Here is a 107,861-nt window from a genome sequence, read left to right as displayed (position 1 = left end):
ATGGGGCGCTCCATCGCTTTGTTGCCGCGACGATGGTGCCATGGCCTCGCCGCTCGGCCCATAGCATCTAAACCGCTCGCGCGGTAGAACGCCGCGGCTGGCGACACGGCGAAGCAATAGGCGACAGTTCATCGTGACGAGCGGTTGCAATTAGCCCGTCGGCGATGGTCGGGTCATCGAGGACCTGCTGATCTGGAAGTTCGTGGCGGAGTACCCCCATGCACAAGAGCCAGTTCGAACCCGGCATTCTCGACCGTGATTGTGTGCACCATCGCGCTCGTTGGACCCAGTTCAGGAATCTCAACGCAAGCAGAGTTAAATGCCGTGACGCTCTTGACGAGCAACTCAAAACAGTTTCGCCTCAGCAACTCCCGAGGCTTTCCCGATCGATAGAGATCAGTTTGCCTCATGAAATTCGAATGTCGAGTAACTCACGTCTAGATTGTGTGGTGTGGTATTTTTACTACGGCCAAGTCTTTGAAAGTACAGGTGCCGCCAAACATTAAATCCCCATAGACGACCCTATTGATCGTCTGAAGGTTGTTTGACACGACTTAGCTCGATCACGCGGCATTCTACGTCCCCCCAGCGCGGTTTCCTCCTTTGGAGGCTTTCGGACGCCGGCCGCCGAATACGCGGCGCTGTCCATCAAGCGGCCGGCATCCGAAACCCTTCACAAAGACGGCCCTTCCCGCTACGTCGCAGCTTGCCCCTCAGCTGTCCTTTCTCCGTGAAGCCTGAAGGTCTGCTTTTCGGGGACGGAGCCGACCAATCCATTGGCCGGTTAAGGTGATGCCGGTCGCTGGGTGGGATCCGGCCACGGAGAAGGGCCTGCTGTCTCAGTCTCCGCCGTTTCCAGCAGGATCACGCGTGGTACCGGTTTGAGGCCCGCCGAAATGCTCTTGGCCAGCTCCGCTGCGCTGGTCTTGACGGCAGGTTGGAGGAAATCATCCAGTCGCTGAAGGTTGGCATCTTGCCGCCCGAGCTCTTTCGCAACCGTGTAGTAAGCGTAGGCCTTGGTGTAGTCTCGCGCTGTCCCGGCACCGTCGTGATAGGCCCGAGCAAGCCAATAATGGCAATAGGCATTTCTGAAAGACGCGCAAAGCTGGAGCAATTCAAACGAGCGCTTGGTGTCGAACCACGGCGCCTCCCGCGCGTATCTGTAGACATAAGCGAGCTCCCCGAGAGCGTAGACCGAGTGCCCTTGCTTATAGGACCGCTCGAACCACTTGATCGATTCCGGCAAATCCTCGCCTTCCCGATAGCCATATCGGTCTCTGAACCACCGCGCGAGCGTGAGCTGTGCACCTTCAAACCCCGCATCCGCCGCGCGTCGCAAATAGTCGATCGCCTTCGCGGTGTCGCGGGTAAGCCCGCCCCGCCCGGTATTGATGCAGTATGCGAATTGCGTCATGGCGATGAGCTCGCCACTGTCCGCCGCTCTGCGCAGGAGGTCGACTGCCTTGACGGTATCGTACGTGCCGCCAAATTCGCCGCTGACGTATCCGGCAGCAGCAAGCCGCATCGCGTACGGCTCGCCAGCCGCCACCGCGTCATCGATCAACTTCCGTCCCGCCGTCTCATCCTTCGGCAAGCCGCCCGCGCCCGAGAAGAGTATGCGCCCGAGCACGCTGCCGGCCTGACGATGTCCCCCGGCAGCGGCCTCGCGCAGCAACGCTTCCGCGTCGCGCGTCTGGTCGGTCGAATTTGGTACCAGCAGGGCGAGCGCCGTGACGAACTGAACGTTCGGGTCGCTTGCGGTCGCCGATCTCAGGATATCGATCGCCTTCGTCCAATCATAGCGATAATAGGCGCCGAGCGCTGCCGTGAGCTTCGGCTGGTCGTCTGCAGCAGAGTTTCGAAAGGTCGACCGGTCGACGTTGACCGTGATCTGATTGGCGATGCTGGGTCTACTGACCTCATCGTCCCAGAAAAACGCGGCGCGCCGCGTTGCTGCGCAGCCCGGGGTCGACGCGTTGCTGCAATCGGCAGGCTTGGCCCAGTTGCCCAGCGGAATTGCCGCTTCGGGACCCATTAGACCCACGAGAAGCCAGCTCGCGAAAAGAACTGCTGTCACTTGCGGCCAGACAAGCCACGCGCGACGGTACCAGGGATCGTACTGCCAGAAGGCGACATGCAGGGCCGCTGCCCGGCCAATCGCTGTCATCTGATTTTTCCGTGCTAGTTCCATCCCGGGGCCATTGCTTCGTTTACGGCTATGCCACGTCCTGATTGACCAGCTCAACGGCGAGGAACTTGAGCGCATCGGCGATGGGAATGAAGAAATTGATGCTCACGCTCACCCCCGAGATGGTTAGTCCGGCAACGCTTGCAGCGACGACATTGCCGAACCGGTCCACCAACGGTCCCCCACTGTTGCCGGGATGAATGGCAACGTCGCTTTGCATGAGCGAAAGATCGTTTTCGGTGCGATAGGCGCTGACGATGCCTTTGGTTATGGTCGTCGAATATTTCTCATCGCGCGGCGTCCCGACCGCATAAACCTCGGAGGCGACCTCAGGAAGGTCAAGCTGCAGCGGCAGCGCGGTCATTCCCGATTCATTTACTTTGACCAGGGCGATGTCCCTCGTCTTGTTCGTTCGCACCACTTCGCCGGGCAGCTGACGGCCGGTTGTAAGCTTGACCGTCACGAATTTGTTCTCGGTTACCACGTGGTGGTTGGTCAGCAGATATCCATCCTTGGAGATGAAAAAGCCGCTACCGTGAGCCCCGTCAATCTTGACCGTGACAACGGCGGCCTGCAGAGCGGATGTGCCCTCCGACAGTGGGGTGACCGAGCGGGAGAGCGCGGGAATCTTGACGAGGTTATCGCTGATCTTCTCCGGCACGGTCTCGCGATATCCGGAAATCTGGATGGCTGCCTCAATGTCCGCCATGGCGAGCTGACGCACGTCCTCCGAGGGGTCGTGCGCAATGCGCGTGGCCTGGGCCTCACGCGCGCGCTCAAGCAGCGTTCGCATCTCGCGCGCTTGCCCCCAGGACTTGTTGCGCATGCCCGCCTTCAGCCACGGACCAAGGCTGGACTCGAGATCATCCGGCAATACGAAGTTTTGTCGTTTGGCCATCACCCGTAGAATCGCGACGAGCTCGTTTGCGGCATAGGGCGGAAACTCGATCGTCTTGGTAAAGCGGCTGGAGAGGCCCGGATTGCTATTGATGAAGCGCTGCATCTCATTCGGATAACCCGCGACGATGACGACGATGCGGTCGCGATTGTCCTCCATGAATTTGAGCAACGTATCGATTGCCTCCTGGCCGAAATCGTTGCCCGGTCGCGCGAGCGAATACGCTTCATCGATGAACAGGATGCCATCGAGCGCTTCCCTGCATTTGTCGAGCGTCTTGGCAGCGGTTTGACCAATGTAGCCCGCGACGAGACCCGCGCGGTCAGTCTCGACCAGATGACCTTTTCGCAGCACGTTGAGTGAGCGATAGATCTCGCCGAGCGCGCGCGCGACCTCGGTCTTCCCCACTCCGGGCGGGCCGGTAAATACCATGTGCCGGCTAATGGGCGCGACGACCAGCCCCTGCTCGCGGCGCAAGCGCTCGACTTCAAGCGCCGACATGAGCCTGTTCACCTCCTCCTTGACCGACTCCAGCCCGACCATCTGTTCGAGGCGGTCCAGCGCCTGATCAAGGGTACGTTCGGGGTGGATCGTGGCCGCAACCTTCAGCCTGCGCCCGGTGCGTGGCGCCAGATGGTCAGGCGCAGAAGAAGGCACCAACGCGTGTTCAACGACGATCGGAGCCGGAGTTGGCATGGCCGGCATGGGCGGAGGTGCCGGCGGCGGGACGTGCATTCGGACCAAAGGCACGCCTACGCTTTCGAAGTCGACCATTTCGACCTTGCTTATGTCGGCGGTCGGATCGGCGGCCACGCGCAAGGACTGGGCTTCACACGCCCTATCGATAAGGTTGCGCATCTCGCGAGCGTTGCCCCAGCCCTCGCTTCTCCACTGGGTCTCGATCCAGGGGACAAGGCTTTGCTCGAGTACGTCGGGCAACTCCACGTGTAGTCGCCTGGCCATCAATCGCAGGATCGCAGCAAGCTCTTTCGGCTCATAGGCCGGGAATTCGATGGTCCTGTTGAAGCGGCTCGCCAGGCCCGGATTGGTGGCGATGAAACGACGCATTTCATTGGGGTATCCGGCGGCGATCACCATGATGCGATCGCGGTTGTCCTCCATGAACTTGATCAACGTTGCGATCGCCTCGTGGCCGAAATCCTTGCCTTCGCCGGCGAGCGAGTAGGCTTCGTCGACGAAGAGGATGCCGTCGAGTGCCTCCTTGCACTTGTCCAGCGTCTTCATGGCCGTCTGCCCGATATAACCTGCGACCAGATCGGCGCGCTGCACCTCCACCACATGTCCTTTGCGCAGCACTTTGAGCGAGCGATAAATCTCCCCCAGGGCGCGCGCGATCTCGGTCTTGCCGACGCCGGGCGGCCCGGTGAACACCATGTGCCGGCTCACCTTCGCCACAGGTAACCCCTGTTCACGGCGCTTGCGCTCGACCTCGATGCCGGCCAGCAGCTTGTTGACCTCCTCCTTGACGGAGCTGAGGCCTATCATCTGATCGAGTTCGTCGAGCACCTCGTCGGCGCTGCGGACGGTTAGGGCCGGAGAATCCACGTTCAGCCGACGCCCGGGCGTATAGCCCTCCCCGACGGGGACCAATCCGAATCCGGTGGGGTCGGTGCCGAGCCGCATCGCCACGTAGGTCAGCGCGAACCCGGCCACCATGATCAGAAGCACGGCACCGATCGTGAGTGAGTTCGCCCATGTCAATGCGCTGAACGGACCGGATCTCGGATTGAGAATCCACTGGGTGCCGACCGCGGCCACCATCATGGCGATACACATGCCGACCATCGGATGGTTGCGGAAGAAGTTTTTCATTGTCGGCAATTCCCGATCACGGTGTCGAGTTCACCCATCTTGGGCATTTATGGGCACGGGTTGCGAACCTGCCACCTCACGTTAACGGAATAAGTGCCGTTGACGTCGTGAACACCCCCGGGCCTCAGGTAGAACCCCACCTGGTCCGCCTCGCCAACCAAGGTAAGAACACCACGGCCCGCGGGATAAGGCGCGGGATAGGGAATGGCGATGCGCTGAGGTGTAGTGGTGAGCTTGATCGGCGGCGACAGATATTGTCCCGAACGGACACGCACCATGCCACCATGCCCACTCGGTCGTTGCGTCAACGTCACCCATGCCAGCGGCACCTTGCAGTTCTTCGCGTCATCCACCGCGGCTTTCGTTGTTCCCGGATCGAGGGTGGGAAGGGCTGCATTGATGTCGGCTGGTACAAGCACTTCCAGAGTGGATTCCTCACCAATGGCAGCCGGCTTGTCGCGAGTGAGGCTGGGCAATACCACGACGGCGGCTATTCCGGCGGTCACGAGCGCGCCAGCAATTCCAATCAGTGCGCCCCGAGAGGAACCAGGCTTCCTGCCACGAGGCGGCTCCTGACGTGGAGCCCGGTCTTGCCCGCTGGGCGCGCCCTCGGAACCCTCATGTTGTGCATCTGGCTCACTCATATTTCGGGCGTTCGTTCATTGCCGGGGCCAAGAGATTATGGTCGACGGCTGACGTGACGACAACCCTGATTCGGGGAGGCGCATACTGAACCACGTCACGTGCGCTTTCGTGCCAGTTTTCGTTCCTGACAGAGAGAAGCTCGTGGTTAAGCTTTTGTCACAAAGCTACGGCGCGAAACGTGCGTTAGGTCACGCATCCGTTTCGGGGGCTGCTTCCCCTCTTGTCATCAGGCGATGATATTCGAGCCGCCGCGACTCAGAGCGGCGATGACGCTCGCGGGTCTAGCGCAAGGACGATAGGGATGGTCGAAACCCGCAGCCCTAGAAAGTCGCGCGCAGTCCGGCATAGAACGCCCGCGGCCTTGCCGGGCTCAGCGAGCGCGGGTCGGTGAAGTTGGCGCCGCCGTTGGTGAAGTTGGGCACCGCGGTGGTATCGAAGAAAGTGCCATAGGTCGCGTAGCGATTGTCGAAGATGTTGTCGATCTTGCCGTAGACCTGGATGTTCCTGGTGACCTGATAGGACGTGTGCAGGTTGAACACGGCGTAGGACGGCAGCTTCGAGGCCTGGTTGGATTCATCGCCGACCAGATACTGGCTCGACACGAAAAGCGCATCGCCGCCGACCTTCCAGGCGTCGGTGACTGCATAATCGATACCGACCTTGACGCGGTGACGCGGCACGGCCGGGATCTGGTTGCCGGGAACGACCTGGATGGTTTCGGTGGCCGGATCGGCAAACGGGCTGTTGGACGAAAGCGTGAGCGCATCGAGGAAGCGCGCGTCGACGAAGGCGTAGCTCGCATGGAACTGGAGCGCTGCCGATTTGAGGTTGACCTCAGCCTCGAGCCCTTGCCGGCGCGTCGCGCCAACGTTCTGGAAGAAGCCAAAGCCCTGCCGTCCCGCCACCGGCAGGCCCATGATGTCGTCATAATTCGTGGCTCGGAAACCGCCGATCTTCCAGCCGAGCGTGCCGATGTTCAATTCCTTCGTGCCGCGGAGGCCCGCTTCGATCGTCTTCGACACGACCTGCTTGAGGGGCGGGTCGGAGACCAGGAAGGACGCGATAAGGCATGGGTTGTTCGGGTCGGCGCAGCCGAGCTCGAGCGGCGTCGGCACGCGGTTGGCCTCCGAATAGCCAGCATAGGCGGTGAGCTCCGACGTGATCTTGTAGGTGCCGCCGATGATCGGATTGAAGCGATCGTAGGTGTGATCGCCGTTGAGATCGATACCGAGCTGGTCCTCCAGCGTGACACGAGCGTGGTTGAAGCGACCGCCACTGGTGATCGCGAAGGCATCCGTCACGTTGAAGGTGTCGAGCGCGTAGAGGCCGGTGTACTGATTGACTGATCGCAGCGACACCGGGCCCATCTCACCGGTGTCGGGCGTGCCCGATTTCCCTAAGAAAATTCCGCTGCCGGCGACGACATAGTCCGTGCCGATGGTCCCGAGCTCGGCCGTGGCGTTGAAGCGCGTGACGCTGGCATCGAAGCCTGCGCCGACCACGAAGCGGTTCTCGTGATCGAACAGCCTGTCGGTGTTGGTCGCCTGCCCGGACACGCCGAATGTAGTCGATCGCGTCGTCGTCCGGTCGATCTCGCCGAGCAGAGTTCCGGGCGCGAAGGGGTTGGTGAGTTGGGCGCCGTTCAAGCCGTTGGCCGGCGTCGTGTCATCGCCAAAGCAGAGCAAGCCGGCAGCGGCGCATTCCTGCACGCTGGTGGGATTGCCGTCGACCACCCGCTGCTCGAACACCCGCGCATGCGCGGTGCCCTCGAAGGTCCAGGTCGGCGTCGCCTCGACCTTGCCGGTCAGGTTGACGTAGCCGACGCGGTTGTTGGTAGTCTGCGGGGTCGTGTAGGTCGCGCCCCAATATTGCTGGAGCAGCTCGGCGGGAACGGTGGCGGATGCGCCAAAATTGTTGTTGGCGACGCCCATATTGACGTGAAATTCGCTGTCCCCGCCCTTGTAGCCGACATCGCCGTAGAAACGGCGCACGTCCGATTGCGAAAAGTTGCGGAAGCCGTTGTCGTGCAGACCTTCGAGCGCGGCGTAGACGGCATAGTTGGTGTCGACCTGCTTGCCCCATTGCGCCGAGCTCTGGATGCGGCCGAACGAGCCACCCATGGTGTCGATCTCGGCGCCCTGGTAGGTAAAGCCGTCCTTCATTTGCAGGTTGACCGCGCCGCCGAGTGCATTGAGGCCGAAGGCGGGATTGTTGGTCACCACGGTGACCGAGCGGATCGCGGCGGTCGGGATCAGGTCCCAGTTGACGCTGTCGGCAAAGGCTTCGTTGATGCGAACGCCGTTCTGGTAGACGGCAAGCCCCTGCGGCGTGCCGACGATGGGCGAGGCGACGAAGCCGCGAAACTCGACATTGGGCTGGAATGGATTGCCGCTCACCTCGGAGATGTTCACGCCAGCCACGTTGTCGCGCAGCGCGTCGGTGACGTTCAGCGAGCCGGTACGCTTGATCTGGTTGGCATCGATGGCGTTGATGCTGGAGGGAACCTTGTCGACGTCGAGGCCCTTCGCGTTGCCCGGGGCGGTCGGATAGACGTAGATGCGGCTGCGGGGACGGCTCGCCACGCGCGTTGCGGGGCGCGAGGGGGCGCGGCGGGCACTCGGCTCCGGAGCGACCACCTCGACCGGCGGCAGGTTCTGGACATTGGTGTCCTCATCCTGCGCCGCTATGCCGGCGTCAGTCCACAGCACCAGCCCCGTCGACATCGACGCGATCAACAGCCTTCGCACGCCCATCCCCTGCCTTCCCATTCCCAAGCGTCGGCTGTTTTGAACGTCGCCGATTGCGGGAGTGAAGTGTAGTCGACGGCGAGTAACGCGCCAGCTACAAAAGGTCGGGCGCCATCGGCACCATATTTCCCGACAGAATCGGGAATTATTCCCGATCCTCAACCTGCCGCCGTCGGGATCAGCGCCTCCACCGTCACGCCACCCTCGCTGGATGCGACGTTGAGCGTTCCACCGAGCGCGAGAATCCGCTCGCGCATGCCGACGAGACCGAAGCCGAGCTTCTGGCCCTCCTCCATGCCGTGGCCGTTATCAGAGACCCGCACGCGCGCGCAGCCACGCCCCTCGCGCGCACCGCCCGGCTGCTCGGCCGGCTCGATCGTGACGTTCACCGCGGTTGCGCGAGCGTGACGGAACACGTTGGTCAGCGCCTCCTGCACGATCCGGTAGATGGTGAGATCGGCGGTCTCGCCGGTGACCCCAAGTGCCGGCGAGATCGTGGTTTCGATCCTCACGTCGGGATGCGACTCCCGCCATAGCCGCGACAGCGCTTCAAGCGCCTGCCGCAGGCCGAGCTCGGCAAGGCCGACCGGCCGCAGGCGCTCGAGGACGCGGCGGTTGAACTGCTGGAGCGCGTTGACCTGCTCCAGGATCGCGCTGCCATGCTTGCGGACGGCATCGGCGCTCAGCTCACGCGCCTCAGAGAGCTTTGCCAGCGCGCTCGCATGCGCGCGCAGCGAAAATAGATAGGGCCCAAACTCGTCGTGCAGCTCGCGCGCGATCTCCTTGCGCTCCCTGTCCTGGAGCGACACCGCGCGCTCGGCAAGGCGGCGCTTCTCCTCGACCGCCTCCCCCAGCGTTGCCGCGAGGTGGTTGAGCCGGGTGCAGATCGCAGCCAGCTCCGGCGCTCCCCCGGGCGCGACACGCGCATCATAGCGGCCGGCTTCCAGCGCGATCATGGCCTGCGAGAGGGATTCGAGCGGCCTTAGTGCGCGGCCGACCACCGTCATGATCGCCAGGAACAACGCCAGCGCGATCGCCGAGCCGATCTCGAGCTGCGTCAAGATGCCGTCCCAGATCTCGGCGATCTCGTCATTGGGATGCGAGGTGATCACCAGCGAGCCCGGATTGCCGTGGATCGAGACGGGAACGCTGACCGCGGTCTGCTCGGGATGAACCAGGCTGACGAACCAGGCCGGCGGCGCGCGCGCGTCATCATCGTCCTCACCCGTACGCGGCGGCGTCAGCGCGTTGCCGTTGGCATCGCGCAGGGCGATGCTGATGTGGCGCTGCCGGTTGAGGTCGTGCGCGATCTGGTTCAGCTTGGCGTCGGGATCCGGCGCCTCCTTCAACTCGGCGACGATCATCTCGATGAACTCGCGCGCCAGCCGGATCACGCTCTGGTCCTCTGCCTGGACGCGCGGCCCCGCCTCCGCAACCTGCCGCGCGATGTTGACGCCAAGCCCCAAAGCCAACACGAGCGCCAGCAGGAGATTGATGCGCCCGCGCAAGGATAACTTTTGCCACATTGCTTCCGCCCCCTGCCCGCGAAGTTCGTTCATCGGGAGCGTTGACATGACCAAAGCGCCCGATATCTAATCCGGACCGTACAGCAATCTCGGCCGGGTTGCATGGTCCGACGCGGAACGTTCATTGCGAGCGACCTTTGGGCTCATGCGACGCAAAACGAGAGGCGCGAGTGGCTGTAGCGGGGAACGCCTATGCGCATTCTGATCGTTGACGATCATCCTATCGTCGCCTCCGGCTGCCGTGCGGTGCTGGCCGACGAAGGCGAGATCGATATTCTGGAAGCCGCCGACGCCGAAAGCGGCGAGTGCGTGTTCATCGTCGAGCGCCCCGACATCTGCGTGATCGACATCAACCTGCCGACCGTCTCCGGCTTCGAGCTCGCGCGGCGCATCCTCGATCGCGCGCCCGATGCCGGCATCATCATGTTCAGCATGAACGACGATCCCGCCTTCGCCGCGCGCGCCATCGAGTGCGGCGCGAAAGGCTACGTCTCCAAGACCGGCGACCCCAACGATCTCGTCGAGGCGATCCGCGCCGTCGGCAAGGGCGAAACCTATTTGCCGAGCGCGATCGCCCGCAGCATTGCCTTCGCCGGACCTCAGCTCGCGCAAAATCCGCTTTCGAAATTGAACGCGCGCGAGATGGAAATCCTGCGGCTGCTCAGCGCCGGCAAGAGCCTTTCGGAGATCGCCTGGCTGGTGCAATCCTCCTACAAAACGGTCGCCAACACTTCCTCGATCATGCGCCAGAAGCTCGGGGTGAAGACCTCGGTCGAGCTGGTGCGGCTGGCGATCGACAGCGGCGTCGCCTGACGAAGCGCGCCTTCGCAAAATTTCGGTCACATATGCGTTGCAATCTTGATGTGGTGAGACGCCACGGAGTTTTTCGGCATGACGATCCAGACTGTTTCGACCAACAAATCCTACGGCGGCGTGCAGGGCGTGTATCGCCATGCGAGCAGCGCGACCAAGACCGACATGACCTTCTCGGTCTATGTGCCGCCGCATCAGGACGGCGCAAAGCTGCCGGTGGTCTGGTATCTGTCCGGCCTCACCTGCACGCATGCCAACGTCACCGAGAAAGGCGAGTTCCGCCGCGCTTGCGCCGAGCTTGGATTGATCTTCGTTGCGCCCGACACCAGCCCGCGCGGCGCTGATGTGCCTGGCGATCCCAACAACGCCTATGACTTCGGTCTCGGCGCCGGCTTCTATGTCGATGCGACCGAGGAGCCATTCGCGCGCAACTATCATATGTGGAGCTACGTCACCGACGAATTGCCGCGGTTCGTCGCGGAGAAGTTTCCAGTGGATGCCAAGCGCCAGTCGGTGATGGGTCACTCGATGGGCGGCCACGGTGCGCTGACGGTCGCGCTGCGCAATCCGCATCGCTATCGCGCCGCCAGCGCCTTTGCGCCGATCGTCGCACCCTCGCAAGTACCCTGGGGCACCAAGGCGCTGACCGGCTATCTCGGTCCCAACAAGGATACCTGGCGCGCACACGACACCGTCGCGCTGATCGAGGACGGCGCGAAATATTCGGGCTTTCTGGTCGACTATGGCGATGCCGATAATTTCCTGACCGAGCAGCTTCGGCCGGAGCTGCTGCAAGCCGCGTGCACCAAAGCGAACATCCCGCTGACGCTGCGGCGGCAACCGGGCTACGACCACAGCTACTACTTCATCTCGACCTTCATGAGCGACCATCTGCACTGGCACGCGGCAAGATTGACGGCGTGAGCTCAACTTCTCCTCAGCCTCTCCCCGTTCCAGGCAGAGCTCTCGCATTTGATGTGAAAGCTTGAGGCGCTGGGGCTTCCACATCGTCATGGCCGGGCTTGTCCCGGCCGTCCACGCCTTACCTGCAGCACAAAGAACGTGGATGCCGCGGACAAGCCCGGGCATGACGACCTCGTCGATGCTCATATGCGATTCCCCTGCCGCAAGCGGGGAGAGGCGAAGAAACCGCTACTCCGGCTTGCCGTAGTTCGGCGCGAGCAGGCGGTTGCGGATCAGGTAGCTCATGGCGCGGGACCAGGATTCGTCGGTGTTGCCGCGCATGTCGGCGCTGGCCGCCGTCACGAGATTTCCGGTGTGCACGTCGCGCACGTAAATGTTGAGGTTGAGGATCAGGTTCGAGACCTTCTGCACCACGCCAGTGATTTCGAGATCGGCCCCCAACTGCCCCGCCAGCTTGACGTCGCAACCGCCGCAGGACTGGAGGTTGCTATGCCGCGCCGCGTCACTCACCGGCGCGATGTCCACGACCTGGAACTTGCCGGACTGTGCCAGTTCCTTGCGCAACTGATCGCCGATGCGCAGCATGCGCTCGTTCTCTGGCTTCGATCCGTAGAACTCCCCGGGCAGGCTTGTGTCGATCAATTCAAAATCAAACACCGCAAGCTTCGGCGAATCGGCGAACGCGGACGTACCAGTCGACACAAATAAGGCGGCCGCCAATAGCGCTCGCATGATCGTGACCTGCTCCTTCTCATCGCGACGACGAAATGCGGGGTTGCAAGCTAAGCCAAATCGGTCATGTTTCAAGGTGGGAAATGCCTCCACCGATATCTAAGCCGGGGAGGACGACAAGGAGGAAACATGATCCGATGGTTGGTCGGCCTGATCGGCGCCAGTCTTTTTGGCGTTGGTCTTGCGGCAACGCAGGCGCTCGCGGCCGAGCCTACCGAAATCGGGATCGGCTATCTCGGCGTCGCCGGCACCAAATCGACCCTGTCGCTGGTCGAGCAGCCCGCGGAGAATGACGGTGTCGCCGGCGCGCGGCTTGCGATCGAGGACAACAATACCACCGGAAAATTTCTCAACCAGCGCTTCAAGCTCGAGGAGCATCGCCTGAAGGAAGGCGAGGATCCGGTCCAGGCCGCGGCCGCGCTCGCCGAGCACAACGGTTTCATCATCGCCGACCTGCCGGCGGACGCGCTACTGAAAGTCGCCGACGGCGTGCGCGATCGCGGCACGCTGCTGTTCAACGCCGGCGCGATCGACGAGCGGCTGCGCGAGGCCGATTGCCGCGCCAATGTCATCCATGTGGCGCCGACACGCGCGATGCTGGCGGATGCGCTCGGGCAATATCTGGTGTGGAAGCGGTGGTCGCGCTGGCTGCTCGTGGTCGGCTCGCATGATGAGGACAAGCTCTATGCCGATGCGCTGCGCCGCGCCGCGACGCGCTTCGGCGCCAAGATCGTGCAGGAGCGTACCTTCGAGGACACCGGCGGTGCGCGCCGCACCGATAGCGGCGTGACGCTGATCCAGCGCCAGATGCCCGTATTCACGCAGCAGGCTCCGGCCTACGATGTGCTGGTCGCGGCCGACGAGAGCGAGGTGTTCGGCGCCTACCTGCCTTATCGTACTTGGGACCCCCGTCCGGTCGCAGGCTCCGCCGGCCTCGTGCCGAGAAGCTGGGACGCGGCGCAGGACCAATGGGGCGCCACACAGATGCAGAACCGTTTCATGAAGCTGAACATGCGCCGCATGACGGCGCTGGACATGCAGGCCTGGACCGCGGCGCGCATGATCGGCGAAGCGACCTCGCGCACCAATTCCGGTGACGTCAAGAAAGTCACCGATTTCATCAAGGGGCCGGATTTTTCCGTTGCCGCCTTCAAGGGAACGCGGCTGACCCTGCGCGACTGGAATTTGCAGCTCCGCCAGCCCATCCTCCTGGTCGACGGCCGCATGGTGGTGTCGGTATCGCCGCAGGAAGGCTTTTTGCACCAGGTCTCCGAGCTCGATACGCTCGGCTATGATCGCCCGGAGAGCAAATGCAAGTTGAAGTGAGGACGACGACGATGCGCATGTGGGGTGTTGGCCTGCTCTCTGGACTGGTGCTCGCGGCCGCGCCCGCCCATGCGTTCATCGCCTATATCTCCAACGAGAAGAGCAACACCGTCAGCGTGATCGACACCGAGAGCTGGACGGTGACCAAGACCATCAAGGTCGGCCAGCGCCCGCGCGGCATCGAGTTCACGCGCGACGGGAAATTCGTGATGGTCGCGGTCGGCGACGACGACACCATCCAGGTGATCGACGCCAAGACGCAAGGGATCGTCGACACCCTGCCCTCCGGCCCCGACCCCGAACTGTTCACCCAGGATGCGAGCGGCAAGGTGCTCTACGTCGCGAACGAGAACGACAATACCGTGACCGTGATCGATCTGGAGAAACGCGCGCGGATCGGCGACATCCAGGTCGGCGTCGAGCCCGAGGGCATGACGATCAGCCCCGACGGCAAGACGCTGATCAACACGTCCGAAACGACCAACATGGCGCATTTCATCGACACGGATTCGCGCCAGATCGTCGGCAACGTGCTGGTCGACGCGCGCCCGCGCTTTGCCGAGTTCAAGCACGACAGCTCGGAGCTCTGGGTCTCCTCGGAGATCGGCGGCACCGTCTCGATCATCGATCCGAAAAAGCGCGAGGTGATCGGCAAGGTTACGTTCGAGATCCCTGGTTTGCGGCGCGAGGCGATCCAGCCGGTCGGAATCGGCATCACCAAGGACGACAAGACCGCATTCATTGCACTGGGACCGGCGAACCGCATCGCCGTTGTCGACACCGCCACGCGCAAGGTGACGAAGTACCTACTGGTCGGGCAGCGGGTCTGGCACATGGCGTTCACGCCGGATGAAAAATATCTCCTCACCACCAACGGCGTGTCCAACGACGTGTCGGTGATCGACGTCGCCGCGCAAAAGGTGATCAAGACCATTCAGGTTGGCGAATTGCCCTGGGGCATTACGATCGCGCCATGACGACACCTGCACCTATCGTCGCCTCGACCGAAAGCGCGCCGCGACCCGCCCCGGCCGCGGTGCCGGCACTCTCGATCGACGGTATCAGCCATGCCTATGGGGCGCGCCGTGCGCTGATCGACGTCTCCTTCACGGTTGCGCCCGCGAGCTTCACGGCGCTGCTTGGCCTCAACGGCGCGGGCAAGAGCACGCTGTTCTCGCTTGTTACGCGGCTGTTCGGAATCCAAACCGGCCGCGCCGGCATTTTCGGCCATGACATCAGCCGAAACCCCGGCGAGGCGCTGCGGCTGCTAGGCGTCGTGTTCCAGCCGCGCACGCTCGACCTCGATCTGTCCCTGACGCAGAACCTGCTCTATCACGCCGCGCTCCATGGCATCAGCCGGCGCGAGGCCGGCGCGCGTAGCGCCGAGCTGCTCGGCCGCATCGGGCTTGCCGATCGCGCCGGCAACAAGGTGCGCGATCTCTCGGGCGGGCAGATGCGACGGCTCGAGATCGCGCGTGCGCTGCTGCACCGGCCGCGCCTATTGCTGCTGGACGAGCCGACCGTCGGCCTCGACGTCAAGGCCCGCGCCGACATCATCAGCCACGTCCGTCAACTCGTAACGGATCAGGGCATCGGCGTGCTCTGGGCGACGCATCTGTTCGACGAGATCACGGCCAGCGACGACCTCGTGGTGCTGCACCAGGGCAAGGTGCTGGCGAAGGGACCGGTCAGCCGCGTGATCGCCGAGGCCGGCGCGCAGGATGTCAATTCCGCCTTCATGCGGTTGACCGGCGCGCAGACGATGCCCGGAGCTGGCGCATGAGCAGCATCACCGCACAGGACACACCGCGCGGCTTCCCGCTCTCGGCCTACATGACCTGCCTCACCGGCATCGTCTGGCGCGAAGGCCTGCGCTTCCTGCATCAGCGCGAGCGTTTCGTGTCGGCCCTGGTGCGGCCTCTGGTCTGGCTGTTCATCTTCGCCGCCGGCTTTCGCCAGGTGCTCGGCATCTCCATCATCCCACCCTACGAGACCTACATCCTCTATGAGGTCTATATCGCACCCGGGCTGATGGCGATGATCCAGCTCTTCAACGGCATGCAGTCCTCGCTCTCGATGGTCTATGACCGCGAGATGGGGAATATGCGTACGCTCCTGGTGAGCCCGCTGCCGCGCTGGTTCCTGTTGTTCTGCAAGCTGCTCGCCGGCACCGCGGTCTCGCTCTTGCAGGTCTACGCGTTCCTGGTCATTGCCTGGGCCTGGGACATCACGCCGCCGCCACTCGGCTATCTCACGGTGTTGCCGGCGCTGGTGCTGTCCGGTCTGATGCTGGGATCGCTGGGGATGCTGATCTCCTCCGGCATCAAGCAGCTCGAAAATTTCGCCGGCGTGATGAACTTCGTGATCTTCCCGATGTTCTTTGCCTCATCGGCCCTCTATCCGCTGTGGCGCGTGCAGGAAGGCAGCCCGTATCTCTATTACGTCTGCCAGGCCAACCCGTTCACCCATGCGGTCGAACTGATCCGCTTTGCACTTTATGGGCAAATCAACTGGATCTCGCTGGCGGTGGTCGCGACCTGCACAATCGTCTTCATGATCGGCGCGATCTATGCCTATGATCCGTCGCGAGGGCTGGCGCGGCGCGGGCCCGCGGGAGGCGAAGGATGAGATTTCGGATCGTGACCATAGCCGCCCTGACGCTCGCGGCATCGACCGCGGCCTCGCGGGCGGCTGATCCGCGCTATCCCGACTGGCCCTGCACGCAGGCAAAAGTCCCGGAAGTCTCGCTCGCCGCGGTCTGGGCCGGGCCGCCGCTCGACGACGTCCAGGACAAGTGGAAGGACAATGCCAAGGTGAGTGCGCTGGTATCGAAGCTGGCAGCGCGCAAGACACCGCTGGATGACGCCGAAAAATCCGTGAAGGAGTTTTTGGCTAGCTCCGCCTCCGACAAGACCACGAACGCAAAGCTCCTGTTCGCCGGCCTGTTCGACACGCTCAATGCCCAGCGCTCCTCGGTGATGAATGGGCTCGAGCGAGTCAGTCGCAAGCAGCGCGAGGCCGCCGACAAGGTCCGCGACGACACCATCGAGCTCCAGAGCCTGCAGAGCGCTACCCCACGCGACGACGCCAAGATCGACGCGCTGTCCAATCAGCTGATCTGGGAAACCCGCATCTTCGAGGACCGCCGCAAGGTGGTGCGCTTCGTCTGCGAGGTGCCGACTGCCATCGATCAGCGCCTGTTCGCGCTCGGACGCGTGATCCAGCAGGAAATGGAATAGTCAGCCTCGCTGACGCCTGTGCGCACAAGGTTCCCGCTGGCCGGCGGGAACCATGGACCTTTGCCATACTGTCGGCCGGAACCAAATCTATTTAAGATCTCTTGTCGAAGTGGATTCTAGACGTCGGGAGGCCTCGATGGGAACAGCAAAACTCCTTCTCGCCAGCGCTGCGGCCATCGGCATGCTCGCGTCGGCGGCCGTCGCCGAAGACAACATGAACGGAATGATCACCAAGATCGACCGGCTCAACAGCACCATTTCGATCCAGGAGGTGCAGGGCGGCACGGTCGGCGCCAATGGCGGTGCGACTGGCCCGGTGCAAGAGTTCAAGGCCAAGGATGCAGGCATGCTCGAGAGCGTCCATGCCGGTGATCGCGTGAGCTTCTCCACCGACGCCAACGGCTCCAAAACCATCACCAAGCTGCAAAAGGCGAAGTAGCGGCGCCTCCCGCAGGCCGGCTATTTGCCTTCGTCCGGCCGCGGCTCCGGCTGCGCTTCTGAAGTTATGAGCCTGGCGCGTTCCCAGCCGTCGGTGCCCTCGGGATACCAGGCGACGTTGGCGTAGCCATAGGCGAGCGCGCGCTTGGCCGCGTTCCACGACATCCAGCAGTCGGCGAGGCAGTAGATCACCAGCAGCGCCGATTTGCTGCCGTGCGAGGCGCGTTCGAGGCCACGGCGGAAATAGTCGTCCATCGCGGGCGGCAGCGCGCCGTAGCCGGTGTCCGGCAGCCAGATGCTGCCAGGGATGTCAAAGCGCGGCGTATCGCGCCAGACCGTCCCCGCGGGAAGATTGGGCTTCGGCGGACGCGGCATCACGTCGATGAAGGCGCCGCTCTTCTCATGCCAGATCGCCTCCGCCTCCGCCGTCGTCAGCACGCGCGCGCCGGCAAGCGTCGCCGGCACCGGCGCGCGGTAGTTATCGGTGCGATAGCCCTCCGGCTCGAACGGCTCCTGCTGCTGCGCGAGCGCCGGCGCCAGAAGCGTTGCGACAACGAGCGCAGCGGCAAGATGCCGCCTCATGGCGATATGCTCATGTCGATTTCGTCACGGCGATTTCGTCATTGCGATTTCGTCATTGCGATTTTTTGGCGGTCTCCGCACCGAGCGGGCGATCACTCTCATCGAGCAGAGGCACGCCGAAATCGACCAGGATCTTGTTGATCTCGGCCTGATTCTCCTGGATCAGCCGGTTGAGCTGCCGCTTCCAGTTCTGGTCGGGGGGACGCACGCCCATGCCGATGCGATAGACGAGCTTCGGCCCGGTGGTTTCCTTCACCAGTGGGGTGACGTGGAGCGGCTGCGCGGCCTTCTTGGCGTAGAAGCCGGCCATCGGGCCCCACAACACGCCGGCGTCGATCGTGCCGGCAGTGAGATCGTCAACCATCGCCTGCGCCGAATTGTCGAAGCGCGTGTCAATCATCAACGGATAGGGCTTTGCGTTCGCCATCAGGCCCGCGATCGCCATGTTGGTCGCCGGCGGGGTGCCCGCGATGATGCCGATATGCTTGCCCTTCAGCCGCTCGTCCTCGAGCGTATCGACGTCCTCGAGCCCGCTGCCAGGCTTGGCGACGAGCGCATAGGAGGTCCGGTAATAGGGATTGGTGCCCTGGACGAGATCGTCACCTTGCGGAAAGCCCATGATGACGTCGCAGCGATGCGCGCCCAGCGTCATGCGCACGAAACCCGTCGCCTGCGGGAAGAAGACGTAGTCGAGCTTCTTCTGGAGTTTCTCGGCGAAGAATTCCGCGAGCTTGTTCTCGAAACCTTCGCCTTTCTCATTTGAAAAAGGCAGGTTGCGCGGATCGGCGCAGACGCGCAGCACTTTGGGATCGACCAATTCGAACGAGAGATCGCCGCTGTCAGTGGTCTGCGCACGCGCGACGCCACCAGCGACAGATAGTGCAGCAATCGCCAACAGCGAAAACAACCAGCGACGATGTCGTCCGGCCTCCGTCATCGCGCTTCCTCCTGGTTTCTTGATTGAATGCTATCCATGGATCACTTTACGCGCCATGGTTGGCGAAGTTTCTGGGTGACTTCGCTTGATGACTCGACTTGTTGCAGTGCAACGCCGCGCGATGTTCGGAACTGAGGCGTAAAGATGGCGCATGTCGCTCGGCTGATCGCGGTGCTAGCCCTGTTGGGGCTGTCGACGCTAGCACGCGCAACCCCACCTGAATTGCCTGTGAGCGAAGTCGCCCCCGGAATTTTCGTGCACGCCGGGTCAATTGCCCTGATGAATTCCGAGAACGAGGGCGCCATCGCCAATGTCGGCTTCATCATCGGCAAGGACGCGGTCGCGGTGATCGACACCGGCGGCAGCGTCCGCGAGGGCGAAGCACTCGTCGCCGCCGTGCGGGCGCAGACCGACAAGCCGATCCGCTACGTCATCAACACCCACGGCCATCCCGACCACGTCTTCGGCAACATGGCCTTCGCGCGCGACGGCACGATCTTCGTCGGCCATGCGAAACTCCCGCAGGCGCTTGCAACACGCGGGCCGTTTTATCTGGACAGTTTCCGCCGGACCATGGGCAGCGAGCTGATCGATCCCGTCAAAATCGTGCCGCCGACGCTGCTCGTCACCGATACGCTGCGGCTCGACCTGGGGTCGCGCAGTCTCATCCTGAAGGCGTGGCCGGCTGCGCACAGCGACAACGACCTGACGGTGTTGGACGAGGCGAGCAAAACGCTGTTTGCCGGCGATCTCGTCTTCCTGCGCCATGTTCCCGTGATGGACGGCAGCATCCGCGGGTGGCTCGCGGTGCTTGGGCAGGTCGAAAACCTGCCCGCGCAGCGCGTCGTTCCCGGTCACGGTCCCGTGAGCGACTGGCCCGCAGCGCTCGCCGACGAGCGTCGTTATCTCGAAACCCTGCTCGCCGACGTCCGCTCGCTCAACCAAAAAGGCGAGTCGATCAGGGCGGCAGCGGACAAGGCGGGCGCAAGCGAGCGTGGGCGCTGGCAATTGTTCGACGACTACAATGCCCGCAACGCAACCGCAGCATTTTCGGAAATTGAATGGGAGTAGCAGGAGCGCTACGCTGCCGCCCTGCTTCGTCACTGCGAGAGCCGCGCGCATGATCAAACATTCGCTTTGCCTGACCTTTGCGGCCGCACTGCTCGGCATGGCCCTCGCGGCACCGCCTGCGCGCACGGAAGAGGCTTATGATCCCTGGCCGGGTCTCGTGCAGGACATCTTCAACAACCGTCCGATGAACGACGGCAATGACGTCATCGGCATCGAGATGCCATATCGGGCGGAAGACGCGGCCATCGTGCCGGTCACGCTGCGCGCAAAGCTTTCGCCCGGCGACAACAGGCGCATCCGCGCGATCACGCTGGTGATCGACCGCAACCCGGCACCGATGGCCGCGAAGTTCGAGCTCGGGCCAGATGCCAACGTGTCGGAGATCTCAACGCGCGTGCGCGTCAACAACTATACCGACGTCCATGCGGTCGCCGAGCTCAGCGACGGGCAGCTCTACGTGAGCAAGACCTATGTGAAAGCGTCCGGCGGCTGCTCCGCACCGGCGGCGAAGAACGCCGAGGAAGCCAAAAACCGGCTCGGCCAGATGCGCTACCGGCAATTCGCGCGAGCGGACGAAGCGCCCGCCAGCCGGATCCGCGAGGCACAGATCATGATCGGCCATCCCAACAATTCCGGCTTGCAGATGGATCAGGTCACGCAACTCTACATTCCCGCCTTCTTCGTCAACCAGCTCGGGCTCTGGCAGGACGACAGCCTCGTGCTGGCGGTGGAAGGCGGCATCTCGATCTCGGAAGATCCCAACATCCGCTTCACCTACGTCTCCAACGGCGCAAAGCATTTTCGCGCCGAGGCGACGGATACGGACGGGCACGTGTTCCGGAACGAATGGGATGTCGAGAAGCCGGGGATGTGATTGGCCCATTACGGGACGCCGAACCCGCCTCTCGTCATGGCCGGGCTTGTCCCGGCCATCCACGCCTTACCTCACGGCACAGAGAACGTGAATGCCCGGGACAAGCCCGGGCATGACGACTACGGTACGCATCTGCTCTAGAACTAAAAACACCTCACCTCGGCTTCGGCCTGGGCGCGCCTCAAATCGTTGACGGCTGATGTCGCCTGCTCGGAGGTGCGAAACTGAGTGCCGAGGTTTCCACGTACCTGCGACATGCTGAGCGCGGTTTCGGCGGTGACATATCGTTCATAGGGCACGATCGAGGCGACGACGTCGATCGAGCAGGAGCATTGTTCGATCGCCTGCCGGGTCTCACCATTGGCCTTCATACAACCATAGACGTATTCGGCACGCGCCGCGGTCGGATAATCATTGGCCTCTTCGGCCCGCGCGGCCATCGCGGTGGCGGCTAGCACGGCCAGAGCGGCGACAATCGGTCGTAGCTGTCGTGCTGAGATCATCTCCGTCCTCCCGTGGTTGCGATGGAAACTATGCTATGCCTATTGTTCTGAAAAGCACGCGTCTTAAGGAAATGGCCTGGAAGTGATGGGACGCCTGGTTCGAATATTGGCCGTATCGATTGCTCTCGCGCTGACGCAAGGCGGGACCAGCCATGCTGCGGACACAATCCGCCTCGCGGTGCAGAAAACCGGGACATTCTCCTGGGAACTGTCTGCGATCCGCGACCAGGGCCTCGACAAGGCCGCCAATCTCTCGCTCGAGGTTACCGAGCTTGCGAGCACCGAGGCCGGCAAGATCGCGATGCGCGCCGGCAATGCCGACATCATGCTGTCGGACTGGCTATGGGTATCACGTGAGCGCGCGCTCGGCGCCAAGCTCACCTTCTATCCCTATTCGAGCGCGCTCGGCGCGGTGATGGTGCCGGCCACCTCGCCGATCAAGACGCTTGCGGATCTGAAGGGCCGCAAGCTCGGCGTCGCCGGCGGCGCCATCGACAAAAGCTGGCTGCTGCTACAGGCGCGGATGAAGCAGGACGGCATCGATCTCAAATCGGACGCGAGCATCGTCTATGGCGCGCCGCCGCTGCTCGCCGCCAAGGCGCTCGACGAGGAGATGGATGCGAGTCTCAATTTCTGGAATTTCTGCGCCCAGCTCGAGGCCAAGGGCTTTCGTCGCCTCGCCGGCATCGAGGAGATCTTGCCGAAGCTTGGCGCCAAGGGACCGGTCGCCGCAGTCGGTTACGTCTTCGACGAAGGCTGGGCCGCGAGCCATCGCGACCTGTTGGCGCGCTTCATCGCGATGACGCGCAAGGCCAAGGAGCTGCTGACGACCTCGGATGCGGCATGGGAGAAGGTCGCGCCGCTGACCGGCACCAGCGATCCCGTCCTGCTCCAGGCCTATCGCAGCCGTTATCGCGACGGTATCCCACACCGGAGCATCGATGACGAAGAGGCCGATGCGCGCGTGCTCTATCGCGTGCTCGCCGAGGTCGGCGGCCGCGAGCTGGTCGGGCCGGCACCGGAGCTCGATCCCGGGACCTTCTATCATGCACCAGGCGGAGACTGACGTTGCTGCGTCTCGTCTCGTTTGCCCTATTCCTCGCGATCTGGTGGATCGCGGCGCTGTTCGTCGGCGGCGCAAAGCTACCCTCGCCGCCTGCAGTGCTCAACGTGATGATCGCGGAAGCGAGCTCTGGCGCGCTGTTCCTGCATCTCGGCGCGACGCTGGCGCGCGTCACGCTGGCGTTCGTGCTGGCGATGTCGCTCGGCAGCGCGATCGGTTATCTCATGGGCCGCAACAGGCTCGCCGACCGGCTCGGCGATCCCTGGCTGATCCTGCTGCTCAACCTGCCCGCGCTGGTCGTGATCGTGCTGGCCTATATCTGGGCTGGCCTTACCGAAGCCGCCGCGATCGCGGCGATCGCCATCAACAAGCTGCCGACCGCGGTCGTCACCCTGCGCGAGGGCACCCGGGCGCTCGACCGCTCGCTCGACGAGATGGCGACGGTGTTTGCGATGTCGCGCTGGCGCACCTTTCGTCATGTCGTGCTGCCGCAGCTTGCGCCCTTTGTCGCCGCTGCCGCGCGCTCCGGCCTGTCGCTGGTCTGGAAGATCGTGCTGGTCGCCGAACTCCTGGGACGGCCGAATGGCGTCGGCTTCGAGATCGGCGTCGCCTTCCAGCTTTTCGACACCCCGCGCCTGCTCGCCTATTCGCTGAGCTTTGCGGCCGTCGTGCTCGTCATCGAAACCCTGCTGGTGCAGCCGTTTGAAATCCGCTCAACCCGGTGGCGGCCCCGTGCGGCTTGAAGTCGACATTTTAGGCAAGACCTTCACGAGCGTGGCGGGCGGCACGCACGAGGTGCTCGCGCCGGTCAAGTTCTCGCTCGGTGCCGGCGAGGTCGGCGTCCTCGTCGGCCCGTCCGGCTGCGGCAAGAGCACGATGCTGCGCATCATCCTGGGTCTCGACCGCGATTTCCAGGGCGACATCCGGCGCCCGCCGAACGCGCGCATCGGCATGGTGTTCCAGGAGCCGCGGTTGTTGCCGTGGCGCTCGGTCGAGCAGAACGTGCGGCTGGCGGCGCCCGAGGTCGACGACGTCAAGCTTTCCGAACTGTTCAAGATCCTCGAGCTGGAAGCCCATCGCAGCCACTATCCCGGCGAATTGTCGCTCGGGCTTGCGCGTCGCGTCGCGCTCGCCCGCGCTTTCGCCGTCGAGCCCGACCTGCTGGTGCTCGACGAACCCCTGGCCTCGCTCGACGACGCGCTGGCCCGCCGCTTGCGCGAGGAGATCGCCACGCTGGTCGCAAGCCGGCCGGTGATGACACTCCTGGTCACGCACAGCCTGGACGATGCGGTGCGCCTCGGCGACCGCCTGTTCTTCCTGTCGCCGCGGCCTGCGCGGATGCTGGCCGAGGTGCCCATCGGGATCCCCCGTGGCGCGCGGGGCGAGGCCGAGATCGCCGCGATCAAGGCCGGCCTCGCGCGGCGAACGCAAGGTGAGCGCGCCGGGCGCGATGCCTCATAGGCGGCCGCACCGCCCGCGTGCTAGACAGGCGTGAAGCGGAGCCTGATGATGAAGGCAACGATTGTCCTGACGACGTTCGGCCTCGCGCTCCTCGCGCCTGCGGCAACCGCGCAGGACATGATGCGCGACGTCGACCTCACCTCGCCCGCGATGGTCTCGGCCGAGATGAGCCGGCCGGAGGTCGAAGCCGTGCTGGCCAAGGCGAGCGCAACCGCGCCGGCCGATTTCACCGGTAAGCGGCTGTCGGGCCTCGATCTCTCGGGGCTTGACCTCTCCGGCGCCATCTTCCGCGCGGCTCGGCTCAACAAGGCGAAACTCGTCGGCACACGGCTCGATCGCGCCATTCTCGACCAGGCCTGGCTGCTGGAGGCCGACCTCACCGGAGCAAGCCTGAAGGGCGCCAATCTGTTCGCCTCCCAGATGGCGCGCGCCCGTCTCGATGGCACCGATCTGACCGGGGCGCGCATCGCCGCCGACCTTTCCGGTGCAAGCCTGATTGGTGCGTCCATCGCGGACGCGCAGCTCGGCGCCGATATGCGCAACCAGTCGATGGGGCTGATGCGAACCGTGCTGCGCTCCGCGAAGCTTTCGGGGCTGAACGCACGCAACGCCGACCTCTCGCGCGCCGATCTCGAATTCGCCGTGCTCAAGGGCGCCGACCTCACCGGCGCTTCGCTCAAAGGCGCCCAGCTCGGCGGCGCGGATCTCAGCGGCGCAACCGTCATCGGCACGGATTTCGAGGGCGCCGATCTCGTCTCGACCAGGCTGATCGCACCGATCGGGCTTGACCGTGCGAAGAATTTCGACAAGGCAAGGAACGTCGAGCGCGTCATCAGAGAATGACGGCAACCGGGAGGAGCGGCTGATGATGCGTTGGTGTCTGGCTTTGATCGTGGTGGTGGCATATGCCGGCGAGGCCGCCGCGCAGGGTAAGGGCAAAGGCATCCGGCTCTGGAATCTGACCTCGGAGACCATCTCGGGCTTCCAGCTCTCGCCGGCCGGCAAGACCGAATGGGGGCCGAACCAGACCTTGAACGACAAGGACAAGGAGGTCGACCACGACGAGCGGCTCCGCATCACCGGCGTCGAGCCCGGTCGCTACGATGCCAAGGTCAGCTATCCCAATTCGCGGAGTTGCGTCGTGCGCGATATCGAGATCAGGGCGGACGCGGTGTTCTCGATCGCCGACAAGGACCTGAAGGACTGCACCAAATAGCGTGGCAGCTCAGGCGAAGGGCTTTGCTCCGCCCGCATCCGCCTTGTCGTTGCTGTGCGGATACTCGCAGCGCCATCGCACGGCCTGCCACTTCGGGTGCTCGCCGACCCATTGCGCGATATAGGGCGGCGCCGCCATCGCACATTGCGCTGGCGACCCGCCATAGGCGAACACCAGATGCTGCTCCTCGCAGGTGGCCGGCGAGAGCACCGCACAGACAGTCACAATCAGATCAATCGGATTCATGTCTGAAAGCCCTCATAGTCGCCAAGAGATAGCATAAGGGCTACGTCCGACGCAGCCGGAAGTTTCAAACCGGCGTGAGAATGCAGCGCGGAACCCTCCCTCGCTCCTTCTCCCTTGCATGGGGGAGAGGCGCACCTCCCATGTGGACGTGCTTCGGTCCAAGTCTAGAAGTTGACACCGAACACCAATCGCGCCTGGTGGCGCTCGAAATTGACGAGGTCGAGATTGGCGCCCGTCCCCGCGGGACGTCCCCACACCTGCGCGCTCCAACTCGCCGTCAGGCGCGAGCGCTCCGAAAGCTGAAAATAGGCGGTTGGGCCGACGAACAGCGCCTGGCCGGCGAGGTCGCCGAGCCCGATGCCCTCATACTGCCGGAAGTAACGCAACTCGCCGCCGAGCAGGATGTTCGGATGCACACGCACCATGCCGGCGAACGCCGCACCGATGGTGGAGTTCTTGTCGGATATGTCGGGAATCTCGAACCGCGTCCATTCCGGCTGATAGATCAGGTTGAGCGCGCCGATCGCGAAATTGGGAATGATCTCGCGGTCGAATGCGAGGGTGAAGTCGGTGCCGTAGCTGCGCGCCTTCGCGCCCGTCATTTCATCGATGCGCTCGCCATGGCTTTCCGCGGCGATGGTCATCCCGAATGGCGCGTTCTCGCGATCGAGCAGGCGATAGCGCAGGTCGAGCGAAAATCCCTGAAAATTGAGCTGACGGCGATCGTTGATATCGGGGACCCCGGTGATGTCGTGCAGTGCGACGCTGCTGCCAATCTCGACGCGGAAGTTCGGCAGCGGCACCAGCTCGATCTCGACCTCCTGACCGACCGCGCGGTACGTCCCGCCGCCTTTGCCGAACCGCCCCGTGGTCTGGCTCTGGAATTCGCGCTCGCCGGGATTGCCGACATCCGATCCGATCATGAAGCCGAAGATGTGCTCGGTATCAAAACCCTCCTCGGCGTGCGTGCAGAGCGGCGCGAGCGCGATAGCGCATGCGACGACAATCAAAACCCCATGTGCAATTCGCCGCATCCCCGCTCCTGCAAGCGCGCGCCGCTCCAAAAGCGGCAACAGCGCTGACCAAGCGGCAGCGTAACACACTGCGGCGACGGTTGAGTCGAGATTTTGGAGCGTGATCGTCAAAGCCGGCCCGGGTGTGGCTTCAGGCCAAGAGACTTCAGAGGAGAGTGACGACTTCAGGGAGGAGAGCGATCAATTCGACATGCGTCGAAACATCGGGGCTTGCTGACACTGCCACGGCTTCAACGGTGTTGACCGTTGAAGCCGCGGCAGGTCGTCAGGATGGTCTTACTTGCGCGAAGCGCAGGCGTACATGTTGATTTCCATGCCGACCGACACTTCCACGATCTTCGGAGCTTTCCAAGCCATTCGGGGTCTCCCAAGGTATTGAGCGCGACATCGCGCGAGGCAAAACCTAGGGCTGCATCGCCGATCACGCAAGCCTGTAATCGCGCGCTGAACATCACTTGTTCGATTCTTCGCAAACCTAGTTCTCTCTCGGGCAAAACGCCTTCACTTTTGGGCAAACGCGCAGGCAGCCTTGTGCGATGCATCGGGAGGCCTTCCCGAATCCGATGCGCCGGGAGATTTTCCCGACACGATGTCGGCCGGTGTCAGCACATCCTCAACAACCCTTGTCGGCTTTTTGCGGATTGGCCTTTGCGCCTTCCGCGCGCTGTGCCGCAGTCGGCTGGCTCTGCATCTGCCGCTGCGCATCTTCCGACGACGCCGCCGTTTCACCGCTGGCGCGATTCATCGTGCTGGTCGGCGGATGCTGACTCGTATCATTCGCAGAGCCTTGCGACTGCTGCGCCGAGCCGACGGTGACTGGACCCGAGCCTGCGTCCTTGTCGGTGGATGCGTTGCCGGTGTTGCAGGGACCCGCGATCGCGCTGCCGACACTCAGGGCCACGATGGAGCATGCAGTCAAAATCAGGCGTTTGGTGTTCATCTCGATCTCCTCTCCTCCCCGCTGCGCTGCCCCGGCGCGATGCGGGATGTCGCGGGAGAAACAGGTCGGCGCGTCCCAGGTTCCGGGTGGCGGGACAGAATTGATTGCGATGTAGTCGCACCAATGAAAGGGATCTCGGAGGGATTCATGGCCACGTTCCGCGGACGATTCCTGATTTCACTGCTCGTTGCGAGCCTTGCATATCGGGCGATTGCTGGTGAGCGTCGCGATGAGCGATCCGCGCCGCCACCGGGCACGACGACAACGCAGACCAGCAAGGCAACTCTCACTGGCAAGGAGCGGCTCGGCCCGAAATGGACGGATGAACAGCGGATCGATGATTGCAATGTGCCGCCCGAGAAGCGCGGCGCAAGGCCGCGTCCGATCGCCTGCCCGAACGCACTGACGAACTAGACGCAAGCCTGAAGCCGCAATCAGACGCTCATTTGAGGAGCCGTAGCAGAGCACGTCCCGCGGGCGACTTCAGCTCCTTGGCGTCGAGCGTGCCATCCTTGTCGGGGTTGGCGGCGTTGAAGCGCTGCTCCACGACGGCGAGATATTCGTCCAGTGTCAGCGTTCCGTCGTGATCCGGATCGGCCGCTGCGAGCTCCTTGGCGGTCAACCGTCCGCGCAGCTCGCGCGCGTCGAGCGTGCCGTCATGATCGGGATCGAGCTTGGCGAACACCGCAGTTGCGGCCTTCTTCACCTCGGCGAGATCGAGCGTGCCGTCATTGTCCGTGTCGAGCATCTTGATGGCGTTTGGGGATGCCGACCAGGCCGGACCACCGAGCAACGTGCCTGCAACTGCGAATGCGATGGATCGACGCGATATCATTGAAACCCTCCCTGCTCGAGCGTCCCGGCTCGCCCATGGAATCGAAACAAGTCGCCAGCCGGGCCATGGTTCGAACTCTACGCGCCTCGTGGTGAACACGCAAAGCTGGCAACGCATGGCGGGCAATCTTCGTGCTGCGGAATTTCTCGCTCGCGTTCTTGTATGCAGTGCGGAATGGCAAGCAGTTTACCAGGAGTAACTGGCGTCCAACAATTCATCAGCGTGGTTACGACTTTCGTATTGACGCATTTTGCGTTCCATCAGAGTGTTGCGATCGCAGCGTCAAAAGGCGCGCACATTGGGAGGAACGGATGAAACGCTTTGCGATGGCCGCGAGCCTCGTCATGCTTGCGTCGACGGGTGTGAATGCCCAGACCACAGAACAACTCAACAAGGGCGCGTCAGACACATCGAATGTTCTCAACTACGGGATGGGTTACAATCTGCAGCGTTTCTCGACGCTGAATCAGATCAACAAGGACACCATCAAGAACCTCGTCCCGGTCTGGAACTACAGCTTCAACGACGATCGCAGCGAGGAATCGCAGCCGCTGGTCTACCAGGGCGTGATCTACGTGACCTCGCACAACGCCACCATGGCGGTCGACGCCAAGACCGGCAAGCAGATCTGGAAGACCAAGGTCGAGTACCCCGCGGAAACACCGCGTATCGTCTGCTGCGGCATCATCAATCGTGGCGCGGCCTTGTACGACGGCAAGGTGTTCCGCACGACGCTCGACGCCAACGTGATCGCACTCGACGCCAAGACCGGCAAGGAGCTGTGGCGCGAGAAGGCCGCCGACATCAAGGAAGGCTACTCGATGACTGTGGCCCCGCTGGTCGCCGACGGCGTCGTCATCACCGGCATCTCCGGCGCCGAGTTCGGCACCCGCGGCTTCATCGACGGCTGGGATCCGGCGACGGGCAAGCACCTCTGGCGTACCCATTCGATCCCCTCGCCGGATGAGCCGGGCGGCGACACCTGGAAGGGCGACACCTGGAAACTCGGCGGCGGCTCGACCTGGATCACCGGCTCCTACGATCCGGAGCTGAACACGGTCTATTGGGGCATCGGCAATCCGGGCCCGTTCAACTCGGCGGTTCGTCCGGGCGACAACCTCTACACCTGCTCGGTGTTGGCGATGGATCCCAAGACCGGCAAGATCAAGTGGCACTACCAGTTCTCGCCGAACAATCCGTTCGACTATGACGCGGTCGCCGAAATGGTGCTCGCCGACATGAACGTCGAGGGCAAGCCGACCAAGGTGCTGATGGACGCCAACCGCAACGGCTTCTTCTACGTGCTCGACCGCACCAACGGCAAACTGCTCGCGGCCAATCCTTACGTGAATGTCAACTGGGCCACCGGCGTCGACATGAAGACCGGCAGGCCGATCGAGACCGATGTTGTGAAGGATGCGCGCGAGGGCAAGAAGGTCACGGTCTATCCGTCGATCCTCGGCGGCAAGAACTGGGAGCCGATGTCGTTCAATCCGCAGACCGGCCTTGCCTATGCCAACACGCTCAACTTCGGCGGCAAGTACAAGTCCGAGCCGGTCACCTTCAAGCAGGGTGAATGGTATCTCGGCATGGACCTCACCGATCCCTGGGAGTTCGGTGACGGCCCGCGCGGCCATCTCAAGGCGATCGATCCCTTGACCGGCAAGTCGAAGTGGGAAGCGGCAAGCGACATCCCGCGCTTCTCGGGTGTCTTGTCGACCGCGGGCGGCGTCGTGTTCTCGGGCGCGTTGACTGGTGAGTTCGAAGCCTTCGACGCCGACACCGGCAAGAAGCTCTGGCAGTTCCAGACCGGCTCCGGCATCGAGGGACAGCCGGTGACCTGGCAGCAGGACGGCGTGCAGTATGTCGCGGTGGCGAGCGGTTATGGCGGCGTCTACTCGCTGTTCTCCGGCGACGAGCGGCTCGCCAAGGTGCCGCCCGGCGGCTCCCTGTGGGTTTTCGCAATCAAGCAATAACCACGGGGTCGACGTGCGGAAAGACACTTTGATCAGGACGGCGGCGACTTTCGCCGCCGTCGCGGGGCTGGCGGCTGCGTCCGTAGCAACCACCCGCGGCGCGGATGAACCGAACGGCAACCCCGTGCAGGCGCAGGTCGACCACGGCAAGGCGACCTACGCCGAAAAATGCTCGCATTGCCACGGTCCCGGCATGATGAACTCCGGCACCATCACGCCGGACCTGCGCGCCTTCCCTGACGACAAGACGCGTTTCGTTACCACGGTGAAGAACGGCAAGAACAACAAGATGCCGCCGTGGGGCGACATCCTCAGCGAGGACGACATCACCGACCTCTGGGCCTACATTTCGAGCCGGAGACGGCCATGAGAATTCGGCTTCGGGCCTTCGGCCTTGCCGCGATGCTTGCGGCTCTCGCGACGGTCGCGAATGCGGCGGATCCCTTGCGAATATGCCTCGACGAGGACAGGCCACCGCTGTCCGTGCATCACCGCGGCAAGCCGGGCACGGGCTTCGACGTGACGCTGGCGCAGGCGATCGCACGGCGGCTCGACCGGCCACTCCAGATCCAGTGGTTCGAAAGCAAGCTGGACGAGGATTCGAGCCCGCAGCTCGAGGCCAACGCGCTGCTGTCGGACGGGCGCTGTGCGCTGGTCGGCAGCTATGCACTGACCCGCGATTCCCTTGCCGTGCCCGGCATGAAGACTGCAAGGCTTCCGGATTTCGACGGCGCCACCCGCGAGGACCGTCGGCGCCGCGTTACGCTGGGCGCGCTCGCACCGAGCCAGCCCTACATCTATTCGCCGATGACGGTCGTGCTCGGTCCGAAGGCTCGCGATCGCAAGATCGGTGATATCGGCGATCTCGCAGGTCTCCGCCTCGCGATCGAAAGCGGATCGCTGGGCGACGCCATTTTGATGAGCTTCGACAAGGGACGGCTGATCGACGGCATCACGCATCTCGTACCCGGCCGCGACGATCTCCTCGGCGCGCTCGACCGAGGCGACTTTGATGCAACGCTGCTCGATCTCGCCCGTTTCGACGCCTACCGCGCCGCCCATCCCGACACCGCGATCACCGCGTCCGGCTACTACTATCCGATCGGCGCCAATCGCGGCTATGTCGGGCTTGCCAGCGATCCCATCCTGATGACCACCGTCAACAACGCGCTCACCGAGCTCATGACAGAAGGCAAGATAGCCGAGTTCGGCAAGCAGGCCGGGCTCACCTACCTGCCACCGCGCGAGCCCGCGATCCTCGGCGACGTCTGGAAGCAGATCATTCAGAGGTGAGAACTCTTCATTGAGAACGGCAGCTCCTCGTTCTCCGCTGTCATGCCCCGGCTTGATGTTTAGTCCGGGGACATGGCTGACACCTGTTCGGACACATCGCCGACAGGTTGGCCATCGGTCAAGCCGGGCGATGACAGCGAGAGTGCGGCACGGCGCTCGCATGCGCCCCGGACTGTTCGAAGCCAAAGTCACCGCGGCCATTTCCGTGCTATGCATCGCCTTTGACGATCCGGTGCCATCGTGAGCTCGCCGACCATCCCGCCCGCTGCAAGCCTGCGCGACGTCCTGTTCCGGGAGATCAGGACCAGCGATATCGTCAGAGCGCTGGTTGTCGTCGGCCCGCTCGTTGCGGCCTATTTCCTCTTCCGTGAGGCGGCGCTGCTGAATTTGGGACTGGTCGCGGTGTCCCTGCTCATTCCCGCGCTGAAACTGCACCTCGCTCCGCGAACGATCGCGCTGCATTACCTCGCGATCATCGTCACCTTCGTCACCCTCTTCCTCGCCGCCCCGATCAAGCCGCTGTTCGTGGCGCTGACGGCGCTGGCCGGCTTCCTTGCCGTGGCGGTCACACGCTACGGAAACGCGTTGCGGACCTTGGGCAACTGGGTCTTCATCCCCGCGGTCTACCTCGCCTGCGAGGTGCGCGAGGGGGTAAGTGCGCCCGAGGCCCTGCGTCATGCCGAGGTGATCGTGGCATCGTCCCCGATTGCACTCGCGCTCGTCTGCGGCATCCAGATCTATGACCGGTGGCGCCGCCCTGTCCACACACCGTCCTCTTTCGGACCTGCCGCGGCCGAATGGTTTCTGCCCGCGGCCGCAACGGCGATGGCCGTATTTGCCGCGGCTGCCCTGGTCGAGGCTTTGCATCTGGCCCAGGGGCAATGGGTGATGTGGTCGGCCGCAAGCGTCGTCGTCGGCGATCTCGCGGCCTCCACCGGAAAGCTGAAGCAGCGCGCCATCGGCGCGTTGGTCGGCGTCCCGCTCGGCTTCCTCGCAGGCGTCGCGCTGCCCGAGAGTCGCGCCGGCTATGCGCTCGCCGTTCTCGGCGCGACGCTCACGCTGATCGCATTCTCCCGCTACATCGTGGGCTTTGGCTTGCGCTGCTTCTTCATCGCCCTCGCGGCGTCGTTCGCGGGAGGGGCAAGCGGAATTGCCGAAGAGCGCGTGGTCAACGTGATCACGGGCGGCGCGTTCGGTCTCATTGCGGTGGGTCTGACGGAAATCGTCTGGCGGCGCATCACGCAGAAGGGCGGCGGACCGTCACAAGCCTCCTCGTGAGGCCAGGCCTAATGCTCTTCGGAGACGACGGCGTTCTGCTGCGCCTTGTGGATCGACGACGGCACGACGCCAAAGTACTTCCGGAACACGCGGCTGAAATGTGACGAGCTCGAGAAGCCCCAGGAGAAGGCGACGTCCGTGATGGTCTTGCCGGCGTGGGCCTCGAGCTCCTGACGGCAGTTCTGAAGGCGTGCCTGCCAGATGTAGTCGCTCACCGTCGTGCCGCGCTCGCTGAACAGCATGTGCAGATAGCGCTTGGAGCAGCCGAGCTCGGCGGAAATCTGGTCGATGCACAAATCCGGATCACGTAGATGCTCGCGGATGAAAAATTGGGCACGCACATACATCGCCTCGGGTCCGACCCGATCGAACATCGTGTCGGCCTCGCGCAGCGGCAGCAATAGGAGGTCGATCAGCGAATCAGCGACGCCGACCGCACTGTTCGCCGACAGCTTGGCGGCTTCGTCGAAGGTGGCGTGGACGAAATCGTGGGCGATTCGCCCGGTGCCGGTGCGCGCGGTCAGCTTGCAGGCCGGCATCCGCTGAGACGGGAAGCCGCGATCGCGCAGCAGAGCCTTCGGCACGATCACCACGTCATGCCGCGTGAAGGCGGGACTGATGATCGAGTGCGGACAGGACACGTCATAGGCGATGATGTCACCGGGCATCAGCTCGATGTGGCGGCCCTCCTGCTCGAAATAGGAGATGCCGTAGGTCTGGAAATGAATCTTGATGTAGGGGTGCTCATTGGCCTTGGCGCGCGCATGCGTGTGCGCGATGCGATGCTGGCTCACCTCGATCTGGCAGAGTTTCAGGCGCGATACGGTGGTGTAATCGATGCGGCCTTCGAGCGCGGTCGCTTCCAGCGGATCGACATCGAAATGTCCACAGAGACTCGTCAGCCCGTCGACCCAGCTCTGGATCTGCCTCTTCGGCGTGAGTCCGGTCGTGCTGAGCGTGTGTATTGTGTCGGACATGATCCCAGCCACTGATTTGATTCAAATCGCGTTGGGTGCCGCCAGAGGCCCCCTGTGACGATGAAGCGACGTTTACCTCAAATTAGGGCGGTCTTTGGAGCAAGCGCCAGTGCTCCGTCTGCCATCCTTAATTGATAATCCTCCGCTTTAGTTGCAGCGCCGTCAAGGGGAACCTGAGTCCAGTGCCCGCGGCCAGGCAGCACAGAAGCTGCTGAATTCGCTACTGCAAAATCAAAAAGTTCGCGCCTTTGCGCTGTCGAGCAAATGCCCTTCTCTCTTGGGCAAGTTTCCCGTTTACGAACCGGTTACGGATTGTGCCAGGAACAACAAGAAACGGGCCGCACGTGAAAGCGGACCTGTGGCTCATATCCAGGAGGAGGAAACAGCACAGCATCGTTTCTGGTCCCAATCGTGACCGCCCTGCACGAGCAGACGCTGGACCTCAGTGCCCAGCGGTACGCAATGCTTCGGAAACAATAAACGAGACCTAGGAGGAATGACTATGCGCAAGGTGCTACTAGCGACGTTTCTTGGCTCTGCCGCGGCTCTGGCCGTCGGCAGCGCTTCAGCCAATGACGAGCTGAACAAGATGTCGCAAAACGCGAAAGACTGGGTGATGCCCACTGGCGATTACGCCAATTCCCGCTATTCCAAGCTCAATCAGATCAACGCGCAGAACGTCGGCAAGCTGCAGGTCGCATGGACCTTCTCCACCGGCGTGCTGCGCGGCCATGAAGGTGGACCGCTCATCATCGGCAACACGATGTTCGTCCACACGCCGTTCCCGAACAAGGTCTACGCCCTTGACCTTTCCAACGAGAACAAGATCATCTGGAAGTACGAGCCGAAGCAGGATCCGAACGTCATCCCGGTGATGTGCTGCGACACGGTCAACCGCGGCTTGGCCTATGGCGACGGCAAGATCTTCCTGCATCAAGCCGACACCACGCTGGTCGCGCTCGATGCCAAGACCGGTCAGGTTGCCTGGACCGCGAAGAATGGCGATCCCGCAAAGGGCGAGACAGGCACCTCGGCGCCGATGGTCGTCAAGGACAAGGTGCTGATCGGCATCTCCGGCGGCGAATTCGGCGTTCAAGCCCATATGACCGCCTACGACATCAAGACCGGCAAGCTGGCTTGGCGTGGGTATTCGGAAGGGCCGGATGACCAGATTCTGGTCGACGACAAGACCACTGCGCTCGGCAAGCCGGTGGGCAAGGACTCCAGCCTCAAGACCTGGCAAGGCGATCAATGGAAGATCGGCGGCGGCGCGACATGGGGCTGGATCTCCTACGATCCCGAGCTCAACCTGATCTATTACGGATCGGGTAATCCCTCGACCTGGAACCCGAAGCAGCGTCCCGGCGACAACAAATGGTCGATGACGATCTGGGCGCGTAATCCAGATACCGGCGTTGCCAAGTGGGTTTACCAGATGACGCCTCACGACGAGTGGGACTATGACGGCGTCAACGAGATGATCCTCTCGGATCAGCAGATCGGCGGCCAGCCGCGCAAGCTGCTGACGCATTTCGATCGTAACGGTCTCGGCTACACGCTCGACCGTGCCACGGGCGAATTGCTGGTCGCCGAAAAGTACGATCCGAAGGTGAACTGGACCTCCGGCGTCGACATGGACAAGAACTCCCCGACCTACGGCCGTCCGAAGGTTCTTGACGCCGCGTCGACTGACAAGGCCGGCGAGGACGTCAACGTGAAGGGCATCTGCCCGGCCGCGCTCGGCACCAAGGACGAGCAGCCGGCAGCCTACTCGCCGGACACGCAGCTGTTCTACGTTCCGACCAACCACGTCTGCATGGACTACGAGCCGTTCAAGGTCAGCTACACCGCGGGCCAGCCCTATGTGGGCGCGACGCTCTCGATGTATCCGCCGCAGGGCGAGACCAACATGGGCAACTTCATCGCCTGGGACGGCAAGACCGGCAAGATCGTGTGGTCGAACAAGGAGCAGTTCTCGGTCTGGTCGGGTGCGCTCGCAACCGCCGGCGGCGTGGTGTTCTACGGCACGCTCGAAGGCTACCTGAAGGCGGTCGACGCCAAGACCGGCAAGGAGCTCTACAAGTTCAAGACCCCTTCCGGCATCATCGGCAACGTCACGACCTATGAGAACGGCGGCAAGCAGTACGTCGCAGTCCTCTCCGGCGTGGGCGGCTGGGCCGGCATCGGCCTGGCGGCAGGCCTGACCGATCCGACCGCCGGTCTCGGCGCAGTCGGCGGCTACGCGGCACTGTCGAACTACACGGCGCTCGGCGGTACGCTGACCGTGTTCTCGCTGCCGAACTAGCCTCGACCTCGTATCGTCCCGGCGCGTGGATCAACTCCACGCGCCGGCTCGTCTCCACCGCGCGCTGTCGAGGAAAAAATCTCTTGCGTAGAATCTGCTCTGTCATAGTTGCGATGATCTTCGTCGCGTCCGGAGGAATTGCATTCGCGGATGGCTCGGGCGACCCGGGCGCCGTCAAGCAAAATGAAAATGGTGAGTGGCTCGATAAGGAAGGAAATCCGACCTATAAGGTTTCAGCCGACGGATCCGTAGACTGGTACACCTATTCCGGATACCGCCGCTATCACTCGGACTGCCATGTCTGTCATGGTCCGGACGGAATGGGATCGACCTACGCTCCGGCGTTGAAGGACTCCCTGAAGACCATGAGCTACGCCGACTTCCTCGGCGTCGTCGCCTCAGGCCGCAAGAACGTCTCGACCGCGCAGGAGAACGTGATGCCGGCCTTCGGCGATAATCCGAACGTGGCCTGCTACATGGACGATCTCTACGTCTATCTGCGGGCCCGCTCCAACGAAGCCTGGGGTCGCGCGCGGCCGGGCAAGCATGAGGACAAGAAGGAGGCCTATACAAAGGCCGAAGACTCCTGCATGGGCAGGAAATGAACGATTGGTGCACGGTCGAGACGACGTCTTGGCGTCTCCGGGAGAGAATTTGAGGAGCTTACGATGAAGACACGTGCCGCGGTCGCTTTCGAAGCGAAAAAACCGCTTGAAATCGTCGAGGTCGACCTGGAGGGACCGAAGGCCGGCGAAGTTCTGGTCGAGATCAAGGCGACCGGAATCTGCCACACCGACGCCTACACGCTCGACGGTTTTGACAGCGAAGGAATCTTTCCCTCGATCTTGGGCCACGAGGGCGCCGGCATCATCCGCGAGATCGGCGCAGGCGTGACCTCGGTGAAGCCTGGCGATCACGTCATCCCGCTCTACACGCCGGAATGCCGGCAGTGCAAAAGCTGCCTGAGCGGAAAGACCAACCTCTGCACCGCGATCCGCGCGACGCAAGGCAAGGGCGTGATGCCCGACGGCACCAGCCGCTTCTCCTACAAGGGCAAGCCGATCTACCACTATATGGGCTGCTCGACCTTCTCGAACTTCACGGTGCTGCCGGAGATCGCAGTCGCCAAGATCCGTGAGGATGCCCCCTTCGACAAGAGCTGCTACATCGGCTGCGGCGTCACGACCGGTGTCGGCGCCGTCGTCAACACCGCCAAGGTCACACCGGGTTCCAACGTCGTGGTGTTCGGCCTCGGCGGCATCGGCCTCAACGTCATCCAGGGCGCCAAGATGGCCGGCGCCGACAAGATCATCGGCGTCGACATCAACGACTCCAAGGAGGATTGGGGCCGCAAGTTCGGCATGACGCACTTCGTCAACCCCAAGAAGGTGACCGGCGACATCGTCCAGCACCTGGTGACGCTGACCGATGGCGGCGCCGACTACACCTTCGACTGTACCGGCAACACCACGGTGATGCGCCAAGCCCTGGAATGCTGTCATCGCGGGTGGGGAACATCGATCATCATCGGCGTTGCGGAAGCCGGCAAGGAGATCGCCACCCGCCCGTTCCAACTCGTCACCGGGCGGAACTGGAGAGGCACCGCGTTCGGCGGCGCGCGGGGCCGCACCGACGTGCCCAAGATCGTCGACTGGTACATGAACGGAAAGATCCAGATCGATCCCATGATTACCCACGTGCTGAAGCTCGAAGACATCAACAAGGGCTTCGACCTGATGCACGAGGGCAAATCGATCCGCTCGGTCGTCGTCTACTAAACCAGAACCATCACCCACAAGGAGGATCGTCCCATGACTGTTGCTCTCCATCCCTCGATCGACAATGGCCTCAAACAGGGCAGCGGCAGCTTTGCCGGTGGCACGCTGGTCTGCAAATGCAAGGACCACCCGGTCAAGGTCGGCATCAAGGGCGACGTGGCGCACAACCACGCCTGCGGCTGCACGAAGTGCTGGAAGCCGCAGGGTGCGACGTTCTCCGTCGTCGCCGTGGTGCCGCGCCAGAACGTCACCGTGCTCGAGAACGGCGACAAGCTGGAGATCGTCGATCCGTCGGCGGTGATCCAGCGCCACGCCTGCAAGGCCTGCGGCACGCACATGTACGGCCGCATCGAGAACAAGGGCCACCCGTTCTACGGCCTCGACTTCATCCATCCCGAACTGTTCCAGGAGCAGGGCTCGCAGGCCCCGCAATTTGCTGCCTTCGTCTCCTCGGTGATCGAATCGGGCGTGAAGCCGGAGCAGATGGCCGACATCCGTTCACGGCTGAAGGAAATCGGGCTTGAGCCCTATGACTGCCTGTCACCGGCGCTGATGGACGCGATCGCGACCCATGTCGCGAAGGCCAAAGCTGCTTAGGTACAAAGCTGCTTAGCGGCTGCCTGAGGCAACGCGTTCGTTCTTTCCACCTTTCGGCTCGCTGGTCCTGAACCCAGCGAGCCGGTCGGGTCCTCTCGGATCGGGCGCGAACCAGATGGCCGGCATTGCCGCCCATGTGCTCGTGTGGCGGTGGGTTCCCTCAGCATCGAGATTTGTACACTCCGCAGCGTCGCCAGCTCGCAAAGCTTGTGTCCCTGCGTTTTCCCTCCCTCGACTGAGGTCTCCTGCTTCGTCCGCGCTGTCCCGCCGGACGAAGCTTTTTTATGTCGGTCGCAATGATGCTCTGCCGCACCGCGCAAGGGGCAAGCGACGGATCGCGCCCACCTTTTGACAAATCGCAGATGCAATCTGGTCGCGAACACAAGCGGCTGTGATGTCCGCGGTGTCCGGTTTCTGCTAGCATCACGCTCGTCACGATGCCGCGCGAAAATCATCAAAAAAGAATCAACCGGGAGGTATCGAGCACATTCCAGACATCGCCCGTCGTCATCCCCTCCGCCCCGGGAGTTGCTTGGGCTTGCGGAAGCAGAGGATGCGGACGCCGCCACACCAATCAATCACGCCCATCGGATCATTGGCTTAAGAAGAGCGAGAAACGATCATGATCAAGATAAAAATCAACGGCCAGGAACAAAGCTGGGATGGCGACCCGGATCTTCCGCTGCTCTGGTTTCTCCGCGACGAAGTCGGGCTGACCGGCACCAAATTCGGCTGCGGCCAGGCGCTGTGCGGCGCCTGCACCGTCATCGTCGACAAGGAAGCTGTGCGCGCCTGCATCACTTCGGTCAACGACGTTGCGGGTCGCGAGGTCACGACCATCGAAGGCCTGCATCCGAACGGCGATCATCCCGTGCAGAAAGCGTGGCGCCAGGTCAATGTTCCCCAATGCGGCTTCTGCCAGGCCGGCCAGATCATGCAGGCCGCGGCCCTGCTGATGGACAATCCCAAGCCGTCACACGACCAGATCCGCGAGGCGATGGCGGGGAACATCTGCCGCTGCGGCTGCTACCAGCGCATCGAGAATGCCGTCCATCTCGCATCGACGGGGGTGTGACCATGAATTTCATCGACAACCCAAAGAAGCTTCGTGGCTTCGAGAAGCACGTCAGGATCGAGAAGGTTTCCCGCCGCAGCATCCTGAAGGGACTGGGCGTCACCGGCGGCTTCGTGCTCGCCGCGCCCGTGATGTCGCGCCAGGCGTTCGCCTATGAGACCGGCGCCGGGAAGATGCCGCACGGCGTCGTGGTCGACCCGCGCGTGTTCGTCGCGGTCGCTCCCGACGGCATCGTCACCATCGTCGCGCACCGCTCGGAAATGGGCACCGGCGTGCGCACCAGCCTGCCGCTGATCGTCGCCGAAGAGATGGAAGCCGACTGGTCGAGGGTGAAGGTCCAGCAGGCCCATGGCGACGAGGTCAAGTTCGGCAACCAGGACACCGACGGCTCTCGCAGCACGCGACACTATCTGATCCCGATGCGCCAGATCGGCGCCTCTGCGCGCATCATGCTGGAGCAGGCCGCAGCCAAGCGCTGGGGCGTGCCGGCGACGGAAGTGAAAGCGGCCAATCACGAGGTCGTTCACAGCGCGAGCGGACGCAAGCTCGGCTTCGGCGAGCTCGCAGCCGACGCAGCCAAGGAATCCTTGCCGAGCGTCGACAGCCTCAAGCTGAAAGACCCCAAGGATTTCCGTTATCTCACCAAGGGCCAGATCGGCATCGTTGACCTCCACGACATCACCACGGGGAAGGCAGGCTACGGCGCCGACGTGCGGCTGCCCGGCATGAAATACGCCGTCATTGCGCGTCCGCCGGTGACCGGCGGCAAGCTGGTCTCCTTCGACCCGGCCGACGCGATGAAGGTCTCGGGCGTCGAGAAGGTGATGCAGGTGCGCGGCTGGCCGTGGCCGTCGAAATTCCAGCCCCTCGGCGGTGTGGCCGTGATCGCCCGCAATACGGGCGCTGCGATCAAGGGTCGCGATGCGCTGAAGCTCGTCTGGGATGACGGGCCGAACGGCAACTACGAGTCGGTCGCCTACCGCAAGGAGCTCGAGGAGGCCGCGCGCAAACCAGGCCTCGTCGTGCGCAACGAGGGCGATGCGGATGCCGCGCTCAAGAGCGCCGACAAGGTGATCGTCGGCGAGTACTACATCCCTCACCTCGCCCATGTCAGCATGGAGCCGCCGGTGGCTGTTGCCGACGTCAAGGGCGACAAGGCGGAGATCTGGGCGCCGGTGCAGAGCCCCGGCGGTACCCGCGAGGACGTCGCCAAGACGCTCGGCATCCCCGAGCAGAACGTGACCGTGAACGTAACGCTGCTCGGCGGCGGCTTTGGCCGCAAGTCGAAATGCGACTATGCGCTCGAGGCCGCCCTGCTCTCCAAGGAGCTCGGCGCGCCCGTGAAGGTGCAGTGGACGCGCGAGGATGATCTCCACAACGGCTTCCTGCACACCGTCTCGGTCGAGCGCATCGAGGCCGGCCTCGACAAGAGCGGCAAGGTGATCGCCTGGCGCCACCGCAGCGTTGCGCCCAGCATCGCCTCGACATTCGCGGCGGGCACCGTGCACCAGGCCTCGTTCGAACTCGGCATGGGCCTCGTCGACATGCCCTTCGAGATCGCCAACATCTCCTGCGAGAATCCGGAAGCGGCCGCCCATACCAGGATCGGCTGGTTCCGCTCGGTCTCCAATATCCCGCGCGCCTTCGCGGTGCAGTCGATGGTCGGCGAGATCGCGCAGGCCACCGGCCGCGATCAGAAGGACATGCTGCTCGAGCTGATCGGCTCGCCCCGCATCGTCAAGCTCGCCTCGGTGAAGGACCTCTGGAACTATGGCGAGCCCTACGACAGCTATCCGATCGACACCGCGCGCCTGCGCAAGGTGGTCGAGCTGGTGGCCGAGAAGGGCGAATGGGGCCGCCAGGTGCCGAAGGGCCATGGCCTCGGCATCGCCGTGCACCGCAGCTTCGTCAGCTACATCGCGACGATCGTGGAAGCGGCCGTCGACGACAAGGGCAAGCTGACGATCCCGCGGGTCGACACCGCCATCGACTGCGGCACCTTCGTCAATCCCGAGCGCATCCAGTCGCAGATCGAGGGCGCCGCGATCATGGGCCTGAGCCTCGCCAAGTACGGCGAGATCACCTTCAGGGACGGCAAGGTCCAGCAGAAGAACTATGACGACTTCCCTGTGGTCCGGATGGACGAATCTCCACTGGTGACCAACGTCCATATCGTGACTCCGGGGCCCGACACGCCGCCGAGCGGCGTCGGCGAGCCCGGCGTTCCGCCATTCGCGCCGGCGCTGATCAACGCGATCTTCGCTGCAACCGGCAAGCGCATCCGCTCCCTGCCGATCGGCAAGCAATTGGAGACGTGATGAGGGAACGTTAGGCGACAGTTCGCCGTTGCCATCGATCCGACAGGAGAGATCGATGGACATCACCTCACGGGCGCTCGCAGTCTTGGTGCTGTCGGGCGCCTTTCTTTTGACCGCACAGGCCCAAAGTCAGGCACAGGGCAACACGACGCCTCCGGCCACCGCGACGCGTCCCTCAACGCCGGACCAGACCTCGCTGCCGAGCAATGCTCCCCCCGCTTCGACCAACCAGACCACGGGGCAGTCCAGTCAGGACCCGAAGGTCAAGGAGATGAACGCGAAGGAGAAGGGCAAGGTCGAGCGCGAGGGCAAGTAAGCCCGCCTCACAGCTCAACAAGCAGAATGCGGCGGACGTTTCGTCCGCCGCATTCGTTGCCCCCCTGGCCGCGCTGCTCGGGGTCGGTCCGCCCTATTTCTTCAGCGCGAACACCCAGATCACGCCGCCCTGCGGCACGTTGGCCTCAATGCCGATGTTGTTGGTCGCAAGCGCATCCTGGATGCGTTGCGCGTCGACGCCCCAGCCGGACTGGATCGCGACATATTGCGTGCCGTCGATCTCGTAGGAGATCGGCATGCCCATGATGCCGGAGTTGGTCTTCTGCTGCCATAGCAGCTCGCCGGTCTTGGCGTCGAAGGCGCGGAAGTAGCGGTCGTTGGTGCCACCAGCGAAGACGAGATCGCCCGCGGTCGCCGTCACCGAGCCGAACAGCTGCGACTTCGGGAAGTCGTGCTGCCACAGCTTCTTGCCGGTCGCGGGATCCCAGGCCTGGAGCTCGCCGAAATGATCCGCACCGGGCTTCGCCTTCAGGCCAATATCTTCCGGCTTTGTGCCGAGCCAGAGCTCGCCGGGCTTGAGCGCCACCTTCTCGCCAGTGAAGCCACCGCAGAAGTTTTCATTGGCGGGAACGTAGACGAGGCCGGTCTTCTGGCTGTAGGCCGCCGAAGGCCAGTCCTTGCCGCCCCACAGCGACGGGCAGAACTCGACGCGTTTGCCGATCACCGGCTTATGCGCGGGATCGACGATCGGCCGGCCGCTCTCGGCATCGATGCCCTTCCAGACGTCGGTGGAGACGAACGGCCAGCCAGCGACGTAGTTGATCTTGGTCGGTGTGCGCTCGAGCACCCAGAAGATCGCATCACGTCCCGGATGGATCAGACTCTTGATCGAGCGGCCGTTGCGTTGCAGATCGACCAGCATCGGCGCGTCGACCTCGTCCCAGTCCCAGGAGTCATTCTGGTGATACTGGTGATAGGTCTTGATCTTGCCGTTGGCGGGATCGAGCGCGATCACCGACGAGGTGTAGAGATTATCGCCGGGATGGCTGTCGCCGGGCCATGGCGCGGCGTTGCCGACACCCCAGTAGATCGTCTTCAAGTCCTTGTCGTAGGTGCCGGTCATCCAGGCCGAGCCGCCACCGGTCTTCCAGTCGTCGCCTTGCCAGGTGTCGTGACCGGGTTCGCCCTCACCTGGAATGGTGAAGGTGCGCCATAATTCCTTGCCGTCCTTGGCGTCGAATGCAGCGACGTAACCGCGCACGCCGAGCTCGCCGCCGGAGCCGCCGACGATGACCCTGCCGTCGACGACGAGCGGCATCAGGGTCATGTACTGGCCCTTCTTGTAGTCTTGCACCTTCGTATCCCAGACCACCTTGCCGGTCTTGGCGTCGAGCGCAACGACGTGGTCGTCGGTGGTGGCGAGATAAAGCTTGTCGTCCCACAGGCCGACGCCGCGGCTGGTCGGATGCAGCTGGAACAGGTCGTCAGGGAGCTGCCGCTTGTAGCGCCAGTATTCGTCGCCGGTCTTGGCGTTCAGCGCGATCACCTGCCCCATCGGAGTCGCCACGAACATCACGCCGTTATTGACGATCGGCGGCGCCTCATGGCCTTCGATCACGCCGGTGGCGAAAGTCCAGACCGGCGTGAGATCCTTGACGTTGCTGGTATTGATCTGGTCGAGCGGGCTATAGCCCTGCCCGTCATAAGTTCGGCGATACAGCATCCAGTTGCCGGGTTCCGGATTTTCCAGACGCTGCGACGTGACTGGCGTGTAACTCTCGATCGGACCGGCGCCCGCGGAGGTCGAGACGATGCAGGTGAAGGCGACGAAGCCGGACAACAACCATTGTTTTCTGGTCATGGACGTTTCCCCTTTTGAATTCTTGCTGCTTGAATTCTTGAAGTTTGTTTGTCTCCTCGCCCGCACGCCTGCGGGCGCGACCGCTTCTGGCGCGCGGGCGCGACCCGCGGCTGATCACCCTGGCTGCTGGCCACCTACCTTTCCGATGAAATTGCCGGCGACGCTGAGCGCGCCGTCAGTGAGTGCCAGCGGCAGCGCTGCAAGCCGTCGCGGCGCTGGCCCGAACACGACCTGCGCGCCCTGTCGCGGATCGTATTCGGAATTGTGGCACATGCACTTGAACACCTCCTTGTCGCCGACATCGCTCTTGACCCAGGCGGTGACGGGACAGCCGGCATGGGAGCAGATCGCCGAATAGGCGACGATGCCGTCCTGCGCACGCGCGCGCGTCTGATCGTCGAGCTCGGCGGGATCGAGCCGGATGATCAGGATCTCGTTGAGGCGCGAGGCGCTGCGCACCACCGATGTCTTGGGATCCTTCGGCCAGGCATGCCCCGGCGGGCCGCCAAGCGGCAGATCGGCGGGCGTGACGAGCTTGCCTTCGTGATCGCCTTCGGAGAACACCAGCACATCGCCCTTCTGCGGCCGCTCGTCTGCGCCCGGCGGATCTTCGCCCGCCGCGCCGCGCCCGGAGCCAGCAAGGCAAGCCGAGGTGGCAAGTGCACCGATCAACAGCGTTCGTCGCGTCTGCGCCGCACAGACGCAGGCTTCAGGTTCCTCAATGTTGGCGGAGGGTAGAGACGACGTGGTGTGCGTTGAATGCGTCATGCACGCCAGCAGGCGCTGGGACTCTGCCAAAAAGAAGGCGAAGAATTTGCGCCGCAGTGCATCATTCTCATGATGCTCGCTTTGATTGAATGCAAAATGCGCATTCACAGGCGTTTTGCGATCGCAATGTCAAGATGCACGATCGGGCATGATCATTTTGCAGATCAGACCGAACATGTTGGAATTGGTGCGACGCGCCATCGCGTCGCGCGTTGCAGATTCAATTCAAGATGGCTGCACGTTTGTCAGGCAGGCATATCATTTTCAAGAGCGCAGCATGTGCCGCGGCGTGAACATGCGCCCGCTTTGCGTCGCTGCCGCCATTTCAAAGCTGTCGGCAATGCGCCGCGCCTTGTCGATGAACAAAGCCGCCGCGGCCGGTGGACAGACCTCACGCGCGGTCTGCTCGAACAGATCGAGCCAGCGATCGAAATGATCGCCGATCAGGCTGAGCGGAAGATGCGCTCGCATCGGCTGGCCGTGATAGCGCCCGGTGGTCAGCACTACCGACGACCAGAAATCGCGCAGCTTGGAAAGATGCTCGTCCCAATTCTTCACGATCGCGAACACCGGACCGAGCAACGCATCCTCGCGCACGCGGCCATAAAACCGCGCGACCAGTTCCCCGATCATCGCCTCGTTGATCCCGGTTCGCTCCATCACGTCCTGGGCAAGCAGGCTGCGCCGTTCCGCCGCCGCCTTGCGATCGATCGTCATCCGGTCAGGCATCTCGTTCTCGGCATCCATTCGCGTTGTTCCAAGTCCTCGTGTTCCAAGTCTTCTTATTCCAAGTCTTCTTATTCCATGCCCTTCAGCGAGCCACGAACTTGTCGGCGGTCGATAGCACCGACCCTCCGATCTCGTCGCTGGCGGTGAAAACCACATCGGCGTCCTTCGGATTCGCCGTGGTCAGGGTGACCCGCAGCGATTCCGAGCCATCCGCTTCGACGCTGATGGGAGTTCCATCGTCGTGACCAACGATGCTCAGGCTCGCATCTATGCCTTTTATCGTCAAAGTGTAGTGGTGGGCGACGCTTGCCTTGTTGAGAAGCTTGACGGTGTAGGCATTTCTGACCGAGCCATCGGACAGGGTCACAGCCAGGGGATCGCGGTCGTGCAGCACCGCTATGGCGCCCGTTGCCTTGGTCGCCAGCAATCCGGCGAGACCAGCCGCCAATCCGACGCTGACCACCGCGAGCGCGACGGTTTTCGGGCGCACCAGCCGTGAGGCACGGGCCTCGCCGCGATGACCCCGCTCGATGTTGCGCCAGCTTTCATAATCGATCAGGCCGCGGGGGCGATCGAGCCTTCTCATGACGCTGTCGCAGGCATCGACGCAGAGTCCGCAATTGATGCAGGCGAAATTCGGCCCCTCGCGAATGTCGATCCCGATCGGACAGACGTTGACGCACAGGCCGCAATCGACGCAATCGCCGGCGGCCTCGCCGCGCGCGCGAAGTTCCGTGGCCTTCTTGGCCGACATACGCTGCTCGCCCCGATAGTCGCGATAGTTGACCGTGAAGGCTTCCGGATCCCAGATCGCGCCCTGCAGCCGCGGCCAGGGACACATGAAGGTGCAGACCTGCTCGCGCGCGAAGCCCGCAAGGCCATAGGTCGTCCCGGTGAAGACGGCGATCCAGGTCAGAGCCGTCGCGGAGACGTCGCCGCCCGTAAATGCGCGAACGAGGTCGGGCGCATCCGTGAAATAGAAGATCAGCGTGCCGCCAGTCATCAGCGAGATCAGCAGCCAGGTGCTGTGCTTGATGCCGATTTGGAGCGCCCGCGCGACGGTCAGCGGAGCGTTCATGTTCTTCAGCCGCTCGCGCCTGTCGCCTTCAACGAGGCGTTCGACCAGGAGGAACAGATCGGTCCAAACCGTTTGCGGACAGGCGAAACCGCACCACACCCGCCCCGCAAGCGCATTCGCTAGGATCAGGATGACCGATGCGAGGATCAGCAGTCCGGTGACGAGGTAGAGGTCCTGAGGCCATATCTCGATGAAGAAGGCATAGAGACGGCCATGCGCGAAGTCGAGCAGCACGGCCTGGTCGGGCGCATTCGGCCCGCGGTCCCAGCGCAGGAACGGAGTGATGTAGTAGATCGAGAGCGTCAGGAGGAGGATGGCCCACTTGATCCGCCGTATGCGTCCTGAAACGGCTTGCGGCACCACGCGCGATGTTGCCATTGCGGCTCTCTTGCGCGCGTCCACCCTGGCCGCACCCGCCTTGGCGCGCGTGCGGGAGTGATCGATTTCAATGACAGTCATCGCAGTCCGCAGTCCCGATTTCGCTGGAGCAAGGCGACGGTAAGCGGATAGCGGCACGCCCTCTTTGTTGGAGCACAAACTTCGGAACGAAAGTGCAGATTTCGACGATGAACTGGCGGCCGTTCGAGCCGGCCGCCAGTTACGGAAATGAGTTGGCCGCCTCGGCGATCGCGGCCTCAAGCTCTATCAGGCGTTATAGGTATAGAAGCCTTGGCCGGTCTTGCGGCCGAGATGGCCGGCATCGACCATTTCCTTGAGCAAGGGCGCCGGACGGTATTTCGGGTCGTTGAAACCTTTGTAGAAGACCTCCATCACCGACAGCATGGTGTCGAGCCCGACGAGATCGGCGAGCGCGAGCGGCCCGATCGGGTGGTTGCAGCCAAGCTTCATGCCGGCGTCGATTTCCTCGGCCGTCGCGATCCCCTCCTGAAGCGCGAAGATCGCCTCGTTGATCATCGGGCAGAGGATGCGGTTGACGGCGAAGCCCGGGCTGTTCTTGGCTGTGATCGCGACCTTGCCGACACGCTGGGCGAAATCGAGTGCCTTGGCGTGGGTGTCGTCGGAGGTCTGCAAGCCGCGGATCAGCTCCAGAAGCTGCATCACCGGCACCGGATTGAAGAAATGCATGCCGATGAAGCGATCGGGACGATCAGTCGCGGCGGCGAGCTTGGTGATCGAGATCGACGAGGTGTTGGTGGCGATCAGCGTGCGCGGCGACAGGCTCACGCAGAGGTCTTTGAGAATCTTGACCTTGAGCTCCTCGTTCTCGGTCGCGGCCTCGATGACGAGGTCGCAGTCCGCGAACTTGGCACGGTCGGTGGTGCCGGTGATGCGCTTGAGCGTCGCCTCGCGATCGGCCGCCGAAATCTTCTCCTTCTTGACCAGTCGCTCGAGGCTGCCGCCGACGGTCGCAATCCCGCGACCCACCGCCGCGTCGGAGATATCGACCATCACGACCGAAAGCCCGGCCGCGGCACAGACCTGGGCGATGCCGTTCCCCATGGTGCCAGCCCCGATGATACCAACGGTTTGGATCATTGCTTCAAATCCTTCTCATCTGTCGGGCGCGCCAACCGGCCCCTTCTGCCTGAACCAGGGTCGCGCGCGCCGCAAGCCGGGCCGCGACCTAATTCTGATAGGCCCTTCCTTAAAGCATCCATGGCGGGAATAAAGCCGCCTCTTGCATTGCGTGAGGCGCAATTTGACGCTTCCGCAGGCCTGTTTGGCCCGGTATGTGCGCTGGTCAGCCGGCGCGCGGAGGGCACCGGAAAGACCCGGCGCGGGCGCCCCCCGCTCACATCCCCTCTAGTGGATGATCTGGTTGAGAAAGTCCTTCGCGCGCTTCGTGCGAGGCGAGCGGAAGAAACTCGCCGGCTCCCCCTCCTCGACGATGCTGCCCTGGTCCATGAACACGACGCGGTCGGCGACCTCGCGGGCAAAGCCCATTTCATGGGTCACGCACACCATGGTCATGCCTTCGCCTGCGAGCTGCACCATCGTGTCCAGCACCTCCTTCACCATCTCCGGATCGAGCGCGGAGGTCGGCTCGTCGAACAGCATGATCTTCGGCTGCATGCACAGCGCGCGGGCGATAGCGACGCGCTGCTGCTGACCGCCCGAGAGCTGTGCGGGATATTTGTCCGCCTGACCGTGAATGCGGACCTTCCTGAGCAGCCTCATCGCACGCTCGTGCGCCTCAGGGCGCGAGAGCCCTCGCACCTTGATCGGCGCCAGCATGCAGTTCTCGACGACCGAGAGGTGCGGGAACAGGTTAAAACTCTGGAACACCATGCCGACCTCGCAGCGAACGCTGTTGATGTCGGCCATGCGGTCCATCAGCTCCACGCCGTCGACCACGATCCGGCCGCCGTCGTGCCTCTCGATGTGGTTGATGCAGCGGATCAGGGTCGACTTGCCGGAGCCGGAGGGGCCGCATAGAACGATCTTCTCGCCCTTGGCGACGGTCAGGTTGACATCATTCAGCGCGGTGAAGCGGCCGAACCGCTTCACCAGTTTCTCCACGACGACGATCGCGGAAGAATGATCGCTCGGGCTCACAGCGCCTTGCTGTTGCATCTTCATCTCCTCTCTGTTTTAGCGGTGTGCTCCGCCAAGAGCATATCGCCGCCTGAGCGATGCGACGCACTGCGACGCCGCCGAACTGATGGCGAGGTAGGCCACCGCGACCACGAGATACATCTCGACGAGCCGGCCGTTGAGCTGCGCGAGCTTCGAGGCCGCGCCGAGGAGATCGGTCAGCGAGAGCACGTAAACGAGCGAAGTGTCCTGGAACAGGATGATGGTCTGGCTCAGGATGATCGGGCTCGCGACACGGATCACCTGCGGCAGGATCACGGATCGGTAGGTATCGAAGGTGGACAGCGCGAGCGCCTGGCAGGCTTCGAACTGCCCCCTGTTCACCGCGCGCAATCCGACACGGATGATCTCCGAATAATAGGCTGCCTCGAACAGTCCAAAAGTGATGAAGGCCGTCCAGGTCGCGCCGATCGGAATCGGGCGGCCATTGCCGTAGAGGTGCCCGAGCACGATCGGCACCAGGAAGAAGAACCAGAACAACACGAGGATCAGCGGGACCGAGCGGATCAATGCGATGTAGGCGCGCACGATCTGGCTGACGACGGGTACCTCGAGGTGCTGCGCAAGGGCAAAGCAGGTCCCCAGCATCATGCCGATGACGAAGGCTGCTGCGGTCAGCGCGAGGGAGAACAGCAGTCCCGACCAGAGATTAAGGCCAGGCCTGAAGGAGGATCGAGAAATCGAGACTGTTCATTTCACGACCTCCAATCCGCGGGGCAAGGCGGCGCCCGGCTCCACGTCGTCCGCCAGGGCCGGCTCGATCGGGTCCTTCGTCGGGGTGGAGCCCGGAATGCGCACGGCCTTGTCGATGAGCATCATCGATTGATAGGCGACGAGCGCCAGCACGAGATAGATCAGCGTTGCGGCACCGAAGGCAGTGAAGGTCTGGAAGGTCGCTTCGCTGATCTGCCGCGCCTGCGCAGTCAACTCCATCAGGCCGATCGTGAGCGCCACGGACGTATTCTTGTAGATGCCCATGACCTCGCTGGTCAGGCTCGGCACGATCAGTCGCAGCGCCTGCGGGACGATGACGTGGCGATAGGTCAGATATCCGCCAAGACCGAGTGCGCTCGCCGCCTCGGTCTGGCCCTTCGGCAAGGCCTCGATGCCCGCGCGCACCTGCTCGGCAATGCGTGCCGCGGTGTAGAGTCCGAGGCACGCCAGCGCCGGGAAGAACGATCCCCAGGGCGGCGGGATCTGCTTGATGGCGTCGCCGAGCCGGCTCGGAAGAATCTCCGGCAACACGAAGTACCAGAGGAACATCTGCACCAGGACGGGAATGTTCCGGAATATCTCGACATAGAGCCGCGCGAGTGCCGTAACAAAGCGGTTCTGCACGGTACGGCCGATCCCGACGACAACGCCGACGGCGAAGGCGATCCACCAGCCGAAGAAGGCCAGCGCCAGCGTCCAGCCGAGGCCTGCGAGAAGCCAGTCGATATAGCGCTGGCCATCCGCCGTCTGTTCAAAAAGCACTCCGAACATCGCAAACCTCAGAGTTATCGGTGCGAGCGAAGGCGACCTTGATCGAGTCCCGCAGCGTTTCCGGTCAGTCGACCGCGTCGCTGGGATTCGCAATCCGCTCCATCAGCGTATCGGTGAGCGGAAACGCGAGATTCTCACCCTTGGGCGGGATCGGCCTGGTGAACCATTTCGTGTAGGTCTTCTCGAACTGTCCCGACGCCATCTGTTTTGACAGAACATCGTCGACGAGTGCCTTGAAGCCGGCATCGCCCTTCGTGAACATCAGCCCGTAATAGATCCTCGCATAACCTTCGGGAAGGAAGATCAGCGCATCCGGTTTCGGTGCTGCAGCCTTGAGGCCCGCGAGAAGGATGTCGTCTTCCATGAAGGCTGCGGCACGCCCCGTATTCAACATCAAGAATGATTCCGCGTGATCCTTGGCCTGGACGATGTTGAGGCCGAGCTGCTCCTTGGCGTTCACGCCTTGCGCGAAGCCGATCGCGTTTGAGCCTTGCGTGACGACAATCGTCTTGCCCTTGAGATCGCCGGCGGCCTTCAGGCCGCTGTCGGCCTTGACCAGCCAGCGCGGCTGGCTGACGAAGGTCGTCACCGAGAATGACACCTGCTCCTGCCGCTTCTTGTCGTTGGCCGTTCCGCCGCATTCGATATCGACGGTGCCGCTCTGAATCAGCGGGATGCGGTTGGACGAGTTCACCGGCGTATAGTTGACCATAAGATTGGGCAGATTGAGCTCCGTCTTGATGCGCTCGACGATGGCGGCGCAGAGATCGAGCGAGAAGCCGATCGGCTTTTGATCGGGACCGAGGTAAGAGAACGGGATCGACGCCTCGCGGTAGCCGATCGTGATCGCGCCGCCGGACTTGATCTTGGTCAGCGTCGGGCTGTCAGCCGCGACCGACGGCTCGACCATGGCAGTGACGATCACAAGGCCCGACAGAGCCCCCAGCATCCGTGCAAACTTCCTCATGTCCTGCACCCTCTCTCTGGATCTCTGGCCTACACCGCCTTCTAGGCGGCCCTGGATGATGTCTTGACGCCGCGCCCGCGGATGAGCTCGATCAGGCGGTCGACGTCCGCTGATGTGTTGAACATGCCGAACGACACCCGAATGCCGTCCCGTTCCGGCGAAACGCGCACGCCATTGTCTTCGAAGTAACCGAGCCACTCGGCCGCAGGCAGTGCGACGACGTAGATATGCGGCGCGCGGTGTTTCCGGTCGCGTGGACCGACGAGGCGGATATCGAGCGCATCGAGCTCTGCGATGAGATGATCACCGAGTTCGAAGCAGTGGTTCTGGATGTTCTCGATGCCGATCTGCGTGATCAGGTCGAGCGAGGCGCCAAGCGCATGGATCGCAGGGAGATTGAAGTTGCCGAGCTCGAAGCGACGGGCGCTCGGAGCCGGCGTGAGCTTGTCCGGCCGCGCGATGAGGTCGGCCGGAATCTCCGCAAGGCTCGCAGCGGCGAGATAAGCGGGCTCGAGTTCGGCAAGTGTGCTGTCCCAATAAAGGAGCCCGAGCCCCTGGGGAACGAGCAGGCCTTTGTGACTGCCCGATCCGATGAAGCTCGCGCGGATGGCCTTTGCATCGATCGGCACCACGCCGATCGCCTGCATCACATCGACGATGAAATGGAGGCCCTTCTCCGCGCACAGGGCACCGACACTTTCGATATCGAAGCGGTGACCGGCGTGAAAGGTCACATGCGACATCGAGATCGCGCGGGTGTTTGCATCTACGTGGGGACGAAAGCTCGCGGCATCCACCACATCGGTCATCGGCACGAACCGCACCTCGACGCCCTGCCGTTGCAGGTTGAGGAAGGCGTATGCATTGTTCGGGTGATCGCCATGAACCATCAGGACATTGTCGCCCGCCCGCAGCCGCAGGGCGTTCGCGGCGATGTTCATGCTTTCCGAGGTGTTCTTGGTGAAGGCGATCTCGTCGGCGGACACGCCGAGGAATCGCGCGACCTTGGCGCGCGTCTGCTCGACGCGGTCGAGCCACACGCTCTTCGGGCCGGCCGTCTCGAGGCCTTCACGGAGAAAGAGGTCGATCGCCGCCTTCACGGGGCGCGCAAGCGGCGCCTGGAAGCCGGAATCGAGATAGGTCATCCGCTCGGCAGCCGGGAATTCCTTCCGCACGGCATCGACGTCGTAATGACCTGACATCCCACTCTCCTGTTCGGCGCGCCGCCCGTGGGACCCGGTTTGCATTGCACAAATCCTGTTCACCGGCCGGCGAAGCCAACGATATGAGCAACGAGGGAGAGCCGTCTAATATCTTTTTCATATTTCAATAGTTTTTATTCCGAAAAATGATAATTTACTAAGGGAGGTGCGAATGATGGACCCAGCCAGAACCGACGGACCACTCGATCGCGCCTTTGCGATCGTCGGGCACGTCGCCGGTCAAACCAAAGCCGCGTCGGTCGCGGAGATCGCGCAGGCGCTTGGCCTTCCGCTTCCGACCGCCCATCGGTTGATCGGAAATCTTGAGGAGCGCGGCCTGCTTCAGAAGGCGCTCGGGACCAAGCGCTATGTCGTCGGCAATCAGCTCGTCACTCTGTCCGCCAAGGTCATCGGCGCAGCATTCCGCACCGCGCGCCGGCATGCCGTGCTGCGCGCGGTCGCCGGCGAAATCGGCGAGCAATGCGAGATCGGCGTCGTGCGCGACAACATGGTGGCCTATGTCGATAGCGTCCGCGTCTCGCAGCCACAGGGATTGCAATTCAATCCGGGCGAAGCGGCGCCGCTGCACTGCACGTCGACAGGCAAGATCTACATGAGCCGCTTGCCGGGGAAAGCGCGCGAGAAGCTGTGCCGCGCGCTCACGCTGACGAAATTTACGGACACGACGATCGCAGACTACGACGCCCTGATGAAGGTGCTCGAGGAGACCCGTCAGCGCGGCTGGGCCAAGACCAACGAGGAGTACGTCAAGGGCGTGGTTGGATGTGCCGTCCCCATCCTGTCGCCGGAGCGTGAGCTGATCGCGTGCCTGGGCGTCTCCGTCCCGGCAGCTCGCGTGAGCTTCGCCGAACTCGACCGTTTCATCGCCCCGCTTCAGAAGGCCGCCGAGCTCCTATCGGAAACGATCCTGCAGGACGACGATGACGGCGAATGAATGCGAACCCGGCTGCCCCGCTTCGCAAGCCGCTCCACCACATTCCGCACCAGGCCAACCTGCAGATCGAGTTAAAGCGGCTCGAAAATCATCTGCCAGCCCTTCCGGGTGTCCATGTATTCACGAACCAGCTTGATGCGGTCGCCCGACAAGACGAAAATGAAGCAATAGTCGTTTTCGTACGGCTTGCCTCCAGGAAGAGTGGCTCGCATCCGCTCCTCGACGACCACAGTATCGCCGTCGGCATGAATGCCTCGAAACGAGATGTCGACGTTCGAGAACAGACTATGCATTTCCGAGGCAATGAAGTGCGCGATTTGGTTCGGTCCGATCATATGGTCGGTGTGCTTGAGTGCGACTGCCGTTGCGTTTCCGGCCGGTGCGATCCATTCGGCATCGGGAGTGAACAGCCCCGCGATCAGTTTGGCATCACGGCTTTTGAAGGTCTTCCAGGCGCTGATGACAACCTCTTTGGACTTCGTGCTGTTCATTTTGCTCCTCCAACTCTGTTCAGCGGATCTGGCATTGCTCTATAAGAAGGGCGTACCGACGCCGCTGGCCGGAATCGGACCTGATCATCTCACGGCTGTTCTTCGGGCCGGACTCTGCGCTAAAGTGAGTCATGCTCAGTTTTGAGGTGTGCAACACTGCGCGCTTGCGGCGCGATCCGCGCTATGACGGCCATTTCTTCACGGCCGTGAAGACCACGCGAATCTACTGCCGCCCGGTTTGCCCAGTGAAGCAGCCGTTGACCCGTAACGTGGCTTATTATCCGACGGCGGCGGCGGCCGAAGCGGCGGGATACCGGCCTTGTCTGCGCTGCCGTCCGGAGACCGCGCCCTTTTGCGCCGCCTGGAATGGCACGCGCTCAACCGTCGTGCGCGCCTTGAAATTGATCGACGGTGGCGCGTTGGATGACGGTTCGGTTGCTGCACTGGCCAATCGGCTCGGAGTGAGCGCACGCCACCTTGCGCGCCTGTTCGAACGGCACGTCGGGGCCAGCCCGCAGCAAGTGGCGAAGACGAGGCGTGTACAACGCGCGAAACGCCTGATCGACGAGACGAATGAACCATTGGTCCAGATTGCCTATCGGGCCGGCTTCGGCAGCGTGCGTCGATTCAACGCCACCTTTCTCGAACTCTATGGACGCTCACCATCCAGCATTCGCTACCGCCGCAAAGTATCCGCCTGAGACTCGCGTCTCGCGAGCCCTCATGAAAGACGCGGCATCTTGCCCAGGTTCATGACGTTCTTGGAATCGAGCACCGGCTTGATCGTGCGAGCACCGGCTGCCCTACTTCGCAATCCGCTCCACCACGTCCCGCACCAGGCCAACCAGCAGATCGAGCTTGTATCCGGTCATCGGCAGCGGCTTTGCGCCTGACGTCGCGAGCTGCGCGCCTTGCGCGATGGTTTCCGCGTTTGCCGGCTTTCCCTCCAACGCCGCCTGGCACGCCGTCAGGCGCAGCGGCACCGGGGCGATGCCGCCGGCGGCGATGCGGACATGCCGGAAGATGCCGCCGGATACCACGGCGCGCGCGCAGACCTCGACCAGCGGCCATTCCGCATAACTGCGGCTGATGGCGCGCTTGTAATAGGCACGCTCGGAGGCGAGCGGCGCGGGAAATGAGATGGCATCTATTCTTTCGCCGGGCTCAAGCGCATGGTCCACAGCGCTGTTGGTGCCGTCGCCGATGAGATCAGGCAGCGACAATCGGCTGCGCCGGTCTGTAGTGATCGTCGCATCATAGGCGAGCAGCGCCATGGCCATGGTCGACGGATGCGGGGCCACGCAAGGCCCGAGATCGAATGCTGCATGATAGAGATGATTGCCCGACCTCGCCGGGCAGTCGGAACCGCCCTTCTTGAAACAGTCGATCTGCGGATTGCGGAAATACCAGCAGCGCGAACGCTGAGCGAGGTTACCGCCGAGCGTCGCCAGATGCCGGATCTGCGGCGTGGCGAGACCTTGCGCGGCGGCGGCGATGCCGGGATAAGCATCACGGATGCGTTCATCGGACGCGATCGCCGCGATCGTGGTGAATGCGCCGATGCGGGCCGAGCCATCCGCGGCCCAGTCGATCCCAATCATGCCTGATGTCATGGAGAGATCGACGATGGGCCCACGGGACACCCCGCTGCGGCGACGCTCGGACAGATCCGTGCCGGCGGCGCGGAATTCGGGTGCGCCACCTGCTGATGTTGCTGACGAGGCGTTCATGCCGCAGTCCTCCCCTTCAAGGCGGCGACGATGCGGTCTGGCCGGATCGGAATTTCGGTGAGGCGTACGCCAATCGCGTTGAAAATCGCGTTCGCGACCGCGGGCGACGTCGGCACGGTCGCCACCTCACCGATGCCGACGCTATTGCCCTGCACATGATCAAAGCCGGCCTCATCGAAATGCACGTCGATTTCGGGCGTGTCCGCAATGCCGGGGATGCGATAATCCTCCATGCTGGCAGTCAGGACGTCGCCGCTGAGCGGATCGACCTCGCGCGCCTCGTAGAGCGCGTAGCCAAGCCCCTGGATCACCGCGCCGCAGGCCTGGCTGTGCGCGAGCTGGGGTGCCGCGATCTTCCCGACCGCCAGTCCGGTATGCACCTTGAGCACGCGCACGTGACCGAGCCAGGTGTCAACCTCGACCTCGATCACCTGCACCGAGCTCGGCACGCCGGCGCCGATAACGATGTTGGAATTGCGCCGCATCATCCAGCCGAACACGAGGCCGAGAAGCCCTAGGTCCTTCAGCGGTGAGCGGATGCCGGGCGCCGTGTTCTTCCCGTCCTCGCCACGCGTCTCCGAAATAGCAATGTCTCCCGATCGCGCGATCAGCTCACGCCACGGCGCGTTCGAGCCCGGCGCGGGCTTGCGCGTGGCTTGATCGAGGAGCGCGGCCTTCAACTTCTGGATCGCCGTGAGCGTCGGCGGCAGCACCGAGGCGGTGACGCGGCTGCCACCGGAGCCGGGGCCTTCGGGGAGCGAGGAGTCGCCGATGCGCACCTCCACCTCATCAGCCTCGAGATCGAATTCGCGCGCGACGGTGTCGGCCAGAACGCTGCGGGTGCCGGTCCCGATATCCTGCGTCGCAGTCGATACGACGATGCGACCGCCCTTGACCGCGACTTCGACCTTCACCTTGGGTTGCCAGAGATAGAACCAGTAGCCGGTCGCGACACCAACGCCGCGGCGATAGCGACCGCTCCCGGCCGAGGTCCGATTGCGCCAGATGTCGAGGCCCAAGGCCCAATCATAGAGCCGCTGCCGATTGGGATCAGGATCCCAGCGCTTGCGCAGAGCGATCGGATCGGCGTTGAGTTTCAATGCCGCTTGGTCGATCGCCTGCTCCACCGCGAATGCCATCGGGGGACCGCCGGGCCCGCGGAACGCCGCACCCGGCGGCAGATTGCTGATGACATCAAAATCGGAGAGCTCCTTGGCCTCGGCCGGATACATCAGCCGCGCCAGTCCCGCGATCGTCGAGTTGATCGCGGCGCCCGTATCGGCATGCGCGATGACGGAGAGTGCTTTCAAGTCGCCCTGGTCGGAGGGCAGCAGCGCGACCTTCACCTCCGCGCCCGGCCGATAGCCGGCGACCGACAATTCTTCATGACGGTCATAAGCAACCCGCACCGGTGCATTGGCTGCGCGCGCGAGTTCGATTGCGGCAATCGTCTCGCCGCCCAGGCTCGCCTTCGAGCCAAAGCCGCCGCCGACATGGTCGGCGATCACGCGGACGCGCGCAGGATCGAGCTTGAAGCGCTTGACGATCTGCTCCTTGAGGTGAAACACCCACTGGGACGAGGCGTGCACCATCAATTGCTCGCCATCGAAACGCGCAACCGCAGCATGCGGCTCGAGACAGGCATGCTGCTGCGTGGCCGTACGAAATGTCCCCTCGACGAGAAGACGATTATTCGCCTGCCGCGCCTCGTCCACCCAGTTGCGCGCTCTCTTGGCGCGCTTGGCAAACACCGAGGTCGGCCCGCGAACGTTCCGCTGCCATGGTGCAGGTCCGCCGGCTGCTTCCGAGACGTTGCCGGCTTTCTTGCGGCTCGCCCGGTCGAACACCACGGGCGCATCGTTTTTCCGCGCCGCATCGAGCCCGATCACGGCGGGCAGCGGTTCGCTGGTCAGCTTGATGGCGGCGAGCGCCGCGAGGGCGGTCTTGCGGTCCTTCGCTGCAACCGCCGCGATGGGCTCGCCGACATAGCGCACGATGCGATCGTCGGACAACAGCGACACCGCAGTGACGCCGTCAAGCGCATGCGCGGGGGCCAGATCGAGCGCGGTGATGCGCGCATGGGCATCGCGGGAGCGCAGAATCACGCCCTCGAGCTGGCCGTCATGCCTGATATCTACGGTGTATCTTGCCGCGCCCGTCACCTTGTCGCGCGCCTCGATCCGTGGACTTGCGAAATGATCGCCGTCGAAGCGGCCGGCACAGGCATCCGCCACCGCGCGAAAGATCGCATCATAGGCACCGCAGCGGCAGAGATGGCCCGACAGCGCCGCGCCGATCTCCTCGCGCGAAGGCACGGCCGTCCCCTTCGCCGCTCGCCAGCGATCGCAGAACGCGGCCGCTTCCACAATGAAGCCCGGCGTGCAGAAGCCGCATTGCAAGGCATCATGCGCCATGAACGCCTTCTGTATCGGGTGCAGCTCCTGAGCGCCAATGCCTTCCACAGTGGTCACGGACTTTCCGGCGGCGGCGCGCGCCGGCATCAGGCAGCTCGTGACCGGTACGCCGTCGACGAGCACCGTGCAGGCGCCGCAGACGCCGCCACCACAGACGAGCTTGGTGCCGGTGAGACCGAGCTGATCGCGCACGACGTCGATGAGCAGCGCATCGGGATCCTCAGGCAGTGGCTCGAGGCGGCCGTTGATGGTCATGGCGCTCATGGACGTGCTCCGGCTTTGCTGCGTGAGGATCGTTCTCTGGTCCCGGCCTTGCTCGCGGGCTGCTCCTGCGATTTCGGCACGGCGCCGGCGCAGAGCGTCCGCACCATCATCGCCATGTCTTTCAGGAAGGCCTCCGCCGGCTGCATCGCCGGATGCTGCGACTTAGATCCGTGCACGGCCATTTCGACGAGCCGCGCGAATTCGGCCGGCGACAGGCCCTGCGGCAGCGCCAGCTTCTGCTTGCGCGCAACGCGGGCGATGGTCGCGACCAGCCGCTCCGCATAGAGCGCTGCATATTTCTGATAGAGGTCACGCCCATGCACGAGGTGCTCGGAATACAGCTCCTCGATATGCGGTGAGCCCTCGAAAGATCCGATCATCGCCTGCATCCGTGCCGTCATGCCGGCGACGAGAATGTCTGCGAAGCCGCGGCCCGCCTTCTCCGCTCCGCCGATTGCCACCTCTTCGGCGGCAATGGCGGTCTCGTGGACGCGCTCGATGACTGCGCGGAACAGCGCTTCCTTGGACTCGAAATGATGATAGAGCGCCTGCCGCGTCAGGCCGGCGGCCTCGGCCACCTGCTCGATCGAGGAACGGCGAAAGCCGTGGCGGCGAAACACCAGCATGGTCGCGTCGAGAATGCGCGTTTTCGGTCCCATTTGTCGAAATTGACAAATTAAGACGAAGTGTCAAATCGCGATCCAGTGAGGGCTGCGTCGCAACTGTCGCGATCGGGCGAGCTGCAGGCACGGTCTTCCTCGCCCTTTCCGCGACTTGCGGTTCGCCAGGCGCGCATCAAAGCCGCAGGATCTTGCCCGGATTCATGATGTTCTTCGGATCGAGCGCCCGCTTGATCGTGCGCATGACGTCGAGCTCGGTCTTCGAGCGGTAGTGCGCCAGCTCGTCGATCTTCTCGATGCCGATGCCGTGCTCCGCCGAGATCGAGCCGGCCATGGAGGCGACGATGTCGTTCACGCTCCTCGTGATCGCGGCGGAATATTGCGTGAGCGTCTCGCGGTCCATGTCCTTCGGACCCATGAAGGAGAAGTGCAGATTGCCGTCCCCGATATGGCCGAGTGGATAGGGGCGGATCGTCGGAAGGATGTCGAGGACGGCGCTGAGGCCCTTGTCGATGAGTTCAGGAATTCTGGAAATCGCGACCGATACGTCGTAGCTGAGGCCAGGTCCTTCGGCACGCGCGGCTTCGGCAACGCTTTCGCGAATGCGCCACATATTACGCGACTGCGCCTCTGTCTGGGCGATCACCGCGTCGAGCAGATGGCCTGCCTCCAACTGATCGGCCAAAAACTGCTCCATCTTCTCCGACATGCCCACGCTGCCGTCCAGCCGCGGCCGGGACGACGACCATTCGAGCAGGAGATACCATTCCGTGTCCGCCTTGAGCGGATCCTGCGTGCCAGGAATGTGGCGCAGCACCATGTCGGTGCAGGCGCGGCTCATGAGCTCGCAGGAGCCGACATTATCGTCGGAGGCGACATATGCTTCCGAAAGGATCCCGATGGCGGCCTGCGGATTGCGGATCGCCAGCCACGCCGTGCACACGTCCTTCGGCGCCGGCCACAGCTTCAGGACCGCCTTGGTGATGATGCCGAGCGTGCCTTCGGCGCCCATGAAGAGATGCTTGAGGTCGTAGCCGGTATTGTCCTTCTTGAGCGCGCGCAGTCCGTCCCAGACGTCGCCGTTCGGCAGAACAACCTCGAGGCCCAGAACCAAGTTACGCGCATTGCCATAGCGCAGCACCTGCACGCCGCCGGCATTGGTGGACAGATTGCCCCCGATCATGCATGAGCCCTGCGAGCCCAAGCTGAGCGGAAAGAAGCGGTCGCGGCGCGCCGCCGTCTCCTGGAGCGTCTCGAGGATGCAGCCGGCTTCCACGGTCATGGAATAACCGACCGGGTCGACATCCAGCACGTGGTTCATCCGGCCAAGCGACAGCAGGATGCCGCGGTGGGTTGGCCACGGCGTGGCCCCGCCCATCAAGCCGGTGTTACCGCCCTGCGGCACGATCGCGATGCCGTTGTCGTAGCAGAGCTTCACGACCTCGGAGACCTCGGTGGTATTGGCCGGACGCACGACAGCAGCGGCCTGCCCGGCCAGCACGCCGCGCCACTCGGTCACGAACGGCTGCTTGTCGCGCTCGTCGAGGATCAGGCCCTTATCACCCACGATTTGCCGCAAGGCATCGAGGATGGCCGCCGTCACCGGCGCGCCTGGAACGGAGGGATCGGTGGGAAGGACTGCAACCGGCATGCGTTCCTCTCTTGACGGCTCGGCTTGTGCGCCGGCCTTACGTTCTTGTTGTCAGTCGTTTTCGACCTTGGGTGCCGACCCTAGCATGAAGCCTTCACTCGCAGGAACGTGCTGATCTCCGACGTTTGCGCAGATCAGGTTCGAGCTTCGAACACGAGCGGGGCTTCCGCTCACGATCGGCATACCCTACTGTGATCCGATCAGCCCCCTAGGTCAGAGATCATGAGCCGTTTCTGGAGTCCCGTCGTCAACACCTTGTCGCCCTACGTACCGGGCGAGCAGCCCAAGCAGGACGGCGTCGTCAAGCTCAACACCAACGAGAATCCCTATCCGCCCTCACGACACGTGCTCGCGGCGGTCACGGCGGCTGCAGAGCGGCTCCGCCTCTATCCCGATCCGCGCGCTTCGCAGCTGCGCGAGGCAATCGCCGCCCACTACAAGGTCGCGCCCGAAGAGGTGTTCGTCGGCAACGGCTCGGACGAGGTGTTGGCCCATACCTTCCAGGCGCTGTTGAAGCACGATGCGCCGCTTCTGTTTCCCGACGTCACCTACAGCTTCTACCCCGTCTATTGCCGGCTCTATGGCATCGCTCACGAGGAGGTGCCGCTCGATGCCGCGATGCGGGTGCAGATTGCCGACTACCGGCAACCGTGCAGCGCGATCCTGCTCTCCAATCCGAATGCGCCGACCGGCATCGGCCTTCCACGCGATGCGATCGCAGCGCTGCTCACCGAGCATCCGGACCAGCTCGTGGTGGTCGACGAGGCCTATGTCGATTTCGGCGCCGAGAGCGCGGTGCCGCTCGTCGCACGCCACGACAATCTGCTCGTCATCCAGACCTTCTCGAAATCGCGGGCGCTCGCCGGCCTGCGGGTCGGCTTTGCGATCGGCCAGCGGCCGTTGATCGAGGCGCTGGAACGGGTGAAGGATAGCTTCAACTCCTATCCCATCGATTGCCTTGCGCTTGCCGGCGCCACTGCTGCCATCGCGGACGACGCGTGGTTTCAGGAGACGCGTGCGCGCATCATGGCGAACCGCGAAACGCTGACGCGTGACCTCTCTGGGCTTGGCTTCGAGGTGTTGCCGTCTCAGGCCAACTTCGTCTTCGCACGCCATCGGAGCCAAGGCGGTGGCGATCTCGCGGCTGCACTCCGGCAACGCGGCGTCCTGGTCCGGCATTTCAAGAAGCCGCGCATCGAGAACTTCCTGCGCATCACGGTCGGCACGGAGGAGGACTGCGGCCGGCTGATCGACGTGCTGCGCGGCCTGGTCTGAGCCCAGGATTCAGGTGGTCCGGCGTATTGCCCGGCAAGTGCAGCGCAAGAACGGCCGTGAAAATGATCCGGATCATGGCCGCTCTCTGCTCCCCGGCGTGTCCGCGCCTTCGTAGTGCCCCGGTCGGAAGATCGAACCGCGTTTGACCTGCGGCGCCTGCCCCAACCTTATGAGGATGAAATCGCGGTGCGCGACGTGCTGGACCTGCGTTTGCCGAAACGTATCCAGGAGCGCGAACGCGTCCCTGGTATCGTGGCCATCGCGGTCCAGCTCGGCGATACGCTGCTCCTGTTGCACGATATGGCGCTCGCCCAGCGCAACGCGCTTCTCCGCTTCAGCCAGCTCCGCCAGTCTGATTGCACGGTCCATGTTCGAACTCCACTGGGTTTGTTGACATCCTCCCATGACGAGCCGGCTGGCGATTGACGCAGATCAACCGCAGCGAAGACTTCCTGCGCATTTGCGATCGAGACGGAGGGGCAGCGCAGCGGCCTGAGCTCACGCTGCCGCGCGGACGGCCTGCCAGAGCGCCAGCACCTCCTCGCGCGCGATATTGCGAGTGATGAACACGATGCGCGAACGGCGGTCAGCGTCGGGCCATTTTGCGAGCGCCACCGGCGGATGAAAAACGTGGTGCACGCCGTGGACTGCGACCGGCGTCGGCTCATCGCGGAGGTTGAGAATACCCTTGACACGCAGGAGGTCCTCGCCTCGCCCTGAGCGCAAATGCGCAAGCCAGTTCGAGACCGCCATCCAGTCGAGTGGTTCGTCGAAGGCAAGCACGAAGCTGGCGATCGATGCGTCGTGATGGTGATGGCCGTGGTCGTGGTCATGGTCGTCGTGCGCGTGCTGTGCCTGACGAGGCGCCACGAAGGCCTGTTCGTTGAGCCAGCGTGCGACATCGACCGTCTTCTTCTCGGGATCCATGAGACCGGCGCCAAACAGCCGCGCCGGATCGATGTCGCCTTGTGCCACGCGTTCGATTCCGGCACTGGGATTGAGTCGGCGCAGGCGCGCCTTCAGCGCGGTGGTGTCGCCGGCAAGATCAGACTTGGTGATCAGCAGCCGGTCGGCGAGCGCGACCTGCTTCACCGCCTCGTACTGACGGTCGAGCTGACGCGGCGCGTTGACGGCATCCACCGTGGTCACGACGGCATCGAGCCGGAGAAAATGCGAGACCAGCGGATTGTTCAGGAGGAGCTGAACGATTGGCGCGGGATCGGCGAGACCGGTGGTTTCGATGAGAATACGGCGGAATGGCGGCACCTCGCCGCGATCGCGCCGCACCAGCAGCCCACGCAGCGTCGCCTCGAGGTCGCTGCGGACGGTGCAGCAGATGCAGCCACTCGCAAGCACGGCGACCTCGCCATCGACGCGCTCGACGAGGAGATGGTCGAGGCTGACTTCACCGTATTCGTTGATGATGACTGCGCTGTCCTTCGCGTCGTCGTGGCGCAGCACATGATTGAGCAGTGTCGTCTTGCCGCTGCCGAGAAAGCCGGTGATCAACGACACCGGAAGCCGCTCGGCGGATTTGTCGCTCTCGAACAGGCTCATCAATGCCCCTCACCTTGCCGTCTTATTTTTGTCGCTGGACAACAACTTAACGTAGGAGGAGCATGCCGAAAACAATTTAGAGCCCAGCTTCTCTGGGCCACAACCTGGGAGAGTAAAATGCCTAATGAAATCAAGGGCGAAGAACAGCAAGGCGGCATGACTACGACAGATCGTCGGACCTTGCTCCGCACGGCAGGCATCGCCGGCGCCGCAAGTGCAGCCCTCGCGGGCACGATGCACGGCAAGTTCTCGCTCGCCCCGGTCAGCGAAGCCCAGGCGCAGACCCCCACCTCCATGCCCAAGGGAACAGACAAGCCATGGTGGCCCTCGAAATGGGGCAAGGATGACGAGGCCGGGGCTTCGAACCACATCACGGCGGAAAAAGTTCTCGACGCGGTGAAATGGATCAAGGACGGCAAGATCTACAAGATCGGCCGCGTCTATGAAGGCGGAATGCCGTTGTTCGGTCCGCGCGTATTCACGCTGCGTATTCCAGGCAGTCCGACCGGCGGTCCGTTCGGCGACAACAAGATGGTCTATCACGACGAGTTTCTGACCACCGAGATCGGCCAGACCGGCACGCAGTTCGATGGTCTCGGCCACATCGGCATCCAACTCGGCAAGGACGGCGACAAGAGCGAGATGCGATTTTACAACGGACATACCGCGGCAGAGATCAGCGACGCTTATGGCCTCAAGAAGCTCGGCGTCGAGAAGCTCAAGCCGCTGTTCACCCGCGCCCATCTCATCGACATGGTCGCGCTCAAGGGCGGAATGATGGATGCCGGCCAAGAGATCACCTCGGCCGACATCAAGGCGGCGCTCGCCAAGCAGAACATGTCGGAGAGCGACATCAAGCCGGGCGATGCGATCATGTTCCACACCGGCTGGGGCTCGCTCTGGATGAAGAACAATGATCGCTTCAACAGCGGCGAGCCGGGCATCGGGCTGGACGCTGCGCGATGGGTGATCGAAAAGGACCTCGCGCTCACCGCGGCCGACACCTGGGCGGTCGAAGTGGTGCCCAATCCCGACAAGTCGCTCGCTTTCGTGGTGCATGCCGAGCTGCAAACCAAGCACGGCATCCACAATCACGAGAACCTGATCTTCGACGAGCTGATCGCCGACAAGAAATACCAGTTCGTCTATTGCTTCACCCCGGCCCCCATCAAGGGCGCCACGGGAAGCAACGGCTGCCCGATCGCGATTACCTGACGACCACACATCGGCGCGCGGGCGGAAGCACCGCCCGCGTGTGCTTTGTCAGCCGCGACGGATCAGCATGCCCAAGAGCGGATTCCAGACGGTATCGTTGCTACAGTCGGCCGTTTCGCCGCGTTCATAACGAGATACAGACGATGGTGTTGGACGCCAGCCGTGGATGCGCACGTATGCTGAGGCCGCAATACCAAGGGAATTGTCTGCTGTGGGCTTAAAAAAAATGGGGCGAGAAACTCCAGCCATCCGCACTGACAGCATTCACGCTGCCACGATCTTTTCCTCTCGTGCCTGATTGGCGTTAGCAGCTTGTTGTGGCTGCACCAGCTCGTTCGAGCTGGCCGTGCATTCCCTGAAATGCTCGTGCACGGCTGCATCTGCGGCATGCTCCCAGTATTCCGCTTCAGCGAGCAGCTTCCAGCATCTGTCAGGACGATACGCCGCGCTCTGTCGGCAGAGCGAAGCCATTGCACGCAGGCGGCGCACGGTCTCCATTCTTTCCTCCCGTTCTTTTCGGCTTGCTTTCCTGCCGTGTTTTCCCACAGCTTATTTTCTATTTCTGCATCTGAGCCATCATGATTATGATCTAGAACTATTTTTTTCGCTCCTCGATTAACCCATCGGACGAATGGTTACCGCGCTTGTTGCGATCCGGTTTCGGTTCCCCTTCACATCGATTTCGAATGCTACTCTCGCCGCCCCAGTCTCCGTATTATGACGACCTCCGATCGGGGACATCATGAACCGACGCCGGCTTTTTCTCAGATTTGTCCTTGCCGCTAGCCTCGCGGGCGTCCCTCGCGCGCCGGCCGCGGCCGACGGCAAGCGCGTAGCGCTGGTGATCGGCAACGGCGGCTACAAAAGCGTACCAGCGCTGCCCAACCCACCCAACGATGCCGCCGACGTCGCAGCCGCGCTCAGGCGTCTCGGCTTCACGGTCACCCTCATCGCCAACGGTTCGTTCGACGAGATGCGGCGCGGCCTGATCGCTCTCGGCCGCGATGCGGCGGGCGCCGACATGGCGGCGGTGTATTTCGCCGGCCACGGCATGGAAATCAACGGAGAGAACTGGCTGATCCCAATCGATGCGGAACTGAAGAAGGACACCGACGCGGCGAACGAGGCGATCAGCCTGCGCAGCGTGATGTTGCAGGTGTCGAGCACCACGAGCCTCGGCCTCGTTGTCCTCGATGCTTGCCGCAACAATCCTTTCGCCGCGAAAATGCAGCGCTCGCTGGCGCTACGCGCGGCAGCAACCAGCGGCCTCGGCCGCATCGAGCCGGCCGGCAACGTGCTAGTCGCCTATGCCGCGCGCGACGGCACGACCGCGCTCGACGGCGACGGCCGTAACAGCCCGTTCACTGCGGCGCTGTTGCGGAACATCGAGACGCTGGGAGTCGAGATCACCTTCATGTTCCGCAACGTTCGCGACGACGTCATGGAGGCAACACGCAACGAGCAGCAGCCCTTCGTCTACGGCTCGCTCTCGCGCCGGGCGATCTATCTCGCGGGCGCGCCGTCTGCGGCCGAGCAAGAGGCCACGAAACAGGCAAATGCCGCACCATCGGCCGCGGCTACACCAGCGCCCGTCGCATCAGCCATCGACCCTGCGCTGGTCGGCACCTGGGAGATCATGGTGCCGAATGCTCGCGGCACGTCGCGCTGGACGTGGCGCATCATGGGCGATGGCACCTATACGTTCCACGCCGAAGGCCGGCGCGCCGCGCCGGCGCATGAAGGCACGATTGCCGCCATGAACGGCCACTGGTCGCTGCACGCCTTGAAAGGTCTCTCGGGTTACGCCGACGCCGGCTCCTATGAGGTCCGCGACGCCACCGCCGTCATCACCGGCAGGCTCGGCACCGGCTACTGGAAGCGCAGCCTGCAGTGAGGCACCCCGCCCGCGCGTCGAAACCGCGCGTGCATTTCGTCCCGCGATGCACATAGTTAGCAGAGCGTAACGGCAGTGACGGTGCTGAATTTGCCTCGGAAACAGCTATCTGCTCCGTCCACTATCCCTAACGCCGTCTCAACGGCGCACAACGCCAGTAGAAATGCGGGGGTTTCCCATGGCCCCGTGAGGTTCCTTCATGGAACCCGCCTAACCCGCCCTTTACCCCTCCTGTGCACGATCGCCCGCGATTCAAAGGATTTTCACGGGACACTTTCGCGGACTCTGGGGCTCGTTTCTCAATGCCTGTTGCTGATTTGAGATCTCACCTTGCGGCGGCGGTGCGCCTGTTTCGCGTGCCCGCCGACAATCCTGATCTGACGCGGGCCCAGTTTGACGCCTTTTCCAAGCAAATTCCGCTGCTCTACTTCATCCTGATCACCAACACGCTCGCCGTGGCCTACACCTACGTGCCGCTCGCCCCGGTCTGGCTGACGATGGTGGTGCCTGCGGTGCTGACCGTGTTCGCGGCCTTGCGGACGTTCTGGTGGCTGCGCCAGCGCCATCTCGTGCGTAGCGATGCAGACATCCTGAGCAACCTGCGCGCCACCAACTGGCTCACGGTTCCGATCGCGGTGGGATTCACCGCCTGGTCCTTCGCGCTCTACCCATACGGCGATCCCTTCGCCAAGAGCCACGTCGCCTTCTACATGGCGGTGACCGTGATCGGCTGCATCTTCTCGCTGATGCACCTCCGCTCCGCCGCCCTGATCGTCACACTGCTCGTCGATATTCCCTACGTCATCTTCTACTTCGCGACGGGCGAACCAACGCTGATGGCGATAGCGGTCAACGACCTCCTGGTGTCGGGCGCGTTGATAACAGTGCTGTTCATCTATTACCGCGACTTCGCCGACCTCGTCGCATCCCGCAAATCGCTGCTTGCGCAACAGGCGGCGACGCAGGCGCTCTCGGACGAGAACTTCCGCCTCGCCAATCTCGATTCCCTGACGGAGCTGCCGAACCGCCGCCGCTTCTTCGCCGAGCTCGCCAGCGCCTTCGGCGATGCCGAACGCCGGCAGATCCGGCTCGCGGTCGGGATCATCGACCTCGACGGTTTCAAGCCGATCAACGACAATTACGGCCACACCGTCGGCGACCGCGTGCTGATCGAGGCAGGCCGGCGCATCCGCGAGGTCTGCGAAGCTTTTGGCCCGCATCGGGTCGAGTTCGCGCGGCTCGGCGGCGACGAGTTTGGTCTCGTGGTGAGCGGCGATCCCAGCGACGAGGATCTCGCCGAGATCGGCGAGCGGATCGGCGACCGCGTCAAGCTGCCCTATCAGCTCGACACGTCGCACACCGGACTCTCCTGCTCAATCGGGTTTGCGCTGTATCCGCGCTCCGCAACGGATGCCGAAGCCCTCTACGAATGCGCCGACTATGCGCTCTATCACGCCAAGCGCCACGCGCGCGGCCACACCGTGATCTTCTCGAGCGAGCTGGAAGCGGAGATCCGCAGCCGCGGCGTCATCGAGAACCTGCTGCGCATGGCCGACTTCGACGCGGAGATGGAGCTCGTCTTCCAGCCGATCGTCGATGCCATGAGCGAGCGCACTGCCGGCTTCGAGGTGTTGGCCCGCTGGCACTCACCGCGACTAGGCCTCGTCTCGCCGGCCGACTTCATCCCCGCCGCCGAGCGCATCGGTCTGATCCGCAGCCTGACGCAGGCGCTGCTGGTTCGCGCGCTCGCGGCGGCCAAGACCTGGCCCGACGATATCAGCCTGTCGTTCAACCTCTCGGCCCACGACATCTGCTCATCCGACGGCATTTTGCCGCTGATCGCAGTGATCGAGAAGAGCGGCGTTCTGCCACAGCGGATCGATTTCGAGATCACTGAGACCGCGGTCACCTTCGATTTCGTCCGGGCGCAGCAGTCGATCGCCACCCTGAAAGCGATGGGCTGCGGCATCTCGCTGGACGATTTCGGCACCGGCTATTCCTCGCTCAGCCACGTCCACCGCCTGCCACTCGACAAGATCAAGATCGATCGCAGCTTCGCCGCCGACGTCAACGACAATCCCGTGAGCCACAAGATCATCAAGTCGCTGACGGGTCTGTGCGCAGACATGGAGATCGCCTGTGTCGTCGAAGGCGTCGAGACACGCGCGCAGCTCGAAAGCTTACGTCGCCTCGGCTGCGATTACATCCAGGGCTACTATTTCGCAAAGCCGATGCGAAGAGATGCGGTCTCGGGCTATCTTGCTGAGGAGCGCCAACGCCTCGGCGACGACGTCGCGCGCGCGAGCGCGTGAGCCCTCTTCGCCGATCGCCTCAACGCGGCTTCAAAAGCTCGCGCGCAACGATCAGTTTCTGGACCTCGGTCGCGCCCTCGTAGATTCGCAGCGCGCGGATTTCGCGGTAGAGGCTCTCGACGATTTCGCCCTTGCGTACGCCGCGTCCGCCGAACATCTGCACGGCGCGGTCGATGACGCGCTGGGCCGTCTCGGTCGCCGTCAGCTTGGCCATCGCCGCCTCGCGCGTGGTTGGACGCCTCTGAACGTCGCGGCGCCAGGCCGCGCGATAGGTCAGGAGCGCTGCGGCGTCGATGTCGGTCGCCATGTCGCCCAGCGCGGCCTGGGTCAGCTGGAGATCGCCGAGCGTCGCACCGAACATGTGCCGGCTCTGCGCATGCGATAGCGACTCATCGAGCGCGCGCCGCGCAAAACCGAGGGCCGCGGCGGCGACCGAGGCGCGGAAGATGTCGAGCGTTTGCATTGCGAGCTTGAAGCCGCCGCCAGGCGCGCCAAGCCGACGGCTCGCCGGAATCCGGCAGTTCGTAAAGCGCAACGTCGCCAGCGGATGCGGAGCGACGACGTCGATACGCTCGGCAATGGCAAAGCCTGGATCGGTGGGGAAGACGACGAAGGCCGAAATACCGCGAGCGGCCGGCGCCTCTCCGGTTCGTGCGAACAGCGTGTAGACATCGGCGATGCCGCCGTTCGATATCCAAGTCTTCTCGCCGTCGATGACGTAGTCATCGCCATCGACGCGCGCCGCGCACGACATCGCCGCAACGTCCGACCCTGCTTCCTTCTCCGACAGTGCGAAGGCCGACAGCCATTCGCCCGATCGAACCTTTGGCAACACGGCCTTGCGCAGCTCCGCCGAGCCGCCGAGCGCGATCGCGCCGGAGCCGAGCCCCTGCATGGCGAAGGCGAAATCGGCGAGCCCGTCAGCATAGGCGAGCGACTCGCGCGACAGGCAAATCGAGCGCGAATCGATCGTCGTCGCATCGCCATCAGGCGTAGCGACCGCGCAATCGAGCAACCCCGCCTCTCCCAAAGCTCGCACGAGCCTGCGGCAGGCGCCGTCGACATCGTCGTGGTCGATCCTGTCGAGGGCCCCCGACCGCACGAAGCCGTCGAGCGCATCACCGACCGCATGATGGCGCGGCTCAAAGAACGGCCAATCCAGCCAGTCGCGCCTGATCACCTTGGCAACAGAGCTCATTTTGAGTTCTCCTGCGCGGCCATTGCTGCGGCGCGGGCGAGATTGGTTTCATATTGGCCCTTGGCGGACAGATATTGCTTGGGCCAGGTGACGGCGGTGATACCGATGCGCGCGGCTTCGTGCAGCGTCCAGGCGGGATCGGCAAGGTGCGGCCGCGCAATGGCGCAGAGATCGGCGCGGCCTGCGGCGAGGATCGAGTTGGCGTGATCGGCCTCGGAGATTGCACCGACCGCGATGGTCTCAATACCAACCTCGTTGCGGATCAGGTCGGCGAACGGCGTCTGATACAGGCGTCCATAGATCGGCCGATCGTCCTTCCAGACCTGCCCCGACGAACAATCAATCACGTCTGCGCCCGCTTCCTTGAACAGCGCAGAGAAGATCGCCGCATCGGCCGGCGTGTTGCCGCCTTCGGTCCAGTCGTGGCAGGACAGGCGCACCGATGCGGGACGATCGGAAGGCCACACGGCGCGCATCGCGCTGAAGACCTCCAGCGGAAAACGCGCACGGTTGTCGTGGCTGCCGCCGTATTCGTCGGTCCGCCGGTTGGTCAGCGGCGACAAGAAGCTCGACAGCAGATACCCGTGTGCGCAATGGAGTTCGAGCCACTCGACGCCAGCTTCGGCCGCGCGACGCGTTGCCGCGACGAAATCGTCGCGCACGCGGTCCATGTCGCGGCGATCCATCGCCCGCGGCAGCTGGCTGTGGGGCAGGTAGGGCAGCGACGACGCAGAGATCAGCGGCCAATTGCCCGATTCCAGCGGCTCATCGATGCCGTCCCATGCGAGCCTCGTCGATCCCTTCCGTCCGGCATGACCAAGCTGAATGCCGACTTTGGCGTGTCCGAGGCTGTGGATCAGGTCGACGAGGCGGCGCCACTGCGCCGCTTGCGCGTCATTCCAGAGGCCGAGACAGCCCGGCGTGATACGCGCATCGGGCGAGACGCAGGTCATCTCGGCAAAGATCAGCCCAGCACCGCCCATGGCGCGCGCGCCGAGATGGGCAATATGGAAGTCGTTGATGAGCCCATCCTGCGCCGAATACATCGCCATTGGCGAGACCATGATGCGGTTCGCAAGGCCAAGCCCCCGCACGCGGTGCGGCGTCAGCATCGGCGGCGGCACCCGGTCGCCGTCCTTGACGGCGATGCCCGAGCGCGCGGCAAACCAGCGCTCAAACCCTTCCAGCCAGGTGCGATCGCGCAGACGAAGGTTCTCGTGGCTGATGCGCTGCGAGCGCGTCAGCATCGAATAGAAGAACTGCGGCGGCTCGAGCGTGTCGGCATAGCGCCGCCCGACTACCTCGAACCATTCCATGGCGTTCCGTGCCGCATTTTGGATGCGGGCAACGTCGACACGGCGCACCTCCTCGTAGGCTTCCAGCACGGTCTCGATCTTGTCGCGACTGTGGCCATGGCGGTCGAACTGGTTGGCGAGCTCGATGGCGTCGTCGAGCGCGAGCTTGGTGCCCGAGCCGATCGCGAAATGTGCGGTGTGCGCGGCATCGCCCATCAGCACGACATGGGAGCGGCCGTTGAACACGCTCCATTTGCCGCAGATCAGGCGGCTGAAATTGAGCCAGGCCGAGCCGCGCAGATGCCGGGCGTTGGTCAAGAGCTCCGCACCGTCCAGTGTCTCGGCGAAGATCTTTTCGCAGAATTCGATCGAACCCTGCTGGTCAAGGTCGCCAAGCCCATGGCCGCTGTAGGCCTCTTCCGTAGTCTCAACGATGAAGGTCGAGGTTTCACTATCGAACTTGTAGATATGCGCCTGGAACCAGCCGTGTTCGGTCCGGCGAAAGTCGAACGTGAAGGCATCGAACGCCTTCTTGGTGCCCAGCCAGATATAGCGGTTCGGCCGGATCACCATGTCAGGCTGGAACTGTTCGGCGTAGCGGGCACGGATCCTGGAATTGACGCCATCGGAGGCGATGATCAGGTCAGCATCGGGGAATTCGAGATCGGACTCCACATCGCGCTCGAAGACGAGCTCGACGCCCAGCGCCTCGCAACGTCGCTGCAGGATGTTGAGCAGGTGCTTGCGCCCGATGCCGATGAAGCCATGGCCCGTCGTGCGCTGGCGCGTCCCCTTGAAGACGAGCTCGATGTCGTCCCAGTGATTGAAGGCGTCCTCGATCTCGGTAGCGCTTTCGGGATCGGCGATCCGCATCGCCTGCATCATGGCGTCGGAGAACACGACGCCCCAGCCGAACGTATCGTAGGGCTTGTTGCGCTCGACGACGGTGACGACGTGCTCCGGGTGACGGCGCTTCATCAGAAGGCCCAGATAGAGCCCGGCCGGTCCGCCGCCGATACAGACTATGCGCATGATCCCTCGCTTTCGCGCGCCGCGCCGTGGGAGAGCTGCAAACCCTGTCAAACCCTAGGGCAAATTATTTTAAGTATAAAATATTTCGCCGGAACGCGGATTGTCAAGGGACTTCTCGGCCGCGCCGCCGAGCTGGTTTCTCGCGACGGGCGGTGAGCAGGCTGTCTTGTTCCTTAGCCGAACCGATCCACCCGGAATGGCGACAGATCCCACGCGCCATTTCCTCCCTCGACGAGGCCAGCGACGATGAGGCTCGTCACGCCAGCCAAGGTCATGCCGAGATGTCCGTGGCCGAACGCGTGAATGAGGTTCGGATGACGTCGGCTCGGCCCAATGATCGGCAATGAATCCGGCAGCGAGGGACGGAAGCCCAACCATTGCGCCTGTGGCGGGCCCAAATCAGGAAATAATTTGCGCACGCCGCGCTCGAGAAGTGCGGTTCGGTTAGGGTTTAACGGCGCATTCAGGCCGCCGAGCTCAACGGTGCCGGCGACCCGCAACCGGCCGACCATCGGCGTAATATAGAAACCAAGATCAATGGGGCTGACGGGCCTCCTGATTGGGCAAGCGTCCATAGCGAATTCGAGGTGATAGCCGCGCTCTGTTTCAAGTAGGACCTCATCTCCTACTTGCCGCGCAAGGGTTCGCGACCAGGCACCTGCCGCAAGAACAACCTTCCGCGCCTCGATCGCAAGATCGCGGCAAACTAACCTGAATCGGCCGGAGACCTGTGGCTCGATCCGTTCCACGCGGACACGTTGAAACGAAGCGCCATGGAATCGCGCAGCATCCGAGAGCCGCCGGGTGAGTTCGGGCGGATCGACGATGTGGGCGGCATCTGGGAAGAATAAGCCTGCCGCCACGCGAGGAAGCGCAGGCTCTAAGCGCGCAACATCTTCCGAGGTGAGCCATTCCTGCTTGACGCCCAACTCTTCTCGCAATTGGGCCGCCCAATCGCTGTTCTTCGGCGGCGGCTTTTCGCGATAGATGTAGAGGCAGCCCTCATCGCGGATGAGATCCGAAACATCGGCTTGGTCAGCCAGATCGTGCCAGGTCTGCGCGGCCTCCCTAAGCAAGCTCTGCAGCGCCCGGGCATTGCACCGCGCCCGCCTTGGAGTGGACTGCCAAAGGAAACGCGACACCCAGGGAAGCAGCGAGAAAAGAGCGGTCGGCCGGATGGCGAGCGGACTTTCCGAACCCAGGAGTAGATGAGGCAAGTTGCGCAGAACGTCGGGATTGCCGATCGGGGCACAGCCGTAAGGCGCGATGGCGCCGGCATTGCCGTAGGAGGCGCCGGAACCTGGATCGTTGGGATCGACGACGACAACGTCTCGGCCGGCCGCTGCCAGCCGAAACGCCGCAGCAAGCCCGACGATGCCGGCGCCCACGACAACGATGTCCGTTTTGATCAAGGCGGCGGCCATGACGCTTCAGACCGCACCGGAGATTTCAAGGTGGCCGTCATTCAAGAGGCCGGCGATGATCGCCAGTGCCTGCCGCAGGTCGCCGAGCGATGGCGCGGCTCCTAGATTGATCCGGACGGCATGGACCAGCGTCTCGCGCCCGACGGCAAAGGCGTCTGCGGGCAGCACGCCGACGCCACGCTGACGGCAGGCCCGAGCGAAGGCACCGCTCCGCCATGGTTCGGGCAGATGCAGCCACGCGTGAGGCGACGCCTCGTGGCTCTGAACATCGTATTCCGCAAGCGCATCGCGCAAGACGGCCTGCCTTCGCCGCAGCTCCTCGCGCTGAACTTCGATAATTCTCGCTGCGCCGCCATCCTCCAGCAGATTCGTCGCAATCAGCGCCGTGAGCGGACTGATGCTCCAGCAATCGATGCGCAGCGCGGCCGCTATATTGCCGAGAACGGCACGTGGCGCGACCACCAATCCAAAACGCAGACCAGGTGCGACGCACTTCGAAAGGCCACTGACGTAGACGGTCAGCTCCGGCTCGAGCGCCGCAAAAGAGGCAGCGGCCCCATCAAGCAGCGGCCGATAGACATCGTCTTCGATGATCAGCACATTGTGCCGGCGCGCGACGCCTGCGAGCGCAAGACGGCGCTCCTCGCTCAAGACCACCGTTGTAGGGTTGTGCAGGCTGGGGACGAGAAAAACGGCGCGCGGTCGCCAGCTCGCGCAAGCCGCTTCAAAAGCATCCGGCCGCATACCCTCCCGATCAAGCGGTAGACCACGCAAGTCGAGGCCCAGCGATCGGCATAGGGCGCTGATGCCCTGATAGGTGATCGAATCCGCCAATACGACATCGCCGCGCTGCGTCAGGGCACGCAGAACGCAGGCGAGGCCGTGCTGCGCGCCATCGGTCAGAAGCACGCGGCCGGCATCGCCATCACCAGCCACGCCATTCAGCCATTCGGCGACCGCGGTGCGCGCCCACAGTGGCCCCTCCGGCGGATGATAGTCCTGCAACGAGCCGTACCGGCGGTCCCTTGCGAGGCGCGGCAGCATTGTCGTCAGCGTATCCAGATAGGCGGAGGTGGCGGGTCGGTTGACCGACAGATCGATCAGGCCCGCCTCATCGCTGGGAGCGGATTTGAAACCACCCTCCTCCGCGTCGCGCGAAGCGATGAGCGTCCCGCGGCCGGGACGAGCTTCGACGAGCCCACGCTGCTGCAAGGCCGAGAAGGCGCGCGTCACGGTCGTGACATTGATGCCGAGCGCACGCGCGATTTCACGATACGGGGGCAGCTTGTCGCCGCTCGCCAGTTCGCCGCTGGCGATGCGCGCGCCGATGGCATCCGCCAGACGTTGATAGAGCGGTTGATCGCCGGCCGGCAGTTCCAGATTCTCAAGCATTCCTTTTCCGGCGTCCCGGAGTCCTCGTTTGCCCGCGTTTTCTTATCACACGGCCCGGCGCCATACAAATAATCTTGTATGCACCGAATCTGAGCAAAAAGAGCGAATTTGGTCGCATTGTATGACGTATAATTGGAGTTGACCGCACGATCCGTCGAATATATCGTCACCCAAATCCAAGTTGTATGGCATTACAACTTGACAAGCACCGCGAACAGCAGCGCCTCGACGCGATCTCTCGCAAAGGGGCCGAAGCACGGGGAACGGTCATGACGATGGCGGCAAAGGTTGCGGGCGCACCTGCAATTGGGGGGCAAGCGGACGCCAGATTCGTCGAGTTCGTCGACGTCGAGAAGTCCTACGGTACGTTTCGCGCAGTCCGTAGTCTGAACTTGTCCATCGGTCGCGGCGAGTTCCTGACGCTGCTCGGCCCGTCTGGCTCGGGCAAGACGACCACGCTGAACATGTTGGCGGGATTTGAACGGCCAACCCAAGGCGTCATCACCTTGGACGGGAAGTCGGTCGACCGCCTGCCGCCCTATGAGCGCAACATCGGCATGGTGTTCCAGAACTACGCCCTGTTTCCCCACATGAGCGTAGCCGACAACGTCGCTTTTCCCCTTTCCGTCAGGAAAATGCCCAAGCAGGAAATCGCCTCCCGGGTCATGCGCGCGCTGGAGATGGTGCGCCTGGGGCAATTCAAGGATCGCAAACCCACTCAGCTGTCGGGAGGACAGCAGCAGCGCGTCGCGCTGGCTCGCGCACTCGTATTCCAGCCGGCGCTCGTCCTGATGGACGAACCACTCGGCGCTCTCGACAAGAAGCTACGCGAGCACATGCAGATCGAGCTGAAGCAAATTCACGAAATGCTCGGCGTCACGATTGTCTACGTGACCCACGATCAGAGCGAAGCGTTGACGATGTCGGATCGCGTCGCGATATTCGAAAGCGGAGCCATCGTTCAGATCGGCACGCCCGATCAACTGTACAAGGAGCCGGCGACCGCGTTCGTGGCCAGCTTCATCGGCGAGAACAATGCGCTCGAGGGCGTTGCCGAACGCGTCAGCAACGGTCAGTGCCTCGTTGCGCTCCCGACGGGATTGCGAGCGACCGCACGATCCATCGGCGACATCCGCCCCGGCGCACCGGTGCATCTCGCGATTCGCCCGGAGCGCATCGGATTGTCCGCTACTACGGGAGGAGCGGAGAATCATTTCCGGGCCAAGGTCGACGGCCGCATCTACCACGGCGACCATCAGCGCCTGCTCGCGCGCCTGCCGAGCGGACAGGTTTTGACGGTGAAGATCGACGCGGAGGCGGCGCTCGCAACAGGCGACACGATCGATCTTTGCTGGCCTGCCTCGGAATGCCGGGCCTTTCCGACCGGCGCGTCCGCCAATGCAGTTTAGTAAGCTCAGGGAGATACCCATGACACGAGTGTGCAGAACGGCCTTAGCCTTGGCGAGCGCGGCGATCGTTTCGCAATGGCAGCCCGCGAACGCTGAGGAGCTTACGGTCATGGCGACAGGGGGCGCCTGGCAGACCGCGCTGCGTCAAGCTTGGTTCGAGCCCTTCGCCAAGAAAGCCAACATCAAACTCAACGAGCAGGAATACACGGGCGAGCTTGGCAAGATCAAAGCAATGGTCGAGACCGGCAATGTCCCTATTGATCTCGTGACCGTCGAAACTTCGACGGTTCTTCAGGGCTGCGACGCAGGGGTCCTGATCCGTCTCGACTATTCAAAGATCGCCGACCGGTCGAAATTCCTCCCCGGCACGGCACTCGATTGCGGCGTCGGTATCGACGTTTACGGCGACGTTCTTGCCTATGACACGACGGTGCTGAAGGAGGCCCCGACTTCGGTTCTCGACATTTTCGACACGAGGAAGTTTCCTGGCAAGCGCGCCATGCGCAAGGCGCCAGCGCAGAATCTCGAGTGGGCGCTGATGGCCGACGGCGTGCCGATCGACGACGTATATAAAGTACTGGCGACCCCGGCCGGCGTCGATCGCGCCTTCAAAAAGCTCGACAGCATCAAGAAGGACATCGTTTGGTGGGAGGCTGGTGCACAGCCGCCGCAACTCCTGGCTTCGAAAGAAGTCGTCATGACGACCGCGTGGAACGGGCGCATTCAAAACGCAATCGACCAGGATCAGCGGCCATTCGTGATCGTTTGGAATAACCAGATTGTCGAGTACGACATGATCGCGATCCCGAAGGGCGCCAAGAACCAGGATCTGGCCTACAAATATCTCGCCTACGCCGCCGAGCCCGAGGTGAGCGCGCAGTTGGGCCGCTTCATCCCCTATGGCCCGGTGCGGGCCGACGCAACTGCATTCGTCCCCAAAGAAGTTCTGCCGAAGCTCCCGACCGCGCCGGATCACATGAAGACCTATCTGGTGAGCGACGTCGAATTCTGGGGCGACCAGGGCGAGGACCTCGTGAAACGCTTCAACGCGTGGCTCGCCCAGTAGGCGGCAATCGCCTGACGCCCGGCTCATGGCGGATGCAAGGAGCGCAAGATGACATCGATCGCAATGCCCGCAATCAGGGGAAGAGAGCACAGCGAGAGCCTTCGTCCGCTGGCGCTGGCTGCCCCGCTCCTGCTGCTGTTGATCTTCAGCTTCGGTGCGCCGATTGTCGCACTGCTCTCACGAGCCGTTTATGAGCCGACGATCGCCAATGCGTTGCCGCATACCATCGATGCGCTGCGTTCGGATAACGGAGCGGGCGTGCCGAACGACGCTGCGTTCCTTGCTCTTGCAGCGGACCTTAAGCAGGCGCAGGCAGCGGGTGCGGTCCCTGAGTTCGCCAAGAGCCTCAACACCCGCCTGCCCGGCGCGCGCAGCCAGGTGCTACGTCTCGCCCGGCTGGCAAGCCAGGATCAGGCGACAAGCAAGGAGGCAATAATCAAGTCAGCGCCGCTCCTCGGCGAAGCGAAAAGCTGGACGGCGATCCGGGCGGGAACGCATCGGTTTACCTCGTTTTACCTTCTCAGCGCCTTCGATTTGCGGTGGACGGACGAAGGAACGATTGGCACGGTTCCCTCCGGCCAGGCGGTTTTCTTGCGCGTATTTGGTCGGACCTTTCTGGTCGCCACGCTCGTTACCCTCGCCACTTTGGCGCTCGGCTTTCCCCTCGCCTACCTGATCACCCACCTCCGTCCGGCAACTGCCGCGGTGGTTCTCGTTCTGGTTCTGCTGCCGTTCTGGACGTCGATCCTTGTCCGAACGGCTGCCTGGACGGTACTGCTTCAGAAATATGGCCTCCTCAACGATCTCCTGCTGTGGCTCGGCCTGACATCGGATCGTCTCGAATTGATGTACAGCCGCGCGGGACTGATCATCGCGATGACGCATATCCAGTTGCCCTTCACGCTGCTCCCGATTTACAGCGTGATGCGTTCGGTCCCCCCATCGCTGATGCGCGCCGCGCAATCGCTCGGCGCCCGCCCACTCACCGCTTTCTGTCGGGTCTATCTCCCGCAGGTCGTTCCGGGCGTTCTCGCCGGCTGTCTGCTCACCTTCATTTTGTGTCTCGGCTATTACATCACGCCGGTCCTGATCGGTGGGGCGAGCGACCAGTTGATCAGCAACTTCATCGCCAACTACGTCAACGCGGAACTGAATTGGGAGATGGCGGCGGCGCTCAGCTTCGTCCTGCTCGCCTCGACCCTCGGCCTCTATGTAGCCATGACCCGTTATCTCGGTCTCGATCTCTTCAAGATGGGGTAAAGCCATGCTGCTTTCGCCATATCCGACCACCGGCGAACGGCTTCGCGTGGCCGCGCTCTGGTTCTGGTGCGTTCTCGTCCTCATCTTTCTGGTCGTGCCGATCTTCGTACCCGTGCCCCTCTCCTTCAACAGCGGATCGTTCTTTACCTTCCCGCTCGCCGGATTCTCGACCCGCTGGTACGAAGTCGTGCTCGGTACGCCGCGCTGGCGGGCTGCTATCGGCAATAGTCTGCTGATCGGCTTCGGAGCGACCATCCTGGCGACGATACTCGGGACCCTCACCGCGATAGGCCTGTCAGACCCGAAATTCCCTGCGCGCCGTTTCGTCGTCCCACTGCTGATCTCGCCGCTGATCGTCCCGGTCGTGGTGACCGCTGTCGGCACCTATCTCTTCTACGCCAGAATCGGTCTCGCCAATACTTACGCCGGGATCGTTCTTGCTCACACGGTCCTTGCAAGCCCGTTCGTCGTGGTGACCGTCGGTGCCAGCCTCACGGGCTTCGATCGGAATCTGATGCGTGCGACGGCGATCCTGGGCGCCAAGCCGCTCACCGGATTCTTTCGGGTGATGCTACCGCTGATCCTGCCCGGCGTGCTCTCCGGGGCGGCTTTTGCCTTCGTTACGTCATTCGACGAGGTCGTCGTCGTGCAATTTCTCGCCAATGCAGATCAACGAACTCTACCGCTCGAGATGTTCACCGGCCTGCGCGAACAGCTAAGCCCGGCCATTACCGCCGCAGCGACGCTGATGATGGCGCTATCGATCCTGCTTTTGATCGTCGCCAATCTCCTGGCGCGGCGCTCGCGCCGGGACGCCGGCGTCCTCGCTGAATGAAGACGTCTGACAAAACGTCTCACGCCATGAGGAGCCCCGCATGTCTTACAGCACGACGCTTGGCGGCACACGCTGGACCTTTGCGGATCTGAAGACGCTTCTCGGCAAAGCGTCGCCGGCCCGCTCCGGCGACGTGCTGGCTGGCGTCGCGGCTCAGAGCGCCATCGAGCGCGTGGCCGCTCAAACTGCGTTGGCCGATCTTCCGCTCAAGACCTTTCTGAACGTTGCACTCATTCCTTATGAGGAGGATGAGGTTTCGCGCCTTATCTACAACAGTCATGACCTCGCGGCCTTTGCGCCGATATCGCATTTGACCGTCGGCGAGTTTCGGGAATGGCTCCTGGACGAAAAGACGACAACGGCCGATCTCACGCGGCTTGCTCCGGGGTTGACGCCCGAAATGGTCGCCGCCGTTTCCAAGATCATGCGCGCGCAAGATCTAATCGTCGTCGCCGCCAAGTGCCGTGTTATAACGGCCTTTCGCAACACGATTGGGCTTACGGGCCGCCTATCCACTCGTCTTCAGCCAAACCATCCGACTGACGATTCGCGCGGCATCGCTGCCAGCCTCCTCGATGGGCTCATGTTCGGCATTGGCGACGCCGTGATCGGCGTCAATCCTGCGACAGACGGCTTGGACGACTACATGCGGATCGTTGCCTTGCTCGACGACGTCAGGCAGCGTCTCGATATCCCGACACAGACCTGCTGCTTGGGTCACCTCACGACGGCGATGCGAGCGATCAGCGCAGGCGCCCCCGTCGATCTCGTCTTTCAGTCGATCGCCGGCTCGGAAAAGGCCAATCGCAGTTTCGGAATTGATCTAGCGCTGCTCGCGGAGGCCAATGACGCCGCACTCTCCCTGGGCCGCGGGACTGTCGGTCGAAACGTAATGTATTTCGAGACGGGACAGGGCAGCGCCCTCTCCGCCGACGCCCATTTCGGTGTCGATCAGCAGACGATGGAGACACGCGCGTATGCCGTGGCCAGACGATTCAATCCGCTCCTGGTCAACACAGTCGTCGGCTTCATCGGCCCGGAATATCTCTACAACGGCAAGGAAATCACGCGAGCCGGCCTGGAGGATCATTTCTGTGGCAAGCTGCTTGGCCTGCCGATGGGTTGCGACGTCTGCTACACGAACCATGCGGAAGCCGACCAAGATGACATGGACGCGCTGCTCACGCTGCTGAGCGCCGCCGGCGTCGCCTTCGTCATCGCCGTTCCCGGCGCAGACGACGTCATGCTGAACTATCAGAGCCTGGCGTTCCACGACGCTCTCTACATTCGCGGAACACTCGGAAAGCGAACCGCTCCCGAATTCGAAGCGTGGCTGCAGCGCGTGGGCGTCATCGATCAGGCCGGTCGAGCGCTCGAAAAGTCCCCCACCTCCGCGATCGCGCCAGCGATCACACTGATCGAATCGATGGTGGGCTGATGCAGGACGACCGGTCAGATAGCGGCGATCGAGCTCCACAAGCGAGCGGCGGACTGGAGCGCCTGCGTAGCTTCACGCCCGCCAGGATCGGATTGGGACGAGCCGGCTCCGGGCAATCTACCGTCGCGACGCTCAACTTCCTGGCTGATCACGCACGCGCCAGAGACGCCGTCCATATCCCCCTCGATTTCGAGCCGCTCGAGGAACGCCTGCGCGCCCAAGGTTGGAGTATTGTACGGATACGCACCGCCGCGAACGATCGAGCCGAGTATCTTCGTCGCCCTGATCTTGGGCGACGCCTTTCGTCGGAAGGACGCGAGGTTCTGAAAGCGCAGCCAGCCGGCGGCGACGTCGTGATCGTCGCTGCCGACGGTCTTTCTTCGTCGGCGATTGCGGGAAATCTCGCGCCGCTCGTCGAGCGCCTTCGACTTCTGTTGCTGGCCAGAGGGCTCAGCCTTGCCCCGTTTGTGCTCGTCGAGCAAGGCCGCGTCGCTGTCGGCGACGAGATCGGCGAACTGCTGAACGCCAAGCTCGCCATCGTTCTGATTGGCGAGCGTCCTGGCCTTTCGGCAGCCGATTCCCTTGGCGCCTATATCACATGGCGACCACGCGTCGGCACGATGGATTCGTCTAGAAACTGCATCTCTAATATCAGGCCGGACGGACTGCCAATTGAGGACGCCGCCGCACAGATCGACGCCTTGGTCAGCCGCGCGATTTCGCATGGGGTGACCGGGGTTGCCCTAAGTGACCTGCGTTCGTCTGCAGCTGTTTCCATCCCAGCTTCAGGGAGCTCTAAGCAGGCGGATTCTCGCAACGGCCCCTGACTCGACGTGTCGGGATGGCACCTTGGCGATCAGCTGCAAGTTCTTGTGCTAGGCTATGGAGTGCGAGCTGTGACGCGTGCAGTCAGTGGCTCCGCCGCACACGCCCGGTAAGCTATCCCTTCGAAACGCCAGAAAGTTACAGAGTCAGTCGCTCCGCAGCGGTCGCATGTCAATCGCTCCTCGCCGAGCATGTAGCGTCCGCGGAGCGCGGAAGCGGCATTTTTGCAAGACGGACAAACCAATAAGAAATTGCGCATACGCCAGCGCATCACCAGACTATCCAACACCTTCGAACGCCCCTTCGTGAGTTCTCGTAGAGGTGGAGATTAGCGGACCTTTGCACGCCTGAATGTTCGATTGCTAACACAGGAACCGCGATCACTTGCCCAGGCGTCGTAGTGGCGTTCTTTTCAGGAAGTGGTTACTCTGGGCAGAACCGCGAGAGAGCAATGAGCGATGACGCGAAAGATGCAGGCCTTGTGGCGCTGATCAGCGGCATTCTGGGCGGCAAGTCCACGAAAGAGCAAGCTTCAAGGTCGCATCCGCTCGAGGCTGCCCAGTCAGCGCCGACGAGCACGACCGCGCCTCAGGTGCCGGAGATACCGCCAACGCTCCAAGAGGAGCCCGTGACCTCCTCCGCGCCGCAAACGAAGCCAATTGCTCCCATGTCAACCAGCGGCCACGATGAAAAACGAGCGCGACTGCCGGCTGTGGCGATCGCCGACCTTGTTCTTGGCGAGCTTCGCAAAGTAGATGGCTTTCCGAACTCAGGCGTCTCGATCGTCGTCTACGGGTATCGGCCATGGAATGCCATGATCAGGTTCGCCCCGTTCTCGACCACTTCCCAAAATGCAGCACGGCTGCGATACGCTTTGCCCGACGTCATCTTCAGGCTGCGGCAGTACGTCGACGTCGAAAATTAGGTTCTGCCGGCAAATTACCGGTCGGCAATCGAGCTTTCGCTCACGGCCTGACTTCCTATGATGAGACATCAGCGCGAGTTTGCAGGTCGGAACGAGCTAGCACCGCTCGCATCTTGGCTCGTGACGCCTCGAAAGCAATGATGGCGCGGGAAGCAACTCTCTCGCGCGTCGTCTCGGTGAGCTCATCGCGATACGACCGGCACTCGCGGGTCAGGTCGAACTGCGACTGATCGGCAAGACCAAGGAAGTACAATTTGCGGCCAAGAAAAACGCGGCTCTCCTTGTCGGCATATTCGAGAATACCGGCCGCCAGCATCAGATTAAGGGACGGCGTCGGCCTGACGGCCGAGGACGATTTTGCCTTGTCGCTTTGCTTCTGCGAGTGCTGTCGAGCAGCTTGAAGCGCAAAATCGCCGTTGATGGAACCAGCAGGCTACGCGTCAAATCGGCAACCGTCCGGCTTGCCGTTTGATTTTTTGTAGCCCTGCCGCTTGCTTGCTGGCTACGGTCAGGGCCTCCCAGTCGCGCGCTGCGATCGCTTCGGGCCTGAGCATCCAGGAGCCGCCGACGCAGATCACGTTGGGAAGTGCGAGATAGTTCGGGGCGGTTTCTGGCGTCAGCCCGCCTGTCGGGCAAAACTGCAGTTGAGGTAACGGAGAAACCAGCGACTTCAGATAGGGAATCCCGCCGGCGGGCTCGGCCGGAAAGAATTTCGCAAATTGATAACCGCGCGCGATCAGTGCCATGGCCTCGGAAGCACTGGCCACTCCAGGCAGAAGCGGCATCCCCAAGGCACCCGCCGCGTTGAGCAAGGCGTCTGTCGCACCGGGCGACACCGCGAAGCGCGCGCCGGCTTCACGCGCCGCCTCCAGCTGGTGTGGGCTGAGCACCGTACCGGCACCGACGACCGCGCCCTCGACTTCAGCGGCAATGATGCGGATCGCTTCGAGTGCGGCCTGCGTGCGCAGGGTCACTTCGATGACGGACAAACCACCGGCGACCAAGGCACGCGCCAATGAAGTGGCGTCGACCAGCTTTTCGATCACCACGACTGGAACGACCGGCGCGCGGCACAAAATGTCCTTGAGCCCGCTCTGCGGAAGGAGGGTCGTCATGCGTTCAACCCTGAAAAAATGCTGGCACCGCGATCTGCAGGGCCGACGGACGCGCGCAATTGGGAGAAGAGCTCTCGGCCGATTCCGACGTGCGAGGCAGACAGATCTTTGCTGGCAAGCGGACGGGCCGCCCATTCGTCGGCAGGCACCCGAACGGTCAACGTTCCCGCGACTGCATCCATGCGGATGAAGTCACCGTCGCGGATTTTGGCGACCGGGCCTCCGTCGAGCGCTTCGGGCGTGAGATGGATTGCAGCGGGCACCTTGCCTGAGGCGCCCGACATCCGGCCGTCGGTGACAAGCGCAACCTTGAAGCCGCGATCCTGCAAGACGCCGAGCGGCGGCATCAGCTTATGGAGTTCCGGCATGCCGATCGCGCGCGGGCCCTGAAAGCGGATCACGGCGATGAAATCGCGATCGAGCTTTCCGGCCTTGAAGGCCGCCTGCAACTCCTCCTGCGAATGGAACACCAGCGCCGGCGCTTCAACGACATGCCTTTCAGGTGCAACCGCGGAGGTCTTGATGACCGCCCTGCCAAGATCGCCTTCGAGAATCCGCAAGCCGCCGGTTGGGCTGAAGGGCCTCTCGATGCCGCGCAGTATCGCATCGTCGGCGCTCGTGGCCGGCCCTTCGCGCCAGACGACTGCGCCAGAGTTGCTGAGGATCGGCTCCTGGCGGTAAGAGGCCAATGTCCCGGCAAAGGCGGTTGCCGCGTCCGCATGCAGCAGACCCGCGTCGAGCAATTCACGGATGACAAAGATCGTGCCGCCGGCAGCATGAAACTGGTTCACGTCAGCCTGGCCATTCGGATAGACCCGCGCCAGCAACGGGGTGACTTCGGCTACCCGTTCGAAATCGCGCAGGTCCACCGTCAATCCCGCCGCCGCCGCCATGGCTACGAGATGGATCACAGCGTTCGTCGAACCACCTGTGGCGGCGATGCCCGCCATCGCATTGACGAAAGAGCGCTCGTCGATCATGCGGCCGACAGGCAAGAACTGCGAGCCCAAGGCACTGAGGCCGATGACCTGCCGGACCGCTTCTCTGGTCAGGGCCTCGCGCAGGATCGTGTCCGGATTGACGAAGGATGCACCTGGCAACTGCAGGCCCATGAATTCCAGGAGCATCTGATTGGTGTTGGCCGTGCCGTAGAATGTGCAGGTGCCGGGCGCATGATAGGATCGCGCCTCGACTTCCAGCAGAGCAGCTCGATCGACCTTGCCCTCGGCGAAGAGCTGGCGAACGCGGTTCTTCTCGGCGTTTGGGACGCCCGAAGGCATCGGTCCCGCGGGAATGAAGATCGCCGGCAAATGCCCGAACGACAAAGCGCCGATCACAAGGCCAGGAACGATTTTGTCGCAGATGCCGAGAAGCGCGACGGCATCGAATGTTTGGTGCGACAAAGCGACCGCAACCGACAGCGCAATGACGTCGCGTGAAAACAGCGAAAGCTCCATTCCGGCCTCGCCCTGGGTGATCCCGTCGCACATGGCGGGAACACCGCCCGCGACCTGGGCGGTCGCGCCGATCGCGCGCGCTTCCGACCGGATCAGCTCCGGATAATGCTCATAGGGCTTGTGAGCCGAGAGCATGTCATTGTAGGCGGTGACGACGCCCAAATTTGGCTTCACACCCAGGCGCAACGCATCCTTGTCGTTTGCCGCGCAAGCGGCGAAACCATGCGCCTGATTGGCGCAACCCAAACGTTGGCGATGAGGCGCGGCGGATGCCGTGCTCGCGATGCGATCGAGATAGCGCGACCGCGCATCGCGGCTGCGCCGGACGATCGCCTCGGTGACCTCGCCGATTCTTGCGTTCAAAATGGCCATGCCTGGTCCTCAGTCTCTTGCGTGAACCGCCTTGAGTTCAGTGTGTCACTTGTTTCGAGGGCTCTCGGCGCCAGCAATTCTTGCTGGCTTCGTCACGCCCATTCACCGTCCTCGACCCATGTCCGACCATCGCGCTCGATCAGAGCAATCGCGGCCGAGGGTCCCCAACTGCCGGCGACATAGGGGCGTGGCGGCTCTTTCGAGTCCGACCAAGCTTGGCGGATTGGATCGATGAACGCCCAGGCGGCCTCGACTTCGTCGCGCCGCATGAACAAGGTGGCGTTGCCGCGGATCACGTCCATCAGCAGCCGCTCATAGGCCTCCGGCGCATTGTTCCCGAAGGCCTTGGAGAAGCTCATGTCGAGCGAAACATGCTGAAGTCGAAATCCACCTGGTCCCGGCTCCTTGATCATCAACCAGAGCTTGATGCCTTCGTCGGGTTGAAGGCGGATGACGAGCTTGGTTTGATGAACCTTACCCGCACTCGCCGCGAACAGCGCATGCGGGGCCTTGCGGAAGGTGACGACGATCTCGGAAATGCGTTCGGGCAATCTCTTGCCGGTACGCAGATAGAAGGGCACGCCGGCCCAGCGCCAGTTCTCGATTTCGAGCTTCAGCGCCACGAAGGTCTCGGTGGCGCTGTCCGGGTCGCCAACCTCCTCGGCATAGCCGCGCACCGCTTCGCCAAACGCCGCGCCCGCACGATATTGCCCCCGCACGGTCCGCTCGGCCGCATTGCTGGCGTCGATCTTCAGCAGCGACTGGAGCACCTTGCGTTTTTCATCGCGCACCGCATCGGCTGTGAGTGACGCCGGCGGCTCCATCGCCACGAGACAGAGCAATTGCAGGAGATGGTTCTGCACCATGTCGCGCAGCGCTCCCGACTTGTCGTAATAGCCAGCGCGACTCTCGACGCCGATGCTTTCGGACACCGTAATCTGGATGTGGTCGATATGACCCGAATTCCATAGAGGCTCGAACAAGGCGTTGGCGAAGCGCAACGCCATGAGATTCTGCACCGTCTCCTTGCCGAGATAGTGGTCGATGCGGAAAATCTGGCTTTCGGCAAAAACTTCGCCGAGAGCGTCGTTGATCTCGGCGGCCGACGCGCCGTCCTTGCCGATGGGCTTTTCGACAATCACGCGTGTCGCGCTTGTGATCAATCGATGTGCCGAAAGCCGATCGGCTATCTTTCCGAACAAGTCCGGCGAGGTGGCCAGATAGAACGCCCGAACGCGCACGGGATCGTCGCCAAGACTAGCTTTGAGGTCCGCCCAACCGAGATCGCCGCCTGCATCCACGACGACATAATCCAGCAGGTCGACAAAGCTTGCGAGCGCCTCGGGATTGCACGCGCGGGCGGGATCGAAGCGTTTCAGGGCATCGCCGACGGCGATGGCGAATTCCCGCCTGCTCATCCGCTGCCGCGAGACGGCGACGACGCGCGTTCCCGGTGAAAGCTGACCTTCATGGTGACGGCGAAACAGCGCCGGATAGAGCTTGCGGTAGGACAGATCGCCAGTCCCACCGAAAACCACCAGATCGAAGGGTTCGACTTGAAGAGCCTGCGTGATCATTTTCAAGACAGCTGTCCCATGTTTCGCGGCGACCAGACTGCACCCCGACCCACAGACGTCAGTCTGACGTCGGCGAGGCGCTGCCACCCGGGTGGGACGAACAACCCGCAACTGTTAGGGGCTGCCGCGACCGTTCGGACGCGTCGCGATCGGTTCAGCGTCGCCAAAAGACCCAAAGCCATGAGTCCCAGGGGCGGCCCCACCTTCCCATCCACTCAGCGCTATGTCAATAAATAAATCATTTTGGTTTATTTATTGACCTGTTCTCTATCTCGTGTTAAGCGCCGAGGCAGGTCTAAGAAGAGACACTTGTGTCTCCTCAGCCGGATTCCGGAATTTGCGCATCTCTTCGACAGCCCCGATGACACCTGAGGGAGCCGTGACGCCTCTGGCTGGGGAGCGATCTCGCGGCACCAATCTGATTGGCGTTCGCGCCTATAACGAGCGGCTTGTTCTCTCCCTCGTCCGCCGGTTTTCCAGTTTACCCAAGGCCGAGATCGCGAGGTTGACCGGCCTTTCGGCCCAGACCGCCTCCGTCATCGTCAAGGCGCTGGAATCGGACGGATTGCTCCTTCGGATGGAGCCCAATCGCGGTCGCGTCGGGCAACCCTCGGTGCCCTTGAAACTGAACCCCGACGGCGCGTACGCGCTCGGCCTCCACATCGGCCGTCGCACCGCGAGTCTCATGCTGATGGACTTCGTTGGATCGGTGCGCGATCAGATCCATTGTTCCTTCGCCTACCCGGACGTCGGCGATCTCCTGAGATTCACTGCCGACAGCCTTGCGGAGCTCACGGGAAAGTTGGGCAGCGCACAGAATCAACGGATCGTTGGTCTTGGCGTTGCGGTTCCTTTCGAACTGTGGAATTGGCGCAGCGAGGTCGGGGCACCTCATGCTTCGCTCGAAGCCTGGCGCAACTGCAATCTGCAAGCCGAACTCGAATCTCTCAGCGGTCTGCCCGTTTCGATTTCCAATGACGCAACAGCCGCCTGCGGCGCAGAGCTGACTTTCGGCAGCGGCCGCGAATATGAAGACTTCCTCTATGTCTTCGTCGGCTATTTTGCCGGCGGCGGCGTCGTTCTCAACGGTGAGCTTTATTCCGGGCGTCAGGGAAACGCCGGCGCGCTGGGCTCCATGCCAGTGCTCGTCAAGAACGGAAGCACGGGAATTGCGGAAAGGCGGCAACTGATTCATTCGGCATCACTGCACAGCCTGGAAAAGCGTCTCATCGGCGCCAATCTTGACCCCGCCGCCTTCTTCAGATCGCAGGACTGGGAGAGTCTCGGCCCGATTCTCGATGACTGGCTTGAAGAAGCATCGGATAGCCTCGCGCAAGCGATTGTCGCATCGGCATCGGTGCTCGACTTCGGCCAGGCCGTCATCGACGGTGGCTTTCCAGCCCACATCCGGCAGCGGCTTGTCAGCCTTGTGCGCGAGAAAAAAAGCGCCTCCGATCTGCAAGGGCTTTCACCCTTCGAGATTGGCGAAGGGTCGATTGGAGCCAACGCCCGCACGATGGGCGCCGCGAGTCTTCCCTTCTTCGCCCGTTTTCTTCTCGACCAGAATGTACTCTTCAAAGGGGAGACCTAGTGCCGAGAAGATCAGATTCCTTGCTTAGGTGCGCCCGTGAGAAGATCGCCCCATGATCCTTGTATGCGGTGAAGCCCTGGCGGATTTGTTCGTCGATGAGCGGCCGGATTCTGGACTGACTGCGCGAGTCACGTTGGGCGGCTCCCCGCTGAATGTGGCCATTGGCCTCGCGCGGCTGGAGGAGACAGCGGCATTTTGCGGCGGGATTTCCTTCGACCGTTTTGGCGTGGCCCTGCGACGAAAGCTCGAATCGGAGCGAGTCGCTCTTGACTACGTCGTCAACTCGGATCGACTGACGACGATTTCCATCGTTACGACCGACTCCTCGGGGCAGCCGAGCTATTCGTTCCACGGCGAAGGCAAGGCAGACCGGGAAATCGGCATCGACGCGCTGCCAGGTTCATTGCCGGCCGAGGTTTGCGCGCTCACATTTGGATCCTATACTCTGGCCGTGGCCCCCGTTGCGGATGCCTATCTCGCGCTCGCCAGGCGCGAAGCTGGCCGTCGTGTGATTTCCGTCGACCCCAATTTGCGCCCGACCGTGACACCCAACCTCGAGGATTGGAAAAGGCGCTTCGGCGCCTTCCTGTCGATCGCAGACATTGTCAAAGCAAGCGAGGAAGATATCGCCGTGGCTTACGGCGAGGACGCTGACATCGATGAGGTCGTCGCCGGCTGGCTCGCGTCGGGTCCTTCGATCGTTCTCGTCACGCACGGCGGCAATGGCGCGACCAGCTATCTGAAAAGTGGCGGAAAAATCTCAGTGCCGGGAAAGCCGGTCAATGTCATCGATACCGTCGGCGCCGGTGACACGTTCCACGCCGCGATTTTGAGCTCTCTCAATAGCTCAGGCAAACTGAGCAAAGAACGCGTCGCGGACCTGACCGCGCCGGAGTTGGCTCGGGCAATCGATTTCGCCGTGACAGCGGCCGCTATCACTTGCTCCCGACAAGGCGCGGACTTGCCGAGAAAAGCGGAAGTCGAAGCATGGATCCGTGGATAAGTGCGGCCATGACCATCCGACAAGCCGGATCGCACCCCCATTGCAAAAAGGGCTGCGATAGATCTTGCCTTGAATCCCTTAGGCCGCAATCTCGGCAGGTACGCGCGCGCCGGTCATGAACGCCACCGCATCCGACATCGTATAGGACTTGGGATCTATCACCGTCAGTCGCCGGCCAAGCCGATGGATATGGATGCGATCGGCGATCTCGAACACGTGCGGCATGTTGTGGCTGATCAGGACCACGGAAACGCCCCGCCGCCGCACGTCGAGGATCAACTCCAGCACACGACGCGATTCCTTGACGCCAAGAGCCGCAGTCGGTTCGTCCATGATCACCACGCGCGAGCCGAAAGCGGCGGCTCTTGCGACCGCCACGCCCTGGCGTTGACCGCCCGACAAAGTCTCGACACGCTGGTTAATGCTCTGCACGGTCATGAGACCAAGCTCGGTGAGCTTCTGGCGAGCGATGCGCTGCATGGCCTTGCGGTCGAGCATGCGGCAGATTGAACCGAGCGGGCCCGGCCGGCGCAATTCACGGCCGAGAAACATGTTGTCGGCGATCGAAAGGCTCGGCGACAGCGCAAGCGTTTGGTAAACCGTCTCAATGCCGGCGGCCTGCGCATCGAGCGGCGAGCGGAATGCGACCGGCCTGCCATCGAGCCTGATCTCGCCGGCATCAGGAACGAGCGCGCCCGAAAGCGCGCGGATGAGCGAGGATTTTCCCGCGCCGTTGTCTCCGATCACGGCAAGGATTTCACCCGGATAGAGATCGAAGTCGGCGTGATCGAGCGCCGTCACGCGGCCATAGCGCTTGACGAGGCCGCGCGCCTGCACGAGCGGCTCGGAGTTCTGAACGTTCGCAGCTATGCTCATGCCGACACCTTGCGAATCCATTGATCAAGCGCCACGGCGATGATGATCAACCAGCCGACGGCGAATTCCTGCCACAGCACGTCCACATCGGACAACGCGAGGCCGTTTCGGAACACGCCGACGATCAGGGCGCCGATCAGCGTGCCGATGATCGATCCGCGTCCACCGAACAGGCTGGCGCCGCCGACCACCACTGCCGTGATGCTGTCGAGATTGGCCGTCTGGCCGGCCTGCGGGCTGATCGAACCGATGCGCCCGATCAGAGCCCAAGCGCCGAGCGAGCAAATCATGCCGGCAATCACATAGACGGAGAACAGGATGCGGTCGGTCCTGATGCCGGCCAGGCGTGCCGCATCGGGGTCATCGCCAACTGCATAAAGATGGCGGCCGAAGGCCGTGCGATTGAGCACGAACCAGATCAAGGCGATGAGCCCCAGCATGAAGAAGGAACCATAGGTAAAGCGGGCCCCCAGGACGTCCACCGGTTTACCGAGCGCCTGTAGCAGCGGAGCGACTTTCGCCACTTCCTGCGAACGGATGGTTTCCGAGGCGGAGTACCAGAGATTGAGGGCGAAAAAGATCGACCAGGTCCCGAGCGTCACAATGAAGGGCGGCAGCTTCACGCGCGTGACAAGCGTGCCGTTGAGAGCCCCGCAGCCTGCGCCAACGGCGATGCCGATCACAAGCGCCAGTGGAGCGGCAAGTCCCATCGTGACTGCAAGCTTGCCCATGATCACGGAGCACAGCACCATGATGGCCCCAACCGACAGATCGATGCCGGCAGTGATCACGATCAATGTCTGGGCCGCGCCAATGACGCCGATGATGGTGACCTGCTGGATGATCAGCGACAGATTGAACATCGATAGAAAGCGCGGGCCGACGATGAGCCCGAACGCCGCAACGCCGAGCAACAGCACGATCGCCGGCACCGCCGTCGGATTGGCATGCAGAAAGTGCTGAAGTTTCTGCAACGGCGATCTTGCACGCACCTCGAATTCAGCCACACGAGAGTCGCTCTTGTCGACCAGAAGCTCGAAGGCCTGGGCAGCGGGTCGGCTGTTGCCGATATCGGTCATGGCCGTTTTCCTCGTTGCATGCGTAAGACGCGCCCATAGCGCTCAGGGCGAAAGTCTCCGCTGTTATCCGGCGCCCAGATGCCGGGCACCTCTCCTTGCCAGAGGTAAAAAGTCAGCGACGCGATCAGCCCCAGCACTTCTTCAAGGCGGCGGCGCTGTCGATCGACGGCAGGTCCGCTGCCGGCTTGTCGGTGACGAGCTCGACGCCAGTATTGAAGAAGTCGAGTCCGGGCGAAGCTTTGGGCTTTCCGCCATCTGAGGCGAAGGCCTTGACCGCCTCGACGCCTTTCGCCGCCATCAGCAGCGGAAACTGCATCGACGTGGCACCGATCACGCCATCCTTCACGTTGCGCACGCCGGGGCAACCACCGTCGACCGAAACGATCAGCACGTCCTTGTCGCGGCCGACGGACCGCAAGGCCTCGTAGGCGCCAGCCGCGGCCGGCTCGTTGATGGTGTAGACAAGCGAGATGCCGGGATCTTTTTGCAGCAGGTTTTCCATCGCCTTGCGACCGCCTTCCTCGCTGCCGAGCGTCACATCGTGACCGACGATGCGCGCATCCTTCTCGTCGCCGATCTTGGCGGGATTGCCGAGATCGATGCCAAAGCCTTTCAGGAAACCCTGGTCTCGGGCAACGTCGACCGAGATCTGGTTCACGTTGAGGTCCAGAAGTGCGATCTTCGCAGATGCCGCCTTGGCGCCGAGCGTCTTCGCGGCCCACTGCCCGATCAACTGACCAGCCAGGAAATTGTCGGTGGCAAAGGTTGCATCTGCCGCATTCGGCGGATCGAGCGGGGTATCGAGGGCTATGACCAGAATGCCGGCCGCGCGCGCCTTCTCCACGGCCGGCACGATGGCGCGAGAGTCGTTCGGCGTGATCAGGATGCCTTTGGCACCGGCGGCGATCAGGTTCTCGATGGCTGCCACCTGGCTCTCATTGTCGCCATCGACCTTGCCGGCGAAGGAGCGCAGTTCGACGTCATTGGCCTTGGCCGCTTCGTCTGCACCGGCCTTCATCTTCACGAAGAACGGATTGGTGTTGGTCTTGGTGATGAGCCCGACGATCGGCTTGTCGGCGGCGGAAGCGCCGGTTGTGCACGAAGCAAGCACGAGTGCGGTGAATAGCCCGATTGACTGACGCATTGATCCCCTCCCGTGGGACGTTTGTTTGGTAAGCGGTTCGATCCGCGTATTTGGCGATCCTAAGGGCATAGAAACCTCCGAGTCAATAAATAAATCATTCCGATTTATTAATTGACGCTTGGCTTCTCTCCGTTCATTGTGACCGCTAGGCTGCTGCGAAAGCGAGACAGCTCAAGGGTTTGGGAGCCGAGGATGGATGATGCAGCCCCAGGCGCCGGGGCCAACGCGCCGGTAACGTTGCCGGGTGGAAGCCGCGGCACCACCCAGACAGGGGTGAGACTTTACAACGAGCGCCTGATCCTCTCCCTGATCCGGCGCCATAGCAGCCTCGCGAAGGTCGAAATCGCGCGCCTGACCGGCCTGTCGACCCAGACCACGACGGTCATCATCAACCGGCTGGAAGCCGACGGACTGCTGCGCGCCGGCGAGCCGCAGCGAGGGCGTATCGGCCAGCCGTCTGTCCCCTACTCGCTCAATCCAGACGGTGCTTTCGGGCTCGGCCTGATGATCGGCAGGCGCAGTTCCGATCTGGTGTTGATGGACTTCGTCGCCGGCATCCGCGCCAGGCGCCGCATGATCTACGCCTTCCCCTCGCCTGAGGACATCATGGCTTTTGCGGAACGCGAGATGCCTAATCTTCTCGCCGCACTTCCGGAGAATCTGCAAGGCAGGATCAGCGGCATCGGCGTCGCAATGCCCTTTGAACTGTGGAATTGGGAGGCGGATCTGCAAACGCCACCCGGTGCACTCGGCAAGTGGCGCGACTTCAACGTTGCCATCGAATTCTCGCGCCGCTTTGGCGCATGGCCGATCCGCGTCCACAACGACGCGACGTCGGCATGTGCGGCCGAACTCACCTTCGGTGCGGGAGCAGCCTACCGCGACTTCGCTTATTTCTATGTCGGAACATTCGTCGGCGGCGGCATCGTTCTGAACGGCAGTCTGTTTCCGGGTCGTAGCGGCAACGCCGGAGCGTTCGGCTCGTTGCCGATCATGCGACGGGAAGAGAGCGGCGAGACCACACTTCAACAGTTGATCCGCACCGCCTCCATCTATCGACTCGAGCGTCGGCTCATCGCCGCCGGTCGACGCGGCACTGACATCTGGCTCTCACCTGACGATTGGTCGAGCTTTGAGGAGCCACTCGAGGCCTGGATTGCCGAAGCCGCCGAAGCCCTGGCGCAGGCGATCGCCGCATTGCTGGCGGTTATCGACTTTGAAGCCATCGTCATCGACGGTGCCTTTCCGGCTGACGTGAGGCGCCGTCTTGTCGAGAGAACCAACTCGCAATGGGCACACATGGACCGGCAAGGACTCACAGACGCCGTGGTGGTGGAAGGCTCGGTCGGTCGCGATGCGCGTGCAATCGGCGGCGCCGCTCTGCCACTGCTGGCGACTTTTGCGCGCGACCATGACGTTCTGTTCAAGGAATGAAATGTGATCCTAACCAACAAGGCTGCAACTCGCGCGTTTGCAGAAGGCTCGAATACGCCGAGGCCAGTGACCGATACCCGCCCACGCCACCAGATGAGCGCCGTCATGGTTGACGGTCCGGCCGGGAACGATCCTGCGCCGCATCGCAGCCTCGATCGCGCACGTTCTATTTCTAATTTCTGCGTGAGAACGACGAAACATCTTCGTCGAGCCGCCGTCCGCAGCTCTGCTTCGAACAATGGACCGTGATTGCCTTGGTTCCTGATGGAAGGATTCGTCCATCGCGCCGGACTTGGCTTGGGTCAGTTGCTGCTCCACACGACAAGACGCGACCCGCGAGGTCGTCAACTGGGCGACACCACGTATCGGAGAGCTGACGGTTTCCTCGCCGCAGAGGAAATCACTGCGTGGAACCAAGAGATTGGCTGACCGTTGGGCGCTAATGGCCAGCAGAAACTGACGCGCGCTCGCGCCAACAGACTTGACTTCTCAGCTCGGCCTCCACCGCAGGAAAAAGACATGGCCGATGCCGCAAATCAAATTGCCGACCGCATCCCAACCAACCTCATCGTCAATGGCGTCAGGCACACGCTGGACCTCGTTCCCTGGACCACGCTGCTGGACGCATTGCGTGACCATCTTGGGCTGACCGGCACCAAAAAAGGCTGCGATCATGGTCAATGCGGCGCCTGCACGGTGCTGGTCGATGGCCGACGGGTCAATTCGTGTCTTACACTGGCCGTCATGAAGGATGGGGCGGAGATCACGACAGTCGAAGGTCTTGCCAGGGATGGCGCGCTGCATCCTCTGCAACAGGCGTTCGTCGATCACGACGCATTCCAGTGCGGATATTGCACCCCAGGACAGATTTGTTCAGCCGTCGGCCTCCTGTCCGAAGGACGTGCCAGGGATTCTGACGAGATTCGGGAACTGATGAGCGGGAATCTCTGTCGCTGCGGCGCCTATCCGAACATCGTCGCCGCCATCCAACAGGCAATGGGCCGGCCATGATCAATTTCCAGTATTCCCGCGCCGACGACGTCGCTGACGCGATCCTCCTGCTCACCGCCCATCCCGGCGCCAAGCTCATCGCAGGTGGCACCAATCTGATCGACCTGATGAAGGAAAATGTCGAAGAGCCCTCCCGGCTGATCGACATTTCCCGTCTGCCGCTCCGCAAGATCGAGGAGACGGCCGACGGAGGACTGCGCATCGGTGCCTTGGTGTCGAACTCGGATCTTGCCTACCATCCACTGATCGAGCAGCGCTATCCGCTGGTCGCCAGCGCCATCCTCGCCGGTGCTTCGGCGCAATTGCGCAACATGGCCTCAGTCGGCGGCAATCTGCTGCAACGAACGCGTTGCGCCTACTTCTATGATACGGCAACGCCCTGCAACAAGCGAACGCCGGGCGGCGGCTGCTCGGCGATCGACGGCCTCAACCGCAACCATGCCATCCTCGGCATGAGCGCCTCCTGCATCGCGACCAATCCGTCCGACATGAGCGTGGCGCTCGCTGCGCTCGGCGCCCTCGTCCACATCGCCGGTCCGTCCGGCGAGCGCACGATGGCGCTAACCGATTTCCATCGGCTTCCCGGCGACACGCCTCACATCGACACCAATCTTGATACCGGCGAGATCATCACGGCAATCGAACTGCCGCCACGCGGCTTTGCCGGTCATTACAGCTATCTGAAAATCCGCGACCGACTGTCATATGCCTTCGCCCTGGTCTCGGTCGCTGCTGCGCTCGAACTCGAGGGCAACGCCATCGGCGAGGCGCGCATGGCGCTCGGCGGCGTGGCGCACAAGCCCTGGCGCAGCCCTGAAGCGGAAGCGGCGTTGCGCGGCCAGGCCGCGACGGCAGATCATTTCTCGCGCGCTGCGGATCTCCTGCTGCAGGGGGCAAAAGCCCATTCGCATAACGGCTTCAAAATCGAGCTCGCGCGCCGCGCCATTGTCCGGACGCTGATGCAGGCCGCAAACGCCACGCCGCAATCCCAGGCTCACAAGAAGATCGCGTGAGGGACCGATGAACGCCTATGTCGGAACACCAACGTCCCGCGTCGACGGCCGGGCCAAGGTCACAGGGGCAGCCAAATACGCCGGCGAATTCGCCGCCGACGGGCTCGTCCATGGCTTCGTCGTCGAGGCCACCATTGCACGGGGCCGCATCACCCGCCTCGACACCAGCGAGGCGCTGAACGTGAAGGGCGTGCTCGACGTGCTCACCCATACGCATCGCCCGCCGCTCGCCAACAAGGACGAGGCCTGGATGGATGAGGTGGCGCCGGACGACGGATCGCCATTCCGTCCGCTCTATGACGACACCATCAAGTTCAACGGCCAGCCAATCGCGCTCGTCATGGCGGAGGACTGGGAAACCGCGAAATTCGCCGCGACGCTGGTGCAAGTCGAATATGAGGAGGAGCGGACATTTGCGACCGACCTCGAAGCCGAGTGCAATAAGGCGGTCAAGGTGAAGGAGCCGCACAAGCCGCGCGGCGACGCCGCAGGCGCCCTTGCCGAAGCGGCCGTGCGGCACGAGGCGGATTACTTCATTCCGACCGAGCATCACAACCCGATGGAGCTCTTTGCGACCACGGCCGTCTGGGACGGCAACGGCAGGCTCACGGTTTACGACAAGACGCAAGGCGTCCAGAACGTCCAAAAGTTTCTCTGCAGCGTGTTCGGCAAAAAGCCCGATACCATCCGCGTGCTCTCGCCCTATGTCGGCGGCGCCTTCGGCTCCGGCTTGCGGCCGCAATATCAAGTTGTGCTGGCAACGCTCGGCGCACTCGCGCTGAAGCGCTCCGTTCGAGTCGTGCTGACGCGGCGACAAATGTACGGGCTCGGCCACCGGCCGGCGACGATTGAGCGCGTCGCGCTCGGCGCCAGGCCCGACGGCATGCTCGAGGCGGTTACGCACGAGGCCACGGCCATCACCTCACGCTACGAAGATTTCTCGCGCAACGACAGCGGCTGGGCGGAACAACTCTACAAGAGCCCGAACAGTCGCTATTCTCACAAGCTCGTCCATCTCGACGTCTCCACTCCTTGCGACATGCGCGCGCCCGGAGCCGCCTCCGGCGTCTGCGCGCTCGAATGCGCCATGGACGAGTTGGCGGTCGCGCTCAAGCTCGATCCGCTCGAACTGCGTCTGAAGTGCTACTCGGATCGCGACCAGAGCGAAGACCTCCCCTACACCAGCAAGCAGCTGCGCGAATGCTACGCCCGCGGCGCGGAGGCCTTCGGCTGGGGCAAGCGCAATCCTGCCCCTCGCTCGATGTGTGATGGTAAGGAACTGGTCGGCTGGGGCATGTCAACAGGCGTGTGGGAGGCGCTGCAGATGCCGGTCGCGGTACGCATCGTGCTGACCGCCAATGGCCATGCCGAGGTATCCTGCGCGGCGTCCGACATCGGCACCGGCACCTACACCATCGTGGCGCAGGTAGCAGCCGATACACTTGGGCTGCCGATCGAGAACATCAGCGTCAAGCTCGCGGACTCGACGCTGCCGCAAGCGCCCGTCGAGGGCGGTTCCTGGATGGCTGCATCCAGCGCGCATGCGGTTCTCGGAGCAGCCGAGGACATTCGCCAGGAGCTCGCGCATCTTGCCGGCGCGATGCCCGGCTCGCCGCTCGCTGATATCGATGCAGCCGACGTCATCCTCGTCGACGGCACGATCGCCAGCAACGGCGAAAAACGCCGTGCGGTCTCGATCGCGGATGCGATGCGATACGGGAAGCTCGAGCGGATCGAGAAGCAGAAGCTCAATCACTTCGCGGAGGACAAGTCGCACGCCCGCAACACGCATTCGGCCGTATTCGCCGAGGTGAAAGTCGACGAGCAACTCGGCGTCATCCGCGTCACGCGAGTTGTGAGCGCGGTCGCGGCCGGACGGATCCTTAACACCAAGACCGGCCGCAGCCAGATCATGGGCGGCGTGGTCTGGGGGATCGGGATGGCCCTGCACGAGGAGACTTTGATGGATCACCGCTACGGCCGGATCATGAACGCGAATATCGCCGAGTACCACATCCCCGTGAATGCCGACGTTCACGACATCGATGTCATTTTCGTCGAGGAGCGCGACGACCGCATCAATAGGCTTGGCGTCAAGGGCCTCGGCGAAATAGGCATCGTCGGCGTCCCCGCAGCAATTGCGAACGCCGTCTATCACGCGACCGGAAAGCGCATCCGCCGCTTCCCGATCACGCTGGACAAGCTCCTCGCCTGATGCGCCAGATCAGTGTTTCGGCAGCGAGGCTTATCGCGTATCCATGCGCGTACGACCTGCGCGCTTTCGCCTGGTGGAGACGCATCGGCGCCACAACGCGTCAGCGGGCCGATCTGCTCGGCAATGATCCACGCCATGGACGAACACCGCGCCCGCATTCACTGGTCGCAGCGCCCACATGCGTCTCTGACAGCACCCCTGGCGCGAGACTCCGTCGCCTCAAAATGGCCGCTTGAGAAATGAGACGCTCAAGCATTGGATCTTCGCTTCCTCGCCTGGAACTACTCAAAGCGAGCGATCGAAAACGAAGTCAAATCGACCCGATTACGCCCGCCGGTCAATTGTTCGGCAACGACATCGCCGATTCCGGCCGAGTGCTTGAAACCGTGGCCGGAACATGCCGAGACCACGAAAACTCGATCGTGACGCGGGTGCCGGTCGATGATGAAACCTCGATCGGGAGTGACGGTATAGAGACAGGCGGCTGCCTGGGCAACGCAGGGCGTCGCACCTGCCAACCGCCCCTTTACATGCGTTCGATACATCTCGGCCGACTCCGCCGGACAGACGTCGCGGTCGATAGTGTTCGCGGTGGTCAGCGTCTCGTACTGCTCGGTGGCAACCTTGATGCGGCGATCGCCCGGCAGTGGAGGAAAGCCGTAGAGATAGTCGACGTCGGTCGCGCCATGCATCCAGATGAAAGCCGGCGCGTCGGGCCCGTAAGCTGCGAGATCATCGAGCTCGTACCAGTGAAGCACCTGACGATTGACCGTCAGAAGACGGTCGAATGGCGCGCCCAACAAGGGCGCCGTCCAGCTACCGGCCGCGACCACCGCCTGCTGTGCCTGGATCGTCCCGCTCGAGGTCTCGATGCGGACCTTGCCGTGCTGGTCGACCGAAAGAACCTCGACGCCGGTGCGGATTTGCGCGCCGAGCCGCATGGCTTGGTTCAGTTGCGCCGCGATGCAGCGCTCGGGAAAAACATAACCGCCGCCCGGCTCAAAGTAAGCCTTCTCGTTTCCGGCGAGGCCCAGGAATTGAGGGAAACGACGGGCGACTTCCGCACCGTCGAGAATCTCGTGCTTGATGCCGAAATCCCGCGCCACCTCGATCGAGCGCGCGACAAAGTCCGGTTTGCCATGGTGCGAGGTAGGTCCCGTGCCCGGCGCCATGACCAGAACTCCGCAATCATTCAGCAGCTTCTCTCCGGTATCCGCTTCGAGCTCGCGCCAGATCCGGTGGGAGTTGAGGACGAGTGGAGCGTAGTCGCTGCCCTCACCGACCGCCTGCCGCGTTATACGGGTTTCCCCGTGGCTCGACCCCATACGGTGCGGGGGCGCGAAACGGTCAACTCCGATCGCATGCGCGCCGCGCTTGGCCAACTGATAGAGGATGGCGCTGCCCATGGCGCCAAGACCTATGACGACGAAATCTGCTTGCTCGGTCATGGAACTGTGGCCGTGTTGAAGTCCGACGGAAGCTGTGGGTGCCTACAAGACTTTGGAGAGGAATTCTTTCGTGCGCGGATCGCTCGCGCGCGTGAAGAACTCTGCTGGCGGTGCATGCTCAACGATACACCCTTGTCGGTGAAATAAATATGGTCGGCGGCCTCACGAGAGAAGCCCATTTCATGGGTTACGAGAATGCAGGTCGTCCCGTCCTCGGCAACCTTCCGGACGGCGGCAAGGACTTCCTTGACCATCTCCGAATCGAGCGTCGCCGTGACCTCGTCGAACAGGATGACCTCGGGCTCCATGCGATTGCGACGCGCTGCTGTTGGCCGCCCGACAGTTCTCCGGGATAGGAGTTAGCCTTGCCTGGCAGACGCATCTCGCCAAGCAGCTTGCGGGCACGTTCCTCGACGAGCGGCCGAGCCTCCTTCAACACCTGAATGGGCGCCATCGCCACGTTCTCGAGCACTGTCTTGTGCGGAAATAAATTGTACTGCTGGAAGACCATGCCGACGCGGTGGCGAAGCTTGATCTTGTCCACCTTCGGATCGTTGACTTTGATCTCACCAACCGTAATGACGCCGTCGCTAATGGGCGTCAGGCCGTATGGTTAGCGCATCAGGAACGACCACGATGACCGAGACCGTCAGCAATGATCGCCCGCCCGTCGATCAAGCGGCAAGATGGCGGCTTTCCGCTCGACCATAGCCGCGTTGCCTACCTGCGGCGACGTGAGCATCGGCGATCGCCGCGCATGGAGTAGAAGCGCACCTTGTTACGGCGCGACGCGGCCGAGGAACGGATCGACCGGATCGTAGACACGTCCTTACGCATCTGTCCGGCATGACGGCGCGCTGCACGCGCGATCTGGCGTCAGGCCCAACATCGACGCGGTCGTCGTGGATCAGCTCCGGCGCGAGGGCGGCGGCGTGCCTCGCCAAGGCCGACGAGTTGAACGAGCCGCCGCTCGGTTGCGCAGGATTGACGCTCCCTCCAGCAACCCGCCTTCGACTGTGGTCGGGAGAGCGGTAGGCCCCGCGGAACTATCGGACGTGCAACTCATTGAGCGGTTATTCATGTAGAGGACCACTCTATGAACCACATCGCCATAATCTTGATCTTACTTGTTGGCGGCTCTTCGCTCGTCTTGGCCCAGAGTGCGGGTGGATCGAGCAGTGGCAGCTCAGCGGCAAGTGGAACTGCGGCCACCGGGTCCACAGGTTATGCGGGCGGCACCCTATCGACCGGGCATACCATAAGCGGCACTGCGGGCTTCTCCGGTCCCAACACGGGCAACGCGCTTAGCCACTCAACAACCGGCGGCGACGTGGATGCTTCCTCGATTACTCAGGCTCCAACCTCGCACGACAACGCGGTGGATACGCCCGCCGCCAATCGGGCAATGAAAAACTTGGGCAACACCGATATTGGCATTCTCAAGAAGTAAACACATGCTGAGAGCCGGCCTCGGTGTTGGCGTTTGCCCATTCTCGGTAATCTCCGCGCGTAGTGTGCAATCTCTACGCAACCTCGCGCTGATGCCCGGCGTATTCCCCGATTATTCTGCGCCCGTCCTACGCAACACCGACGCCGGAAGTAAGATGGTGTTGATGCGCTGGGCCATGCCGCCCCCTCCGGGCTGGGGGCGCGCATTTGCAGAGGCAACCATAACTCGGTTTTAACGATCGACCGCTAGTGCAAATCTGTCGGAGTATTCAAATCGAGGAAGACATGCATTTTCGCTTAGCGGCTTTTGCAACTGCGTTTTTTGCACTCAGTACAGCGGATGCATCTGCTTTTTCGATGAGCTTCCGCTGGTGTGGCGCCGGCCCCTCACCTGTCATCGCGCTTTCTGGCGTGCCAAAGGGAACGACGTCGCTTCAATTCCACATGGATGATCTCGATTACTCGGCTGGAAATCATGGTGGAGGCGTTGTGGCCTACACCGGCCAAAACAGCGTGCCCTGCGGAGCGCTGCAAACGTACAACCCACCGGCGCCGCCAAAAGGCAGCCACCGCTACCAGATGAGCGTTACGGCCCTCGGCTCTGGGAATGCAAATCTCGGAACCGCTACGTTCACTCGAAAATTTCCCGAGTAGTTCGAGCGTCAGCCCATGTCCGAAGTGCCCACTGCCTGATCGCCGCATGAAGCTAACCACCGAACGCCCTTTCGCCAACCCAGAAGCTGCAGCGCGCAAGCTGGTCGAGATCGCCATTGGCATCGAGCCAGTACAGGACGGCCGCACCCACATCGAGAAGATAAACGCGCCGTTCCTCTACACATTGAAGGTCAGTGGTGAGGAGTTCGGCGCCGGCATCAAGATGGCGGTCGAGCGCGGCTGGCTCGAGCTGCACAAGAGCGGGACCTACGTGCGGCTCCTACAACTAATGCGTCCTATCGAAGGTAGCCCGCCATTCGCGGCGGGCTCCAGGCTAAGGGAGAACGCGCCGTGAAGGACGCGGCAAAAGCCTACGACGAGTCGCGCCAATGCGGTGTGTCGCGATCGACACTGTGGACAACAAAGCACTGCTGTCATCTACCGACATAGGGTCGGATCGTCTTTCGCTACCTTCTGACGGGGCGGGCCTTGGCAATTCGGCTGTTTGAAATATGCTGAGCTCCGGCCGTTCTGAGGGAGCGCAGAATGGAACGTCGCGTCACCGCAATCCTTGCCGCCGACGTAGTCGGATACAGCCGTTTGATGGAGTCGGACGAACTCAGGACGTTCGGAAGGCTCAAGGAACTGCGCACACAGTTGGTCGATCCAGCCGTTGCAAGCCACGGCGGACGCGTGGTCAAGCTGACCGGCGACGGGTTTCTGGCCGAATTCGCAAGTGCAGCAAAGGCAACTCAATTTGCCATCGATCTGCAAAAGGCGATCGCCAGGCGAGAAGGCGCGACTTCCGAGAAAGACCGTATCGTACTGCGCATCGGGATCAACCTGGACGATGTCATTCGCGACGACGGCGATATCTATGGTGACGGGGTCAATGTCGCGGCGCGGCTGGAAGGCATGGCCGAGCCGGGCGGAGTGCTGATCTCGCAATCGGTCCAGGAAAATGCTGCGCTGTCTGTCCAGGCAACCTTCTTCGACAATGGCGAGCGGAAGTTCAAGAACATCGCGCGTCCTATACGGGTCTGGTCGTGGCCGAAGCGACTGACAAGCTTGCGTGCGGAGGGGAAGCCGCGGTTGTTCCTTTGCAAGTTTGAAGCTTCCGGTGAAGCCGAACAACGGTTTGCGAACGATCTCTGTCACGAACTCAACTCTTGTCTCTCACGCCTGACCGGGCTTGAACTTACAGCCAATCGCGCCAAGGCACACTACGTGCTGGAAGGCGCGGTGCACATCGGCGAAAGCCGGCACCGGATTTTTGCGCGGCTGCTGTCGGCTGAGGAAGAGAAGCAGATCTGGTCGGAACGATACGATGAGCACTGCGATAGCCTGTTCGATGTTCTAGACCGTTGCGCGCCAAGAGTGGCCATGAGCGTGCGGCGCCGGGTGGCAGCGGATGATGCCGACAGACTCGCCAATCGTCCCCTGGACGAACTCTCGGTCGAAGAGCTCTTGGCGCTGGCGGGCGTGAGCTTTTTTACGCCGACGAAGGAGGGCTGGCGCGGCGGCGGGGTAATCTCGGAGCAAATTCTGGAGCTCCAGCCGAAAAACTTCATGGCGCTGATGATGGCCGGCTCGGGACTTGGAACTGCAGAATTCCTTTACGGTTTCAGCAGGCCGGACGACGCTGTCCTTAACCTTGCTGTTCGCCGGGTCGAGGAATCGGTGCGGGTGAACAACAAGAGCGACGTAAACCACACTGCGCATTCCCTGCTGCTGCTGTTCGGACGGCACCGGCACCGCGATGCGATAGCCGCGGCGCGGCGCTCGCTTGAACTTAATCCGGACTTCAACATGGCCATGTGGGCGCTGGGTGCCGCCCAGGTGTTTTCGGGCGATCCCGATGCGGGAGCCAAGAGCGCGATGCGGGCTGTCGGCATCGAAACTCGAGATCCTTATGTGCACCTTTACAGTCGGTTCGCAGGCTATGGCCACCTCGACGCAGGTCGCCTTGATGAAGCGAGAGCCTGGTTCGAACGGGCTAACCAGTTGGCTCCTGGCGTGGGCCCCAACCTGGCTGCCCTAGCAGTCACCTGCTGGCGCGCGGGCGATCACCAATGCGCGCAGAGTACAGTCGAGGCCCTTCTGGAGCACGAACCGGACTTCTCGGTCAGCGGCTGTTGTCCGCTTCCTTATCGTGGTGCAGCGCCATGGCTGACTTTTGCCGAAACATTACGCGCGGCCGGCGCCCCCGCTTGAAGTCGTCATTCATCCCCACAATAATGGGCGCGCTGCCGACGCTCGACGCTCATATCCACACCGCACACGGTCAGACCGCCGCATAAAACTCACCGTCGAATGCCCCTTCGCCAGCCCCGAAAGTCGCCGCGCGAAAAATCGTCGAGATCGCGGCTAGGAGTTCGGTTGCTGGGGGCACTACGAAAAGAGACACCCGCCCGAAGGCGGGTAGCGCAAGGTTACAGGGGCTGCCAATATCACTCAGTGGCACAGCTCTCTGCCGTGCTCTTTGAGCTAGGCCGCGTCCGGCCCACGGTGAGTTGGCTGAGATCCGCCGAAGCCTCAACTATCCGTGGTTTTGGGCGCGGTGTCAGAACCGCGATCTGATGGGGAGAAGCGGGCATATCCGCCGATACCAGCGTTGGCGTAGGCGAACTCTCTTCAACCCGGGCTCCTCCCAGCACTGCCACTTGCAGCCGCGAGATCGGGAAGCCCGTCACTTCAAAAGTTGGAAAGCGCAAAGTGCACGCGCGAGCTTGATGGGTCGTCGCACCTGCCACGGAGGCGATGGCGGTTGCGATTAAGAACAGATTTCTCATGATGATACCCCTCTTGGATTAGAGATATTTCCACCACGAATTCCGTAATCACTTTAGTTCTGAGCCAGTCGCGCAATATGTGAACTCGTTCACTGGCGACACCAATTCTGTTTGCAATTACTGCTTGTTTGGGAGTGTCAGTGGCTCCGGGATGCCTACTCACAGCGCCCAGTCCTAAGCCTGTCGCCGGGTGATATGTTAGAGTCGCTAGTTGGTGCGGTCTGTCCGATAACTAACGTTCGCGCAGAGAATTTCAGCGCAATGCCCCCGACATAACTTTGCGAGACTCGGTAGCGGCCGGACCAACGTTAAACTAGAGAAGGATGTCCCGCGAAACATAGGCGTGCATCTGGCACATGTGACCAAACGGAATGCCAGACCGGCCCGGCGACCGGAGTTCTGCGAAGGCACCAAGACGGCAGTCGAGCGCGGCTGGTTGGAGCTGCACGAGAGCTAACGGGACCTACCCGTTAGAAATTAGGAGGGCGACACACGCAATCAACGTTGCCGTACTGAGCGTGACTACGACAAGGGCTCGTTCGCTTTGGGTTTGAAGTTCTCTGTCATCCATCATGCCCAACGCAAAGTTGCGCATTTAAGTTTCATTTCGCGCGAGGAACTCGCAACAGCTTATTCTGGTGGGCGCAGTCCCGAAGAACGCAACCACCCATCGATCCGGGCGGCGACGTCAGCGTCATGGGCCTTCTTCAAAAGGTCCTCACGCTCCCTACCAGGTGGTAGTTGTTTTGCCTTTTCTCTTGCTAGCCGGGCTTCCTTGATCAGTCGTTCTCCGAGCGCTTTGTCTGGTTTGAACCGCAGGCGTTTCACGATGTCCTCCTGTCATGAAAATCGCTCCACTCAAAAACGCTCTGGAGATGCAGACGTTCGGGCGGGAACATTCTAGGCGTTCGCTCCACCTTTGGACCGCTACAGCTCCACGGCGAAACCGGAATTGGGGCAGTACTGTTAACGGTAATCACCCGGAGTCCACTTGGCATTTAGATACCGATAGTTTGGTTGCCGCCGGGGCTGGCATTTCATCCCGAACAAGATTGCAACCGGCAAAAGGGGTCGCTGAAAAGCGGCCCCTTTCGAGTCGAAGATCTGCCGTCGATACCTATCGGCCCATGCGTATGGCGTACGAGCCCTGTCTCGCGGCCGCGGGCAAGCAGGTCCCGTCTGGACCGGAGTGGTTTCACGAAGTCAAGCACATGGCTACCGGATGCTCGTGATCCGGGAGAACGAGCGCGTGCGCCTGCTGTCTCGCAACGGGAGCGACTGGACGAAGCGGTATCCGTGGATCGCCGAGGCTGCTCTGGAGAACCGGCAGAAGCACTTCGTCATCGATGGCGAGGCTGTCGCGCGCCATGGAAAACTGCCCCCTCGGCGTCACGAGGAATTGCCCCCTCCTTGGATAGCCGAGGAGAGAGCGAATGAACGAGGAACGAATCACGGAAGGCTCGTCGTGGAGTGATCCACGGGGGCAGGTGATGAAGACGCCGGATGACGTGGCGGAGATGTTGCGCCTGAGGGCGTGCGGGTGGGGTCTGAAGCGGATCGCGCGGCAGCTGGGCTGCAGCCATCACACGGTGAAGGACTACGTGGCGGCGGGCGGGGTGAAGCCGTTCAAGTCGCCTGAGCGTCCGAAGCGGCTCGATGGCCTTGAAGGTTGGCTGCGCGAGAGGTTCATTCGGCACCGCGGCAATGCGGATGTGGTGCGCCAGGACCTTTTGGCCGAGGAAGGCGTGGCAGTCAGCCGGCGAACGCTGCAACGGGCCGTGCAGCCCTATCGCCAGGCGCTGAAGGCCGAAGCGCTGGCGACGACGCGGTTCGAGACGCCCCCGGGGCGACAGCTGCAGATTGACTTCGGCGAGCGCCTGGTCGAGATCGGCAGCACGAAGATCAAGGCATTCGTGTTCGTGGCGACGCTCGGGTATTCGCGACGGCTGCATGTGCGTGCGTTCCGGGCCGAGAAGCAGGAGCACTGGTTTGCCGGGCTCGAGAGCGCGTTCACGACCTTCGGCGGCGTGCCGGAGGAAGTGCTGATGGACAATCCACGCGCGCTCGTGGTGCGCCACGACGCGGTGAGCCGGTCGGTTCAGTTTAACGACAAGCTCGTCGCGTTCGCGAAGCATTGGGGCCTCCGTCCTCGCGCCTGCGCGCCGTATCGGGCGCGCACGAAGGGCAAGACGGAGAATGGCGTCGGCTACGTGAAGAAGAACGCGATCGCGGGGCATTCCTTCGCGAGCTGGGAGGCATTCGAGGCGCATCTCGCCGAGTGGGAGCGTGAGGTGGCGAACGTGCGTATCCACGGCACGACCGGCGAGGCGCCGATCGTCCGCTTTGCGCGTGACGAGGCACACCGGTTGAAGCCGCTCGGCGGGCAGCCGTCGTTTGGATCGTTGCGCGAACTGGCCCGCGTCGTCGGCAACGATTGTGCCGTCGAGGTCGACACGAACAGCTACTCGGTGCCGTGGCGGCTGATCGGCGAGCGGGTGGCGGTGACGGTTGCGGCCGGCGAGGTGCGCATCCGCCATGGCATGCGCGAGGTTGCGGTCCACAAG

The 107,861-nt window shown here is 62.9% G+C and carries 96 protein-coding genes and 2 pseudogenes; 52 read left to right on the top strand and 46 right to left on the bottom strand.

All coding sequences use genetic code 11. The annotated features are described in order from the left end of the window. Window positions 1–784: 784 nt before the first annotated feature. From SO139_RS13175 to SO139_RS13155, 5 genes are all read right to left on the bottom strand, one after another. Complete coding sequence (locus tag SO139_RS13175) at window positions 785–2,167, bottom strand: tetratricopeptide repeat protein (RefSeq protein WP_449383432.1); 1,383 nt, start codon at window positions 2,165–2,167, stop codon at window positions 785–787. Window positions 2,168–2,216: 49 nt separating this feature from the next. Then, window positions 2,217–4,919 carry an AAA family ATPase gene (locus tag SO139_RS13170; protein WP_449383433.1) on the bottom strand — a complete coding sequence of 901 codons (2,703 nt, stop codon included), beginning with the start codon at window positions 4,917–4,919 and terminating at the stop codon, window positions 2,217–2,219. Window positions 4,920–4,966: 47 nt separating this feature from the next. Continuing rightward, on the bottom strand, window positions 4,967–5,425 hold the full coding sequence (locus tag SO139_RS13165) for a hypothetical protein (protein WP_449383434.1): 459 nt from the start codon (window positions 5,423–5,425) through the stop codon (window positions 4,967–4,969). A 459-nt stretch (window positions 5,426–5,884) separates the two neighbouring features. After that, on the bottom strand, window positions 5,885–8,317 hold the full coding sequence (locus SO139_RS13160) for a TonB-dependent receptor (protein WP_498540160.1): 2,433 nt from the start codon (window positions 8,315–8,317) through the stop codon (window positions 5,885–5,887). A gap of 152 nt (window positions 8,318–8,469) precedes the next feature. After that, a complete protein-coding gene (locus SO139_RS13155) occupies window positions 8,470–9,837 on the bottom strand; it encodes a histidine kinase (protein ID WP_449383436.1) in 1,368 nt (455 codons plus the stop codon). Window positions 9,838–10,029: 192 nt separating this feature from the next. Between SO139_RS13155 and SO139_RS13150 the strand changes: the two genes are divergently transcribed. Next, complete coding sequence (locus SO139_RS13150; protein WP_449383437.1) at window positions 10,030–10,650, top strand: response regulator; 621 nt, start codon at window positions 10,030–10,032, stop codon at window positions 10,648–10,650. 78 nt (window positions 10,651–10,728) lie between these two features. Further along, window positions 10,729–11,574, top strand: a complete 846-nt coding sequence (gene fghA / locus SO139_RS13145) for an S-formylglutathione hydrolase (RefSeq protein ID WP_449383438.1) — start codon at window positions 10,729–10,731, stop codon at window positions 11,572–11,574. A gap of 228 nt (window positions 11,575–11,802) precedes the next feature. On the opposite strand, the gene SO139_RS13140 is transcribed toward fghA, so the two are convergent. After that, window positions 11,803–12,399 carry a DUF3280 domain-containing protein gene (locus SO139_RS13140; RefSeq protein WP_498540159.1) on the bottom strand — a complete coding sequence of 199 codons (597 nt, stop codon included), beginning with the start codon at window positions 12,397–12,399 and terminating at the stop codon, window positions 11,803–11,805. 36 nt (window positions 12,400–12,435) lie between these two features. Between SO139_RS13140 and SO139_RS13135 the strand changes: the two genes are divergently transcribed. From SO139_RS13135 to SO139_RS13110, 6 genes are all read left to right on the top strand, one after another. Beyond that, window positions 12,436–13,632 carry an ABC transporter substrate-binding protein gene (locus SO139_RS13135; RefSeq protein WP_449383440.1) on the top strand — a complete coding sequence of 399 codons (1,197 nt, stop codon included), beginning with the start codon at window positions 12,436–12,438 and terminating at the stop codon, window positions 13,630–13,632. Next, on the top strand, window positions 13,617–14,609 hold the full coding sequence (locus SO139_RS13130) for a YVTN family beta-propeller repeat protein (protein WP_449383441.1): 993 nt from the start codon (window positions 13,617–13,619) through the stop codon (window positions 14,607–14,609). The genes SO139_RS13135 and SO139_RS13130 overlap by 16 nt, the downstream gene beginning before the upstream one ends. Beyond that, window positions 14,606–15,415, top strand: coding sequence for an ABC transporter ATP-binding protein (locus SO139_RS13125; protein ID WP_449383442.1), 810 nt, complete (start codon window positions 14,606–14,608; stop codon window positions 15,413–15,415). The genes SO139_RS13130 and SO139_RS13125 overlap by 4 nt, the downstream gene beginning before the upstream one ends. Continuing rightward, window positions 15,412–16,260 carry an ABC transporter permease gene (locus tag SO139_RS13120; protein ID WP_449383443.1) on the top strand — a complete coding sequence of 283 codons (849 nt, stop codon included), beginning with the start codon at window positions 15,412–15,414 and terminating at the stop codon, window positions 16,258–16,260. Before SO139_RS13125 ends, SO139_RS13120 begins: the two co-directional genes overlap by 4 nt. Continuing rightward, entirely contained in the window at window positions 16,257–16,871 is a 615-nt protein-coding gene (locus SO139_RS13115; protein ID WP_449383444.1) for a hypothetical protein, read from the top strand. The genes SO139_RS13120 and SO139_RS13115 overlap by 4 nt, the downstream gene beginning before the upstream one ends. 136 nt (window positions 16,872–17,007) lie before the next feature. Next, a complete protein-coding gene (locus SO139_RS13110) occupies window positions 17,008–17,310 on the top strand; it encodes a copper-binding protein (RefSeq protein WP_449383445.1) in 303 nt (100 codons plus the stop codon). A gap of 20 nt (window positions 17,311–17,330) precedes the next feature. Here the strand turns inward: SO139_RS13110 and SO139_RS13105 are convergent, their stop codons facing one another. After that, window positions 17,331–17,891 carry a PQQ-dependent catabolism-associated CXXCW motif protein gene (locus SO139_RS13105; RefSeq protein WP_449383446.1) on the bottom strand — a complete coding sequence of 187 codons (561 nt, stop codon included), beginning with the start codon at window positions 17,889–17,891 and terminating at the stop codon, window positions 17,331–17,333. 52 nt (window positions 17,892–17,943) lie between these two features. Next, a complete protein-coding gene (locus SO139_RS13100) occupies window positions 17,944–18,828 on the bottom strand; it encodes a substrate-binding domain-containing protein (RefSeq protein ID WP_449383447.1) in 885 nt (294 codons plus the stop codon). 144 nt (window positions 18,829–18,972) lie between these two features. Between SO139_RS13100 and SO139_RS13095 the strand changes: the two genes are divergently transcribed. After that, window positions 18,973–19,899, top strand: coding sequence for a quinoprotein relay system zinc metallohydrolase 2 (locus tag SO139_RS13095; RefSeq protein ID WP_449383448.1), 927 nt, complete (start codon window positions 18,973–18,975; stop codon window positions 19,897–19,899). A gap of 49 nt (window positions 19,900–19,948) precedes the next feature. After that, window positions 19,949–20,773 carry a quinoprotein dehydrogenase-associated SoxYZ-like carrier gene (locus SO139_RS13090; RefSeq protein WP_449383449.1) on the top strand — a complete coding sequence of 275 codons (825 nt, stop codon included), beginning with the start codon at window positions 19,949–19,951 and terminating at the stop codon, window positions 20,771–20,773. A 143-nt stretch (window positions 20,774–20,916) separates the two neighbouring features. Here SO139_RS13090 and SO139_RS13085 read toward each other — a convergent pair whose 3' ends face one another. After that, window positions 20,917–21,276, bottom strand: a complete 360-nt coding sequence (locus SO139_RS13085; RefSeq protein WP_254104406.1) for a hypothetical protein — start codon at window positions 21,274–21,276, stop codon at window positions 20,917–20,919. Window positions 21,277–21,361: 85 nt separating this feature from the next. On the opposite strand from SO139_RS13085, the gene SO139_RS13080 reads away from it, so the two are divergent. From SO139_RS13080 to SO139_RS13060, 5 genes are read left to right on the top strand one after another with little or no spacing between them, the layout of a single operon-like run. Further along, entirely contained in the window at window positions 21,362–22,342 is a 981-nt protein-coding gene (locus SO139_RS13080) for an ABC transporter substrate-binding protein (protein ID WP_449383450.1), read from the top strand. Window positions 22,343–22,344: 2 nt separating this feature from the next. Beyond that, window positions 22,345–23,082, top strand: a complete 738-nt coding sequence (locus SO139_RS13075) for an ABC transporter permease (protein WP_449383451.1) — start codon at window positions 22,345–22,347, stop codon at window positions 23,080–23,082. Then, window positions 23,072–23,800: an ABC transporter ATP-binding protein gene (locus SO139_RS13070; protein ID WP_449383452.1), complete on the top strand. Its 729-nt coding sequence runs from the start codon at window positions 23,072–23,074 to the stop codon at window positions 23,798–23,800. Before SO139_RS13075 ends, SO139_RS13070 begins: the two co-directional genes overlap by 11 nt. A 45-nt stretch (window positions 23,801–23,845) precedes the next feature. Then, window positions 23,846–24,643 (top strand): pentapeptide repeat-containing protein, encoded by a 798-nt coding sequence (locus tag SO139_RS13065; RefSeq protein ID WP_449383453.1) that lies wholly within the window; start codon window positions 23,846–23,848, stop codon window positions 24,641–24,643. Window positions 24,644–24,668: 25 nt separating this feature from the next. Further along, complete coding sequence (locus tag SO139_RS13060; protein WP_449383461.1) at window positions 24,669–25,016, top strand: hypothetical protein; 348 nt, start codon at window positions 24,669–24,671, stop codon at window positions 25,014–25,016. A gap of 9 nt (window positions 25,017–25,025) precedes the next feature. Here SO139_RS13060 and SO139_RS13055 read toward each other — a convergent pair whose 3' ends face one another. From SO139_RS13055 to SO139_RS13040, 4 genes are all read right to left on the bottom strand, one after another. Then, on the bottom strand, window positions 25,026–25,262 hold the full coding sequence (locus tag SO139_RS13055) for a hypothetical protein (RefSeq protein ID WP_449383454.1): 237 nt from the start codon (window positions 25,260–25,262) through the stop codon (window positions 25,026–25,028). 164 nt (window positions 25,263–25,426) lie between these two features. Beyond that, window positions 25,427–26,296, bottom strand: a complete 870-nt coding sequence (locus tag SO139_RS13050; RefSeq protein WP_498540158.1) for a DUF6662 family protein — start codon at window positions 26,294–26,296, stop codon at window positions 25,427–25,429. Between the two features lie 276 nt (window positions 26,297–26,572). After that, window positions 26,573–26,653: a pyrroloquinoline quinone precursor peptide PqqA gene (pqqA, locus tag SO139_RS13045; RefSeq protein WP_035663753.1), complete on the bottom strand. Its 81-nt coding sequence runs from the start codon at window positions 26,651–26,653 to the stop codon at window positions 26,573–26,575. 256 nt (window positions 26,654–26,909) lie between these two features. Then, a complete protein-coding gene (locus tag SO139_RS13040; protein WP_498540157.1) occupies window positions 26,910–27,236 on the bottom strand; it encodes a hypothetical protein in 327 nt (108 codons plus the stop codon). 147 nt (window positions 27,237–27,383) lie between these two features. On the opposite strand from SO139_RS13040, the gene SO139_RS13035 reads away from it, so the two are divergent. Continuing rightward, window positions 27,384–27,650 carry a hypothetical protein gene (locus tag SO139_RS13035; RefSeq protein WP_498540156.1) on the top strand — a complete coding sequence of 89 codons (267 nt, stop codon included), beginning with the start codon at window positions 27,384–27,386 and terminating at the stop codon, window positions 27,648–27,650. A gap of 28 nt (window positions 27,651–27,678) precedes the next feature. Here the strand turns inward: SO139_RS13035 and lanM are convergent, their stop codons facing one another. Then, window positions 27,679–28,071 carry a lanmodulin LanM gene (gene lanM, locus SO139_RS13030; RefSeq protein WP_449383458.1) on the bottom strand — a complete coding sequence of 131 codons (393 nt, stop codon included), beginning with the start codon at window positions 28,069–28,071 and terminating at the stop codon, window positions 27,679–27,681. A gap of 311 nt (window positions 28,072–28,382) precedes the next feature. Here lanM and SO139_RS13025 point away from each other — a divergent pair, with 311 nt between their 5' ends. The 4 genes from SO139_RS13025 (at window position 28,383) to SO139_RS13010 (ending at window position 32,618) form a co-directional block, all read left to right on the top strand. Next, on the top strand, window positions 28,383–30,047 hold the full coding sequence (locus tag SO139_RS13025; protein WP_474798262.1) for a methanol/ethanol family PQQ-dependent dehydrogenase: 1,665 nt from the start codon (window positions 28,383–28,385) through the stop codon (window positions 30,045–30,047). 13 nt (window positions 30,048–30,060) lie between these two features. Beyond that, entirely contained in the window at window positions 30,061–30,417 is a 357-nt protein-coding gene (locus tag SO139_RS13020; RefSeq protein WP_449383459.1) for a c-type cytochrome, read from the top strand. Beyond that, the gene (locus tag SO139_RS13015) at window positions 30,414–31,340 is read left to right on the top strand and encodes a substrate-binding periplasmic protein (protein WP_498540155.1); all 927 of its coding nucleotides are present in this window, start codon (window positions 30,414–30,416) and stop codon (window positions 31,338–31,340) included. The genes SO139_RS13020 and SO139_RS13015 overlap by 4 nt, the downstream gene beginning before the upstream one ends. A gap of 240 nt (window positions 31,341–31,580) precedes the next feature. Next, window positions 31,581–32,618 carry an FUSC family protein gene (locus SO139_RS13010; protein WP_498540154.1) on the top strand — a complete coding sequence of 346 codons (1,038 nt, stop codon included), beginning with the start codon at window positions 31,581–31,583 and terminating at the stop codon, window positions 32,616–32,618. Between the two features lie 8 nt (window positions 32,619–32,626). Here the strand turns inward: SO139_RS13010 and SO139_RS13005 are convergent, their stop codons facing one another. Next, window positions 32,627–33,595: a helix-turn-helix domain-containing protein gene (locus SO139_RS13005; protein WP_449383485.1), complete on the bottom strand. Its 969-nt coding sequence runs from the start codon at window positions 33,593–33,595 to the stop codon at window positions 32,627–32,629. A gap of 502 nt (window positions 33,596–34,097) precedes the next feature. On the opposite strand from SO139_RS13005, the gene xoxF5 reads away from it, so the two are divergent. The 7 genes from xoxF5 (at window position 34,098) to SO139_RS12970 (ending at window position 41,984) form a co-directional block, all read left to right on the top strand. Next, a complete protein-coding gene (gene xoxF5, locus SO139_RS13000) occupies window positions 34,098–35,900 on the top strand; it encodes a lanthanide-dependent methanol dehydrogenase XoxF5 (protein ID WP_449383490.1) in 1,803 nt (600 codons plus the stop codon). Between the two features lie 113 nt (window positions 35,901–36,013). After that, window positions 36,014–36,505: a c-type cytochrome, methanol metabolism-related gene (locus SO139_RS12995; protein WP_449383489.1), complete on the top strand. Its 492-nt coding sequence runs from the start codon at window positions 36,014–36,016 to the stop codon at window positions 36,503–36,505. A 63-nt stretch (window positions 36,506–36,568) separates the two neighbouring features. Continuing rightward, window positions 36,569–37,678 carry an S-(hydroxymethyl)glutathione dehydrogenase/class III alcohol dehydrogenase gene (locus SO139_RS12990; protein WP_449383484.1) on the top strand — a complete coding sequence of 370 codons (1,110 nt, stop codon included), beginning with the start codon at window positions 36,569–36,571 and terminating at the stop codon, window positions 37,676–37,678. A 33-nt stretch (window positions 37,679–37,711) separates the two neighbouring features. Beyond that, window positions 37,712–38,275 (top strand): S-(hydroxymethyl)glutathione synthase, encoded by a 564-nt coding sequence (gene gfa, locus SO139_RS12985; RefSeq protein ID WP_449383483.1) that lies wholly within the window; start codon window positions 37,712–37,714, stop codon window positions 38,273–38,275. Window positions 38,276–38,897: 622 nt separating this feature from the next. Then, the gene (locus tag SO139_RS12980; RefSeq protein ID WP_449383482.1) at window positions 38,898–39,350 is read left to right on the top strand and encodes a (2Fe-2S)-binding protein; all 453 of its coding nucleotides are present in this window, start codon (window positions 38,898–38,900) and stop codon (window positions 39,348–39,350) included. Between the two features lie 2 nt (window positions 39,351–39,352). Beyond that, complete coding sequence (locus tag SO139_RS12975) at window positions 39,353–41,668, top strand: xanthine dehydrogenase family protein molybdopterin-binding subunit (protein WP_498540153.1); 2,316 nt, start codon at window positions 39,353–39,355, stop codon at window positions 41,666–41,668. A 55-nt stretch (window positions 41,669–41,723) separates the two neighbouring features. Beyond that, complete coding sequence (locus tag SO139_RS12970) at window positions 41,724–41,984, top strand: hypothetical protein (RefSeq protein ID WP_449383480.1); 261 nt, start codon at window positions 41,724–41,726, stop codon at window positions 41,982–41,984. 93 nt (window positions 41,985–42,077) lie between these two features. Here SO139_RS12970 and SO139_RS12965 read toward each other — a convergent pair whose 3' ends face one another. The 10 genes and pseudogenes from SO139_RS12965 to SO139_RS12920 form a co-directional block, all read right to left on the bottom strand. Next, window positions 42,078–43,805, bottom strand: coding sequence for a methanol/ethanol family PQQ-dependent dehydrogenase (locus SO139_RS12965; protein WP_449383479.1), 1,728 nt, complete (start codon window positions 43,803–43,805; stop codon window positions 42,078–42,080). A 114-nt stretch (window positions 43,806–43,919) separates the two neighbouring features. After that, window positions 43,920–44,573, bottom strand: a complete 654-nt coding sequence (locus SO139_RS12960; RefSeq protein WP_449383478.1) for a QcrA and Rieske domain-containing protein — start codon at window positions 44,571–44,573, stop codon at window positions 43,920–43,922. Window positions 44,574–44,837: 264 nt separating this feature from the next. Further along, complete coding sequence (locus tag SO139_RS12955) at window positions 44,838–45,233, bottom strand: group III truncated hemoglobin (protein WP_449383488.1); 396 nt, start codon at window positions 45,231–45,233, stop codon at window positions 44,838–44,840. Window positions 45,234–45,384: 151 nt separating this feature from the next. After that, a complete protein-coding gene (gene ccoG, locus SO139_RS12950; protein ID WP_449383476.1) occupies window positions 45,385–46,839 on the bottom strand; it encodes a cytochrome c oxidase accessory protein CcoG in 1,455 nt (484 codons plus the stop codon). Between the two features lie 186 nt (window positions 46,840–47,025). Beyond that, window positions 47,026–47,877 (bottom strand): 3-hydroxybutyryl-CoA dehydrogenase, encoded by an 852-nt coding sequence (locus tag SO139_RS12945; protein WP_449383475.1) that lies wholly within the window; start codon window positions 47,875–47,877, stop codon window positions 47,026–47,028. 267 nt (window positions 47,878–48,144) lie between these two features. Then, window positions 48,145–48,915: an amino acid ABC transporter ATP-binding protein gene (locus tag SO139_RS12940; RefSeq protein ID WP_449383474.1), complete on the bottom strand. Its 771-nt coding sequence runs from the start codon at window positions 48,913–48,915 to the stop codon at window positions 48,145–48,147. Window positions 48,916–48,933: 18 nt separating this feature from the next. Then, window positions 48,934–49,630 (bottom strand): annotated as a pseudogene (locus SO139_RS12935) (amino acid ABC transporter permease). Continuing rightward, complete coding sequence (locus SO139_RS12930; protein ID WP_449383472.1) at window positions 49,627–50,421, bottom strand: amino acid ABC transporter permease; 795 nt, start codon at window positions 50,419–50,421, stop codon at window positions 49,627–49,629. The pseudogene SO139_RS12935 and the gene SO139_RS12930 overlap by 4 nt, the downstream one beginning before the upstream one ends. A 64-nt stretch (window positions 50,422–50,485) precedes the next feature. Beyond that, window positions 50,486–51,388 (bottom strand): amino acid ABC transporter substrate-binding protein, encoded by a 903-nt coding sequence (locus SO139_RS12925; protein WP_449383471.1) that lies wholly within the window; start codon window positions 51,386–51,388, stop codon window positions 50,486–50,488. A gap of 41 nt (window positions 51,389–51,429) precedes the next feature. Further along, complete coding sequence (locus SO139_RS12920; RefSeq protein WP_449383470.1) at window positions 51,430–52,590, bottom strand: aminotransferase class V-fold PLP-dependent enzyme; 1,161 nt, start codon at window positions 52,588–52,590, stop codon at window positions 51,430–51,432. Between the two features lie 175 nt (window positions 52,591–52,765). Here SO139_RS12920 and SO139_RS12915 point away from each other — a divergent pair, with 175 nt between their 5' ends. Then, entirely contained in the window at window positions 52,766–53,545 is a 780-nt protein-coding gene (locus tag SO139_RS12915; protein WP_449383487.1) for an IclR family transcriptional regulator, read from the top strand. Between the two features lie 71 nt (window positions 53,546–53,616). Here SO139_RS12915 and SO139_RS12910 read toward each other — a convergent pair whose 3' ends face one another. Then, a complete protein-coding gene (locus SO139_RS12910; protein WP_449383469.1) occupies window positions 53,617–54,036 on the bottom strand; it encodes a nuclear transport factor 2 family protein in 420 nt (139 codons plus the stop codon). 131 nt (window positions 54,037–54,167) lie between these two features. Between SO139_RS12910 and SO139_RS12905 the strand changes: the two genes are divergently transcribed. Beyond that, window positions 54,168–54,737: a bifunctional transcriptional activator/DNA repair enzyme AdaA gene (locus SO139_RS12905; RefSeq protein WP_449383468.1), complete on the top strand. Its 570-nt coding sequence runs from the start codon at window positions 54,168–54,170 to the stop codon at window positions 54,735–54,737. Between the two features lie 102 nt (window positions 54,738–54,839). Here SO139_RS12905 and SO139_RS12900 read toward each other — a convergent pair whose 3' ends face one another. The 4 genes from SO139_RS12900 to SO139_RS12885 form a co-directional block, all read right to left on the bottom strand. Further along, window positions 54,840–55,766 (bottom strand): FAD binding domain-containing protein, encoded by a 927-nt coding sequence (locus tag SO139_RS12900; RefSeq protein WP_449383467.1) that lies wholly within the window; start codon window positions 55,764–55,766, stop codon window positions 54,840–54,842. Further along, window positions 55,763–58,444, bottom strand: a complete 2,682-nt coding sequence (locus tag SO139_RS12895) for a molybdopterin-dependent oxidoreductase (protein WP_498540152.1) — start codon at window positions 58,442–58,444, stop codon at window positions 55,763–55,765. Before SO139_RS12895 ends, SO139_RS12900 begins: the two co-directional genes overlap by 4 nt. Beyond that, window positions 58,441–59,103, bottom strand: coding sequence for a TetR/AcrR family transcriptional regulator (locus SO139_RS12890; RefSeq protein ID WP_449383465.1), 663 nt, complete (start codon window positions 59,101–59,103; stop codon window positions 58,441–58,443). Before SO139_RS12890 ends, SO139_RS12895 begins: the two co-directional genes overlap by 4 nt. Before the next feature lie 136 nt (window positions 59,104–59,239). Next, a complete protein-coding gene (locus tag SO139_RS12885) occupies window positions 59,240–60,715 on the bottom strand; it encodes an FAD-binding oxidoreductase (protein WP_449383464.1) in 1,476 nt (491 codons plus the stop codon). Between the two features lie 222 nt (window positions 60,716–60,937). Between SO139_RS12885 and hisC the strand changes: the two genes are divergently transcribed. Beyond that, window positions 60,938–61,990, top strand: a complete 1,053-nt coding sequence (gene hisC / locus SO139_RS12880; protein WP_449383463.1) for a histidinol-phosphate transaminase — start codon at window positions 60,938–60,940, stop codon at window positions 61,988–61,990. A 72-nt stretch (window positions 61,991–62,062) separates the two neighbouring features. Here hisC and SO139_RS12875 read toward each other — a convergent pair whose 3' ends face one another. Both SO139_RS12875 and SO139_RS12870 read right to left on the bottom strand, forming a co-directional pair. Next, window positions 62,063–62,359, bottom strand: coding sequence for a hypothetical protein (locus tag SO139_RS12875; protein ID WP_474798239.1), 297 nt, complete (start codon window positions 62,357–62,359; stop codon window positions 62,063–62,065). Between the two features lie 129 nt (window positions 62,360–62,488). Continuing rightward, window positions 62,489–63,547, bottom strand: a complete 1,059-nt coding sequence (locus SO139_RS12870) for a CobW family GTP-binding protein (protein ID WP_498540151.1) — start codon at window positions 63,545–63,547, stop codon at window positions 62,489–62,491. 117 nt (window positions 63,548–63,664) lie between these two features. Here SO139_RS12870 and SO139_RS12865 point away from each other — a divergent pair, with 117 nt between their 5' ends. Further along, on the top strand, window positions 63,665–64,762 hold the full coding sequence (locus SO139_RS12865; protein ID WP_449382790.1) for a cyclase family protein: 1,098 nt from the start codon (window positions 63,665–63,667) through the stop codon (window positions 64,760–64,762). Between the two features lie 264 nt (window positions 64,763–65,026). Here the strand turns inward: SO139_RS12865 and SO139_RS12860 are convergent, their stop codons facing one another. Next, complete coding sequence (locus SO139_RS12860) at window positions 65,027–65,260, bottom strand: hypothetical protein (RefSeq protein WP_449382789.1); 234 nt, start codon at window positions 65,258–65,260, stop codon at window positions 65,027–65,029. 244 nt (window positions 65,261–65,504) lie between these two features. Between SO139_RS12860 and SO139_RS12855 the strand changes: the two genes are divergently transcribed. Beyond that, complete coding sequence (locus SO139_RS12855; protein ID WP_449382788.1) at window positions 65,505–66,656, top strand: caspase family protein; 1,152 nt, start codon at window positions 65,505–65,507, stop codon at window positions 66,654–66,656. Between the two features lie 302 nt (window positions 66,657–66,958). After that, entirely contained in the window at window positions 66,959–68,968 is a 2,010-nt protein-coding gene (locus tag SO139_RS12850) for a putative bifunctional diguanylate cyclase/phosphodiesterase (protein ID WP_449382787.1), read from the top strand. 19 nt (window positions 68,969–68,987) lie between these two features. Here SO139_RS12850 and SO139_RS12845 read toward each other — a convergent pair whose 3' ends face one another. The 4 genes from SO139_RS12845 to SO139_RS12830 form a co-directional block, all read right to left on the bottom strand. Continuing rightward, window positions 68,988–70,166 (bottom strand): acyl-CoA dehydrogenase family protein, encoded by a 1,179-nt coding sequence (locus SO139_RS12845; protein ID WP_449382786.1) that lies wholly within the window; start codon window positions 70,164–70,166, stop codon window positions 68,988–68,990. Next, on the bottom strand, window positions 70,163–72,493 hold the full coding sequence (locus SO139_RS12840; protein ID WP_449382785.1) for a bifunctional salicylyl-CoA 5-hydroxylase/oxidoreductase: 2,331 nt from the start codon (window positions 72,491–72,493) through the stop codon (window positions 70,163–70,165). Before SO139_RS12840 ends, SO139_RS12845 begins: the two co-directional genes overlap by 4 nt. A gap of 173 nt (window positions 72,494–72,666) precedes the next feature. After that, window positions 72,667–73,917 (bottom strand): NAD(P)/FAD-dependent oxidoreductase, encoded by a 1,251-nt coding sequence (locus tag SO139_RS12835; protein ID WP_449382784.1) that lies wholly within the window; start codon window positions 73,915–73,917, stop codon window positions 72,667–72,669. Between the two features lie 6 nt (window positions 73,918–73,923). Further along, the gene (locus SO139_RS12830; RefSeq protein WP_449382783.1) at window positions 73,924–75,309 is read right to left on the bottom strand and encodes an aminotransferase-like domain-containing protein; all 1,386 of its coding nucleotides are present in this window, start codon (window positions 75,307–75,309) and stop codon (window positions 73,924–73,926) included. A gap of 275 nt (window positions 75,310–75,584) precedes the next feature. Between SO139_RS12830 and SO139_RS12825 the strand changes: the two genes are divergently transcribed. The 7 genes from SO139_RS12825 to SO139_RS12795 all read left to right on the top strand — a co-directional run bounded on the left by SO139_RS12825 (window position 75,585) and on the right by SO139_RS12795 (window position 83,067). Next, window positions 75,585–76,718 carry an ABC transporter ATP-binding protein gene (locus tag SO139_RS12825; protein WP_449382793.1) on the top strand — a complete coding sequence of 378 codons (1,134 nt, stop codon included), beginning with the start codon at window positions 75,585–75,587 and terminating at the stop codon, window positions 76,716–76,718. 109 nt (window positions 76,719–76,827) lie between these two features. Beyond that, a complete protein-coding gene (locus tag SO139_RS12820) occupies window positions 76,828–77,784 on the top strand; it encodes an ABC transporter substrate-binding protein (protein ID WP_449382782.1) in 957 nt (318 codons plus the stop codon). 48 nt (window positions 77,785–77,832) lie between these two features. Beyond that, window positions 77,833–79,044, top strand: a complete 1,212-nt coding sequence (locus tag SO139_RS12815) for an ABC transporter permease (protein ID WP_449382781.1) — start codon at window positions 77,833–77,835, stop codon at window positions 79,042–79,044. A gap of 4 nt (window positions 79,045–79,048) precedes the next feature. Continuing rightward, window positions 79,049–79,879 (top strand): ABC transporter permease, encoded by an 831-nt coding sequence (locus SO139_RS12810; RefSeq protein WP_449382780.1) that lies wholly within the window; start codon window positions 79,049–79,051, stop codon window positions 79,877–79,879. A 40-nt stretch (window positions 79,880–79,919) separates the two neighbouring features. Beyond that, a complete protein-coding gene (locus SO139_RS12805) occupies window positions 79,920–81,317 on the top strand; it encodes an ethanolamine ammonia-lyase subunit EutB (RefSeq protein ID WP_449382779.1) in 1,398 nt (465 codons plus the stop codon). After that, window positions 81,317–82,144 (top strand): ethanolamine ammonia-lyase subunit EutC, encoded by an 828-nt coding sequence (eutC, locus tag SO139_RS12800; RefSeq protein WP_449382778.1) that lies wholly within the window; start codon window positions 81,317–81,319, stop codon window positions 82,142–82,144. Before SO139_RS12805 ends, eutC begins: the two co-directional genes overlap by 1 nt. A gap of 449 nt (window positions 82,145–82,593) precedes the next feature. Further along, complete coding sequence (locus SO139_RS12795) at window positions 82,594–83,067, top strand: hypothetical protein (protein ID WP_449382777.1); 474 nt, start codon at window positions 82,594–82,596, stop codon at window positions 83,065–83,067. Window positions 83,068–83,122: 55 nt separating this feature from the next. On the opposite strand, the gene SO139_RS12790 is transcribed toward SO139_RS12795, so the two are convergent. The 4 genes from SO139_RS12790 to zwf all read right to left on the bottom strand — a co-directional run bounded on the left by SO139_RS12790 (window position 83,123) and on the right by zwf (window position 87,588). Next, window positions 83,123–83,383, bottom strand: coding sequence for a hypothetical protein (locus SO139_RS12790; protein WP_449382776.1), 261 nt, complete (start codon window positions 83,381–83,383; stop codon window positions 83,123–83,125). A 124-nt stretch (window positions 83,384–83,507) separates the two neighbouring features. Next, window positions 83,508–84,182: a bifunctional 4-hydroxy-2-oxoglutarate aldolase/2-dehydro-3-deoxy-phosphogluconate aldolase gene (eda, locus tag SO139_RS12785; protein ID WP_449382775.1), complete on the bottom strand. Its 675-nt coding sequence runs from the start codon at window positions 84,180–84,182 to the stop codon at window positions 83,508–83,510. Beyond that, the gene (gene edd, locus SO139_RS12780; protein ID WP_449382774.1) at window positions 84,179–86,011 is read right to left on the bottom strand and encodes a phosphogluconate dehydratase; all 1,833 of its coding nucleotides are present in this window, start codon (window positions 86,009–86,011) and stop codon (window positions 84,179–84,181) included. The genes eda and edd overlap by 4 nt, the downstream gene beginning before the upstream one ends. Before the next feature lie 92 nt (window positions 86,012–86,103). Next, window positions 86,104–87,588 carry a glucose-6-phosphate dehydrogenase gene (gene zwf, locus SO139_RS12775; RefSeq protein WP_449382792.1) on the bottom strand — a complete coding sequence of 495 codons (1,485 nt, stop codon included), beginning with the start codon at window positions 87,586–87,588 and terminating at the stop codon, window positions 86,104–86,106. Between the two features lie 361 nt (window positions 87,589–87,949). Between zwf and SO139_RS12770 the strand changes: the two genes are divergently transcribed. Together SO139_RS12770 and SO139_RS12765 are read left to right on the top strand one after the other, a co-directional pair. After that, the gene (locus tag SO139_RS12770) at window positions 87,950–89,179 is read left to right on the top strand and encodes an ROK family transcriptional regulator (protein ID WP_449382773.1); all 1,230 of its coding nucleotides are present in this window, start codon (window positions 87,950–87,952) and stop codon (window positions 89,177–89,179) included. A 52-nt stretch (window positions 89,180–89,231) separates the two neighbouring features. After that, the gene (locus SO139_RS12765) at window positions 89,232–90,182 is read left to right on the top strand and encodes a carbohydrate kinase family protein (RefSeq protein ID WP_449382772.1); all 951 of its coding nucleotides are present in this window, start codon (window positions 89,232–89,234) and stop codon (window positions 90,180–90,182) included. 78 nt (window positions 90,183–90,260) lie between these two features. Here SO139_RS12765 and SO139_RS12760 read toward each other — a convergent pair whose 3' ends face one another. From SO139_RS12760 to SO139_RS12750, 3 genes are all read right to left on the bottom strand, one after another. After that, a complete protein-coding gene (locus SO139_RS12760; protein WP_449382771.1) occupies window positions 90,261–91,079 on the bottom strand; it encodes an ATP-binding cassette domain-containing protein in 819 nt (272 codons plus the stop codon). Further along, window positions 91,055–92,137 carry an ABC transporter permease gene (locus SO139_RS12755; protein WP_449382770.1) on the bottom strand — a complete coding sequence of 361 codons (1,083 nt, stop codon included), beginning with the start codon at window positions 92,135–92,137 and terminating at the stop codon, window positions 91,055–91,057. The genes SO139_RS12760 and SO139_RS12755 overlap by 25 nt, the downstream gene beginning before the upstream one ends. A 124-nt stretch (window positions 92,138–92,261) precedes the next feature. After that, window positions 92,262–93,281 carry a sugar ABC transporter substrate-binding protein gene (locus SO139_RS12750; protein ID WP_449382769.1) on the bottom strand — a complete coding sequence of 340 codons (1,020 nt, stop codon included), beginning with the start codon at window positions 93,279–93,281 and terminating at the stop codon, window positions 92,262–92,264. Between the two features lie 192 nt (window positions 93,282–93,473). Between SO139_RS12750 and SO139_RS12745 the strand changes: the two genes are divergently transcribed. The 4 genes from SO139_RS12745 to SO139_RS12730 all read left to right on the top strand — a co-directional run bounded on the left by SO139_RS12745 (window position 93,474) and on the right by SO139_RS12730 (window position 98,954). Then, complete coding sequence (locus tag SO139_RS12745) at window positions 93,474–94,715, top strand: ROK family transcriptional regulator (RefSeq protein ID WP_449382768.1); 1,242 nt, start codon at window positions 93,474–93,476, stop codon at window positions 94,713–94,715. A gap of 519 nt (window positions 94,716–95,234) precedes the next feature. After that, window positions 95,235–95,726 carry a (2Fe-2S)-binding protein gene (locus tag SO139_RS12740; RefSeq protein ID WP_449382767.1) on the top strand — a complete coding sequence of 164 codons (492 nt, stop codon included), beginning with the start codon at window positions 95,235–95,237 and terminating at the stop codon, window positions 95,724–95,726. After that, entirely contained in the window at window positions 95,723–96,739 is a 1,017-nt protein-coding gene (locus SO139_RS12735; RefSeq protein WP_449382766.1) for an FAD binding domain-containing protein, read from the top strand. Before SO139_RS12740 ends, SO139_RS12735 begins: the two co-directional genes overlap by 4 nt. Before the next feature lie 7 nt (window positions 96,740–96,746). Beyond that, window positions 96,747–98,954, top strand: coding sequence for a xanthine dehydrogenase family protein molybdopterin-binding subunit (locus tag SO139_RS12730; RefSeq protein ID WP_498540150.1), 2,208 nt, complete (start codon window positions 96,747–96,749; stop codon window positions 98,952–98,954). Between the two features lie 281 nt (window positions 98,955–99,235). Here the strand turns inward: SO139_RS12730 and solA are convergent, their stop codons facing one another. Beyond that, window positions 99,236–100,402 carry an N-methyl-L-tryptophan oxidase gene (solA, locus tag SO139_RS12725; RefSeq protein ID WP_449382764.1) on the bottom strand — a complete coding sequence of 389 codons (1,167 nt, stop codon included), beginning with the start codon at window positions 100,400–100,402 and terminating at the stop codon, window positions 99,236–99,238. A gap of 42 nt (window positions 100,403–100,444) precedes the next feature. Next, a pseudogene (locus SO139_RS12720) lies at window positions 100,445–101,006 on the bottom strand (amino acid ABC transporter ATP-binding protein); the annotation flags it as partial. Between the two features lie 492 nt (window positions 101,007–101,498). On the opposite strand from SO139_RS12720, the gene SO139_RS12715 reads away from it, so the two are divergent. The 6 genes from SO139_RS12715 to istA all read left to right on the top strand — a co-directional run. Beyond that, window positions 101,499–101,852 (top strand): hypothetical protein, encoded by a 354-nt coding sequence (locus SO139_RS12715; protein ID WP_449382763.1) that lies wholly within the window; start codon window positions 101,499–101,501, stop codon window positions 101,850–101,852. A gap of 284 nt (window positions 101,853–102,136) precedes the next feature. Then, complete coding sequence (locus SO139_RS12710) at window positions 102,137–102,505, top strand: phospholipid-binding protein (protein ID WP_449382762.1); 369 nt, start codon at window positions 102,137–102,139, stop codon at window positions 102,503–102,505. Window positions 102,506–102,551: 46 nt separating this feature from the next. Then, window positions 102,552–102,860 carry a hypothetical protein gene (locus SO139_RS12705; protein WP_449382761.1) on the top strand — a complete coding sequence of 103 codons (309 nt, stop codon included), beginning with the start codon at window positions 102,552–102,554 and terminating at the stop codon, window positions 102,858–102,860. 191 nt (window positions 102,861–103,051) lie between these two features. Next, window positions 103,052–104,719, top strand: a complete 1,668-nt coding sequence (locus SO139_RS12700) for an adenylate/guanylate cyclase domain-containing protein (RefSeq protein ID WP_449382760.1) — start codon at window positions 103,052–103,054, stop codon at window positions 104,717–104,719. Between the two features lie 1,800 nt (window positions 104,720–106,519). Then, window positions 106,520–106,771 (top strand): ATP-dependent DNA ligase, encoded by a 252-nt coding sequence (locus tag SO139_RS12695; RefSeq protein ID WP_498540149.1) that lies wholly within the window; start codon window positions 106,520–106,522, stop codon window positions 106,769–106,771. A 16-nt stretch (window positions 106,772–106,787) separates the two neighbouring features. After that, the coding region (gene istA, locus SO139_RS12690; protein WP_498540148.1) for an IS21 family transposase at window positions 106,788–107,861 on the top strand (1,074 nt) is incomplete at its 3' end.

Source organism: Bradyrhizobium sp. UFLA05-89 (assembly GCF_059803475.1).
This window is presented reverse-complemented; position numbering and strand designations above follow the sequence as displayed.

Excerpts from the sequence above, each read along its gene's own strand:
- SO139_RS13125 (WP_449383442.1), top strand. The coding sequence starts at position 14,606 with ATGACGACACCTGCACCTATCGTCGCCTCGACCGAAAGCGCGCCGCGA.
- SO139_RS12795 (WP_449382777.1), top strand. The coding sequence starts at position 82,594 with ATGAGCGATGACGCGAAAGATGCAGGCCTTGTGGCGCTGATCAGCGGC.
- SO139_RS12990 (WP_449383484.1), top strand. The coding sequence starts at position 36,569 with ATGAAGACACGTGCCGCGGTCGCTTTCGAAGCGAAAAAACCGCTTGAA.
- SO139_RS12965 (WP_449383479.1), bottom strand. The coding sequence starts at position 43,805 with ATGACCAGAAAACAATGGTTGTTGTCCGGCTTCGTCGCCTTCACCTGC.
- SO139_RS12955 (WP_449383488.1), bottom strand. The coding sequence starts at position 45,233 with ATGGAGCGAACCGGGATCAACGAGGCGATGATCGGGGAACTGGTCGCG.
- SO139_RS12920 (WP_449383470.1), bottom strand. The coding sequence starts at position 52,590 with ATGTCAGGTCATTACGACGTCGATGCCGTGCGGAAGGAATTCCCGGCT.
- SO139_RS12765 (WP_449382772.1), top strand. The coding sequence starts at position 89,232 with ATGATCCTTGTATGCGGTGAAGCCCTGGCGGATTTGTTCGTCGATGAG.
- SO139_RS13095 (WP_449383448.1), top strand. The coding sequence starts at position 18,973 with ATGGCGCATGTCGCTCGGCTGATCGCGGTGCTAGCCCTGTTGGGGCTG.
- SO139_RS13025 (WP_474798262.1), top strand. The coding sequence starts at position 28,383 with ATGAAACGCTTTGCGATGGCCGCGAGCCTCGTCATGCTTGCGTCGACG.
- SO139_RS12840 (WP_449382785.1), bottom strand. The coding sequence starts at position 72,493 with ATGCGCATAGTCTGTATCGGCGGCGGACCGGCCGGGCTCTATCTGGGC.
- SO139_RS13080 (WP_449383450.1), top strand. The coding sequence starts at position 21,362 with ATGGGACGCCTGGTTCGAATATTGGCCGTATCGATTGCTCTCGCGCTG.
- SO139_RS13015 (WP_498540155.1), top strand. The coding sequence starts at position 30,414 with ATGAGAATTCGGCTTCGGGCCTTCGGCCTTGCCGCGATGCTTGCGGCT.
- SO139_RS13135 (WP_449383440.1), top strand. The coding sequence starts at position 12,436 with ATGATCCGATGGTTGGTCGGCCTGATCGGCGCCAGTCTTTTTGGCGTT.
- SO139_RS12930 (WP_449383472.1), bottom strand. The coding sequence starts at position 50,421 with ATGTTCGGAGTGCTTTTTGAACAGACGGCGGATGGCCAGCGCTATATC.
- SO139_RS12715 (WP_449382763.1), top strand. The coding sequence starts at position 101,499 with ATGAACCACATCGCCATAATCTTGATCTTACTTGTTGGCGGCTCTTCG.
- SO139_RS12925 (WP_449383471.1), bottom strand. The coding sequence starts at position 51,388 with ATGAGGAAGTTTGCACGGATGCTGGGGGCTCTGTCGGGCCTTGTGATC.
- gfa (WP_449383483.1), top strand. The coding sequence starts at position 37,712 with ATGACTGTTGCTCTCCATCCCTCGATCGACAATGGCCTCAAACAGGGC.
- SO139_RS12890 (WP_449383465.1), bottom strand. The coding sequence starts at position 59,103 with ATGGGACCGAAAACGCGCATTCTCGACGCGACCATGCTGGTGTTTCGC.
- SO139_RS12845 (WP_449382786.1), bottom strand. The coding sequence starts at position 70,166 with ATGAGCTCTGTTGCCAAGGTGATCAGGCGCGACTGGCTGGATTGGCCG.
- SO139_RS13085 (WP_254104406.1), bottom strand. The coding sequence starts at position 21,276 with ATGATCTCAGCACGACAGCTACGACCGATTGTCGCCGCTCTGGCCGTG.
- SO139_RS12830 (WP_449382783.1), bottom strand. The coding sequence starts at position 75,309 with ATGCTTGAGAATCTGGAACTGCCGGCCGGCGATCAACCGCTCTATCAA.
- SO139_RS13040 (WP_498540157.1), bottom strand. The coding sequence starts at position 27,236 with ATGAACACCAAACGCCTGATTTTGACTGCATGCTCCATCGTGGCCCTG.
- SO139_RS13110 (WP_449383445.1), top strand. The coding sequence starts at position 17,008 with ATGGGAACAGCAAAACTCCTTCTCGCCAGCGCTGCGGCCATCGGCATG.
- hisC (WP_449383463.1), top strand. The coding sequence starts at position 60,938 with ATGAGCCGTTTCTGGAGTCCCGTCGTCAACACCTTGTCGCCCTACGTA.
- SO139_RS12810 (WP_449382780.1), top strand. The coding sequence starts at position 79,049 with ATGCTGCTTTCGCCATATCCGACCACCGGCGAACGGCTTCGCGTGGCC.
- SO139_RS12825 (WP_449382793.1), top strand. The coding sequence starts at position 75,585 with ATGGCGGCAAAGGTTGCGGGCGCACCTGCAATTGGGGGGCAAGCGGAC.
- SO139_RS12805 (WP_449382779.1), top strand. The coding sequence starts at position 79,920 with ATGTCTTACAGCACGACGCTTGGCGGCACACGCTGGACCTTTGCGGAT.
- SO139_RS13160 (WP_498540160.1), bottom strand. The coding sequence starts at position 8,317 with ATGGGCGTGCGAAGGCTGTTGATCGCGTCGATGTCGACGGGGCTGGTG.
- ccoG (WP_449383476.1), bottom strand. The coding sequence starts at position 46,839 with ATGACTGTCATTGAAATCGATCACTCCCGCACGCGCGCCAAGGCGGGT.
- SO139_RS12900 (WP_449383467.1), bottom strand. The coding sequence starts at position 55,766 with ATGAACGCCTCGTCAGCAACATCAGCAGGTGGCGCACCCGAATTCCGC.
- SO139_RS12940 (WP_449383474.1), bottom strand. The coding sequence starts at position 48,915 with ATGCAACAGCAAGGCGCTGTGAGCCCGAGCGATCATTCTTCCGCGATC.
- SO139_RS12960 (WP_449383478.1), bottom strand. The coding sequence starts at position 44,573 with ATGACGCATTCAACGCACACCACGTCGTCTCTACCCTCCGCCAACATT.
- SO139_RS13150 (WP_449383437.1), top strand. The coding sequence starts at position 10,030 with ATGCGCATTCTGATCGTTGACGATCATCCTATCGTCGCCTCCGGCTGC.
- SO139_RS12975 (WP_498540153.1), top strand. The coding sequence starts at position 39,353 with ATGAATTTCATCGACAACCCAAAGAAGCTTCGTGGCTTCGAGAAGCAC.
- SO139_RS13115 (WP_449383444.1), top strand. The coding sequence starts at position 16,257 with ATGAGATTTCGGATCGTGACCATAGCCGCCCTGACGCTCGCGGCATCG.
- SO139_RS13100 (WP_449383447.1), bottom strand. The coding sequence starts at position 18,828 with ATGACGGAGGCCGGACGACATCGTCGCTGGTTGTTTTCGCTGTTGGCG.
- SO139_RS12815 (WP_449382781.1), top strand. The coding sequence starts at position 77,833 with ATGACATCGATCGCAATGCCCGCAATCAGGGGAAGAGAGCACAGCGAG.
- SO139_RS13055 (WP_449383454.1), bottom strand. The coding sequence starts at position 25,262 with ATGAATCCGATTGATCTGATTGTGACTGTCTGTGCGGTGCTCTCGCCG.
- SO139_RS13120 (WP_449383443.1), top strand. The coding sequence starts at position 15,412 with ATGAGCAGCATCACCGCACAGGACACACCGCGCGGCTTCCCGCTCTCG.
- SO139_RS12895 (WP_498540152.1), bottom strand. The coding sequence starts at position 58,444 with ATGAGCGCCATGACCATCAACGGCCGCCTCGAGCCACTGCCTGAGGAT.
- SO139_RS12995 (WP_449383489.1), top strand. The coding sequence starts at position 36,014 with ATGATCTTCGTCGCGTCCGGAGGAATTGCATTCGCGGATGGCTCGGGC.
- SO139_RS12945 (WP_449383475.1), bottom strand. The coding sequence starts at position 47,877 with ATGATCCAAACCGTTGGTATCATCGGGGCTGGCACCATGGGGAACGGC.
- SO139_RS13175 (WP_449383432.1), bottom strand. The coding sequence starts at position 2,167 with ATGACAGCGATTGGCCGGGCAGCGGCCCTGCATGTCGCCTTCTGGCAG.
- SO139_RS12970 (WP_449383480.1), top strand. The coding sequence starts at position 41,724 with ATGGACATCACCTCACGGGCGCTCGCAGTCTTGGTGCTGTCGGGCGCC.
- SO139_RS13090 (WP_449383449.1), top strand. The coding sequence starts at position 19,949 with ATGATCAAACATTCGCTTTGCCTGACCTTTGCGGCCGCACTGCTCGGC.
- SO139_RS12910 (WP_449383469.1), bottom strand. The coding sequence starts at position 54,036 with ATGAACAGCACGAAGTCCAAAGAGGTTGTCATCAGCGCCTGGAAGACC.
- SO139_RS13105 (WP_449383446.1), bottom strand. The coding sequence starts at position 17,891 with ATGAGGCGGCATCTTGCCGCTGCGCTCGTTGTCGCAACGCTTCTGGCG.
- zwf (WP_449382792.1), bottom strand. The coding sequence starts at position 87,588 with ATGATCACGCAGGCTCTTCAAGTCGAACCCTTCGATCTGGTGGTTTTC.
- SO139_RS13170 (WP_449383433.1), bottom strand. The coding sequence starts at position 4,919 with ATGAAAAACTTCTTCCGCAACCATCCGATGGTCGGCATGTGTATCGCC.
- SO139_RS12915 (WP_449383487.1), top strand. The coding sequence starts at position 52,766 with ATGGACCCAGCCAGAACCGACGGACCACTCGATCGCGCCTTTGCGATC.
- SO139_RS12705 (WP_449382761.1), top strand. The coding sequence starts at position 102,552 with ATGAAGCTAACCACCGAACGCCCTTTCGCCAACCCAGAAGCTGCAGCG.
- SO139_RS13155 (WP_449383436.1), bottom strand. The coding sequence starts at position 9,837 with ATGTGGCAAAAGTTATCCTTGCGCGGGCGCATCAATCTCCTGCTGGCG.
- SO139_RS12695 (WP_498540149.1), top strand. The coding sequence starts at position 106,520 with ATGCTCGTGATCCGGGAGAACGAGCGCGTGCGCCTGCTGTCTCGCAAC.
- eutC (WP_449382778.1), top strand. The coding sequence starts at position 81,317 with ATGCAGGACGACCGGTCAGATAGCGGCGATCGAGCTCCACAAGCGAGC.
- SO139_RS12790 (WP_449382776.1), bottom strand. The coding sequence starts at position 83,383 with ATGCTGGCGGCCGGTATTCTCGAATATGCCGACAAGGAGAGCCGCGTT.
- pqqA (WP_035663753.1), bottom strand. The coding sequence starts at position 26,653 with ATGGCTTGGAAAGCTCCGAAGATCGTGGAAGTGTCGGTCGGCATGGAA.
- SO139_RS12835 (WP_449382784.1), bottom strand. The coding sequence starts at position 73,917 with ATGGCCGCCGCCTTGATCAAAACGGACATCGTTGTCGTGGGCGCCGGC.
- SO139_RS12740 (WP_449382767.1), top strand. The coding sequence starts at position 95,235 with ATGGCCGATGCCGCAAATCAAATTGCCGACCGCATCCCAACCAACCTC.
- eda (WP_449382775.1), bottom strand. The coding sequence starts at position 84,182 with ATGACGACCCTCCTTCCGCAGAGCGGGCTCAAGGACATTTTGTGCCGC.
- SO139_RS12700 (WP_449382760.1), top strand. The coding sequence starts at position 103,052 with ATGGAACGTCGCGTCACCGCAATCCTTGCCGCCGACGTAGTCGGATAC.
- SO139_RS13005 (WP_449383485.1), bottom strand. The coding sequence starts at position 33,595 with ATGTCCGACACAATACACACGCTCAGCACGACCGGACTCACGCCGAAG.
- SO139_RS12745 (WP_449382768.1), top strand. The coding sequence starts at position 93,474 with ATGGATGATGCAGCCCCAGGCGCCGGGGCCAACGCGCCGGTAACGTTG.
- SO139_RS12750 (WP_449382769.1), bottom strand. The coding sequence starts at position 93,281 with ATGCGTCAGTCAATCGGGCTATTCACCGCACTCGTGCTTGCTTCGTGC.
- SO139_RS12980 (WP_449383482.1), top strand. The coding sequence starts at position 38,898 with ATGATCAAGATAAAAATCAACGGCCAGGAACAAAGCTGGGATGGCGAC.
- SO139_RS12855 (WP_449382788.1), top strand. The coding sequence starts at position 65,505 with ATGAACCGACGCCGGCTTTTTCTCAGATTTGTCCTTGCCGCTAGCCTC.
- SO139_RS12755 (WP_449382770.1), bottom strand. The coding sequence starts at position 92,137 with ATGACCGATATCGGCAACAGCCGACCCGCTGCCCAGGCCTTCGAGCTT.
- edd (WP_449382774.1), bottom strand. The coding sequence starts at position 86,011 with ATGGCCATTTTGAACGCAAGAATCGGCGAGGTCACCGAGGCGATCGTC.
- SO139_RS12710 (WP_449382762.1), top strand. The coding sequence starts at position 102,137 with ATGCATTTTCGCTTAGCGGCTTTTGCAACTGCGTTTTTTGCACTCAGT.
- SO139_RS12735 (WP_449382766.1), top strand. The coding sequence starts at position 95,723 with ATGATCAATTTCCAGTATTCCCGCGCCGACGACGTCGCTGACGCGATC.
- SO139_RS13130 (WP_449383441.1), top strand. The coding sequence starts at position 13,617 with ATGCAAGTTGAAGTGAGGACGACGACGATGCGCATGTGGGGTGTTGGC.
- lanM (WP_449383458.1), bottom strand. The coding sequence starts at position 28,071 with ATGATATCGCGTCGATCCATCGCATTCGCAGTTGCAGGCACGTTGCTC.
- SO139_RS12760 (WP_449382771.1), bottom strand. The coding sequence starts at position 91,079 with ATGGATTCGCAAGGTGTCGGCATGAGCATAGCTGCGAACGTTCAGAAC.
- SO139_RS12850 (WP_449382787.1), top strand. The coding sequence starts at position 66,959 with ATGCCTGTTGCTGATTTGAGATCTCACCTTGCGGCGGCGGTGCGCCTG.
- solA (WP_449382764.1), bottom strand. The coding sequence starts at position 100,402 with ATGACCGAGCAAGCAGATTTCGTCGTCATAGGTCTTGGCGCCATGGGC.
- SO139_RS12905 (WP_449383468.1), top strand. The coding sequence starts at position 54,168 with ATGCTCAGTTTTGAGGTGTGCAACACTGCGCGCTTGCGGCGCGATCCG.
- SO139_RS13060 (WP_449383461.1), top strand. The coding sequence starts at position 24,669 with ATGCGTTGGTGTCTGGCTTTGATCGTGGTGGTGGCATATGCCGGCGAG.
- SO139_RS12870 (WP_498540151.1), bottom strand. The coding sequence starts at position 63,547 with ATGAGCCTGTTCGAGAGCGACAAATCCGCCGAGCGGCTTCCGGTGTCG.
- fghA (WP_449383438.1), top strand. The coding sequence starts at position 10,729 with ATGACGATCCAGACTGTTTCGACCAACAAATCCTACGGCGGCGTGCAG.
- SO139_RS12820 (WP_449382782.1), top strand. The coding sequence starts at position 76,828 with ATGGCGACAGGGGGCGCCTGGCAGACCGCGCTGCGTCAAGCTTGGTTC.
- SO139_RS12865 (WP_449382790.1), top strand. The coding sequence starts at position 63,665 with ATGCCTAATGAAATCAAGGGCGAAGAACAGCAAGGCGGCATGACTACG.
- SO139_RS13035 (WP_498540156.1), top strand. The coding sequence starts at position 27,384 with ATGGCCACGTTCCGCGGACGATTCCTGATTTCACTGCTCGTTGCGAGC.
- SO139_RS12770 (WP_449382773.1), top strand. The coding sequence starts at position 87,950 with ATGACACCTGAGGGAGCCGTGACGCCTCTGGCTGGGGAGCGATCTCGC.
- SO139_RS12875 (WP_474798239.1), bottom strand. The coding sequence starts at position 62,359 with ATGGACCGTGCAATCAGACTGGCGGAGCTGGCTGAAGCGGAGAAGCGC.
- SO139_RS12730 (WP_498540150.1), top strand. The coding sequence starts at position 96,747 with ATGAACGCCTATGTCGGAACACCAACGTCCCGCGTCGACGGCCGGGCC.
- SO139_RS13065 (WP_449383453.1), top strand. The coding sequence starts at position 23,846 with ATGATGAAGGCAACGATTGTCCTGACGACGTTCGGCCTCGCGCTCCTC.
- SO139_RS13050 (WP_498540158.1), bottom strand. The coding sequence starts at position 26,296 with ATGCGGCGAATTGCACATGGGGTTTTGATTGTCGTCGCATGCGCTATC.
- xoxF5 (WP_449383490.1), top strand. The coding sequence starts at position 34,098 with ATGCGCAAGGTGCTACTAGCGACGTTTCTTGGCTCTGCCGCGGCTCTG.
- SO139_RS12885 (WP_449383464.1), bottom strand. The coding sequence starts at position 60,715 with ATGCCGGTTGCAGTCCTTCCCACCGATCCCTCCGTTCCAGGCGCGCCG.
- SO139_RS12860 (WP_449382789.1), bottom strand. The coding sequence starts at position 65,260 with ATGGAGACCGTGCGCCGCCTGCGTGCAATGGCTTCGCTCTGCCGACAG.